Consider the following 112,959-nt stretch of genomic DNA (forward strand, 5'->3'; position numbering starts at 1 on the left):
GCAGAGCTTTAAAAACATGGGCGAAAAGGGGGGGGGAGGGGGCGGTCACCAGATGTTGACGCGCTCCTCCGGGGGCAGCCACAGGCCGTCGCCGGGGCGGGTGCCGAAGGTGTCGTGGAACGCGAACATGTTCTGCACCACCCGGTTGCAGCGGAACTCTTCCGGGGCGTGCGGGTCGGTGGCCAGCCGGTTGACCAGCTCCTGCTCCCGGGCGGTCGAGCGCCACAGCGCCGCGTAGGCGTAGAAGAAGCGCTCCGCGCCGGTCAGGCCGTCGAGCACCGGCGCGCTGTCCTGGTCCAGGCCCCGCTCGGCCAGGGACATCCGGTAGGCCACCAGGGCGATCTCCAGCCCGCCCAGGTCCCCGATGTTCTCGCCCACCGTGAAGGCCCCGCTGACGCGGTGCCGGGCCGGGTCCAGCCCGCGCGGCGTGCAGCCGTCGTACTGGGCGACGAGCGCGGCGGTGCGGCGGGCGAACTCCGCCCGGTCCTCGTCCGTCCACCAGTTCTCCAGGTGGCCCAGGGCGTCGTACTTGGCGCCCTGGTCGTCGAAGCCGTGGCCGATCTCGTGGCCGATCACGGAGCCGATCGCGCCGTAGCACACGGCGTCGTCGGCCTCGATGTCGAAGAACGGCGGCTGCAGGATCCCGGCGGGGAAGACCACCTCGTTGAGCACGGGGTGGAAGTAGGCGTTGACCCAGTGGGGGTAGAGGAACCACTCGCCGCGGTCCACGGGGGTGCCCATCTTCCCGACGGTGCGGTCGTGCTCCAGCGCCAGCCCCGCCCGGACGTTGCCGAGCAGGTCCTCGGGGTCCGGCTCCAGGGAGGAGTAGTCCCGCCAGGTCTCCGGGTAGCCGACCTTGACCGTGAACGTGGACAGCTTCTCCAGGGCGCGGGCCCGGGTGGCCTCCGACATCCACTCGAGCCGCGAGATCCGCTCCCGGTACGCGGCCAGCAGGTGCGCCACGAGCTGCTCCACCCGGGCCTTGTGCGCCGGCGGGAACCAGCGGGCCACGTACTCGCGCGCCACGTCGTCGCCGAGGATCCGGGTGACCAGGAACTCGGCCCGCTTCCAGCGCTCGCGGGGGCGGGTGATCCCGGACAGGGCGGTGCTGTAGAAGCGGAAGTTCTCCTCGACGAACGGCCGGGGCAGGAACGGGGCGCGCTTGGACACGATCCGCCACGACTGCCAGATCCGGATCTGCTCCTCGGACCACACCTGCCACAGCCGGCCCAGCTGCGCCACGAAGGAGGGCTGGCGCACGATGACCCGGTCGAAGATCCCCGCGCCGCGCTCCGGGGCGGTGCCCTCGAGCCACGCCGTCCACGGGAAGCCGGGCGCCATGGCCTCCAGGCCGGCCACGTCCACGGGGTTGTACATCTCCTCGACGTCCCGTGCGGAGACGGTGTCCCAGTGGGCGGCGGCGAGCTGCGTCTCCATGGCGAGCACGGTCGCCGCGGCGTCCCCGGCGGGCACGCCCCAGCGGGCCGGCAGGCCCGCGAGCTCGAGCATCGCCGCGACGTGGGCGGTGAACGCCGTGCGCAGCCGCTCGTGCTGCGGGTCCGTGTAGTAGCTGTCCGTGGGCAGGGACAGCCCGTCCTGGCGCAGGAAGAAGGAGTAGCGGGAGGAGTCCCGGGAGTCGTTCTCCACGAAGAAGGACAGCGGCCCGTCCACGCCGGTGCGGTGCAGGGCGGCCGAGGCGCGGGCGAGCCCCTCCCGGCCCCGGGCGGCGTCGAGCACCGCGAGGTCCGGGTCCAGGGCGGCCAGGCCGCGGCGCTCGATCTGCGCCTCGTCGAGGAAGGACCGGTACAGCGCCCCCATCCGCGACCCGGCGGGCGCCTCCTGCACGATCTCGTGCACCCGCTGCGTGTTCCGGTCGGTGAGGATCGCGGAGGCGCCGTCGAACGCACGGTCGTCCGGCAGCTCGTGCGCCTCGATCCAGCCGCCGTTGACGTGGCGGTACAGGTCGTCCTGCGGCCGGACGCCGGGATGGACGTGCTGCAGCTCGAGGCCGGAGTCGGTGGTCACGGGAGCTTCCCCTGTCGTCGTGGCGGGGCGGAGGGCGCGGGGGCGTCCGCCCGGCTCCAGCCTGCGGACGACGGCGCCGCGGCCCGCTTCGCGCGGGCCACGGCGGCCGTGCTGCTCGTCACCCCCGTGGACCGGGGGCGACGACGGGTCAGCTCGCGGCCGGCTCCGGGCTCTCGGACCCTGCCGCCTCGCCGGTGCCCAGCCACTTGCCCTCGAGCTCCTCGAGGGTGCCGTCCTCCCGCATGGTCGCCAACGACTCGTTGACCTGCTCGAGCAGGGCCGTGTTGTCGGTCTTCACGGCGAGGCCCAGCTGCTCACCGGTCTCGATCTCCTCGACCAGGCGCAGCTCCGGGTTGTCCGTGATGGCCGGACCCATCACGGAGATGTTGCCGATGACGGCCTCGACGTCACCGGTGTTGAGCCCCTGGATCATCAGGGCCGAGTCCTCGTACTGCACGACCTCGGCGTTGTTCTCCTGGGCCTGGGTCTCGCCCGTGGTGGCCTGCTGCACGCCCACGCGCTTGCCCTGGACGTCGGCCACCGAGTCGATGTCGGCGTCCGGGGCGACCAGCAGCGCGAGGTTGTCGTCGAGGTAGGGCTCGGAGAAGTCCATGACGGACTCGCGCTCCTCGTTGATGGTCATCCCGGAGGCCGCGAGGTCGCACTGGTTCGAGTCCAGGGCCACACCCGACTGGATGCCCTCGAAGGAGGTGCGGAGGAACTCCGTCTCGACCCCCATGTCCTCGGCGATGTTGTTCACCAGGTCGATGTCGAAGCCGACGGTCTCCCCGCCCTCCGTGAACTCGAAGGGGCGGTAGGGGATGTCCGAGCACACCGTGAGGGTGCCCGGGGTGATCAGGCTGATCTCCCCGCCGTTCGCGCTCGTGTCGCCGCCGGCGGCGTCCCCGCCGTCGTCGGTGCTCGTGCACGCGCTCAGGGCCAGCGCGGAGACGGCCAGCACGGACAGGGTCGCTGCCCCGTGGAACCTGCTCTTCATGGATCTGTCCTTCCCTCGGGAGGTGGCGGTCCGCCGTCGGCTGCACGGCGTCGTGCCCGGTGCGCGGCCCGCCGGTGAATGTGCCTCAGTGTAGGTGTTCGCGCGTTGCCGGGATGTTGCACACCACTGGTCGGTAGTCAATTCATTGTCCCCACTCCGGGCGACACCTCCGGTGCGGCGCGCCCGGGCGGCCGCGGCGGAGCCGTCCGGCGTCGGCCGTGCTCGGCGGATTCGGCACAATGGCCCCATGACCCGCACCGAGGACCAGCGCCGCAGCGACCGGGGCGCGCGATGACCGCGCCGCAGGCCCCCGCGAGCGTGCGCGTGGACGTGTGGCTGTGGGCGGTGCGCGTGTTCAAGACCCGCTCCGCCGCCACGGCCGCGTGCCGTGCCGGCCACGTGAAGATCGACGGCACCTCGGTCAAGGCCGCCCAGCCGGTGCGGCCCGGCCAGCGGGTGGCCGTGCGCCGCCCCGGTCACGAACAGGTCCTGGAGGTGGTGCAGCTGCTGACCAAGCGCGTCGGGGCGCCGGTCGCGGCGAAGGCCTACGTCGACCACAGCCCGCCCCCGCCCCCAGCGCTGCACGCCGCGGTCCCGCGGCGGGACCGGGGCACCGGGCGGCCCACCAAGAAGGATCGCCGGGAGATGGACCGCCTCCGGGGGCTGTGACGGCGCCCGCGCGGCGTTCCGTGCGCGCTCCCAGGAAGGCGCAGAATAATCCGCACTGCACGTGTGCCGTGGGTCACCCCGCCGTCCGGCGGTCCGACCCGCGGCCGGAACCCGAGGAGTTCGACCCATGGCACTGCTGGACACATCGGTGTGGACCGGAAAGATCTACGTCAACGGATGGCGCGACGGCCGCGGCGGCACCGAGGACGTCACGAACCCGTCGACGGACGAGACGCTGGGGCAGATCGGCTTCGCCTCCCCCGAGGACGTGTACGAGGCGGCCGAGAAGGCCGCGGCGGCCCAGAAGGAGTGGGCGGCGCTGAAGCCCTCCGAGCGCGCCGCGGTGCTGCGGCGCGCCGGCCTGCTGTTCGAGGAGCACGCCGAGGAGGTCATGGACTGGGTGGTCCGGGAGACCGGGGCGATCCAGCCCAAGGCCGGGCTGGAGGCCTCGGTCGCGGCCGCGGAGTGCTACGAGTCCTCGGCGCTGCCGAGCCACCCGCACGGGGAGTACCTGCCCTCCGACGCCCCGCACTGGTCGCTGTCCCGCCGGGTGCCGGTCGGGGTGGTCTCCGTGATCTCGCCGTTCAACTTCCCGCTGATCCTCTCGATCCGCTCCGTGGCCCCCGCCCTGGCCCTGGGCAACGCGGTGCTGCTCAAGCCGGACCCCCGCACCTCGGTCACCGGCGGCGCGCTCATCATGCGCGTCTTCGAGGAGGCCGGGCTGCCGCCCGGCGTCCTGCAGCTGCTGCCCGGCGGCGGTGACGTCGGGGCCGCCACGGTCGAGGCCCCGCACGTGAACGTCGTGTCCTTCACCGGGTCCACGGCCGCCGGCCGGCACGTGGGCGCCGCGGCGGCGCAGCACCTCAAGCGCGCCCACCTCGAGCTGGGCGGCAACAACGTGGTCATCGTCCTGCCCGGCGCGGACGTGGACCTGGCCGCGGGGGTCGGGGCGATGGGCTCCTTCTTCCACCAGGGACAGATCTGCATGACCACCGGGCGCCACCTGGTGCACGAGGACCTGCACGACGAGTACGTGGACAAGCTCGCGGCGAAGGCGGAGGCCCTGGTGGTCGGGGACCCCTCCGGCGGACCCGTGCACCTCGGTCCGATCATCGACGAGCGCCAGCTCAAGGCCATCGACGCGATCGTGCAGGAGACCGCCATCGCCGGCGCCCGGGTGGTGGCCGGGGGGTCCCACGAGGGCCTGTTCTACCGGCCCACGGTGCTCTCCGAGCTGACCCACGAGATGACGGCCTGGAAGGACGAGATCTTCGGGCCGGTGGCGCCCGTGATGAAGGTGTCCAGCGCGGAGGAGGCGGTGGAGTTCGCCAACGCCTCCGAGTACGGGCTCTCGGTGTCCATCGTCGGGGACGTCGGCGAGGCCATGAAGATCGCCGACAGGATCCGCTCCGGCAAGATCCACATCAACGAGATGACGGTCGCCGACGAGGCCAACGCCCCCTTCGGCGGCATGGGCGCCTCCGGCACCGGCTCCCGGTTCGGCGGGCCGACCGCCAACATCGACGCGTTCACCGAGACGCAGTGGATCACGATCAGCCCGGACGTCCCGCACTACCCCTTCTGAGCACCGCCGCTCCCGGGCCGCGTCCCGTCCGGGGGTGCGCCGCGGGGGCGGGAGGTCGTCGGTAGCCTGGACCGGTGACGACGACCTCCCGCCCCCGCGGCCTCAACCGGCAGATCCTGGCCCTGGCCGTCCCCGCCTTCGGGGCGCTCGTGGCCGAGCCGCTGTTCCTGCTGGCGGACTCCGCGATCGTCGGCCACCTCGGCACCCCCCAGCTCGCCGGCGTGGGCGTGGCCGCGGCCGTCCTGCAGACGGTCGTGGGGCTCATGGTCTTCCTCGCCTACAGCACCACCCCTGCGGTGGCCCGGCACCTCGGGGCGGGCCGGCTCCAGGAGGCCGTGGCGGTGGGCCGGGACGGGCTGTGGGTGGCCGCGGGGTTCGGCCTGCTCCTGTCCGCGGCGGGCTGGGCGCTGGGCCGGCCGCTGCTGGCGCTGATGGGCGCGGGCGGCGAGGTCCTGGAGCACGCCGTCGTCTACCTGCACTGGTCCCTGCCCGGACTGACCGCCATGCTCCTGGTGCTCGCGGCCACCGGTGTGCTCCGCGGCCTCCAGGACACCAGGACCCCGCTGCTCATCGCCGGGGTCGGGGCCGCGGCCAACGCGGGGCTCAACCTCCTGCTCGTGCACGGGGCGGGCCTGGGGGTGGCCGGCGCGGCGATCGGCACGAGCGCCGTGCAGTGGGCCATGGCACTGGCGTACCTGCGGATCCTCCGCCGGCTCGCCCGCGAGCACGGTGTGGGGCCCTCGACCACGTGGCCCCGGCTGCGCTCGCACCTCACGGTGGGCTCCTGGCTCATGCTGCGCACCGTCTCCCTGCGGGTCGCGATCCTCGCGACCGTCCTGGTGGTCACGGGACAGGGCGCCCAGAACCTCGCCGCGCACCAGCTCGTGATGACGTTCTTCAACTTCCTGGCCTACGCCCTCGACGCCCTCGCCATCGCGGCGCAGGCGCTGCTGGGCCGGGACATGGGGGCGCGGGACGTGACCGACCCCGTGCAGCGGCGGGCGGTCCGGGCCCTCATGAACCGGCTGGTCCTGTGGGGGCTCGGCTTCGGCGTGGTCACGGGCCTCCTGGTGGCCCTGGTCGGCACCCGGCTGGGGTTCATGCTCAGCCCCGATCCCGCGGTGCAGGCCCTGTTCGCCGCGGCCCTGCTGGTGGTGGCGGTCGGCCAGCCGCTGGCCGCCTACGTCTTCGTCCTGGACGGGGTGCTCATCGGGGCCGGGGACGCCCGCTACCTCGCGGTGGCCGGAGTGCTCAACCTGGCGGTCTACGCCCCGCTGCTGCTGCTCGTGGCGCACTCCGCCGGGACGGGGACCGGAGGGTTCGTGTGGCTGTGGACCGCCTACGCCGGCGGCTACCTGGGGGCCCGGGCCCTGACCCTGGGGCTGCGGGCCCACGGCGACTCCTGGCTGCTCCGGAACGCACGGTAACAACCCGGAGCGCACCCGGTGTTGTGGGGCGGATCACCTACGATGCAGACATGAACAGTGATCCTCGCGCAGAGAACCAGCCCACCGCCGACTCCGGGCACAACGTCGTGCTCGTCGGCATCGACGGATCCGACCAGGCCCGCCACGCGCTCGAGCGCGCCCTCGAGGAGGCCCGCGCCCAGGACCTGACCGTGCGCCTGCTCGGCGCCTATCCGGTCATCGGGGTCGGGGACCCCGGCCTCGAGATGCGGTTCACCGAGGCCGTGATGAAGGAGAACGCCGGCCACCTGGCCGAGGCCCGGCAGACCGTGGAGCAGGCGGGGCTGCCCGTCGAGGTCGTGGAGGCGGGCGGGGACGCCGCCAAGGCCGTCGTGGAGCAGTCGGGCGAGGCCGCGCTCGTGGTCATGGGCAAGCGCGGCCGCGGCGGCGCGCTGCGCGGCCGGCTGGGCTCGGTGTCCGCGGCGGTCGCCGCGCACGCGAAGTGCCCGGTGATCATCGTCCCCGAGGCCGCCGAGAGCCGGAGCCCCGAACGGCACCCCGAGCGGCGCGGCGGCAGCGCGGGCGACTTCGCGCTCGAGGCCGACGGGCCGGTCAAGGCCGACCAGATCGACTTCACCGGCCGGGTGGTCGTGGGCCTGGACGCCCTCGGCTCCCGCAGCCCGGCGCTGGGCAAGGCCGTGGCCTACGCCCAGGAGCACGGCAAGGCCCTGGCGCTGGTCTCCGTGAACGGGGCCCTGTCCGGCACGCCCTCCTGGTTCCAGGACGAGTTCAACCAGGCCCGGTACTTCCACGAGGCGGACCAGAAGCTCACCCAGATCTCCGACGAGATCGCCGCGCAGCACCCCGAGCTGACGGTCGAGCACCACATCTTCGTGGGCCGGCCCGCCCGCATCCTGATGAACGCCACGCACTCCGCGGACATGGTCGTGGTGGGCTCCCGCGGCATCGGCGGCTTCCGGGGGCTGCTGCTCGGCTCGGTCTCCCAGGCGGTGCTGGAGAACGCCACCGGCCCGGTCATGGTGGTGCCCGCGCACCGCCCCTGAGCACCCCACCCCCACGGCGAGACCAGGAGGCGGCACCCCATGCCGGAACAGATCGTCGTCGGCTACGACGGCTCCGAGAACAGCGAACGGGCCCTGGACTGGGCGATCCAGGAGGCCGGTACCCTCGCCGGCGAGCTCAGGGTGGTGGTCTCCATGGGCCGGCCCGTCGCCGTGGACCCCAGTCTCTACGGGCCGTTCCTGGAGGCGATCGAGGAGGAGGCGGACAAGGTCGCCGCCGCCGCCGTCATCCGGGCCCGGGACGCCGGCGTCACCGCGGTCGCGGTCGTCGAGCGCGGTGACGCGGCCGGGGTGCTGGTGCACGAGTCGGAGGACGCCGCGTCCCTGGTGCTCGGCCGCCGGGGCCGGCGCGGGGTGCGGGGCCGCCTCGGATCGGTCACGGCCGCGGCGGCGGCGCACGCGAAGTGCCCCGTGATCGTCCTCCCGGACCGCTGGGACCCGCGGGCACGGGACGCCCGCGGGGCGACCGGCCCCTTCGCGGGCCGCGTGGTGGTCGGCGTGGACCGGCTCGGCCGGGACAACCCGGCCGTCCTGGCGGCCGGGCGGTACGCCGCACGGCACGGCGCGGGCCTGGCGCTGGTCACCGTGGTGCCGGAGGCCATGAGCATGCCGACGGGCTCCGCGGACCTGGACCGGGCCGTGCGCGAGCAGCTCACCGAGCCCGCCCAGTCCCTCGTGGACCAGGTGGCGGAGTCGGTCCGGGAGGACCACCCGGAGCTGGACGTCGAGACGTTCGTCTTCTCCGGCCAGCCGGCGGACCAGCTCGTGGAGGCCGGGCGGTCGGCGGAGCTCGTGGTGGTCGGCAGCCGCGGCTACGGCGGGTTCCGCGGGCTGCTCATGGGCTCCGTCTCCCAGGCCGTGCTGCAGGAGGGCGAGGGTCCCGTGATGGTGGTCCCGGCCCGCCGGAAGAGCTGACCCGTCCGCCCGCAGGAGGAGCCCCCGCCCGTCCAGGACCGGGGGCTCCTCCTGCGGGCGGATCCGCCGAGCGGTGCCGGCGGGCCATCCTGGGGACGAGCCCGCGGAGCGCCCGCGGACGGACGGGAGCACACCGTGGACCGCATAGCACTCGCCGCGACCGCCCTGGCCCTCGCCGCGCTCACCGGGTGCTCGGGCGGGGCGGCGGACCCGGTGGAGGTCCCCGCCCGGCCGGCCGGGTCCAACGTCCTGGACTCCGCCGGCGTCCTGACGGACGCGCAGGAGCAGCAGCTCGACGCCCTGATCGAGGACCGCGGGGCCGGCACGGACGCGGCACGCGTCGCCGTGCTCACGGTGGAGGAGGCGACCGGGTCGATCGAGGACTACGCCCGCGAGGTCGCCACCGCCTGGGAGGTGGGCGACGCCGGGGCGGACAACGGCGTGCTCGTGGTCGCCGCCACCGGGGACCGGGAGCTGCGGATCGAGACCGCGGACGGGGTGCGCGAGCGGTTCTCGGACGACGAGGCGGAACGCGTGGTGGAGGACGTGCTGGCGCCGGCCTTCGCGGACGAGCGCTACGCGCAGGGCCTCGGCGAGGCCGTCGAGCAGATCCACGTCTACGCGCAGGGCGGGGAGCCGCCGCGGGAGCCCTTCGACTGGGCCCTGCTCGGCTGGGTCGCGGGCGGCTTCGGCCTGGTCGGCGTGCTGGTGGCGTGGTGGATCGCCGCGGACCTCCGCCGCCGGCGCCGGATCGCCGACGAGGAGCTGCGGGCGGCCCGGCAGCGCGACCCGGAGCTGCGGCTCACCGAGGAGCAGCACGCGGCGTACCGGACGTACCGCTACCACCACCGCAAGCCGGACGCCGTCACGAACCCGGCCGTGTGGCTCCCGCTCTACCTGGCCAACCCGGGGCTGTACTCCGGCGGCTCGGGCGGAGGCACGAGCGGGGACGGGCAGGGCGGCTCCTCGTTCGGCGGGGGCGGCGGATTCACCGGCGGCGGGGCGTCCGGCAGCTACTGAGCCGCCCCGCACGGGGCGGGGCGGCTCAGGCGGGGAGTCCGCGCCGGGCGGCCACGAGGGAGAGCAGGTGCCGGTGCACCGTGGTCTCCCCGGTCAGCTCGGGGTGGAACGAGATGCCGACGACGGCGCCGCTCGCCACCGCGACCACCTCGCCCCGGTGCCGGGCGAGGACCTCGACGCCCTCGCCGACGCGGGTCACCGCGGGGGCGCGGATGAAGGCCGCGCGCACCACGTCCCCGCCGCGGCCCCACGCGAGCACGACCTCCTCGGAGGCCGTCTGGGGTCCGAACGCGTTGCGGGCCACGGTGACGTCCAGGACCTCGAGGGTCTGCTGGCCGGGGGCTGGGTCCTCGATGCCGGACGCGAGCAGGATGAGGCCGGCGCACGTGCCCAGCGTGGGCAGGCCGCCGAGCACGGCGTCCCGCAGCGGCTCCCGCAGCCCGAACAGGCGCAGCAGCCGGTCCACGGTGGAGGACTCCCCGCCGGGCAGGACGATCGCGTCCAGCCCGGCGAGCTGCTCGGCCGTCTTCACGAGCACGGGCTCGGCGCCCAGCTCCCGCAGCATCGCGGCGTGCTCGGCGACCCCGCCCTGGAGGGCGAGGACGCCCACGCGGGGCGCGGAACTCACCAGCCGCGCTCCGCGAGCCGGTGCGGGGCCGGGAGGTCGCCCACGTTGATGCCGACCATCGCCTCGCCGAGCCCGCGGGAGGCCTCGGCGATCTTCTCGGGGTCGTCGAAGTAGGCGGTGGCCTTCACGATGGCCTGCGCCCGGGCCGCGGGGTTGCCGGACTTGAAGATCCCGGAGCCCACGAACACGCCGTCGGCACCGAGCTGCATCATCATGGCGGCGTCTGCGGGGGTGGCCACGCCGCCGGCGGTGAACAGCACGACCGGCAGCTTCCCGGTGCGGGCGACCTCGAGGACGATGTCGTAGGAGGCCGCGAGCTCCTTCGCCTTCACGTAGAGGGCGTCGGGGGAGATCCGGTAGAGGGCCTGCAGCTCGGCGATCTGCCCGCGGATGGTGCGGATGTGCTTGGTGGCCTCGGAGACGTCGCCGGTGCCGGCCTCGCCCTTGGAGCGGATCATCGCGGCGCCCTCGGCGAGCCGGCGCAGGGCCTCGCCCAGGTTGGTGGCCCCGCACACGAACGGGACGGTGAAGCGCTGCTTGTCGATGTGGTTGACGTAGTCGGCGGGGGAGAGGACCTCGGACTCGTCGATGTAGTCGACCTTCAGGTGCTCGAGCACCTGCGCCTCCACGAAGTGGCCGATGCGCACCTTCGCCATGACGGGGATGGAGACGGCGGCCTGGATGCCCTCGATCAGGTCGGGGTCGGACATGCGGGCCACGCCGCCCTGGGCGCGGATGTCGGCAGGCACGCGCTCGAGGGCCATCACGGCCACGGCGCCGGCGTCCTCGGCGATGCGGGCCTGCTCGGCGGTGACGACGTCCATGATGACGCCGCCCTTGAGCATGTCGGCGAGGCCGCGCTTGACGAGCGGGGAGCCGGTCAGCGGGGTCGCGTCCGAGGCGGTGGGGCGGGTGGTGCCGCCGGCGGGGTTCTGGGCATGGGCAGTCTGCAGATCGGTCATGGAGTCCATCCTGCGGCCGGAAGTGGTCCACCGACAGGTCCACCATCGATAGAATCTGTTGGACCACAGGAATTCCGAGGGAGAGGAGCGGACCGTGCGCCACCCGCACGACGTCGAGCTGCCCGTGCGCGTGGACCGGGCCGATCCCGCGCCGCTGCCCGCCCAGCTCGTCCAGCAGCTGCGGGAGCTGGTGGTCTCCGGGACCCTGCGCCCGGGGGACGCGCTGCCCTCCACCCGCGGGCTCGCCGCCCGGCTGGGGATCTCGCGGGGCTCCGTGGTCACCGCCTACGACCAGCTCCACGGCGAGGGCTATCTGCACGCGACCAACGGCGCCACGGTGGTCCACCCCGATCTGGCCCGCTCCCGCACGGAGCCCCCGGCGGCCCGGCCCGGCCCCCGCCCGGCCGCGGCGCCGCGGCGCCGGACCCGGGAGCGGCCCATGATCGACCTCACGCCCGGCCGGCCCGACACCGGACGGCTGGCCACCCCGCAGTGGCGCGCCGCGTGGCGGGACGCCGCGGCCGCCGCCGGCACGGGGGCGCCCCCGCCCCAGGGCTCGGAGCCGCTGCGCGAGCAGATCGCCGAGCACCTGCGGCTGATGCGCGGCGTGGTCCGGGACCCCGAGGACCTCTTCGTCACGGCGGGCGCGCGGGACGGGCTCCAGCTGCTGCTCGCGGTGCTCGGCGGCCACGCGGGCCGCGGGCTGCGCGTCGCCGTCGAGGACCCCGGCTACCCCTCGCTGCGCCGGGTGCCGGAGCGGCTCGGCCACGAGGTGCTGCCGGTGCCGATCGACGACCAGGGCCTCGACCCCGCCCGGCTGCCGTCCGGGGCGTGGGCCGGCCCGGGGGAGTGGGAGATCGAGCGGCCCCCGGACGCCGTGATCGTCACCCCCAGCCACCAGTACCCCCTCGGGGCGTCGATGCCCGCCGCCCGCCGGCTCGAGCTGCTCGGCTGGGCGCGCGCCCACGACGCGCTGATCGTGGAGGACGACTACGACTCCGAGCTGCGCTACGTGGGCGAGCCGCTGCCCGCGCTGTCCTCCCTCGACCACGCCCCGGGCGCCGTCCCGGAGCCCCCCGCCCCCGGCCGGCTGCTCGGCGCCGGCGGCCACGTGGCCACGCTGGGCTCCTTCACCAAGGTCCTCGCGCCCGGGCTGGGGGTCGGCTACCTGCTGGCCCCGCCCGCCCTCCGGGAGGACCTGCTGCGGCTGCGCACGGACCTCGGCAACCCGGCCTCCGCGGTCGCCCAGGACGCCATGGCCCGTTTCCTGGCCGACGGCGGCCTGCGCCGGCACACCGCTCGGATGCGGCGGGAGTACCGGCGCCGGCGGGACCTGCTCACCGCGGCCCTCGCCGGGGTCCACGGGGTGCGGGCCGTGCCCATGGACGGGGGGCTGCACGCCGTCCTCGAGTTCACCGGGGAGGTGCCCCTGGCGGAGCAGGACGTCGTGGATCGGGCCGCGGCCGCGGGCGTGCGGGTGGCGGCGCTGGGCTCGTACTGGGCGCACGGCGCGGGGGGCGGCCGCCGCGGCGTCGTCGTCGGCTTCGGCGCCACCGGTGCCGCCCCGGAGGGGGACGCCCTGCCGGACGCCCTCGCGGTCCTGGCCCGGGTGCTCTCGGCGCCCTGCCCCGCACGCGGTCGCTAGACTGGCCGGTGCCCCGGGGGTCTCCCCGCCGGGGCCCTCCCGCGAGCACGTTCCCGAAAGGCGCACCGTGAACCCCGACCCGAGCACCGGCATCCACCGCGACCTGTTCGCGCCCACGCTGCTGCGCGCGCTCGTGGCGCTGGTGTTCGGCGCCGTGACCGTGTTCTGGCAGGAGCCGACGCTGCCCGTGGTGGCCTGGGGCGTGGGGCTGTACCTCGTGCTCACGGGCGCGGCGAGCGTGCTCCTGCAGCTGCGCCTCAACGGCAACGACCACGTGGACATGGGCCCCACCCGGCAGATCCCGCAGTCCTACGGCGTGCTGTACCTCCTGGGCGGGGTCTTCACGATCCTCGGCGCCGACACCCCCGCGTGGCTCGTGGTCTACGCGGCGTCCATCATGGGCCTGGCCGGGCTCACGGAGCTGGCGCTCGGGCTGAAGTTCCGCACGACCTTCCCGCTGGGCCGCGACTGGACCATCGCCGGGCTGGTCACGGTCCTCGCCGCCACCGGTCTCGTCCTGGTGGTGGACCTCGGCCCCAAGGCGCTCTTCGGGGTGGTGGGGGCCGCCGCGGTGGTCATCGGCGTCACCCACCTGCTGGCCGCCCTCACGCTCCGGCACGAGGACCGCCGGGGACGGGCCCCCGCCGGGACCGCGTAGACTGGGCTACCGCACGGCAGGCCCCGGCCCGCCGGGGACATCAGCTCACGAGGAGGACCAGTGGCACAGCGCAAGGGCTCGAGAGGCGGCTTCCGGGCCGACGTCAAGGGCCCCCTGATCCTGTCCGCCGTGCTCGCGGCGATCGCGTTCGTCGCCGTGGGCATCTTCGCCAGCGGCGGCACGGACAACGCCCTGCGCCTGGACCTCGCCTTCATCGCCGCCGGCATCGCGTTCATCGTGACGCTCGTGATCAGCGCCACGCTGATGATCGTCGAGAAGCCCAACGACCCCCACCTCGGCGCGGGCACGGGCGTCAACCGCTCCTCGGCCAAGCTCTACGCCGAGGCCCGGGCCCGGCGGCAGGCCGCCGCGCGGCCCCCCGGCGAGGCCGAGTTCGGCCAGCGCGTCCGGCCCGACACCGAGGGCGAGGACCTCCTCGGCCGCCGCCCCGCCGACGGCTCCGCCCCGGCGGACGGCCCGGACGACGACGGCCCCGCCCCGCGCGCCTGAGCATCCCGCCTGCCTGAGGCCCCCAAACGAGCCGGACCCCGCGCGCCCGGGGGTCCCGCTCGTTCCGGGGCCCTGCGCGCTCCGCGCCCGCTCCCGGGAGGGACCCGCTCCGGTGGACAGCCCTGTCGCGTCCGGCCGGGCGCTGGGTAGATTGGGACGGCACCTGAGCAGCAGGGCCCGAACCCGCGCCCTGCTCGAGACCGGACGACGGGAACCAGCATGAGCCAGCAGCCGGAACCGCCCACCGAGGGCGACGAGGAGTTCGAGCGCAAGGTCCAGCAGCGGATGGCCGACCAGCAGGAGGACGGCGCCGACGAGGACCCCACGGACGTGGCCCAGGAGGACCACAAGTCCGAGGTGCCCGAGCTCGAGGAGAACGAGGAGAGCCCGGTCGACCCGGGCTCCGTCTGACCCCGGACCAGCGCCTGACACAACGCACGACGCCCCGGGAAGGGCCGATGGTCCTTCCCGGGGCGTCGTCGCGTCCGGCGGGCTCAGCGGCCGAAGCTCCGCAGCCGCAGCGAGTTCAGCACCACGAACACGGAGCTGAAGGCCATGGCGGCACCCGCGATCACGGGGTTGAGCAGCCCCGCGGCGGCCACGGGGATGGCCACCGTGTTGTAGGCGAAGGCCCAGAACAGGTTCGACTTGATGATCGACAGGGTCCGGCGGGACAGGGCGATGGCCGTGGGCACCGACCCGACGTCGCTGCGCACCACCGTGATGTCCGCGGCCTCGATCGCCGCGTCCGTGCCGGCGCCCATCGCGATCCCGAGGTCGGCCTGCGCCAGGGCCGCGGCGTCGTTGACCCCGTCGCCCACCATGGCGACCACGCGGCCGTCGTCCTGGAGGTCGCGGACCACCGCGACCTTGCCCTCCGGGCTGACGTCGGCCACGACGTCCTCGGCGGCGATGCCCGCCTCTGCGGCGACGGCCCGGGCCACGGGCTCGTTGTCGCCGGTCAGCAGCATGGGCCGCAGGCCCAGCTCCTTGAGCCGGGCGACCGCCTCGCGGGCGTCGTCCTTGACGGTGTCGCGCAGGTCGACGAAGCCGACGAGGGCCCCGTCGACGGCCACGAGGATCGTGGTGAACCCGCCCTCCTGGGCGCGGCGCAGCGCGTCGAGCTGGGCGCCGTCCAGGCGCACGCCGTTCTCGGACAGCCACGTGGTGCGTCCGACCACCACCGAGCGGGAGTGCATCCCGTCCGCCACGTGCGCGCGGACGCCGCCGCCGGGGGCCGAGACGAACCCGGAGACCGGGAACCGGTGCGGGGTGGCCGCGGCCACCGCCCGCGCGATGGGGTGCTCGGAGTGCTGCTCCACGGTGGCCGCGAGGTCCAGCACCTGGTCCCGGGAGTACCCGGACACGGGCGTCACTGCCGCCACGGAGAGCTGCCCGCTCGTGACGGTGCCCGTCTTGTCCAGCACCACGGTGTCCACGGTGCGGGTGTCCTCGAGCACCTCGGCGCCCTTGATCAGGATGCCCAGCTGCGCGCCGCGCCCCGTGCCCGTGAGCAGGGCCGTGGGGGTGGCCAGGCCGAGGGCGCAGGGGCAGGCGATCACGAGCACGGAGACCGCGGCCACGAAGGACGCGTTCACGTCCCCGGTCAGCAGGAGCCAGCCGGCCAGCGTGGCGAGGGCGATCACCAGGACGACCGGGACGAAGACCCCGGAGATCCGGTCGGCCAGCCGTGCCACGGGGGCCTTGCTCGCCTGCGCCCGGGACACCATCCGGCCCATCTGGGCCAGGGTGGTGTCGGCGCCCACGCGGGTCGCCTCGACCAGCAGCCGGCCGTTGGTGTTGATCGTGGCGCCGGTGACGGTGTCGCCGACCTCCACCTCCACCGGGAGGGACTCGCCGGTGAGCAGGGACGTGTCCACGGCCGAGCGGCCGTCCACGACCACGCCGTCGGCGGCGATCTTCTCGCCGGGGCGCACGACGACCAGGTCCCCCGGGCGCAGCTGCTCCGCGGGCACGCTCGTCTCCACGCCGTCCCGCAGGACCACCGCGTCCTTCGCGCCGAGCTCCAGCAGTGCGCGCAGCGCCTCGCCGGAGCGGGCCTTCGCCCGGGCCTCCAGGTAGCGGCCCAGCAGCAGGAACGCGGTGACCAGGGCGCCGGTCTCGAAGTAGAGCTGGTGCCCGCTCATGTCCATCGCGTGGCCGAGCATCGCGCCGGCCGTCATGCCGGGCTCGCGCAGCAGGTTCCACAGCGAGAACAGGTACGCGGCGGACACGCCCAGGGACACGAGGGTGTCCATGGTGGAGGTCAGGTGCCGGGCGTTGACCGCCGCCGAGCGGTGGAACGGCCACGCGGCCCACGTCACGACCGGCAGGCTCAGGGCCGCGACCACCCAGCCCCAGTGCGGGAACTGGAAGCCGGGCAGCATCGAGATCACGAACACCGGGACGGAGAGCGCGGCCGCCACGAGGAGGCGCCGGCGCAGGGACTCGGGCGAGCGCAGCGAGGACGCCTCGCGCCCGGCGACCCGGGTCATGGCGTCGGAGCCGTCCGGGCCGCCGGCGTCGTCGACCCCGGGCGCGTTCTTGAGGACGGCCCCGTACCCGGCCTTCTCGACCGTCTCGACGACCTGCTCGTCGCTCACGCCCGCGGGGACGTGGACGGTGGCGGTCTCGAGGGCGAGGTTGACGGAGGCGTCGACGCCGTCGAGCCTGCCCAGCTTCTTCTCGACCCGGCTGACGCAAGAGGAGCACGTCATGCCCGTGATCTCCAGCTCGAGGGTGCGCAGGGTCCCGGTGACCTCGGTGGGGACGGGCGTGCGGGTCTCAGGCAACGGTGTACCCCGCTTCCTCGACGGCCTCCTCGATCTCGGCCGCCGACAGCTCGCGGGTGGACGTCACGACCACGGGGGAGACCCCGCCGGCCACGAGGTCGACGTCGACGGACTCGACGCCCTCCAGCTCGGTGAGCTCCTCGGTGACGGACCTGACGCAGTGGCCGCAGGTCATTCCGGAAACGTTGACGGTGGTCTGCACGATGGGCTCCTCGGGGTTTCGGTGGGGTGGTTCAGCGGGGTGGGTCAGCTCTTGAGCAGGCGCGCGATGGCCGCGGACGCCTCCTGGAGCTTGTCGTCGACGCTCGTGACGTCCCCGGACTCCTGGGCGGCCTCGACGGCGCCCACGACGCAGTGGCTCAGGTGCTCGTCCAGCAGGCCCAGGCTCACGGCCTTGAGGGCCGACTGGATCGCGGAGATCTGGGTGAGGACGTCGATGCAGTACTTGTCCTCCTCGACCATCCGGTGGATGCCCCGGACCTGGCCCTCGATGCGCCGCAGGCGCTTGAGGTACGCGTCCTTGTCCTGGGTGTACCCGTGCGGCGGGGTCTGGGTCATGGGTCCTCCTCGGTCGTCCTGCGGCCACTATATACCCCTTGGGGGTATAGCTCAAGCGGCCGGTCCGCCGCGGCCCGGCGATGTGCCAATCTTGAGGCATGGCTTCACTGATCGAGGACTACGCCCTGCTCTCGAACATGCGCACGGGTCCGCTCGTCTCCCGCACCGGGTCCATCGACTGGCTGTGCGCGCCCCGGTTCGACTCCCCCTCGGTCTTCGGCGCCCTGCTCGGGGAGCCCGACCACGGGCGGTGGCTGCTCGCCCCCGCGTGCACGGTCGCGGAGGGGGCCGACGGCGAGGTCCTCGACGAGGAGGACAGCGGCGCCCAGGTCGCCGAGCGGTTCTACGTGGAGAACACGTTCGTGCTGCAGACCGTGTGGGTCACCGACTCGGGGTCCGTGCGCGTGACCGACTTCCTCCCGCTGACCTCCCGCACGGACGTGGTCCGCCGCGTCGAGGGCCTCACCGGCGAGGTCGAGATGTACCACGAGCTGCGGGTGCGCTTCGGCTACGGCGCCGTGGTCCCCTGGGTCAGCCGCTTCGAGGGGGAGGAGGACCCCGGCGGCGGCGACCCCGCGCCCCCCATGCTCGTGGCCATGGCCGGCCCGGACGCCCTCGTCCTGCGCGGTGAGCCCCTCCCCGAGTCCACGGACGACGACGACGAGCGCCGCCACCGCGGGACCTTCACCGTCTCCGCCGGCCAGGCACGGGACTTCGTCCTCACGCACTTCCCGTCCCACCGCACGCCCCCGGCGCCGGTCGACGTCAACGAGCAGCTCACCCGGACCGTGGAGCTGTGGCAGGACTGGTCCGGGCTGTACTCCCCGCCGGCCGTCGGGGAGGACGAGCCGGTGCACATCGTCCCGGTCCGCGGCCACGCCGTGGCCCGGCGCTCGGACGTGGTCCGGCGCTCGCTGCTCGTGGTGCGGGCGCTGATGCACCAGGAGACGGGCGGGCTCGTGGCCGCCCCCACCACGTCCCTGCCGGACGTGGTGGGCGGGGAGCGCAACTGGGACCACCGCTTCGCCTGGCTGCGGGACGCCGCGATGGCCCTCGAGGTCATGCTCGACCACGACCACGACCGCGAGGCCGCCCAGCTGCGCAACTGGCTCCTGCGCGCCGTGGCGGGCGACCCGCACGACCTGCAGAACATCTACGGGGTCGCGGGGGAGCGCCGCGGGCGCGAGCACCAGCTCGACCTGCCCGGCTACGAGCGCTCCCGGCCGGTCCGCGAGGGCAACGGCGCCGCGGGCCAGCACCAGTCGGACGCCGTGGGGCACGTCATGGTGGTGTTCGAGAAGCTCCGCCGGCGCGGCGCCGTGGAGGACCACCTCTCCTGGCCCCTGCAGCAGGCGATGCTGCGCTCGGTCGTGGAGAACTACGAGGTCACGGACCAGGGCCTCTGGGAGATGCGCGGCGAACGGCAGTACTACACGCACTCCCGCGTGCTGATGTGGGCGGCGCTCCAGTGCGGCGTGGACGCCGTGCGCGTGCACGGCCTGCCCGGCGACGCGCAGCTGTGGGAGCAGCTGCGGGACGCCCTCGCGGAGGAGATCTGGACCAGCGGCTACGACCCCGAGGTCGGCTCCTTCGTGCAGTACTACGGGGCGAAGACCGTGGACGCCTCCCTGCTCCAGCTGCCGCAGGTGGGGTTCGTGGCCTACGACGACGAGCGGATGCTCGGCACCGTGCGGCGGATCGAGGAGGAGCTGCGGCACCCCAGCGGGCTCATCCACCGCTACCGCAACGTCCTGGGCCCGGTGGACCCCGATGACCCCGACGCGTACGCCGGGGTCATCGGGGTGGACGGCTTCCCGGGCCAGGACAACCCGCACCTCGGCGCGTCCCTGTGGCTCGCCGCCCAGTACGCGCGCTCGGGCCGCACGGACAGCGCCCGGAAGCTCGTGGACTCCGTGCTGTCCCGCGCCAACGACCTCGGGCTGCTCTCCACCGAATGGTCGCCCGAGCAGCGGCGGATGACCGGCAACTTCCCGCAGACCTTCACCCACCTCGCCCTCGTCCAGGCCCTGGACGCCCTCGACGCCGCCCAGGGGCGCCGCGCCCCGGCGGCGCCGCACGAGAGCCCGGCCGAGACCCCGGCTGCGGCCGGGGCCGGCACGGGCGGGTCGTCCGCCGTCGCCGGAGGCGCCTCGTGAGCCACGCGGCTCCGGTCGACTGGCGGTCCTCGCCGGCGGTCCGGATCGGGCTGTCCGTGTCCGTGGCCACCGGGCTGTACGGCATCTCCTTCGGCGCCCTGTCCGTGGCGGCGGGACTGACCTTCTGGCAGACCGTCGCCCTGTCCGCGCTCATGTTCACGGGCGGCTCCCAGTTCGCCTTCATCGGCGTGGTCTCGGGCGGAGGGGCCGGGGCCTCGGCGCTGGGCGCCGCCACGCTGCTCGGGATCCGCAACGCCGTCTACGGGATGAGCATGAACGCCCTCGTCCGCCCGCGGGGCTGGCGCCGGCTCCTCGCCGCGCACGTGACCATCGACGAGTCCAACGCGGCCGCGTCCTCCCAGGTCCACCCCGTCGAGGAGCGGCGGGGCTTCTGGACCGCGGGCCTGGGCGTGTTCGTGCTCTGGAACCTGTTCACCGTGCTGGGCGCCCTGCTGGGCAACGCCCTCGGCGATCCCGCGCGGTGGGGCCTGGACGGCGCCGCGGTGGCCGCGTTCCTGGGCCTGCTGTGGCCGCGGCTGAGCGCCCGGGAGCCCGTGGCGGTCGCGGTGGTCTGCGGCCTCGTCACGGCCCTGACGATCCCGGTGCTGCCGGCGGGCCTGCCGATCCTCGTGGCCGCCGTGGTCGCGGCGTTCCTGGGCCGCTCCCGCGGGCCCGGGCCGGCCCCGTCCGGCGCGGCGTCCGGCCCCGGCGCCGAGGGGACGGAGGCGTGAGCATGTGGTTCTGGGTGCTCGGGGCGTGCGCGCTCGCCTACGCCTTGAAGCTCGTCGGCTACCTCGTGCCGGACCGGGTGCTGGACGACCCGCGCGTCGGGCGCATGGCCGGCACCGTCACCGTGGGCCTGCTCGCCGCGCTCGTGGTCATGAACGCGTTCGGCTCCGGCCGGGAGCTGGTGCTGGACGCCCGGCTGGGCGCGCTGCTCGTGGCGGGGACGGCCCTGATGCTGCGGGCCCCGTTCCTGCTGGTGGTGGTGCTGGGGGCGGTCGCGGCGGCCGTGCTCCGGCTGCTCGGCGCGCCCTGACGCCTCGCGTCAGGCGACGTTCGGCAGGATGTTGTGGTTGAGCCGGAACAGGTTGCCCGGGTCGTAGCGGTTCTTCAGCTCGACGAGACGCCGGTGCGTCCGCTCCCCGTAGGCCTGCCGCGCGGTCTCGGGCGTGACGGGGCCGTGCTCGGCACCGAGGAAGTTCACGTAGAGGCCCGCGTCGGCGAACGGTTCCACGGCGGCGTGGGCCTTCCGGGCGAACGCGGTGAGGCGGGCGTCGTCGGCGGCGTCCGGCCAGTAGCCGTAGACGTTGAGCCAGTACCGCGCGGACCGGTTGGGGAAGGCGGTGGCGCCGGCGGGCACCCGCCCGCAGAACCCCTCCATGTGGTGGATGTCGATGCCCGTGCCGAACCAGGTGATCTCCGAGGCCGCGCCGAGCAGGGCGTCGACCACCTCGTCGTCGAGACGGGAGAACGAGGCGTTCTTCCAGTAGCCGCGGGCCCCCTTGGGGAAGAGCTCGTCCATGGCCGACTGCCACTCGGTCCACTGCACCGGGCCGACCTCCTCCTCGTCCGGCGGGGCGTCGGCCCGCAGCCGGTCGACCAGGCGCAGGCCCTCGGCGTGATCGGGCGACATCCAGGCGAAGCCGATGATCAGCCAGGGCTCGTCGCCCATCCCGAAACTCGGCGGGAACCGGAGGATCGAGACGATGCCGTTCATCTCGTCCGGCAGGTCGTCGGTCCAGCGGGCGAAGGCCTGCAGGGCCGTGCGCCAGTGCTCGCGCCCGTAGATCAGGTTCCCGCCCAGCACGGACGCGGGCAGCTCCCTGGCCCGGAACGTGAAGGAGGTCACGATGCCGAAGTTCCCCCCGCCGCCGCGGATGCCCCAGAACAGGTCCGGGTTGTGCTCCGCGTTGGCGTGCAGGTGCTCCCGCGTCCCGGTGATCACCTCGGCGTCCACGAGGTTGTCGAGGCTCAGGCCGTTGCTGCGCGTCAGCCAGCCGACGCCGCCGCCCACGGTCAGGCCCGCGACCCCGGTGGCGCTCACCACGCCGAGGGGCACCGCGAGACCGTGCGGGACGGTCGCGCGGTCGACGTCGGCCAGGGTGGCGCCCGGCTCCACGGTCACGCGCCGGGTCTCCGGGTCCACCTCGACCCGCCGCAGCGCGCCGAGGTCCAGGACGAGCCCGCCCTCCACGGTGCCGTGGCCGGCCACGTTGTGCCCGCCGCCGCGGACCGCCAGCGGCAGGTCCGTGTGCTGCGCGGCGGCCAGCACCGGGTCGATGTCGGACACCGCGCCGGCCTGCACGACAGCGCGGGGCCGCACGTCGACCATGCCGTTCCAGACCCGTCTCGCCTCGTCGTAGAGCGGGTCGTCGGGCTCGACCAGCGTCCCTGTGAGATGGGTGCGCAGCTTCTCGAGCTCTCGGGCGATCTCCTGGTCGTGCTCCCCGCGGTCCACGGCATTCATGGGGCTGGCTTCCTGTGGGCGGGGCGCGCGCCCCCGGGCTGGTGCTCGTGCTCGACGGCGGTGCGCGGACCGTCGTCGGCGATGCCGGAAGGGTCACGGGCGGACTCGGAGCGGTCCGGGCGCTCGGCCCCGCCGAGGCTGGAGTTCCGGTGCGGGGGGATGCGGAACGGCGCACAGTGGCGCTGTCTCCAGAGTAGGAGCGTCCCCGGCCCGGCACAACGGTCCGCGCACAACGGTCCGGGCACGACGGTCCGGGCACGACGGTCCGGGCACGACGGTCCGGGCACGACGGTCCGGGCTCACCCGTCCGGGCACCGTTCGGCCGGGCGTGGGCCGGACGGGGCGGCCCGTGGACGCGGGGAACGTCCGATCCCGTGCTCAGGCGAGCGGCAGCACCGGGGGAATGATCCCGTCCTCGATGGCCCGCTTGTAGAGCTCGAGCTTGGTGCGGGCCGGCCGCTCCACCGCTGCGTACTTGCGGCGGATCCGCTTGAGGTGCTCCTCCACCGTGGACTCGGCGATCTCCAGCAGCGCGGCCACCTCCTGCTCCTGGAGTCCGTCCACGTAGAGCGCGAGCACCTGGCGCTCCCGGGCGGAGAGCTTCGCGGGAGCTTTGCTTGGCAGCTCGGCCAGAGCCGACTGGAGCACGTCGCTCACGAAGTGGCCCAGCTGCCGGGAGAGCCGCATGGTGCGGAAGACGGTCCGGATGGGCTCCCACTTCCCCACGGCGCCGGCCGCCCCGCACGTGAAGGCGGAACGGACCCGGGCGAGGTCGTCCGGGGGCACCAGCACCACCACGGTGTGCTCCTGTGCGGTGAGGTCCGTGACGTTCTGCACGAGGTTGCGGCCGTCCAGGGTGTTCAGGCTCAGCAGGACCACCATCTCCTCGGCCGGGTTCTCGGCCAGGAACTCCGGGACGCTGCCCGCCACCGCGCTCACGCGCACGCCGTGCTCGGGGTGCTCGACGGCCTCGCGCTGCATCGCGATGCGCGTCATGGGCTGGGGGCTGATCACGGCGGCGCTCAACATGGTGGGACTCCTCGACGTCTCCCGCTGTGAGGTGGGCGGGATCTCCGCGGCCGGGGATCGCCGGTCCGCTCCGGCAGCGGGAGGGCCGTGTCCTGCGGCGGGACCGGCGCCGAACGCCCATATGTCCTTTGTGGAATATAGGGCAGTGTGGCGGGGGCCGTCGGGGCAGGGGGTCCTCCGGGCGGGCGCCGCCGGCGGAGATGGTGCAGTGTGTTCCTCCACAGTGGCGGACCCGCCCGCGCGCGGGCAAGGCGATTCCGTGCGGACCTGCAACTTCGCACACCGCACACCGCACGCCGCCCGACGGGCCGTGCCGGGGGCCGGCGGTGAGATGTCTCTTCCTGCTCGCGCGTGGCCGGGGCCAGGGCTGGTGGAAGCGGTGCGACTGGAAGAATGGGGGAGCCCGCACCGGTCGAGGAAAGGTCCGTACCGTCATGCACATCGACGTTCTCCCGGGATCGGGCGGGCAGGGACTCCGGCCGGGAGCGGCTCGCGAACTCCACGGACTCCTCGAGGAGCTCTCCCTGCGCGGCCTCGCCCCCCGGCTCCTCGATCCGGGGGCGGATCCGGTGCTCTCGACCGCGGGGGAGGAGGGTCTCCGGGAGCACGGGCCCGCAGGCGGCGATCCCGCACCGCGGTCCGAGGCGGAGGCGCTCCTGCTGGCCGGCCTCGGGGCGGATGCTCCCGTGGGCGACACCGGGCTGCTCCTCTGGCTCGACCGGGCGAGGGCCGCTGCGGCGGCGGGCCGGCCGGTCGTCGTCACCGGCCTGGCCCTCGACCCCGATGCCGTCCCGGAGGAGGCCGTGCGCCGGCTCCTCCCGGTCGCCTCCCTCGTGGGGCTGCGGGACGAGACGTCCCTGGCGGTGGCCCGCCGGCTGTGCCCCGAGCACCCCGGCCTGCGCGTCGGCTGGGAGGACGCGCTCCTTCTCCCGCCTCCCGCCGCCCCGGCGCGACCGCTCGAGCAGGACGGGCCGACACGTCGCCCAGGAGAGCGGGGCGCCCCGGCCGGGCGGGAGCAGGAGGAGTGGGAGGGGCCGGCCGCGGAGTCGGAGGATCCGGACGGACGGGCCGAGCGGCAGGACGAGCTGGGCGGGTCGGCGGAGGAGCCGGGGGCGCCGGCGGGGCCGCCGCGGATCCTCGCCGCAGTGCGGCGGCCGGCCGGTCCCTTCCCGGCGGAGCGGCTCGCCCCGGTGCTCGCCGCCCTGCTGGACGCCCTGGTGCACCGGACGGGCGCAGCGGTCACGCTCCTGGCATGCGGCGGCGCCCCGGCCGACGAGGAGTTCGCGGCGGACGTGGCCGCGCTGCTGCCGGACGACGTCCACCGGGTGCGTGCGGCTCCGGGAGAGGCCGGCACGGAGGCGCTCCGGGCGGACTGGGTCCTGACCACCTGCTCCCGCGGTGCGGCCCTCGGCCTCGCGGCGCGGGCCGTCGTCCTCCCGGTGGGCCCGGACAAATATTCCACGGACGACATGAACGGCGTGCTGAGCCGCTGGGGGCTGGAAGGTGCCGTCGTTCCCCTGGCGGCGCTGCTCACCCCCGGCGACGTGGCGTGGGACACCCGCGCGGCCGTCCAGCAGTGGGCGGCGGAGGCCGTGGAGCACCGGGGGGCGGTGCGCGCCGCGCTGGCGGACGCCGAGCCGGCGGTCCGGGAAGCGGCGGCCCGGTGGTGGGACGACGTGGCCGGGGCGCTCCGCGGGCAGGAGGCCCGGCCCGCGGTGGGAACGGTGGCGGCGCCGCGCGGGGTCGGTGCCCCGGTGGTGCGTGCCCTCCGCCGCCGGTACACCGTTCCCGCGGTGCCGTCCGAGCGGCCCACCGTCGCGGTCCTGCTGCGGCACCACGACGCCCCGGCGCGCCTGGGCCGGGCCGTCGACGACCTCCTGGCGCAGACGTTCACCGACTGGCGACTGGTCCTCGTGGACGAGGGCGGGGACCCCGCCGAGGTGGACGCGGTCCTGGCGCCGCGCCGGGACGAGCTCGCGGGGCGCGCGACGGTCCTCCACCACCGCAGGGCCTTCGGTGCCGCGGCGGCCGCCAACCGTGGGCTGCGGGCAGGGGAGTCTGAGCTCGTCGTCCTGCACGACGGCTCGGAGCCCCTGCCGCCCGAGCTCCTGCAACGCGCGGTGGCGCACCTCGAGGATCCCCTCGTGACCGACGACGGGGTCGTGGTGCCGACCGAGAATCCGCCCGGGACCGGCCGAGACGTCCCGGCCGGTCGGCCGGGACGGGATCTCGTGCGGGCGGACCGGGAGGCCCTCACCCTCACCGACGTGCTGGACGGCGACCGCACCGCGGTCGACGCGCCGTTCCTGTACCGGCGGGCGGTGCACGGGGTGCTGGGCGACTACGACGAGACCATCGGTACCGCGGAGCGCTGGGAGTTCGTGCTCCGCTTCCTGGAGACGTTCACCGTGGGCCTGCTCCCCGCGCGCCCGACCGCCCGGCGGGACCGGACCGACGGGTTCGCCGCGGCGCGGGGCGAGGCGGCGGTGCGCGAGCGCCACCTCAGGCAGTGGAGCGCGGAGCACGGGATCGGCCTGCCGCTCTACCTGCGGCGGGCGGCGGCGGAGGAGGCCTGCGCCCTGCACCGGAGGCTGGACGCCGCCGAGGAGCTCGCGCACGAGCTCCTGGACGTGGTCCGCGCCCAGACCCGGCAGATCGAACGGCTCGAGCTGGTCGTGGCGGAGAAGGGCTTCCTCGCCTTCTGGCGGCGTGCGTGGCGGGCCCTGCGCGGAGGATGAGCGGCCCGCTCCGGCCCGCTCCGGCGCGCTCCGGCGCGGCCGGTCGGCAGGTTGCTTTCCAGTTCTCCCGTCCGTGTGACATGCTTCACCCTTGGGCGCCGGGCCGGGACGTGCGAATTCCGTCCCGGACGCGCCCTTCGCGCAGTGTCCGCACCAGATGAGGAGTCGGGGCATGGGATGGCTTGATCGGCAGCACTCGGTGGCACCGCCGGGATTCAACCGCTGGCTCATACCGCCGGCCGCCCTCGCGGTGCACCTGTGCATCGGTCAGGCCTACGCCACCAGCGTGTACAAGAACGCGCTGGTGGCGCACTTCGACGCGAGCCTGACCCAGATCGGCATCATCTTCTCCATCGCCATCGTGATGCTGGGCCTGTCCGCCGCCGTCTTCGGCACGTGGGTGGACACCGGCGGGCCGCGCAGGGCCATGTTCACCGCGGCGCTGCTGTGGTCCGGCGGGTTCCTGGTCGGCGCGCTCGGCATCTTCACCGAGCAGCTCTGGCTCGTCTACCTGGGCTACGGCGTCATCGGCGGCATCGGCCTGGGCATCGGCTACATCTCGCCCGTCTCCACGCTGATCAAGTGGTTCCCCGACCGCCCCGGCCTCGCCACGGGCATGGCGATCATGGGCTTCGGCGGCGGCGCGCTGATCGCCAGCCCCCTCTCCGCGGCCCTGCTCAACTTCTACGACCCGAACTCCGGCACCGAGGGCTGGGTGGCGAGCGGGGAGGCCGTCGGCAAGCTGTTCCTGACCCTCGCGGTCGTCTACCTCGCCTACATGCTCTTCGGCGCGTTCACCATCAAGGTTCCCGCGGAGGACTGGAAGCCCGAGGGGTTCGAGCCCTCGAAGGTCGAGTCGAAGGCCCTCGTCACCAAGAACCACGTCTCGGCCCGCAACGCGATCCGCACCCGGCAGTTCTGGCTGGTGTGGATCGTGCTGTTCTGCAACGTGACCGCCGGCATCGGCATCCTCGAGCAGGCCGCCCCCATGATCCAGGACTTCTTCCGCCAGGCGGACGGCGCCTCCCTCGTGACGGCGGCCGTGGCCGGCGGCTTCGTGGGCCTGCTGTCCATCGGCAACATGGGCGGGCGCTTCGTGTGGTCCACCACCTCGGACGTCCTGGGCCGCAAGCGCATCTACATGGTCTACCTCGGTGTCGGGGCGGTCCTCTACACCGTGCTGGCGCTGTTCGGCTCGACCTCCACGCTGCTGTTCGTGCTGCTGGCCTTCGTCATCATCTCGTTCTACGGCGGCGGCTTCGCCACGGTGCCGGCCTATCTGCGGGACCTCTTCGGGACCTTCCAGGTGGGGGCCATCCACGGCCGCCTGCTCACGGCGTGGGCCGCCGCGGGCATCGCCGGGCCCCTCATCGTCAACGCGTTCCTCGACGCCCAGGGCACCCCCGGGGAGCTCACGGCGCAGGCGTACCAGCCGGCGCTGCTGACCATGGTCGGCCTGCTGGTCGTCGGCTTCGTCGCCAACCTCCTGGTCAAGCCCGTGGACGCCAAGTACCACGAGCCCGAGCGCCGGAGCGCGGCGTCCGGCACCGAGGCCTCCGGGAAGGCCGGCACCGAGTCCTCGCGCACGTCCGACACCGAGCTCTCCCCGAAGGAGGCATGACATGAGCCGTGCACGACTGGCACTGGGCTGGGTCCTCGTCGGGGTCCCGCTCGCCTACGGAGTGACGATGACCCTCACGCGGGTGACCGCGCTGTTCGTCTGACCGGCTGAACGACCGGCTGAACGACCGGCTGAACGACCGGCTGACGGGCCGGGCGCGTCCTGACCGGGCCGCTGCTCGGGCGGCGGGTCACACCGGGCCGCGGTCGTCCCCGGGGGCGTCGTCGTCGGACTGCCCGGCGTGGCCGAGGAAACCGCGCAGCAGCGCGGCCGTGCCCTCCAGATGGGCGAGGGAGGCGGCCCGGGCGGCGGGGGCGTCGCCGGCCAGGACGGCGTCGGTGAGCTCGCGGTGCTGGCGGTCGGAGTGCTCGAGGTTGACCGGCAGGACGGGGATCCGGTCCAGCAGGTCGCTGGCCCGCGAGCGCACCTCCGCGACGGCGCGGACCAGGCTGGGACAGCCGCCCAGCTCGGCCACCGCGATGTGGAAGCGTGCGTCGGCGGGGCGGTAGTCCTCCGGGGCGCTCTCCTCGACCTGCCGCAGGCACGCGAGCAGGTGCTCCCGGGCGGCCGCACTGAGGGACGCCGCCGCGGCCAGCTCCGCCGCGGCGGGCTCGACCACGGCGCGGAACACGAGCACGTCCTCGACGTCCGCGGGGTCCACCGGGGGGAGGGCCTCGTCCGGCAGGGCGGTGCGGCCGGTCACGAAGGTCCCGCCGTACCGGCCCCGGACCACCTCCAGGACCCCGGCGACCTGGAGCTCGTGCAGGGCCTCCCGGAGCGTGGCGCGCGAGATTCCGAGCATCGCCGCGGTCTCCCGCTCGGGCGGGAGCCGCTCGCCCCGGCGGAACAGGCCGAGCCGGATCGAGTCGAGGATCCGCTCCACGGCCTCCTCGAAGGCGTTGCCCTGGCGTACGGGCCGGATGCGGGGGTGCTGGACGGGATCGCTCACGGTGGCGCTCCTCCCTGCGGTGCGACGTGCGCCCATGGTGTCACGGTCCCCGGGGACCGCCTCCGGCGGGACCCCGCCCACCGCGCCGGCCGGGGCCACGGGCAGCAGCGGCGCGCCGCCCGGTCCGGACGGCGCGCCGCTGCCTCCGGCCGGGACGGCCGGCCGAGGTCCTAGTGGGTGAGGTCGATGGCGACCACGCCCACCGCGATGATCAGGGCGGCGGAGACGAGGAAGCCCGCCGTGATGGCGATGAGGGCCCAGGAGCGGGCGCGGCCGGGGCGGTCAGTGGCTGAGGACGTGGTCTGGTTCATGCCCACCATTCTGCGGCATCCGGGAGGCCGGCTCCACCGCGACGCGGTCCGTGCCCGGCCCGGCGGCCGCCCGGCCGTGCGCCGCGGGGTCTTGACGGGGCACGGGGCAGCCCACAGACTGTGACCACTCGCGCCAAACGTCTGTTTTCAGACCTTTGTGGAATCCCGGAGGGATCGTCCCATGCCCGAATCCCCAGCACAGCCCACCCGCACCGACGAGTACTTCCAGCACCGCCAGCTCCGCTCCGGCGCCGCCGGGTGGGTCCTGCTCGCGGGCCTGGGCATCGCCTACGTCATCTCCGGGGACTTCTCCGGCTGGAACATCGGGCTCTCCGAGGGCGGGTGGGGCGGGCTGCTCATCGCCTTCGTGCTCATGGGCCTCATGTACACCTGCATGGTCTTCGGCCTCGCCGAGCTCTCCTCGACCCTCCCCACGGCCGGCGCCGGGTACGGGTTCGCCCGCCGGGCCCTCGGCCCCCTCGGCGGCTTCGCCACCGGGATGGCCGTGCTCATCGAGTACGCCGTGGCCCCGGCGGCGATCGCCACGTTCATCGGCGGCTACATCGAGGCGCTGGGCCTGTTCGGGATCACCAACTCCTGGCCCGTGTACCTGGTGACCTACCTGGTGTTCATGGGCATCCACATGTACGGGGTGGGCGAGGCGCTGAAGCTGATGTTCGGGATCACCTTGGTCGCGGTCCTCGCGCTGGGAGTGACCGTCGTCGCGCTCGTGCCGCACTTCGACGCCGCCAACCTCTTCGACATCGTCCCGAACGACGCCGTGGGGGCGAGCTCGTTCCTGCCCATGGGCTACGCGGGGGCGATGGCCGCCCTGGTCTACGGGATCTGGTTCTTCCTGGCGATCGAGGGCGTGCCGCTGGCCGCCGAGGAGACCGCCGACCCCCGCCGGGACATGCCGCGCGGGATCATCGTGGCCATGGCCTTCCTGCTGGTCTCCGGCGCGCTCATGCTGATCCTGGTGCCCGGGGCGGCCGGGTCGGAGGCGATGAGCACCTCGGACAACCCGCTGCCGGAGGCCATCCGCACGGTCGCCGGGGCGGACAGCGTCATGGCGGACATCGTCAACTACGCGGGCCTGGCCGGGCTGGTCGCGAGCTTCTTCTCCATCATGTTCGCGTACTCCCGGCAGCTGTTCGCGCTCTCCCGGGCGGGGTACCTGCCCCGGTTCCTCTCGCTGACCGGCAAGCGCCGGACCCCGTGGGTCGCCCTCATCGTGCCCGGCACCGTGGGCTTCGTGCTCGCGGCCGTGACGGGCGACGGCGGACTGCTCATCAACATCGCGGTCTTCGGCGCCACCGTCTCCTACGTGCTGCTGAACCTCTCCCACATCGTGCTGCGGCTGCGCGAGCCGGACCTCCCGCGCGGCTACCGCACCCCGGGCGGCGTGGTCACCACCGGCATCGCCCTGGTCCTGGCGCTCGTGGCCGTGGTCGCCACGTTCCTGGTCGACGTGCTCGCCGCGTCCATCACGGCCCTCGTGTTCGTCGTCTTCCTCGCCTACTACTGGTTCTACAGCCGCCACCGCCTCGTGGGCCACGCCCCCGAGGAGGAGTTCGCGCAGATCCGCACCGCCGAGGCGGACCTGCACTGACCCCGTTCCGCCCGACTCCCCGCCCAGCGACCCCAGCACCCCAGCGATCCCAGCGACGAAGGACCGGACCCATGACCGAGACTCCCCAGCACCCGCGCAACGACCGGATGCTCACCGTCGAGCAGCTGCGGCAGCACGTGGCCGACGGGCTCGTGGACACCGTGGTCCTGGCCTTCACCGACATGCAGGGCCGGCTCCAGGGCAAGCTCAACCACGCGCAGTTCTTCCTCGACTCGGTGCTCGACGAGGGCGCCGAGGGCTGCAACTACCTGCTGGCCGTGGACACCGAGATGAACACGGTGGGCGGGTACTCGATCAGCAGCTGGTCCTCGGGCTACGGGGACATGGAGTTCGCCATGGACCTCGACACGATCCGGCTGATGCCGCACAACCCCGGCCAGGTCCTCATCCAGTGCGACCTCACCGGCCACGGCGGACAGCCCATCCCGATGTCCCCGCGGTCCATGCTGCGCCGCCAGCTCGACCGCGCCCGGGACATGGGCTTCACCATGGTCACCGGCACCGAGCTGGAGTTCTGCGTCTACAACACGAGCTACGAGGACGCCTGGGACGCCGGCTACCGGAACCTGGTCCCGGCCAACCAGTACAACGTGGACTACTCCGTGCTGGGCTCCCAGCGGGTCGAGCCGCTGCTGCGGGAGATCCGCAACGCCATGTACGCGGCCGGGCTGACCGTGGAGTCCGCGAAGGGCGAGTGCAACCTGGGCCAGCACGAGATCGCGTTCCGCTACGACGAGGGCATGGTCACCGCGGACAACCACGTGGTCTACAAGCTGGCCTCGAAGCAGATCGCCCACCAGCAGGGGAAGTCCATCACCTTCATGGCCAAGCCCAACGAGCGCGAGGGCAGCTCCTGCCACATCCACATGTCCCTGCGCGGGCCGGACGGCGAACTGGTCTTCTGGGACCGCGAGCGGAACGCCCGGTCCCGCACCTACGAGCACTTCATCGCCGGGGTGCTGCGGACCATGCGCGAGTTCACGCTGTTCTACGCCCCCACCATCAACTCGTACAAGCGCTTCGTCGAGGGCAGCTTCGCCCCCACCTCGGTGGCCTGGGGCGTGGACAACCGGTCCTGCGCCGTGCGCCTCGTGGGCAGCGGGCAGTCCGCCCGGATGGAGAACCGGCTCCCCGGCGGGGACGTGAACCCGTACCTAGCGCTGGCCGCGATGCTCGCCTCCGGGCTGCACGGCGTGGAGCAGGAGCTCGAGCTGGAGCCGATGACCGAGGGCAACGCCTACGAGTCCGACGCTCCCGTGGTGCCCTCGACCATGCGCGAGGCCCGGGACCTGCTGGCCGGCTCGGAGCTCGCGCGGGAGCTGTTCGGCGAGGACGTCGTGGAGCACTACGTGCACTACGCCGACGTGGAGCTGGCGGCCTTCGAGGCCGCCGTCACCGACTGGGAGCTGCGCCGTGGCTTCGAGCGCCTCTGAGCCGGGCGGNGCTGTTCGGCGAGGACGTCGTGGAGCACTACGTGCACTACGCCGACGTGGAGCTGGCGGCCTTCGAGGCCGCCGTCACCGACTGGGAGCTGCGCCGTGGCTTCGAGCGCCTCTGAGCCGGGCGGCGCCGGGTACCGGCCGCGGATCGCCCTGACCACCTACTACCAGGAGGGCTCCTGGGGGGTCTGGAGCTCCGTGGCGGCGATCGTCCCGGGCGCCTATGTGGAGGCCGTCGCGGCGGCCGGGGGCACGCCCCTGCTGCTGCCCCCGGTGGGCACGGACCCGGGGGTGCTCGAGCTCGTGGACGGGCTGGTCGTCATCGGCGGCGTGGACGTGGACCCGCGGTTCTACGGCGCCGACCGGCACGAGCTGACCTCGTCCCAGCCCTCCCGCGACGAGCACGACCTCGCCCTGACCCGGGCGGCCCTGGAGCGCGGGGTGCCCCTGTTCGCGATCTGCCGCGGCGCCCAGATCCTCAACGTGGCGCTCGGCGGCACGCTGATCCAGCACCTGCCGGACGTCAACGCGAACGCCGCGCGCTACCAGCCCGGACCGGGCCGGTACGGCGAGGTCGAGTTCGCCACCGAGCCGGGCAGCCGCTGCCGCGAGCTGCTGGGCGAGACGGCGTGGTCCCCGTGCTACCACCACCAGGCCCTGGAGACGGTGGCCGAGGGCCTGGTGGTGACCGCCCGCGCCGAGGACGGGACGGTCGAGGCCGTGGAGACCACCGAGGGCGGCTGGACGCTCGGCGTCCAGTTCCACCCCGAGGAGAACCGGAAGGACTCCCGGCTCTTCGAGGGGTTCGTCCGCGTGGCCCACGGCTACGCGCAGGACCGCGCCCGGCAGTACAGCGCCCGGCACGACAGCCCCGGGGGGACCGGCCGGGCAGAGCACGCTCCACAGCGAGAGGACACCCGCATCCCATGACCACCACGCAGATCATCGACCCCGCCACGGAGGAGGTCGTCGGCACCGTCGAGCTGACCTCCCTGGAGCAGACGGACGCGGCGATCGAACGGGCCCGGCGGGCCTTCGAGACCTGGCGGACCGTCGCCCCCGCCGACCGCGCCCGGCTGCTGCGCCGCTTCGCCGACGCGGTGGACGCCGACCTCGAGCACCTCGCGGCCCTGGAGGTCCGCAACGCGGGGCACACCATCGGCAACGCCCGCTGGGAGGCGGGCAACGTCCGGGACGTGCTGACCTACTACTCCGGGGCGCCCGAGCGGCTCTCGGGGCGGCAGATCCCCGTCCAGGGCGGGGTCAACCTCACCTTCCACGAGCCCCTGGGCGTGGTGGGCGTGATCGTGCCCTGGAACTTCCCCATGCCGATCGCCGCGTGGGGCTTCGCCCCGGCGCTCGCCGCCGGCAACACGGTGGTGCTCAAGCCGGCCGAGCTCACCCCGCTGACCGCGATCCGGCTCGGGGAGCTGGCGCTGGAGGCGGGTCTGCCCGAGGGCGTGCTCACCGTACTGCCGGGCAGGGGCTCGGTGGTGGGGGAGCGCTTCGTGACCCACCCCGCCGTCCGCAAGGTCGTGTTCACCGGCTCCACCGAGGTGGGTCGGCGGATCATGGCCGGCTGCGCGGAGCAGGTCAAGCGCCTGACCCTCGAGCTGGGCGGGAAGAACTCCAACATCGTCTTCGCGGACGCCGACCTGGAGCAGGCCGCCGCGTCCGCCCCCGCCGGCGCCCTCGACAACGCGGGCCAGGACTGCTGCGCCCGCTCCCGCGTGCTGGTCCAGCGCTCCGTGCTGGAGAGGTTCCTGGAGCTGCTGGAGCCAGCCGTGCGGGACTTCGCCTGCGGGGACCCGTGGGACGAGGGCACGCGGATGGGCCCGCTGGTCTCCGCCGCGCACCGTGACTCCGTGGCCGGCTTCCTCGCCGACGACGACGCCCGGGTCGCCTTCCGCGGGACCGCCCCCGAGGGCCCCGGCTGGTGGTTCCCGCCGACCGTGCTCACCCCGTCCCCGGACTCCCGGGTGTTCCGGGAGGAGATCTTCGGCCCCGTGCTCGCCGTGGTGCCGTTCGAGGACGAGGCGGACGCCGTCCGGATCGCCAACGACACCGAGTACGGGCTCTCCGGGTCGATCTGGACCCGGGACGTCGGCCGCGCGCTGCGGGTGTCCCGCGCCGTCGACGCCGGGAACCTCTCCGTCAACTCGCACGCCTCGGTGCGCTACTGGACGCCCTTCGGCGGCTTCAAGCAGTCCGGCTTCGGCCGGGAGCTCGGCCCGGACGCCCCGCAGGCGTTCACCGAGACCAAGAACGTGTTCCTGGCCACCGACTGACGCCGCCGTTCCACCACCCGTCGCGGGGGAACCCCCACCACCGAACCCCCACCACCGAACCCCCATCACCGAAGGAGGACCCATGGAGGTCAACGCCCGCCGTCTGGTCGGCCGCAGCGCCGTCATCACGGGAGGGGCCAGCGGCATCGGTCTCGCCGCGGCCCGCCGCCTCGCCGCCGAGGGCGCGCACGTCGTCGTCGCGGACCTGAACCCCGCGGCCGGGGAGGCGGCCGCCGAGGAGGTCGGGGGGCTGTTCGTGCGCACCGACGTGGCGGACGAGGCCGACGTGATCGCCCTCTACGCGGCGACCTACGAGGCCTACGGGTCGGTGGACGTCGCCTTCAACAACGCCGGGATCAACCCGACCGACGACGGCTCGATCCTGGACACCGGGATCGACGCGTGGCGCAGGGTGCAGGAGGTCAACCTCACCAGCGTCTTCCACTGCTGCAAGCACGCCATCCCGTACATGCGCGAGCAGGGCAGGGGGGCGATCATCAACACCGCGTCCTTCGTGGCCGTCATGGGCGCGGCCACCTCGCAGATCTCCTACAGCGCCTCGAAGGGCGGCGTGCTCTCGATGAGCCGGGAGCTGGGCGTGCAGTTCGCGCGGGAGGGGATCCGGGTCAACGCGCTGTGCCCGGGCCCGGTCAACACGCCGCTGCTGCAGGAGCTGTTCGCCGCGGACCCCGAGCAGGCCCAGCGCCGGCTCGTGCACGTGCCGGCCGGGCGGTTCGCGGAGCCGGAGGAGATCGCCGCGGCGGTCGCCTTCCTGGCCAGCGACGACGCCTCGTTCGTCAACGCCGCCACGTTCCTGGTGGACGGGGGGATCGCCGGGGCCTACGTCACCCCGGTGTGACCCCGCCGTGAAGTGGTCAGCCGGGCTCCCCGCGGTCAGTCGGCGGGGGCGGCGGGGCGGTTCACGGGTTCCTCGCCGTAGAGGGCGGCGACCTCCTCTGAGCCGAGCCACCCGCTGAAGGTGGGCGACTGCGGCCAGCCCTCGGGGGAGTCCTGCCACTCCTCCTGGCGCCCCCAGGGCAGCAGGTCGATGAGCGGGAAGGTGTGGCTGACCTGTTCGACACCGCGGCCGCTGCTGTGCCAGGTGCGGTGGACGGTGTCCCCGTCCCGGAAGAACACGTTCAGGGCGAACTCTCCGCCCGGAGGAGCCCCGACGTCGGCGCCGAACGGGCTGCCGGCGGTGGAGTACCAGGTCATGCGGTTGCCGACGCGGCGGCGGTAGGCGAGCGCCTCGTCGATCGGGCCCTGGGTGACGACCACGAACCGGGCGTCGTAGCGGTCGAGGAAGTCCAGGCGGGTGAACTGCGAGGTGAAGCTCGTGCACCCTCCGCACTGCCAGGTCTGGCCGGGGAACCACATGTGGTGGTAGGTGATGAGCTGCCGCCTCCCGGCGAAGACGTCGACGAGACGGACCGGCCCGTCCTCGCCCTCCAGCGTGTAGTCCGGCAGCTCCACCATGGGCAGTCGGCGGCGCTGCGCCGCGATCGCGTCCAGCTCCCGGGTGGCGGCCTTCTCCCGGACGCGTAGCGCGTCGAGCTCCCGCTGCCAGGTCTCCTGGTCGACGACACGGGGCCGTCCTGGGTGGTTCATGGCATGTCCTCCTGTGTCCGGCCGCGGGCGGGTCGGTACGCGGCGTAGGTGACCCCGGACCCGAACGACCGCGCGTCGAGCAGCCGGAGCCGGGGGATGACGTGACCGTCCGGGAACAGCCGGCGACCGCGGCCCTGGACGGCGGGATGGACGAACAGCCGGTACTCGTCGACGAGCCCGGCCGTGATGAGGGCGTGGACCAGGGTGATGCTGCCGGTGCAGACGATGTCCTTGCCGGGCCGGTCCTTCAGCGCACGCACCTGCTCGAGGGGGTCGCCGGTGAGGACCGTCGAGTTCCGCCACTGCGGGTCCGTCATGGTCGAGGACACGACGTGCTTCTGCACCCGGTCGAGATACTCGGTGGTCCCCGTCGTGTCGTGGCTCTGCAGGGGCCAGTAGCCGCGGAAGTCCTCGAAGGTCCGCCGGCCGAGGAGGAGGGCGTCGGCCTCCCGCCCCTGCCGGCGGGTCAGCGCCAGGTGGTCCGGGTCCGGCTCCCGGGCGGGATCGAACCAGTCGTCCAGCATCTCGACCGCGCCGTCGAGAGTGACGTTCTCGGTGATGACCAGGGTCCGCATGCCGGGACTCCTCCGTCCGTGCCCAGAGGGTGCGCCGTCGTCCCGCGGCACCGTGGACCAGTAGAGTGTGTACACCGTACACATCGATGGAAAGAGAGGTCAAGGGTGCCGCGCACACGGGATTCCTACCACCACGGTGATCTCCGCAGAGCCCTGGTCGACGCCGGCCTCGCCGCGACGCGGGCCCGCGGTGCGGCGGCCCTGGGGCTGCGTGACGTCACCCGTCAGGCGGGCGTCTCGCCGAACGCCGCGTACCGGCACTTCGCCGACCGGCAGGCCCTCCTGGCGGCGGTCGCGCACGAGATCCAGGACCGGATGGCCGAGCGGATGCGGGCGCGGATGCCCGTGGCGGGGGACCTCGATCCGCAGGACCGGGCGCGGCTCCGGCTCCGCGGGGTGGGGCTCGGCTACATCGCCTTCGCCGTGGCCGAGCCGGGGTGGTTCGCGACGGCCTTCTTCGGACCGGGCGGCGGGCCGGGCGACGTGCTCCACGACCCCCACGACCGCCTGCCGCCGCCGTTCGCGCTGCTGGTGGAGGAGCTCGACGGCATGGTCGAGGCAGGCGCGCTCTCGCGCGAGCGGCGGGACGGCGCGGAGTGGGCCTGCTGGAGCACCGTGCACGGCTTCGCGGAGCTCGTGGTCCACGGCCCCCTGCGCGGGCAGAGTCCCGAGCGGGTCGACCGGTGGGCGGAGCGGGTCGTGGACGACATCATCACCGGGATCGCCTGACGGGCCGGGCCCGTGCCGCGGGACCTGCGCCGTTTCCCAGGAGCCCGGGCGGCGGCACCCCGCGGTCGCGCGAGCGGCGCCCGGTCAGCGGGCGGCGGCGACCAGGTCCTCCCGCAGCGCCGCCACGAACCCGTCCACGTCCTCCTCGGTGGTGTCCCACGAGCACATCAGGCGGACCTCGCCGACGGCCGGGTCCCACACGTAGAACGGCCAGCGCTCCTGCAGCCGGGCGGTGGTCCCGGCCGGGAGCACCGCGAAGACCGCGTTGGCCTGGGGGGTCTGCGTCACCCGGGCGCCGGGGACCTCCGCGATCCCGGCCGCCAGCCGCCCGGCCATCGCATTGGCGCGGCGGGCCGCCTCGAGCCACAGGTCCCCCGTGTGCAGCGCCAGCAGCTGCGCGGACACGAAGCGCATCTTCGAGGCCAGCTGGGTCGAGAGCTTGCGCACGAACCGGGGCTGGCGCACGGCGTCCGGGGTGAGCACCACGACGGCCTCCGCGCCCATCAGACCGTTCTTGGTCCCGCCCCACGAGACCACGTCCACGCCCGCGTCGGTGGTCAGCGCCCGCAGCGGGACGTCCAGGGCCGCGGCGGCGTTGGCGAGGCGGGCGCCGTCCAGGTGGACCGTCAGGCCCAGGCCGTGCGCGTGCTCGCAGACCGCCTGCAGCTCCTCGGGCGTGTAGACCGTGCCGAGCTCGGTGGACTGGGTGACGGTGACGACGCGGGGCTGGGCGTGGTGCTCGAAGCCGAAGCCGTGCGCCTCCCGGTCGATCAGCTCCGGGGTGAGCTTCCCGTCCGGGGTGGGCACCGCCAGCATCTTCACGCCCGCGACCTTCTCGGGGGCGCCGCACTCGTCCACGTGCGCGTGGGCCGTGGCGGTGCAGATCGCGGCGTCCCAGCGGTCGGTCATCGCCGCGAGCGCCACGACGTTCGCCCCCGTGCCGTTGAACAGGGGATAGCACTCCGCCTGCTCGCCGAAGTGCCGGCGGACCACGTCCTGCAGCGCCTCGGTGTAGGGGTCCGCGCCGTAGGCCCCCACGTGCCCGCCGTTGGCGGTCGCCAGGGCCTGGAGCACCTCGGGGTGGACGCCCGCGTGGTTGTCGCTGGCGAAGCCCTTCCGGGCGGGGTCGTGCAGGCGGGACAGGACGGAGTCGGTCACGGGTGGCCCTTCCGGTGGATCGGCGGTGTGCCGGGCGGCACTCGCACTCTACTCGCGCCCCCGCCGGGGCAGTCCGGACCCGCACCGGGCCCGGGGCAGTCCGGTCCGGGCCCCGCCCGGGGCCGCCCGGCCCGGGCCGTCGGTAGGCTCGGGGCATGCGCATCGTCCGGGCCGCCGCGGCGGTGGTCGTCGGGGAGGACGGCCGGCTGCTGCTGGTCCGCCGGGCCCGGGAGCCCCAGCGCGGGCGCTGGAGCGTGCCGGGCGGGAAGCTGGAGCCGGGCGAGACCGTGGCCGAGGCCGCCGTCCGGGAGGCCTTCGAGGAGACCGGCGCCCGGGTCCGCGCGGAGCGCGAGCTGGGGGTGGTGCACGTCCCCGGGGGACCGGGCCTCGTGTACGAGGTGCACGACGTCGCCGCGACCTACCTCGGCGGTGTGCTGCGCCCCGGCGACGACGCCGACGCCGTGCGCTGGGTGGCCCCGGAGGAGCTGCCGGGGCTCGAGACCACCGACGGCCTGCTGGAGCACCTCGCACGGTTCGGGATCCGCCCGGCCTGAGACCCGCGGGCCCGGCCTCTCGTCCGGGCCCGGAGCGCGTGCTTGGATAGGGGCATGGCACAGACGCGGGGTTTCTACGTCGACACCGTGGAGCGCACCACCACGGCGAACCGGAACGCGGTCTGGGCGGTCGTCGAGGGCATCGGCGGCGAGCGCGGCTGGTACAGCACCGACCGCCTCTGGGCCGCCCGCGCCACGGCCAACCGGCTGAACCTCCCGCCCGGGCGGCTGCGCCACCGCGAGCACCCGGACCGCCTGGCGGCCGGGGAGCGCCTGGACTGGTGGACGGTCGAGGCCCTCGAGCCGCCGCGGCGGCTGCGGCTGCGGTCCGTCGTGCGGATGCCGGGGGACGCCTGGCTGGACATCTGCCTGGAACCGGGACCGGACGGCACTCTCGTCTACCGCCAGACCACGGTGTTCCGCCCCGCGGGCCCGGCCGGCCGGGCCTACTGGTACGCCATGCTCGCCCCGCACAAGGCCGTCCTGGGCCGGCTCGCCACGGACATCCTGCGGCAGGCGGGCGGTTAGGGCTCTTCCGCCCCGGCCGCTCCGGCCGTAGCGTGGACTCACCGGCCACCGTGACGCCCGGTGGACGCGGCCGGCGGCCGGGGGGAGTGCCTCGGCACCGCTGCCGGGCGCAGCCTCCAGGAGAGTGCCGCCATGACCGCCGACGCCCCGTCCGTCCCCGACTCCCGCGCCCTGGCCGACGAGGCCGTCGCCCTGGTCCGCGAGTGGCTCGTGCGCGCCGCCGAGGGCCGCCGGCACCGCGACGGCGCCGCCGACCGGCTCGCCACCGTCCTCCAGGACCCGCACGGGCTCGAGTTCACCGTCGGCTTCGTGGACCGGGTGGTGCGCACCGAGGACGTGCGGGCCGCCGGGCGGGCCCTGCACGCGCTCGCCGAGATCGTGCCCCGCACCATGTCCGCGGCGGACCGCGCCCAGATCCGGCTCGGGGCCGCGCTCTCGGCCTCGGCGCCGCAGGTGGTCGTCCCCGCCGCCCGCACCCGGCTCCGCCAGCTCGTGGGCCACATGATCGTCGATGCCCGCCCCCGGCCGTTCGGGCAGGCCGTGAAGAAGCTGACGGCCCAGGGCCACCGGCTCAACATCAACCTGCTGGGCGAGGAGGTCCTCGGCGTGGAGGAGGCGGACAAGCACCTCGCCGACGCCGCGGCGCTGCTGGACCGGGACGACGTCGACTACGTGTCCGTCAAGGTCTCCTCCGTGGTCCCGCAGCTGTCCCACTGGGGCTTCGAGGGGACCGTGGCGAAGGTCGTCGAGCGGCTGCTGCCCGTCTACCGGGCCGCCGCCCAGGCCCCGGCCGGGAGCAAGTTCATCAACCTCGACATGGAGGTCTACTCCGACCTGCACCTGACCACCGAGGTGTTCACCCGTCTCCTGGAGCACCCGGAGCTGCGGGGTCTCGAGGCGGGGATCGTGGTCCAGGCCTACCTGCCGGACGCGCTCGCGGTGGTGCGGCGGCTCTCGGTGTGGTCCGCCGCGCGGGTCGAGGCCGGGGGCGCGGGGATCAAGGTGCGGCTCGTGAAGGGCGCGAACCTCCCCATGGAGCGCGTGGACGCCGAGCTCCACGGCTGGCCCCTGGCCACGTGGAGCAGCAAGCAGGAGACCGACACCAACTACAAGCGGGTCCTCGACTGGCTGTTCGTGCCCGGCCGGATGACGGGGCTGCGGCTGGGGGTCGCTGGGCACAACCTGTTCGACATCGCCTTCGCCCACCTGCTCGCCGAGCGCCGCGGCGTGACGGAGCGGATCGAGTTCGAGATGCTCCAGGGCATGGCGGTCGAGCAGGCGAGGGCCGTGAGCGCCGACGTCGGGCAGCTGCTGCTCTACGTGCCCGCCGTGCGCCCGGCCGAGTTCGACGTGGCCGTGTCCTATCTCGTGCGCCGGCTCGAGGAGAACGCCGCGCACGAGAACTTCATGTCCGGGATCTTCGAGCTGGCCCCGGACAACGAGGTCTTCGCACGGGAGGAGCAGCGCTTCCGGGCCGCCCTCGAGGCGCTGGACCCGCGGCAGGACATCGCCCCGGCGCCCGCCCGCGCCCAGGACCGCACCGCGCCCGGCGCCGGGTCCGCGCACCTGCCGCTGGAGGAGCCCTTCCGCAACGAGCCGGACACCGACGTCTCGGTCCCCGCGAACCAGGCGTGGGCGGACGGGATCGCGGCCCGGATTCGGGACCGATCCTGGTACGAGGCCCTGGCCGTGCCCGACCCCGTCGGCGCGCAGGACGTCGAGCGGCTCGTGCGCACGGGACGGGGCGCCGCCGAGGGATGGCACGGCCGCGGCGCCCGGGAGCGCGCGGAGATCCTCAACCGGGCGGCCGACGTCCTGGCCGCCCGCCGCGGGCACCTGCTGGCGGTGGCCGGCGCGGAGGCGGGCAAGACCCTGGGCCAGTCGGACCCGGAGGTCTCGGAGGCGATCGACTTCTGCCGCTGGTACGCCCGCCGCGCCCTCGAGCTCGAGACCGTGGACGGCGCCCGGTTCGTCCCGGACCGGCTCGTGCTGGTCACCCCGCCGTGGAACTTCCCGCTGGCGATCCCCACCGGCTCCACGGTCGCGGCCCTGGCCGCCGGCGCCGCCGTGCTGCACAAGCCCGCCCCGGAGGCCCGGCGCTGCTCGGCCGCCGTGGTCGAGGCGCTGTGGGAGGCCGGCGTGCCGCGGGACGTGCTCCAGCTCGTCGACTCCGTGGAGGGGGAGGTGGGGCAGGCCCTCGTCTCCCACCCCGGGGTGGACCGCATCGTCCTCACCGGCGCCTACGAGACGGCCCGGCTCTTCCAGTCCTGGCGGGCGGGGCGGCCGATGACAGCGGAGACCTCGGGCAAGAACGCCCTGGTCGTCACGCCCAGTGCGGACCGGGACCGGGCCGTGTGGGACCTCGTGACCAGCGCGTTCGGCCACGCCGGGCAGAAGTGCTCGGCGGCCTCCCTCGGGATCCTCGTGGGCAGCGTGGCGCGGTCCGAGCGGTTCCGCCGGCAGCTGCTGGACGCCGCGTCCTCGATGGTCGTGGACTGGCCGCAGAACCTGCAGGCCTCGGTGGGCCCGGTGATCGCCGAGCCCGGTGAGAAGCTGCACCGCGCCCTGACCCGCCTCGACCCGGGGGAGCAGTGGCTGCTCGAGCCGCGGCAGCTCGACGACACCGGGCGGCTGTGGCGGCCCGGGATCCGGACGGGGGTGGCCCCCGGCTCCTTCTTCCACCGCACCGAGTGCTTCGGCCCCGTCCTGGGGCTGATGGAGGCCGCGGACCTGCAGGAGGCGATCGAGCTGCAGAACGCGGTCGAGTACGGGCTGACCGCCGGGCTGCACTCCCTGGACCCCGACGAGGTCAGCACGTGGGTGGAGCTCGTCGCGGCGGGCAACCTCTACGTCAACCGCGGCATCACCGGGGCGATCGTCCAGCGCCAGCCCTTCGGCGGCTGGAAGCGCTCCTCGGTGGGCCTGGGCGCCAAGGCCGGAGGACCGAACTACCTGGTCCAGCTCGGCTCGTGGCAGAAGGCCCCTTTCGGGGAGGTCCCGGCCGAGCAGGCCGGCACCGAGTTCTCCGTGTCCGTCGCCCGCCACCTCGCGGAGCTCCGCCCCCTCGTGCCCGAGCCGGACGCCGCCTGGCTGACCGCCTGCGCCGAGCAGGACCAGGCCTGGTGGGACCGGGAGTTCGGCCGCGCCCACGACCCCACCGGCCTGCAGTCCGAGGCCAACCTGTTCCGCTACCGCCCGCGCGACGTCGTCGTGCGTGCGGCCGAGGACGCCCCGCTCACGGACGTGATCCGGGTGGGGCTGGCCGCCGTGCGCTCCGGCGCCCGCGTGGTCCTCGTCCCCGCGGGGGAGGTCCCCGCGCAGGTGCAGGAGCTCTTCCGCTCGGTGCTGGACCCCTGCGGTGACGAGGCCTTCGCCCGCGTCGCCGCCGACTGGTCCGATCCGAGCGGGGCCGGACGGATCCGGGTGGTGGGCACCGCGCCGGGCCTGGCCGAGGCGCTCGCCGAGCGGCCCGAGGTCGCGCTGCTCACCGGGCCGGTGGTCGGCGCCTCCCGTGTGGAGATGCTCCCGCTGCTTGCGGAGCAGGCCGTGTCCGTGACGATGCACCGCTTCGGGAACCCCTCGACGGACGCCGAGACGGTGGTGCGCCGGGTGATCGCGTCCTCGCCGGGCCTGGGCACCCCGGCGCCACCGGTCGAAATGTAGGCGTCGCCCCTGGTGGGAACGAGGCGCCGGTGCGAGGCTGAGCCCATGCGCGCATCCCTGAGGTACCTCGCACTGGGTCTGGCCGGAGCGCTCGGCGTCTCCGGCACCGTTCTCGGCGGCTCCGCGGCCGTCGCGCACGACGACCGGCAGCACGGGGGCCGGGGCTCGCCGGTCACCGCCGAGCTGCCCAAGGTCCCCGTCATGACCGGCGGCGGCGGCGCGGTCTCCTCCGTGGACCCGCTCGCGAGCCAGGTCGGCATCGACGTGCTCGAGCGGGGCGGCAACGCCGCCGACGCCGCCGTGGCCGCGGCCGCGGCCCTGGGCGTCACCGAGCCGTACTCCGCGGGCATCGGCGGCGGCGGGTTCTTCGTGCACTACAGCGCGGAGACCGGCGAGGTCCGCACGATCGACGGGCGCGAGACGGCCCCGGCCACGTTCACGGAGGACGAGTTCCTGGGCGAGGGCGGCGAGCCCCTCGACTTCGCCACCGTGGTCAGCTCCGGGAAGTCCGTAGGCGTGCCCGGCACCCTGGCCACGTGGGAGACCGCGGCCGAGGAGTTCGGCACGATGGACCTGCACCGGTTGCTGCGGCCCGCGGAGCGGATCGCCGCCCGCGGCTTCGTGGTGGACGAGAACTTCCAGGAGCAGACCGCCCAGAACGCCGAGCGCTTCGGGAGGTTCCCCGAGACCGCGGAGCTGTTCCTGCGCGACGGCGAGGCGCCCGCGGTCGGCACCGTGTTCCGCAACCCCGACCTCGCCCGCACCTACCGCACCATCCGGCACGAGGGCACCGGCGCCTTCTACGACGGGTCGATCGGGGCGGCGGTCGTCGACGCGAGCCGGGAGCCCGCCACCGCCGAGGGCGTGGAGGTGCTCCCCGGGGAGATGACCCTCGAGGACCTGGGATCCTACGAGGCCCTGCTCAAGGACCCGGTCTCCACCGAGTACCGCGGCCTGGAGGTCTACGGCATGGGGCTGCCCAGCTCCGGCGGCATCACGGTGGCCGAGACCCTGAACCTCCTGGAGGCCTACGACGAGCGCACCGGGACGGCCCTCGACGAGGTCTCCGGGACCCAGTACCTGCACCGCTTCTCGGAGGCCACGGCGACCGCCTTCGCCGACCGCAACCGGTGGATCGGGGACGTGCAGGGCGTGCCCGTCGAGGAGCTCACGAGCCAGGAGTTCGCCGACGAGCGCGCCTGCCTCTTCGACCCCGCCGCGGCCCAGGAGCGGCCCATCCCCTTCGGCGAGCCGGACGGGGACTACGCCGCGTGCGGGACGGCCGGGGCCCGTCAGCCCGAGCCCGTCGGCGGCGTCTCGACCACCCACCTCAACGTGGCCGACCGGTGGGGCGACGTGGTCTCCTACACCCTCACCATCGAGCAGACCGGCGGCTCCGGGATCACGGTCCCGGACCACGGGTTCCTGCTCAACAACGAGCTGACCGACTTCAACTTCGCGCCCGTCACCGAGGGCGTGCCGGACCCGAACCTGCCCGGCCCGGGCAAGCGGCCCCGCTCGTCGATGAGCCCCACGATCGTGCTCCGGGACGGGGAGCCGTGGATGTCGGTGGGCACCCCCGGCGGCGCCACGATCATCACCACGGTGGCGCAGATCCTCACCGGGCACATCGACCGGGACCTCGACCTCGTCGACGCCGTGGCCGCGCCCCGGCTGAGCTCCCGCAACGGGGCCGAGGGCGCCGACCTGGGTCTCCTCGACTCGCCCACGGGCGACGAGCTGATCGCCCTCGGGCACGAGCTCGAGGACGTGCGCTGGATCGGCAACGCCTCCGCCATCCGGATCCTCGGCGACGGCCGCTTCGAGGCGGCGGCCGAGACCGAGCGCGGCTACGGCGGCTCCGCCATGGTGGTGCACCCCGAGCCGTGACGCCGCGCTGTTGCTGACCGGCCGCTGACCTGTCACCGAGGCCCCGGGCCCCGTCCGCTCCGGACGGGGCCCGGGGCTTGTCGGGACACGTCCTAGGCTGGGTCCGGACCGCGCGTCCCGCGCCACGTCCGTCCGACCCAGGAGCCGCACCGTGTTCAGCCACCCGCCCGCCGACCGCCCCGGCCCCTCCGAGCCCGTCGTGCCGGGGGACCCCGCCCTGGACGACCGGTGGCGGGCGGCCACGGACGGGTGGCGCCCGTCCTCGATCCGCCCGTCCTCGATCCGCTCGGGCGAGCCCGACCGCGTCCGCGCCTGGGTGCGCCACGCCTGGGAGGGCCTCGCCGGCGGGGGTGTCGACGGCGCGGCCGCCGGGCCGGAGGACGACGACGCCGTCGGCCGGCGGGTGCACGATCTGATGACCGTCGCCGCGCTGTTCGTCCTCCAGGAGCGCTTCCTGGCCGTCGCCGCCGGTGAACCGGTCCCGGCCGGGGCGCCCGACCCCCGCCGGGACGGCGCCCCCCTGGGCGACGACGAGGCCCTGGCGCTCGTGCGGCAGACGTGGGAGATCGACCCCGCGGAGGAGGGGGCGGAGGGGTTCGCGGCGGAGCTCGCCGGGTTCCTGCAGGACCACCTGGACGAGCTCGCCGAGGAGGTCCGCGAGCGGCTGGTGGACCGGCGCGGCCCCACCCAGGTGTTCGCCGAGCTGTGGAGCCTCGAGCACGTGGACGAGCTGGAGCCCGCCGACCAGGAGGGGGAGCCCCCGTTCCCGCTCTCCACGGACGACATCGCGTGGATCGTCAGCGGCGTCCCCGGCCCCGAGAAGCACACCGCCTGGGAGTGGCTCACCCGCTGAGCCGGACCCCGGCCGCAGCGGCACCGGAATAAGCCGGCCCGCCGACGACTTTTATGGATGTATCCACAAAATCTGCGACGAGGAGCCCCGCATGACCATCCAGCTCGGCCTGAACACCTTCGGCGACCTCTACCCCGGGCCGGACGGGCGGATGCTCGGCGGGGCTCAGGTGATCCGCAATGTCGTGGCCGAGGCGGTGCTGGCCGACCAGGTGGGACTGGACTTCTTCGGCATCGGCGAGCACCACCGGGAGGACTTCGCGGTCTCCTCGCCCGAGACGGTGCTCGCCGGCATCGCCACGGTCACGGAGCGGATCCGCCTGGGCTCCGCGGTGACCGTGCTCAGCTCCGACGACCCGGTGCGGGTCTACCAGCGCTTCGCCACCGTGGACGCCCTCTCCTCCGGCCGCGCCGACGTCATCCTGGGCCGCGGCTCCTTCACCGAGTCCTTCCCGCTGTTCGGCTACCCGCTGGACGAGTACGAGGCGCTGTTCGAGGAGAAGCTGCAGCTGTTCGACCGGCTCCGCACCGAGGGCCGGATCGACTGGCAGGGCCGGCTGCGCGCGCCCATCCAGGGCTTGGAGGTCTACCCCAAGACCGAGGCCGGCGCGCTGCGCACGTGGATCGCCGTGGGCGGCTCGCCCAACTCGGTGGTCCGCGCCGCCCACTACGGGCTGCCCGTCATCTTCGCGATCATCGGCGGCAGCCCCTCGGCCTTCGCGCCCTTCGCCGACTACTACCGCCAGGCCCTCGAGCACTTCGAGAAGGAGCCGCAGCCGGTGGCCTTCCACTCCCCGGGCTACGTCGCGGAGACCGACGAGCAGGCCCGCGAGGAGTTCTTCCCGCACCAGGCGTACACGCACGCCCGGATCGGCAGGGAGCGCGGCTGGGGCCCGCTGACCCGCGCGGAGTTCGACGCGATGTGCGGGCCGGAGGGCGCCTACTTCGTGGGCTCCCCGGAGACGGTCGCCCGCAAGATCGTCCGGTCCTCGGCGGCGCTCGGCGCCTCGCGCTTCGACCTCAAGTACGCGGTGGGCACCCTGGACCACGCCCGGATGCGGCGCAGCATCGAGCTCTTCGGCACCGAGGTGCGCCGCTACGTCGAGGACATGACCGCCGACCTGTCGGCGCCCGTCACCGGCTGAGCTCCGGGCGATCGGCCTTCCCGAGTACTCAGTACACGCCATCGTGTACTGTTGGGGCATGACCTCGGTCGGCTCCACCCACGCCGCTGCCCTGACCCGGTTCGGCAACGCCCTCTCGGAGGGCGTCCGCACCCGGATCCTGCTGTCCCTGCGCGAGGCCCCGGCGCGCCCCACGGACCTGGCCGAGAGCCTCGGCGTGTCGAAGCAGGTGGTCTCCAATCAGCTCGCCTGCCTGCGCGGGTGCGGGCTCGTCGAGGCCACCCGCGAGGGACGCAACACCTGGTACCGGCTGGCCGACCCCCGTTTGGGCGGTGCGCTGGGAGAGCTGCTGGACCTGGTGGTCGCCGTGGACCCTGTCTGCTGCTCCCCGGAAGGCTGCAACTGCGCATGAGCTCGACCTCTCTCGGCCCCAGGCCCATCACGGGGGACCGGCGGGCCCTCCTGCACCGGAGGGTGCGGTGGATCGTGGCCGGCACGATCACCTACAACGTCCTCGAAGCGATCGTCGCGATCACCGCCGGTGCCGTCGCCTCGTCCTCGGCACTGATCGGCTTCGGCCTCGACTCCGTCGTCGAGGTGCTGTCGGCGGCCGCGGTGGCCTGGCAGTTCGCCGCTCCGGACCCGCATCGCCGGGAGCGGGCGGCCATGCGGGTGATCGCCTTCTCCTTCTTCGGCCTCGCGGCCTTCGTCGCCGTCGACGCGCTGCGTGCCCTGCTCGAGGCCGCCGAGCCGGAGCACTCTCCGGTCGGGATCGGACTGGCAGCGTTGAGCCTGGTGGTCATGCCGCTGCTGTCCTGGTTCGAGCGCCGCACCGGCCGTGAGCTGGGCTCCGCCTCAGCGGTGGCCGACTCCCGGCAGACCCTGCTGTGCACCTACCTCTCGGCCGTGCTGCTGGTGGGCCTGGTCCTCAACAGCGCTTTGGGCTGGAACTGGGCCGACCCGGTCGCCGCGCTGGTGATCGCCGTCGTAGCGCTGCGAGAGGGCCTGGAGGCCTGGCGGGGGGACGCCTGCTGCACGCCGGCGGCCGTCCTCGTCGGCGCGGACGCCGACGACGGCGCGGACGGGTGCGGCCCAGGCTGCTCCGGCTGCCCGTGAGCCGGCTCCCGAGGCGCAGCTCCCAGCGCGGGCCCGGTGCTCAGCCCCGCAGCCGGGCCACGGCCTCGTCCTGGTGCAGGATGTCCTGGCGCATCTCGTCCTCGAGGAAGGCCAGCAGCGCGCGGGAGAGCTCCGAGTTCTCGGAGGCCACGGCGTCCCGGGCCACCGCGGCCCGGAAGTCGTGGGCGAACGCGTCGATCGCGGTCTGGGCCACGCAGCTGTGCGTGGAGATCCCGCAGAGCATCAGGTGGGTGGCGCCCAGGTTGCGCAGCCGGGCCGCGAGGTCCGTGTCGAAGAACGCGCTGTCCCGGGTCTTGACCAGCCCCGTCCCGCCCTCGGTGTCGAGACCGGCCACGTACTCGGACTGCTCCGTGCCGGGGAACGCGAAGCCCTGCCCGTCGTCGTGCATGTTGACGGTCCACGTGGAGCCGTCCCGCTCGTGCTGGGTGCGGATCAGCACGATCGGGCAGCCGCCGTCGCGGGCCGCCCGGATCAGCTCGTTGACCTTCTCCGTCACGGGCTCCCGCTGCTCCTCGAGCTCGGGGAAGTCGAAGTACGAGTTCTGCATGTCGATGACGAGCAGGGCGGTGCGGCCCTGCGCCGGGTGCTGGGGCATGGCGTCCTCTCCGGTGCGGGGGGAGCCCCGCGGGGGGGCTCCGGTGGACAACGATCCGATCAGTGAACTTACTACCTTCGGGCGCGCGGCTCCACCCGCTCCGGGGCTCCGGTAGCCTGAGGCGCATGGCCTATCACGCGGACGCCCTCGAGCTCGAGGGCAAGGAGATCCTCACGTGGGAACGCTTCGGCGAAGCGACCCAGGAGCTCGCCCAGAGCGTCGTGGACAGCGGTTTCCTGCCGGACATCATCATCGCGGTGGCCCGCGGCGGTCTGCTCCCGGCCGGTGCGCTGTCCTACGCGATGGGGGTCAAGCTCTCGGACGCGATCAACGTGGAGTTCTACACCGACGTCCACCAGACCCTGCCGGACCCCGTGCTGCTCGCCCCGATGCTGGACACCGAGTCCATCGCGGGCCGGAAGCTGCTCGTCGTCGACGACGTGGCGGACTCCGGGCGGACCCTCGCCCTGGTGCTGGAGCTGCTGCGCGGCCTGGGCGCGGAGGCGCGCTCCGCCGTCATCTACGGCAAGCCCCGCTCCGTGATCCGGCCCGACTACCTGTGGAAGGCCACCGACGACTGGATCGTCTTCCCCTGGTCGGCCGCCCCACCCGTCACCGCCGGCGCCTGACCGCCCCCGGGCCGCGTCCCGCCCGGGCCGCTCCTCATCCGGGTCAGCGCAGCGCCGCCCGCACCCCGGGGTGGCCGGCCACGACGAGCCACACGACGTTGACCGCGACCAGGACGGTGGTGCTGAGCCCGGGCAGCAGGTGCCCGCCCAGGAGGAACACCGCCAGGTCGAAGAGGTCGCCGAGCACGGCCAGGGAGCAGAAGACGATGCCGAGGATCCAGCCCCACTGCAGCTGCTCGCGCAGCGGGAACCAGACCAGCGCGTAGAGGGCCGTCGTCAGCACCACGCCGAGGAGCGCCAGCGCGGCGGACAGCCCGGCGCCGGGGAGCCCCGGCACCCGCACCAGGTCCTCCATGCCGGGGAGCTGGGCGCTGGGGCCCGCGACAGCCTGCACGAACGTGTCCGCCACGTTGACCGCGAACGAGAGCAGGGTGAGCCGCAGCAGCAGGCGCAGCCGGGCCGTCATCGGCGGCCCGGGCGGGACCGTGCCGGGACCCGGTCCGCCGGGGAGCCGCGGGGGCGGCCCGCCGCCCGGACGGTGCGGGCCGCCGGGACCGTGCGGGTGCTGGCTCATGGCCTGTGCCTCCTGGCGCGCGCGAGGTGTGCTCACCGCCGAACCTACCGCTCCCTGCCCCGGCCGGCACGGGTTTCCAGGAGAGGGTCCACGCGGGGCCTCCCCGGGGCGGCCCGTGCGACGTGGATCACCCGGGGTAGGCTGGCACGGTAGGCACCGACGGCGCGACCGCTCGTCGGTCGTGCGCGCACCCGTGACGACCGACCAGCCAGGAGCAGCCGCGACATGACGACTCAGCACGACCGGACCGCCGCCCCCGACCGCCACCGCGCCGAGGTGATCGACGCCCCGCTGCGTGCGGACGTCCGCCGCATCACGACCCTGCTGGGGGAGACCCTGGCCCGTCAGCGCGGCGAGGAGCTGCTGGAGCTGGTCGAGCAGGTCCGCCGGCTCACCAAGGACGCGAAGGACGCCAAGGCCTCCGGGGCCGACGACGCCGCGGGCCAGGTCCGCGACCTGCTCGGCTCCCTGCCCCTGGACCGGGCGACGGACCTGGTGCGGGCCTTCGCCCACTACTTCCACCTGGCCAACGCCGCCGAGCAGGTGCACCGCGTGCGCGTGCTCGGCCGCCGCCCCGAGGACGAGGGGTGGCTCGCCGCGGCGGTCGCCGACGTCGCCGCCGAGGCCGGTCCCGACGCCCTGCGCGAGGCGGTGGGCAGCCTGGACGTCCGGCCGGTGTTCACCGCGCACCCCACCGAGGCCTCCCGGCGCTCCGTGCTGACCAAGATCCGGCACCTCTCCGACATCCTGGCCCGCGAGACCGCCGAGGGCTCCGCCGCGCGCCGCAGCCAGGACCGGCGCCTCGCCGAGCTGATCGAGCTCCTGTGGCAGACCGACGAACTGCGCCAGAACCGCCCCACCCCGCTCGACGAGGCCCGCAACGCCCTGTACTACCTGCGGGAGGTCCTCACCGAGACCATGCCCGTGCTGCTCGCGGACCTCGAGGACCAGCTCTCGCAGCACGACGTGCACCTGCCGGCCGGCCCCCCGCCGCTGCGCTTCGGGTCCTGGATCGGCGGGGACCGGGACGGCAACCCCAACGTCACCCCCGAGATGACCCGCCGGGTCCTCCAGCTGCAGGGGCAGGCCGCCGTGGACATCGCCCTGAGCTTCCTGGACGTGCTGGTCTCCCGGCTGTCCCCCTCCACCGCCATCGTCGAGGTCGACCCCGAGCTGCGCGAGTCCGTGGAGCGGGACGTGGCCCACCTGCCCGGCCTGGACCCGCGGGTCCTGGAGCTCAACGCGCAGGAGCCGTACCGGCTCAAGCTCACCTGCATCAAGGCCAAGCTGATCAACACCCGCCGCCGGTTCGCGGAGGAGACCGTCCACGAGCCGGGCCGGGACTACCGGACCACCGCCGAGCTCGTGGCCGACCTCGACGTGGTGGCCCGCTCGCTGCGGCACCACGCGGGCGCGCTCGCCGCCGACGGCTCCCTCGCCGCGGCGACCCGCACCATCGCCGGCTTCGGCCTGGGCCTGGCCACCCTGGACGTCCGCGAGCACGCCGACGCCCACCACGAGGCCGTGGGGCAGCTGCTCGACCGGCTGGGCGAGCTGGACCAGCCGTACGCGGACATGGACCGGGGCGCGCGCGCCGCGGTGCTCGCCGGGGAGCTCGCCGGCCGCCGCCCGCTCGCCCCGCCGGGGCTGTCCACGGGCGCCGTGCACCTCGACGGCGACGCGGACCGGACGTTCGCGGTCTTCCGGGAGATCGCCCGGGCCCAGGAGACCTACGGCGAGGAGATCGTCGAGACCTACATCGTGTCCATGACCCGCGACGCGGACGACATCCTGGCCCCCGTGATCCTGGCCCGCGAGGCCGGGCTGGTGGACCTCACCGGCGAGCAGGACCGCGCCACCCTCGGCTTCGCACCGCTGCTGGAGACCGTCGGGGAGCTGCGCCGCTCCGCGGAGGTCATCGACGAGCTGCTCTCCGACCCGGCCTACCGGCGGGTGGTCGCGGCGCGCGGGAACATCCAGGAGGTCATGCTCGGCTACTCCGACTCCAACAAGGAGTCCGGGGTGATGACCAGCCGGTGGGAGATCCACCGGACCGAGCGCCGGCTCCGCGACGTCGCCGCCCGGCACGGCGTGCGGCTGCGGCTCTTCCACGGCCGCGGCGGCTCCGTGGGCCGCGGCGGCGGCCCCACCCACGACGCGATCCTCGCCCAGCCCAGCGGCGTCCTCGCCGGCGAGATCAAGTTCACCGAGCAGGGCGAGGTGATCAGCGACAAGTTCTCCCTCCCCGCCCTGGCCCGGGAGAACCTCGAGCTGTCCCTGGCCGCCGTGCTGCGCGCCACGGCGCTGCACCAGGACCCGCGCTCCACCGAGGAGGAGCTGGACCGGTGGGGCGAGGTCATGGACGTGGTCAGCGACGCCGCCTTCGCCTCCTACACGGGCCTGGTCGAGGACCCCGACCTGCCGGAGTACTTCCTGTCCGCCACCCCGGTGGAGCAGCTGGGCGCGCTGAACATCGGCTCCCGCCCGGCCAAGCGCCCGTCGTCGGACAAGGGTCTGTCCGGGCTGCGGGCCATCCCGTGGGTCTTCGGCTGGACGCAGTCCCGCCAGATCGTGCCCGGCTGGTTCGGGGTGGGCTCGGGCCTGCGCGCCGCCCGCGAGGCGGGGATGGAGGGGGACCTGCGCACCATGCTGGAGCGCTGGCACTTCTTCCGCTCCGTGATCTCCAACGTGGAGATGACCGTGGCGAAGACCGACCTGGAGATCGCCGCCCACTACGTCCGGGCCCTGGTGCCCGAGCGGCTCCAGCACGTGTTCGAGGTGATCCGCCGCGAGTACGAGCTCACCCTCGACGAGCTCGCCCGGCTCACCGGGCAGGCGGAGCTGCTGGACGGCAACCCCACCCTGAAGCAGACGCTCGAGGTGCGGGACCAGTACCTCGACCCCATCTCCTACCTGCAGGTGGAGCTGCTCCGCCGGATCCGGGAGCAGGACGCCGAGGGCCGGGAGGTCGACGAGGGCCTGCAGCGGGCCCTGCTCATCACCATCAACGGGGTGGCCGCCGGCCTGCGCAACACCGGCTGACCGCCCGGGCCGGGCGGCGGCGCGGAGGGACGCGGCCGCCCGGCCCGGTCCGCGGGCGGGAGGAGGTCCGCGGCCCGGCCGGACCGGGGCCCGGATCAGGGGACGGGCAGCAGCAGGGCGACGGCGCCGAGCACGGACAGTCCCGCCCGGAGGTGGTTGGCCCGCGTCCACGGCCGCGCGTAGGCGGACCACACCACGGTCCGGCGATCGGTGCGGGCCAGCCGGGCGTTGAGCGGGACGTTGACCGCCACGGTCAGGACCCAGCCCGCCAGGGAGGCCAGCGCACCCAGCACGCGCAGCGGCCCGCCGGGTGCGGAGAGGCTCGTGCCGACCACGACGAGACAGGCCAGGGCGGTGCCGAAGAACAGGACCAGGAACGGCGCCCGCACCGCGGCCCGGTTGACGGCGATCATCGCCGAGGCCGCCGCGCCGCCGGGGAGGCGCCGCAGCGCCGGCATCACCACCAGGGAGAACGCCAGGTAGAACCCGCCGACGAGGCCCGAGCCGATGCCGGCGACCAGCGCCGGCCACGTCTCCACGCCGCGGGGCTCAGTCGCCGACGGCGTCGCGGCCGCGGCGCACGATCAGCGGATCGGCCGGGTGGACCACGGACGGGTCCTTGTCCTCGTAGTCGAACTGGTCCAGGAAGAAGCGCAGCGCGTTGATCCTCGCCCGCTTCTTGTCGTTGGACTTCACCGTGGTCCACGGGGCGTGGTCGGTGTCCGTGCGCAGGAACATCTCCTCCTTCGCCTCGGTGTAGTCCTCCCACCGGTCCAGGGAGGCGAGGTCCTGCGGGGACAGCTTCCACCGGCGCACGGGGTCGATCTGACGGATCGCGAACCGGGTCCGCTGCTCCTGCTGGGTCACGGAGAACCAGAGCTTGGTGAGGTGGATGCCGGAGTCCACGAGCATCTTCTCGAACACCGGGGCCTGGTCCATGAACCACGCGTAGTCCTGCGGGGTGCAGAAGCCCATCACGGGTTCCACCACCGCCCGGTTGTACCAGGAGCGGTCGAAGAGCACCATCTCCCCGGCGGTGGGCAGGTGGCGGATGTAGCGCTGGAAGTACCACTGCCCGGCCTCGCGGTCCGAGGGCTTGGTCAGGGCCACGACCCGGGCGGCGCGCGGGTTGAGGTACTCGGTGAACCGCTTGATCGTCCCGCCCTTGCCGGCGGCGTCCCGGCCCTCGAACACGATGACGTGCTGGAGGTCGTGGTCCTGGCCCCNAACCGCTTGATCGTCCCGCCCTTGCCGGCGGCGTCCCGGCCCTCGAACACGATGACGTGCTGGAGGTCGTGGTCCTGGCCCCAGTACTGGAACTTCAGCAGCTCGATCTGGAGCTTGTACTTCTCCAGCTCGTACTCCTCCCGGCTCATCAGCTCGTCGTAGGGGTGGTCCTCCCGCCAGGTCTCCACGGCCGAGCCCCCCGGGTCGATGAGGTCCGGGTCCTCCTCGTGCCCGTGGGGCACGGTGTAGCCCATCTGCGTGAGGTGGTCGATGAACTCCCGCAGGTTCTCCCGCACGGCCCACTGGTCGGCGGGCATCCACTGCCGTTTTCCGTCGGGCATCGGCCGTTCCTCTCCGGTCAGGGTCTCTTGAGCGCAGTGTAGGCGTGCTCATCCTGACCCGCCCGGACGGCGGGCACATGACCGCCCGGTGAACACCAGGGGCTCGGTCCTCCTGCCCCGCCCGGGGCCGACCGTGCAGAACCCCGTGCGGTCGGCTACAGGGGCTCGCCCGCGGCACCGTCGATGTCGACGCTGACGTCGTGGCCGACGGCGGTGCCGTGCTCCACCGTCCGCGAGACCGTGCAGTACTTGTCGTGGGACAGGGTGACGAGGCGTTGGACCATGCCGGCGGCCTTGCGGCCGGCGGCGTCGTCGGGGAACGCGAGGTGGAAGGAGAGGTGCAGGTCCTCCAGGCGGTTCGCCCCGTTCTCCTCGAGGATCTTCTGTCCGGTCGCCTCGACGCGGAACTCCGAGGGCTCCGAGCTGCGGGAGGTCGCCACGTCCACGTCGATGGCCGAGCACCCGGCGACGGCGGCCAGCAGGAGCTCCACGGGGGACAGCAGGCCCTCACCGCGGCCGAAGGCGATCTCGGCCCCCTCGGCGTTGCGGGCGGTGTAGTGGCCGGTGGCGGTGCGGGTCAGCTCGACGGAACGCGGGGCGGGGTCGTTGATCTCACTCATGCACCCATGATGCCAACCCCGCTCGCGTCGGCGGTCCCGGCACCGCCCCCGGGGGCCGGCGGAATAGGCGCTGCGGCCGTCGCCGTTGACGTGGGAACGTCACCGTCCAGCGCCCAGGAGGCCGGCTTGTCCCCATCACGACCGGCGCACGACGGCCGCGAGCCCGAGGAGCCCGAGCGGAGCCACCTGGACGCCGAGCTCGAGGCGCTGATCGCCGACTACCGCCGGCTGCACCAGGACGACGCCCGTCTGCGCCGGATCGAGCGCATCATCCACGCCGCCCACCGGTCCGCCGACGAGGAGGGCGGGGACCGTGCCGGCGAGATCCGCGAGGAGCAGATCGCGCCCGCGCTGAGGGTCCAGGACGCGCGGCGGGTCGCCGCCGGGCTGCTGCGCACCGAGGAGGACATGAGGGCCTACGCGGCCCGTTTCGCCCGGCGCAGCACCGAGAAGGACCCGGCGGGAAGGGACCTGGAGCGCCAGGCGCACGCGCTGGACGCCGCGGGCCGGAACTGGGTGCTGATGATCGGCCAGAACCGTGACCACGGACTGGTCGCCTGCCGCTTCGTCCGGGAGAAGGGCATCCCGCACGCCCGCGTGGTGTCCTTCACCGCGGAACGGCTGAGGCTGCCCATCCTGGTCGTCGAGCTCGGCCTGGACGAGGACGGCCCCTGCCCCGGGTGAGCTCTCCGCCGCGGGCGGCGGCCGGGGGCGCGGGGCACGCCACGACGGGTCGACCTCCGGCGACCAGGGGTCAGGTCCGCGTCGCCAGCACCAGCTCGGTGAGCGCGCTGAGCAGCGGCCCCTCCACGCCCAGGGCGGGTGCCTGCCCGAGCGCCCCCACGGGATCGCGCCGCACGGCCTCGTGCACCCGCCGCTTGACCTCGTAGCCGATCTGGGCGTCGTTGAGCAGGTCGAAGACGCGGTCCGCGGGATCCTGGGCGGCCACGGCGCCCAGTCCCGCCGACCGCACCACGATCTGCGCCCCGGGGGCGACCCCCTCGACGGTGACCGAGGTGCGGTGCCCGCGCACGCCGTTCCCCCGCCGGGCGGTGCGGACCGGGACGGTCCTCCCGTCCACGGTCACGGTCGGCTCGGCCGGCTCCTCGAGGCCGATGAAGGTGAGGGTCCAGGTGCGCGCCGCCGGCAGGCAGCCGAGGTGGCCCTGCGCCGGGCCGACCGTGAACTCCCCGGCGGCGGCGTCGAGGGCGAGCGGGGTGCGCGCCCAGCGGGCCGGGTCGAGGCCGTCGCCGCTGTTGTCGTCCTCGTCCAGGACGGTGCGGTGCGAGGCGCCGGCGACCACCAGGACCTCCAGCTCACCGGGATTGCCGGGGCCCGGCGCGGCGTCGTCGTCGGACCCCGCGAGGGGCACGATCGCGCCGGCGCGGGCCATGACGGGCACGTCGTCGAGGCCCCGGTGCAGCACGAGCTCCCGCCCGCCGTCGTAGACGGTGCCCGTGAACAGGTCCGTCCAGGACCCCTCCGGCAACCACACCGGCACGGCCGCGCGGGTGACCACGGGGTCCGCGGGGGAGGTGACCGGGGCGACCATCAGCTCGGGCCCGAACAGGTACTGGTGGCCGTACCGGTAGGCCTGCTCCGCCTCCGGGTGCTCGTGGTACAGGGGCCGGACCAGGGGGACGCCCTCCACGGCGGCGGCCCGGTTGGCGGTGTGCAGGTAGGGGACCAGCCGGTGCCGCAGCCGGAGGCCGCGCTCCATGGCCTCCGCGTAGGGGGAGCGGTAGCGCCACGGCTCCTTGGCGATGAAGTCGTTGTCGCCCGAGTGCAGGCGCAGGATCGGGGAGAACACCCCGAACTGCAGCCAGCGGGTGGCCAGCTCGTCGTCGCGGGCGCCGAAGACGTGCCCGCCGATGTCGTGGCTCCACCAGCCGAAGCCGATGTTCGCCGCGGTCGCCGTGAAGTACGGCTGGAACGCCAGCGAGGCCCAGGAGATGACGGTGTCGCCGGAGAAGCCGACCGGGTAGCGGTGGCTGCCGGGCCCGGCGTAGCGGGAGAGCGTCAGCGGGCGGGACCCGTCCGCGCCCGAGTCCAGGAAGTGGTAGTGGTTGAGCACCCACAGGGGGTCCACCCCGGGCAGCCGCGAGTGCGGCCCGGACTGCCAGTCGACCCACCAGAAGTCCACGCCGTCGGCCTCCAGGCCGCGGTGCAGGACCTCGAAGTACGCGGCCACGAAGTCCCGGTCGGTGACGTCGAAGGCCACGGGCTCCTCCGAGCCCGGCTCGCGCCCCAGGGCCTCGAGCATCGCGGGGTGCGCGTCCTCGAAGGAGCGCACCCCGTCGGCCGGGTGCAGGTTGAGCGTGACCCGGTAGCCGTGCTCGTGCGCCCACGCGAGGAAGGCCCGCGGGTCCGGGAACAGCTCCCGGTTCCAGGTGTAGCCCGTCCAGCCCGAGCCGTGCCGGCGCTCCACGTGCTCGTCCGTGAGGTGCCAGTCCATGTCCACCACCAGCACGGAGAACGGCAGGCGGCGCCGGTCGAACTCGGCGACCAGCTCCCGGTACTCGGCCTCGTCGTAGGCGTGGTACCGGCTCCACCAGTTGCCGAGCGCCCAGCGCGGCAGGACGGGCTGCGGCCCGGACAGGGCGTAGAGGTCGCGCAGCGCCTGCCGGTGGTCGTGGCCCCAGCCGAAGAGGTAGAGGTCCACGGCGCCCTCCTCGGGCGCGCGCGGCGCGTACCAGCCGTCGTCCGTGAGCAGCACCGAGGCGGAGTCGTCGATCACCCCGAAGCCCTCGCGGGACGTGATGCCCGGCTCGAGCGGGATCGGGCCGTCGGCCTCGTCCAGGGTGCGCGCGGTCCCGCCCAGGGTGGGGGCGGGGACGCCGTAGCGCCACACGCTGTGGTAGCTGGTCACGCCGCCGCGGATCTGCGCGGACAGTCCCGTCGGGCTGAAGGCCCGCTCGTCGTAGCTGAGGTGGATCCGCTCCGTGCTCAGCTCCAGACCGGCCGCCGTGCGCCGCACCCGGAAGTCCGGCACCGGGAACCGGCGGTCGACGGCGAACGCGGACGGACGGTCCTCGAAGCGGCCGGCGGGACTGTACTCCAGGCGCAGCAGCCCGGGGCTCAGCACGCTGATGCGGTAGTGCTCGCCGGCGACGACGGCGCCCGGGTCCGCGGTGCCGGCGCCGGTGGGACGGAAGTGGGGGAGGGGCATGCGTCCACCCTAGGCGGACCGGGGCGGGAATAATCCGGGACGGGCGCCGCTTGACGGTAGTAGTTCAAATTTGAAAGAACAGGGCGGGCCGTCCGGCCGGACGCCGCCGCGGAGCAGGAGGACCACATGCAGTTCGGCATCTTCACCATCGGGGACGTCACCGAGGATCCCACCACGGGACGCACCCCCACCGAGCACGAGCGGATCAGGGCCACCGTCGAGATCGCGAAGAAGGCGGAGGAGGTGGGCCTGGACGTCTTCGCCACGGGCCAGCACCACAACCCGCCGTTCGTGGCGCCGGGGAACCCGCCCGTCCTGCTGGCGAGCATCGCGGCGCAGACCGAGCGGCTGCAGCTGTCCACGGCCACCACCCTGATCACCACCACCGACCCGGTGCGCATCGCGGAGGACTACGCCTACCTGCAGCACCTGACCGACGGCCGCGTGGACCTCACCATGGGGCGGGGCAACACCGGCCCGGTCTATCCGTGGTTCGGCCAGGACATCCGCCAGGGCATCCCGCTGGCGATCGAGCACTACAGCCTGCTCCACCGGCTGTGGCGGGAGGACGTGGTCAACTGGCAGGGCCGGTTCCGCGGCGCCCTGCAGGGTTTCACCTCGACCCCGCGCCCGCTCGACGGCGTGGCCCCCTTCGTGTGGCACGGCTCGATCCGCTCCCCCGAGATTCCGGAGCAGGCCGCCTACTACGGCGACGGGTTCTTCCACAACAACATCTTCTGGCCCGCCGAGCACACCCGACGGATGGTGGAGTTCTACCGGACGCGCTTCGAGCACTACGGCCACGGCTCGGCCGACCAGGCCATCGTGGGCCTCGGCGGCCAGGTGTTCATGCGCCGGAACTCCCAGGACGCCGTGCGGGAGTTCCGCCCCTACTTCGACAACGCCCCCGTCTACGGGCACGGGCCGTCCCTGGAGGACTTCACCACGCAGACGCCGCTGACCGTCGGCTCCCCGCAGCAGGTCATCGAGAAGACCCTCGGGTTCCGCGACTACGCGGGCGACTACCAGCGCCAGCTGTTCCTGATGGACCACGCCGGCCTGCCGCTCAAGACCGTCCTGGAGCAGCTCGACCTGCTGGGCGAGGAGGTCGTGCCGGTGCTGCGCAAGGAGTTCGCCGCGCTCAGGCCCGCCCACGTGCCGGAGGCCCCGACCCACGCTTCGCTGCTGGAACGCCACCGCGCCGGCCAGGACCCGGTGCCCGGCGGCGCCGAGGACTCGCCCGCCGGGCGGGCCCGCGCCGCGCAGGCCGCGGAGCCGACCACGGGGCGGACCACGGAGAAGGCCCACCGATGAGCGTCCGGAACCCCACCGGGACGACGACGCCGGACCCCGTCGCGGCGCGCCCGCTCACCGTGGCCGTGGTGTCGGCGGGGATGTCCGACGCCTCCTCCACCTCGCTGCTGGCCGACCGGCTCGCCGAGGCCGCCCGGGACGGACTGGCCGAGACGCCGGTGCGGATCGAGCGCGTGGACCTGCGCCCGCTGGCCCACGCCGTCGCCGACCACCTGCTCACCGGGTTCCCCGGTCCGGAGCTGCGGACCGCCCTGGACACGGTCGCCGGGGCGGACGCCCTGATCGCGGCCACCCCGACGTACAAGGCCTCCTACTCGGGGCTGTTCAAGTCCTTCTTCGACCTCGTCGACGACGCCGCGCTGGAGGACGTGCCCGTGCTGGTGGCCGCGACCGGGGGCACGGCACGCCACTCCCTGATGCTCGACACCGCCATGCGCCCCCTGTTCACCCACTTCAAGGCGCTGGTGCTGCCCCTGGGGGTCTACGCCGCCACCGAGGACTGGGCCGGCGGATCGCTCGAGTCGCGCATCCGGCGCGCCGGCGCGCAGCTGGCGCGCTCGATCGCGCCGGGAGCGCAGCCGGCCGGACGGGCGGCCGGCGAGGTCCCGGCCGGTGCGGCCGCGCCCGGGCGGGGCGGCGGGTTCGACGGGGTCCCCGACTTCGCGGACCTGCTCGCCCGGGCCGGCCGGTGACCGGCCACCCGGCGGCCGCGCCGGAGCCCGCGGCCCGCCCGTGGGACGTGTGGCAGCTGTTCTTCGAGACCACCGCCCGGCTGACCACGGAGATCGAGGCGCGGCTCAAGGAGCACGGCTGCTCGCTCATGGACTACCAGGTGCTCCTGCTGCTGCGCAACGCCGAGGACCACCGGCTGCGGATGGGGGAGCTGGCCCAGCGGCTGGTCTTCTCCCCGAGCCGGCTCAGCTACCAGATCGGCGTGCTGGAGAAGCGCGGCTGGGTGCGGCGCCGGCGCTGCGCCGAGGACGCGCGCGGCCTCGAGGCCGAGCTCACGGAGGAGGGGCTGCGCGCCTTCCGGCGCCTGCGACCCGCCCACGCCCGCGACGTCGAGGAGCTGTTCCTCCGTGCGCTCGAGGGCGACGACGCCGACCGGCTGGCCGCCGTCATGAACCGGCTGGCCCGCCGTCTGGCCTGAGGACGGGGCTGCGGCGTCCCGGTCCGCGAGCTCAGCGCAGTGCCGCCCGCACGCCCGGCCGGGCGGCCACCACGAGCCAGGCCACGTCCACGACGGCCTTGAGCGCGCCCGTCACGAGTCCGATCGACGTGCCCGCCGGGACCACGAGCAGCAGCACGGCGTTGGCCACGGTGGTCAGGAGCGCCATGGACGCGAAGACGATGCCGAGGATCCACGCCCACTGCCGCTGCTCGCGCAGCGGGAAGTACACCAGGGCGTAGAGCCCGGCGGTGAACCCGAGGCCGAACAGGAGCGAGATGGCGAGGACGACCGTCCCGAACGCCCCTGCGGGCAGGCCGGTGTACTGCTCGGGCGCCGCCAGGTACCCCACCGCGCTGCCGAGGACCGCGACCACGAAGGACGCCACGGTGAGCCGGAGCAGCAGCCGCAGATCGGCCGTCACCGGGGGCCGGGGCGGGCGGGCCCTCGCGTCGGGAGGAGCGCCGGGCGGCGGCGGGCCGCCGTGGCCCCGGGGCTGGTGGGGCTGCTGGGACATCGTCGGTGCCTCCTGACGCACGGGCCTGACACGGGGAGGGCCCTGCGCAGGGCCCAGCACCGAACCTATCCGCTGGAATCGCCTTCGCGAACACCCGGCGGCCCCATGGCCCCGGTGCGGCGGAGCGTGACGCCCGGATCCGCTCAGGCGGGGGAGGTCCCGGCCGCGACGAGCGCCGCGGTCGCCGCCGCGATCGCCTGCTCCTCGTCGGTGGGCACCACGAGGACCTCCAGTGCGGATCCCGGCGCGGAGATCCGGCGGACCTCCCGCGAGCGGGCGGCGTTGGCGTCGTCGTCGAGCACGACCCCGAGGGCGCCCAGCCGCCCGCAGACGCGGGCGCGGAAGGCCGAGGCGTTCTCCCCGATCCCGGCCGTGAAGACCAGCGCCTGCGCGCCGTCCACGGCCACGTGGTAGCCGCCCACGTACTTCGCCAGGCGGTGGGCGGCCATCTCCAGGGCCAGCTCGGCGCGCTCGTCGCCGCGGTCGGCGGCCTCCTGGACGGCGCGCATGTCGTGGTCGCCGGCGATGGCCCGCAGGCCGGACTCCTTGTTGAGCACGGCGTCGAGCCGCTCGGGGGTCATCCCGGGGTCCCGGCGCAGGACGGCGGTGACCACGGACGGGTCCAGGTCCCCGGTGCGGGTGCCCATCACCAGGCCCGCCAGGGGGGTGTAGCCCATCGACGTGTCGTAGGAGGCGCCGTCCTTGACCGCCGTCACCGACGCGCCGTTGCCCAGGTGCGCCACCACGCAGCTGAACCGCTCGCGCGGGACGCCCAGGAACTGCGCCGCCTGACCCGTCACCCAGTCGTGGGACGTGCCGTGGAACCCGTAGCGGCGGATCCCCCAGCGCTCGTAGAACTCCTCCGGCACGGCGTAGCGCCACACGTGCTCGGGCATGGTGCGGTGGAAGGCGGTGTCGAACACGCAGATCTGGGGCAGGTGCGGCCACGTCTTCTGCACGGCCCGCAGGCCCAGGACGGCGGCGGGGTTGTGCAGGGGAGCCAGCGGGACCAGCCGCTCGATGTCGCGGATGATCTCGTTGGTCGCGAGCACCGGCGCGGAGAAGCGCTCGCCGCCGTGGACCACGCGGTGGCCCGCGGCGTCGATCGTGCGCCCCTCCAGCTCGGCCTCGAGCCGCTCCGCGAGCAGCTCGAGCGCCTGCGTGTGGTCCGCGATCCGCGAGCTGCCGATGTTCTCGATCAGCCCGGAGGCCAGCACCGTCCCGCCGTCCGCACCGGCCTCGAGCTCCCGGACCTGGTACTTGAGCGAGGACGAGCCGCAGTTGACGACGAGCACGAGCATGGAGGACTCCCTGGGGCTGTGGCGACGGGCATGGGGACGGGGACGGTGCGAGCGGTCGGCCGGTGGGTCACATGCCCTGCGCCTGGATCGCGGTGATCGCGACCGTGTTGACGATGTCGTCCACGGTGCACCCGCGCGAGAGGTCGTTGACGGGCTTGCGCAGCCCCTGCAGCACCGGGCCCACGGCCACGGCGCCGGCCGACTGCTGGACGGCCTTGTAGGTGTTGTTGCCGGTGTTGAGGTCCGGGAAGACGAACACGGTCGCCCGGCCGGCCACGGCGGAGCCGGGCAGCTTGGAGGCCGCGATCGAGGCGTCCACCGCGGCGTCGTACTGGATGGGGCCCTCCACCTCGAGCCCCGGGTCCGCGCCGCGCACGATCTCGGTGGCCGTCCGGACCTTGTCCACGTCCTCGCCGGAGCCGGACCCGCCGGTCGAGTAGGACAGCATCGCCACCCTGGGCTCCACCCCGAACTGGCGGGCGGTGCGGGCGGAGGCGAGCGCGATGTCCGCGAGCTGCGGGGCGTCCGGGTTGGGGTTCACGGCGCAGTCGCCGTAGACCAGGACGCGGTCCTCGAGGAGCATGAAGAACACGGAGGAGACGATCTTCACGCCCTCGGAGGTCTTCACGAACTCCAGGGCGGGGCGGATGGTGTTGGCGGTGGTGTGCGCGGCGCCGGAGACCATGCCGTCCACGTCCCCCATCTGCACCATCATGGTGCCGAAGTAGGAGCCGTCGAGCATCCGCTCCAGTGCCGTCTCCGGCTGCACGCCCTTGTGGGCGCGCAGCCGCACGTACTCCCCGGCGTACTTCTCGCGCAGCGCGTCGTCGTGCTCGAAGTCCACGAGGGTCAGCCCGTCCTCGGCGAAGTCGAGGTTGATGCCCTCCGTCTGGCACAGCTGGGCGATCCGCCCGGGGTCGCCCAGGACCGTGAGGTCGCAGAAGTTGCGGCGGTGGATCATCTCGGCGGCCCGCAGGATGCGGGGGTCCTCGCCCTCGGGCAGCACGATGTTCTTCCGGTCCGCCCGGGCCGTCTCGACGAGCTCGTGCAGGAAGCGCAGGGGCGTGCGCTTGGCCGGGCGCGGCAGGTCGAGCCGGCTCACGAGCTCCTCGCCGTCCACCCGCCGGGCCCACTCGCCGAGCGCGGCCGCGACCTTGCGCGGGTGCGCCCCGGAGAGGGTGCCCCGGGTCCGGGACACCTCCCGGGCGGCCCGGTAGGTGTCCAGTCCGGTGGTCAGCACGGGGAACGGCGCCGCGGCGGTGAGCTCCCGGATCCGCCCCTCGGTCTCGAAGCCGCCCGTCAGCAGCATCCCGGAGGGGACGGGCAGGGCGGGGGAGAGGGCGGAGGCCAGGGACGCGACGACGATGTCGGAGCGGTCCCCCGGCGTGATGACGAAGTCGCCGTCGGCGAGCTGCTCGAGGTAGTGGCCCACGGTCATCGCGGCGATCTTCACGCCCTTGACGTCCCGGTCCAGGGAGACCGCGGACGGGCCGTCCCCGAACCCGTGCCGGTCCCGCAGCTCGGCGACGGTCGGCGCGGCCACCGCCTCGTTCTCGGCGATGACGTACACGGGCAGGCCCCGCACGCCGCGGGCGGCGTTGTGCTCGATCTGCTCCACCCAGTCGGGGCGGGCGCGGTTGACGATGACCGCGAAGATGTCGCACCGCACCTGGTTCAGCTCGGCCCGGGTGACCTCGACCGCGTTGAGCACGTCCTCGGGGCTCTCGGACTCGTCGGCGCCGATCACGGCCAGCACGGAGGCGCCCAGGTTGTTGGCCATCCGGGCGTTCATGTCGAACTCGGCGGTGGCCGCGTTGTGCGCCAGGAGGTCGGTGCCGTCCACCACGATCACGTCGCAGTGCCGGGCCATCTCGCCGTAGACGGTCACGGCCATCGCGTCGAGCTCGTCGTGGTCCCCCGCGGCGAGCAGCTCCCGGGTGCGCGCCAGGGAGATGCCGCCGCGGCAGCGCTCGTCCGGGAGGTCGAAGTTGCGCTTCATCAGCTGCACCATCGGGTCCTCCGCCGGGGTCTCCCCGAGGTGGACGGGCCGGAAGTAGCCCAGGCGGTCCGTCTTGCGGAACAGCGAGTCGGCCAGGCCGAGGGCCACGAGCGACTTGCCGGACTGCGGCGTCATGGCGCTGACGTAGATGCCTTGGGTCATGGTGGCGGGGTCCTCCGACGGTCGGGCTGGGTCCGTGCCCAGTCTAGGGCCCACCCGCCGGAGGGCCGGGTGCGGGGCCGCTCAGGCCAGGGAGAGGAACATCTTCTCCAGCTCGGCCTTGTCGAGGCTCGGGTCCTCCGACCGCAGGCACTGGTCCAGGCCCGTGGCGATGATGGAGAAGCCGGCCTTGTCGAGGGCGCGGGAGACCGCGGAGAGCTGCGTCACCACGTCCTTGCACTCGCGGCTCTCCTCGAGCATGCGGATGACGGCGCCAAGCTGGCCCTGGGCCCGCTTGAGCCGGTTGATGGTGGGGGTGAGGTCCTGGGGGTCGAGTTGCACGGGGCGCTCCTGGGTGTGGTGGTTGCTCCGACGATTCTATACCCCCTGGGGGATCTTGCATACCCAGGGGGGTATAGTGCATCATGGAGTCACACCCACCGTCACCCGGAAGGAACTGCCGCATGACCTCGAAAGTCGCCCCCGCCGAGCTGAAGTCCTGGATCGAGTCCGGAGAGGAGGTCGCCGTCCTCGACGTGCGCTCCGCCGCCGAGTTCGCCGCCGAGCACATCGACGGCGCCTACAACGTCCCCGTCGACCTCGTGGCCGACCACGCGCAGGACATCGCCGCGGCCCTCGGCGGCAAGGTCGCCCTGATCTGCCGCTCCGGCGCCCGGGCCACCCGCGCCCAGGACATCCTCTCCTCGGCCGGCACCGAGAACACCTACGTCGTCGACGGCACCGTCGACGACTTCGAGAAGGCCGGCGGCGCGGTCGTCCGCGGCGCCTCGGCCTGGGCCATGGACCGTCAGGTCCGCATGGTCGCCGGCTCGCTCGTGCTGGCGAGCGTGGTGGGCGGGCAGCTGGTCTCCCCGAAGCTGCGCGCCGTCGCCGCGGGCGTCGGCGGCGGGCTCGCGTACTCCGCGCTGTCCAACACCTGCGCCATGGCCAACGTGCTCTCGAAGATGCCCTGGAACCAGGGCGCCAAGGATCCCTCCAAGGACGCCGTGCTGGAGCAGCTCACCGCCCAGTGATCCGTCCAGTGATCCGCCGGGCCGACCCTGCGGACTGATCCGCCGGCCCCGCCGCCACGCCGTTCGCGTGGCGGCGGGGCCGGCGTCGTCCCCGGGGTTCACCCGGACGCCGCCGGGTGGGAGGATGGGGGCATGCTGGTTGCCTTCTCCGTCTCCCCGTCCGGCGGCGAGAACCCGAGCGGTTCCGTCCACGACGCCGTCGCCGCCGCCGTCCGCGTGGTCCGCGAGTCCGGACTGCCGCACGAGACCGACGCCATGTTCACCACGATCGAGGGCGAGTGGGACGAGGTCATGGACGTCGTCAAGCGCGCCACCGAGGCCGTGGGCCGCTACGGGCCCCGGGTCTCGCTCGTGCTCAAGGCCGACATCCGCCCCGGCCACACCGGTGAGCTGCAGGGCAAGGTCGAGCGCCTCGAGGCCGCGATCCAGCGGCAGGCCATAGAGTCCTGAGCGCTGCCCCCGCGGCGGTCCGCCTGCGGACCGCAGGACCGTCCGACGCCGGGGTCTGGTCCGCCCTGCACCTGCGCTGCCTCGACGAGACCTACCGTCCGCTCTTCGGGGACGCCTTCGCCGACCGGCAGCAGGCCGCGGCCGAGCGCACCGCCGGCTACGACCTCGCCCTCCTCGCGGACCCGCACGTGCGCACCCTCCTCGCGGTCGACGACGACGGGGCCGCCCTCGGGCTGGTCTCCGCCGGCCCGGCCCCCGCCGCGTGGGAGGGGCGGGCCGGGGTGCCCGCCCCGCTCGTCCCGCTGCAGCTGTTCCAGCTCTACGTGCTGCGGGCCGCCCACGGCACGGGCCTCGGCGCTGCCCTGCAGGAGGCCGCGATCGGCTCCGCGGACGCGTACCTGTGGATCATGGACGGCAACGCCCGCGCGGAGCGCTTCTACGCCAGGCACGGCTTCCGGGCCCTGGCCGAGTCCTTCCCCGCCGGCGGGCCCTGGACCGGGCAGCGCATGCACCGCATGCTGCGGACGGGGACCGCGTGAGCCGGGCGTCCCGCCGCTCGCGCACGGCGCCGGCGCCCGCCGGGCCCACCGGCCCCGCGGCCGGGAGCTACGAGATCTCGACCGGCACCGCCGAGCTCGTCCCGGACGCCTACGCCCCCGGCTCCTGGGTGCTGCACGTCAACGGCGTCCCCTCCTCCCACGTGGACCCGGAGCACCCCGAGCGGCTGGACTTCGAGTACATGCGCTGGATCGCCGCGGTCGTGGACGCCCACCTCGCCGCCCACCCGGATCCGGAGCGGCTGCGGGTGCTGCACCTCGGCGGCGGCGCCTGCTCGCTCGCCCGCTACCTCGCCCACGCGCACCCGGCCGCGCGGCAGGTCGTCGTCGAGCTCGACGGGCGGCTCGCCGAGCTGGTCCGGGAGTGGTTCGACCTCCCGCGCGCCCCTCTGCTGCGGATCCGGGTGGGGGAGGCCCGCGCCGTCACGGAGTCGCTGAGCCCGGCCACCCGGGACGTCGTGGTCCGCGACGTCTTCGCCGGGGCCGTGACCCCCGAGCCGCTCACCACGGTGGAGTTCGCCCGGCACGTGCGGCGCGTCCTGGCCCCCGGCGGGCTGTACGTGCTCAACTGCGGCGACACCCGGGACCTCGCCGGGGCGCGCGCCGAGCTCGCCGCGCTGTCCGAGGTGTTCGAGCACGTCGCCGCCGTGGCGGACCCGGCGATGCTCAAGGGCCGCCGCTACGGCAACATCGTGCTGGCCGCCTCCTCCGCCCCGCTGCCGCTGGAGGGCTCGCCCGGGGCGGCCGCGCTCGGCCGGGAGCTGCTCGGCGGCGCGGTGCCCGCCCAGTACAAGGACGAGGCGTGGGTGCGCTCCTTCGTGGGCGGCACCCCGCCGCGCCACGACCCGGTCGCCGAGGGGGCGCGCGATGGCGCCTGAGTCCGCGACCGAGCAGGACGTGCGCGGCCTCGCCCGGCGGCACGGCCTGGACCTGGAACCGGGGACCGTCCGGTTCGAGGAGGCGGGTCTGGACTACCGGGTGGCGTTCGCCGCCGCCTCCGGGACCGGCGAGCAGTGGGTGCTGCGGATCCCGCGCCGCCCCGACGTCGCGGCGAAGGTGGCCGACGAGCTGCGGATCCTGGACTTCGTGCGCCCGCGGCTCCCGGTCGCGGTGCCCGACTGGCGGATCGCGGGCCCGGAGCTCGTCGCCTATCCGCTGCTGCCCGGCCGGCCCGGTCTCACCCTCGACGCCGCGGGGCAGCCGGTCTGGCACTACGACACCGCCTCCCCGGAGCACGCCCGGTCCCTGGCGGAGGTCGTCGCGTCCCTCCACCGCCTCGACCCCGCCGCCGCCGCGGCGGCGGGGGTCTCCGCCGAGACCCCCGAGCAGGTGCGCCGGCGGTGGGCGGCCGACCTCGAGCGGGTGCTCGGGGAGTTCGACGTCGCCGCGGAGCTCGCGGCCCGGTGGCGGGCCTGGCTCGACGACGACGGGCTGTGGCCGCGCCGCACCGTCCTCACGCACGGCGAGCTCTATCCCGCCCACCTGCTGCTCGACGACAGCAGCCGCATCCTGTCCGTCCTGGACTGGACGACGGCCGGCGTCGGCGACCCGGCCCTGGACCTCATGTACCAGCACCTCATCGCCCCGCCCGAGTCCTTCGCGGCGACCGTCCGCGCCTACGAGGAGCTCACCGGCCGCCACGAACCCCGCCTCGCCGACCGCTGCGAGGCCCTCGTGGCCGCAGGACCCCTCAACTACGCCCTCTTCGCCCTGGCGTCCGGGGAACCGGGCCACCGCGCGGCCGCCGCCGCACAGCTGCGCCCCTGAGGCCCCCACGCTCCTTTGTCCGGCCGCGCCCTATCCTGGCGGGATGGACAACCGCACCGAGGTCCGCGACTTCCTCGTCTCGCGCCGGGCCAAGCTCACCCCGGCCCAGGCCGGTCTGCCGGCCGGGGGCAACCGCCGGGTGCCGGGGCTGCGCCGCTCCGAGGTGGCGACCCTGGCCGGGGTGAGCGTGGAGTACTACGCCAAGCTCGAGCGCGGGGCGGTCGCCGGGGCCTCGGCCTCGGTGCTGGAGGCGGTCGCCGCCGCCCTGGGCCTGGACGAGACCGAGCGGGCGCACCTGCTCGACCTGGCGCGGGCGGCCGACGGCGTGTCCGCCGCACGGCGCCCGCGCCGCCGGGCGTCGCGGCAGGCGAGCTCCCGGCCGGGGCTGCAGTGGGCGCTGGAGGCGATCACCGGCGGGGTGGCGTTCGTGCGGAACCAGCACCAGGACCTGCTGGCCACCAACGCCCTGGGGCGCGCCTTCTACGCCCCGCTGCTCGGGGACGGCGGACGCACCCCCAACCTGGCCCGGTTCCAGTTCCTGGATCCGGCCTCCCGGGAGTTCTACCCGGACTGGGAGGTGTTCGCGGGCATGTGCGTGGCGATCATGCGCGCCGAGGCCGGCCGCGACCCGCACGACCGGGCGATGCAGGACCTGGTCGGGGAGCTGTCCACCCGCAGCGAGACCTTCCGCACCCTGTGGGCCGCCCACGACGTGCGCACCCACGGCACCGGCACCAAGCGCTTCCGCCACCCGGTGGTGGGGGAGCTGACGCTGGCCTACGAGGAGCTGGCCGTCACCGCCGAGCCCGGACAGGTGCTGATGATCTACACCGCCGAACCGGGCTCGCCCTCGGCCGAGCGGCTCCGGCTGCTCGGATCCTGGGCGGCCGACCGGCACGCCGCCGTCCCCGAGCGCTGATCCGCGGCTGCGGCACGTGCACGTCGTCGCGCCCCTGTTGCCCGAGGGGTCGCCATCGGCGAGAACATGCCGCGCTGAACGTCGGAACGCGACCCGCCGCGTGTGCTGAGTGTCGGAACGCGACCCGCCGCGTGTGCTGGGCGCGGAGGCGACCCCGCGGCGGCGTTCCGGTGGGCTCGGGGATCAGCGGGAGGCGCGCGAGGCCTCGACCGACGCCACGAACTCCCGGGCCAGCTCCACCAGCTCCTGGGTGCGCTCGATCTGCGGCATGTGCCCGGTGTCCGGGAAGACGTGCAGCCGGGCGCCGGGCAGGGCGGCGGCCGCGGCCTCGGCGTGGTGGGCCGGCAGCACGGCGTCGGCCTCGCCCCACACCACGAGCACGGGCAGGCCCGAGGCCCGCACCTTCTCCAGCAGGGCCCTCCGCCAGCCGGGCAGGACGCCGATCACCGGCAGCCCGATGCTCCGGTAGGTGCCCAGGAACGTGGCCCGGAAGTCCGGCTGGGCGCCCACCCGCGCCGCGTGCCGCAGCAGCTCCGGGGTGGCCAGGGCCGGGTCGAAGAAGCAGTTCTGGTTCGACCGCACCGCGGCGGCCCGCGCCAGCGGCCGGAACCGGCGGCCCACCACGGGCAGCCGGGACAGCCCCGCCCACACCATGGGCAGGGGGGAGACGTTGGCCTCCCGGCCGAACCCGGCGCTGTTGGCGAGCAGCAGCCCCGCGACCCGCCCGGGGTGCTCGGCGGCCACGGTCATGGCCACGGCGCCGCCCAGGGAGTTGCCCATGAGGTGCACCGGCCGCTGCTCGCCGAGCGCGTCGAGCACGCCGACCACGGCGCGGGCGAACGTCCCGAGCCCCGGCCGGTCCGCGCCGGCGGGGGTGAGCCCGAAGCCGGGGAGGTCCGTGCTCAGCACGCAGTGGTCCCGCGCCAGCAGGTCGTGGGCGGCCGACCAGTCCTCGAGGCTCCGGCCGATGCCGTGCAGCAGCACGACCGGCGGCGCCTGCGCGGGCCCGGAGCGGCGGATGCGCACGGGCCGGCCGGCGACCTCCACCGTCGTCGTCGTGGCCTCCGGGGTGCCGGCGGGGGAGTCCGCGGCGGGGACGGGGGCGTGCCGGTCGGTCATGCGTGGGCCTCCTGCGGGCGGGCGCCGCGGCGGGCCGCGGTGCGGGGGATCAGGTCGAGGGTGCGGGAGAGCGGAGTGCGCAGGGTGGTCGCGGAGTCCAGCAGGTAGTTCTGCCGCACCCGCCACGGGTGCCGGTCGCCCTGGCGCGGGAAGGCGCCGATCGCGCGCCGGACGTAGCCGGAGCTGAGGTCCAGCAGCGGCTGCTCGGCCATGCCCCGGGGGGCGCGCGGCACCACGGCCCCGGCGTCGTGGCGCTCCAGGTGCCGCAGCACCCTGCACACCAGCCGGTGGGTGAGGTCCGCGCGCAGGGTCCAGGACGCGTTGGTGTAGCCGATGCACAGCGCGAAGTTCGGCACGCCGGTCAGCATCGCCCCGTTCCACACGAACTGCTCGGAGAGCTCCACCGGCGTCCCGTCCACGGTCAGGACGATCCCGCCGAAGGGGAGCAGCCGCAGGCCCGTGGCGGTGACCACGAGGTCGGCCTCGATGACCCGGCCCCCGCTCAGCCGCACCCCCTCGGGCACGAACGTGTCGATCGTGCCAGTGACCACGTCGGCCCGCCCCCGCTTCAGCGCCTTGAACAGGTCCGCGTCCGGAACGGCGCACAACCGCTGGTCCCAGGGGTCGTAGGACGGCGTGAAGTGCTCGGCCACGAGCTCCTCGGAGCCGAGGATGCGCGCGGCCCGGGACGTGAAGAACGCCCGGGCCGCGGCCGGGCGGCGGCGGCAGAACTGGTACACGGCCATGCTGAACAGGATGTTCTTGGCGCGGATGACCCGGTGGGCGAGCCCCGCGGGCAGGAGCCGGCGCAGCGCGTCGGCCCGCCTGTCCCGGCCGGGCACGGCGCTGATCCACGTGGGGGAGCGCTGCAGCATGGTCACGCCCGCGGCGGTCCGCGCCATGGCCGGCACGAGGGTCACGGCGGTGGCGCCGCTGCCGACCACCAGCACGCGCCGGCCCGTCCAGTCCAGGTCCTCGGGCCAGAACTGCGGGTGCACCACCCGGCCGCCGAAGTCCTCCAGGCCGGGCAGCGCGGCGTCGTGGCCGCGGTCGTAGTCGTAGTAGCCGGCGCACGAGTACAGGAACGAGCACGTCATGCTGCGCCGGTGGACGGCACCGTCCTCGTCCCGCACCTCGAGGCCCAGGCTCCAGCGCTGCTCGGCGCCGGACCAGTCGGCCGAGACCACCCGGGTGCGGAGGCGGAGGTGCCGGTCGATGCCGAACTGCTCCGCCGTCTCGTGGATGTACGCGAGGATCGACGGGCCGTCCGCGAGCGACTGCGGGTCCCGCCACGGCTTGAAGGAGTAGCCGAGCGTGAACATGTCCGAGTCGGAGCGCACGCCCGGGTAGCGGAACAGGTCCCAGGTCCCGCCGAGGTCGTCCCGGGCCTCCAGCACGGCGTAGGACAGCTCGGGGCGCTCGGTCTGCAGGCGGTAGGCCGCGCCGATGCCGGACAGGCCGGCTCCGACGACGACGACGTCCCGGTGGTCGGTGCCGCCGGGGATCTCGCGGGGCGGCTCGCTGGCGGTGGAAGGTGCTCGCATGCTTCCAGGATCGCCCGGCGCGCCCGCCAGGACTTGACGCTACGCGACGATTGCTTGACCCTGGGCGACATGACGGTCATCCGGTCCGCAGGTCTGCGCGGCTTCCGCGCCGCGGTCGCGGAGCTCGGCGGGAACGCCGAGGCCCTGGCCGACGCCGCCGGCCTGCCCCGGTCGGCCCTGGACACCGACGACCTCCTGGTCCCCGAGCGGGCCGTCGCGCGGGTGCTGGAGACCGCCGCCCGGGAGCTGGACTGCCCCGACCTGGGGCTGCGGGTCGCCGCCCGGCAGGACCCGGGCGTGCTCGGCCCCCTCGCGCTCGCCGCCCGCCACTCGGAGACGGTGCGCGACGCCCTCGAGTGCACCTCCCGCTACCTCTTCGTCCACGCCCCGTCCCTCGAGCTGGCGCTGGTGCCGGACCCCTACCGGGCCCGCGGGGTGACGGCGGTGCGCTACGGCGGCTCCGCCGCGACCGCCCGGGACCCCGGGCGCGGCAGCCCGCAGGGCACCGACCTGGGCCTGGGCCTGCTGCACCGGGCCCTGAGCTCCCTGGTGGGGGGCCGCTACGGGCTGCGCACGGTCGAGCTGGCCCACCGGCCGGCGGCGCCGCTGCGGGTCTACGAGGAGTTCTTCGGGGCACCCGTGCGCACCGGCCGCCCCGACGTCCTCCTGCGGATCCCCACCAGCACGCTCGCCCGCCCGCTGCACGGGGACGCCGGGGTCCGGCAGGTGGCGCTCGCCTTCCTGGACACCCAGCTCCCCGGGCCCGGCTCCGCGTGGGCGCCCCGGGTCCGGGGCGTGCTGGTGCAGCTGCTCGGCACCGCGTCCCCGGAGATCGAGGCCGTGGCCCGGGTGCTGGACCTGCACCCCCGCACCCTGCAGCGCCGGCTCGCCGAGGAGGGCACCACCTTCGGCGCCGTCCTGGACGGGACCCGGCGCAGCGCGGCCCTGCGCTGGCTCACCACCACCGACGTCCCCCTCGGCCAGATCGCCGGGCTCGTGGGGCTCTCGGAGTCCTCGGCGCTCACCCGGTGCGCCCGCCGCTGGTGGGGTGCCCCGCCGCGGGACGTCCGCCGCCGGGGCGTCCCGGTCTGCTGACGGTGTCGCCGCGCGTCAACTTCCTGTCGCGGTGGGTCAAGCGGTGACCGGTGCCCGCCCGCACACTGGACAGCAGGCCCCGATCCACGACCCCGACCCCAGGAGCAGCCCGTGTCCCCGTCCGCACCCTTCCGCTTCGCCGGCGCCACCGCGGTGCTCACCGGCGCCGCCTCCGGCATCGGCGAGCAGCTGGCCCACGGCCTCGCCGCCCGCGGCACCCACCTGGTGCTCCTCGACCGGGACGCCGCGGGACTCGAGACCGTCGCCGGGGCGATCCGCGCGGGGCACCCGGACCTGCCGGTGCGCACGGTCGTGGCCGACCTCGCCGAGCTGTCCGCGCTGCCGGGCGTGGCCGAGCGGATCCGGGCCGAGCACCCGCGGATCGACCTGCTGGTCAACAACGCGGGGGTGGGCCTGGGCGGGACCTTCGAGCAGGTCTCCGCCGAGGAGTTCGACTGGCTCATGGACATCAACTTCCGGGCGCCGGTGGTGCTCACCCGCGAGCTGCTGCCCGCCCTGCTCGCCGCCCCCGGCAGCCACCTGGTCAACCTCTCCAGCCTGTTCGGCCTCATCGCCCCGCCCGGGCAGGTGGCGTACTCCGCGAGCAAGTACGCCCTGCGCGGGTTCTCCGAGGGCCTGCGCCACGAGCTGGCGGGCCGGGTGGGGGTCACCGTGGTGCACCCGGGCGGGGTCCGGACCAGGATCGCCGAGACCGCCCGCACCCCGGCCGGGGTGTCGGAGGAGCGGGCGCGGAAGGACCGGGAGGACTTCGCGGCGCTGCTCAGCTATCCGGCGGAGCGTGCGGCCGCCGACATCCTGGGGGCGGTGGAGCGGCGCCGGAACCGGCTGCTCGTGGCGCCCAGCGCCGTGCTGCCGGACCTCGTGGCGCGAGTCCTCCCGGGCTCCTACTGGCCGGTCCTGCGGCACGCGCCCCGGGTCCTGAAGCATGCGCCCCGGGTCCTGCGGCGTCTTCCCGGGCGGCGGCGCCGGGCCTAGGCTGAGCGCATGACCAGCACCCTGTCCGCCGTCGTCGTCGACTGCCGCGATCCCGAGACCCTCGCCCGCTTCTGGTGCGCCGCCCTGGGCTACGTCGTCCACGCGGAGGCCGAGGGGTTCGTGGGCATCGTGCCCGCGGAGGGCAGCGGCCCGCACCTCGACTTCGTGGTCGTCCCCGAGCCCCGGACCGTCAAGAACCGGCTGCACCTCGACCTGCGCGCCGTGGACACCGACCGGGACTCCGAGGTCGCCCGCCTGGAGTCCATCGGCGCCCGCCGCGTGGACGTGGGCCAGGGGCCCGAGGTGACCTGGGTGGTGCTGGCCGACCCGGAGGGCAACGAGTTCTGCGTGCTCTCCGACCTCGAGGAGGACTGAGCCGGCGGGCTCAGGCGAGCACGCCGTCCACGTAGTACCACCGGCCGTCCTCGCGCCGGAACCGGGAGTTCTCCCGCTGGGCCCCCCGGGCCCCGTGCGGGCCGCGCCGGTGCGCGGTGAAGTCCACCCACCCCTCGTCGTCGAAGGGGCCGCCGCCCGTCACCCCGTGGACGTCGAGCCGGGTCCAGCGCAGCGCGGGGTCCAGGTCCACGGACGCCGGGCGCGTGCCCGGGTGCCACGTGGCCAGCAGATAGGCATCGTCCCCGGCGGCGAAGGCGCTGAACCGCGAGCGCATCAGCAGCTCGGCCGTGGGCGCCGGGCGGCTGCCGTGGAAGCGCCCGCAGCAGGCGCCGTAGGTGTCCCCGGTGCCGCAGGGGCAGCGGGCGTCGTCGTCGATCACGCCATCCAGCCCTCGACCACGCCCTTGCCGAAGAACACCACGAAGGCCGCCGCCACCACGTACATGAGCGGGTGGACCTCCTTGCCGCGGCCCTGCACGAGGCGGATGAAGACGTAGGAGACGAAGCCCGCGCCGATGCCGTCCGCGATCGAGTAGGTGAACGGCATGACGGCGAACGTCAGGAAGGACGGCACGGACAGGCCCCAGTCGTCCCACTCGATGCGCACGACCTGCTTGGCCATGAGGAAGCCCACCACGACCATGGCCGGGGCCACGGCCTCGAACGGCACTACGTTGACCAGCGGGGTGATGAACATGGCGAGCAGGAACAGCACGCCGGTGACCACGTTGGCCAGGCCGGTGCGGGCGCCGTCGGCGATGCCGGTGGAGGACTCCACGAAGATCTGGTTGGAGGACACGGAGCCCGCGCCGCCGGCGATCGCGCCGGCGGCGTCCACCAGCAGGATCTTGTCCACGTTCTGGATCTGCCCGTTGCGGCCCACGAGCCCGGCCTGCTGGGAGAGCCCGACCATCGTGCCCATCGCGTCGAAGAAGATGGAGAGCAGGATCGTGAAGATCAGCAGCGCCGCGGCGAGCGCCCCGAGGCTCCGGAACGCCTCGAGCGGGGCGGCCGAGCCCACGAGGGAGAGGTCCGGCAGCGCCACGAAGGAGGTGGGGGCGGCGGGCACGACGAGCGACCACCCGGTGGGGGCGTCCACGGAGGAGCCGGACGGGACGACCGCCTCGAGCACGTGGGCGAGGATCGTGGTGGCGACCACGGCGATCAGGATCGCGCCGCGGACGTTGCGGACGATGAGGGCCACGGTCAGGAGCAGGCCGACCACGAACGTGAGCATGGGCCAGCCCAGCAGCGTCCCGCCGTCGCCGAGCTGCACGGGCACGGTGGTGCCGGCGGCGTCCGGGATGCGGCGCACGAAGCCGGCGTTCACGAAGCCGATCAGGGCGATGAACAGGCCGATCCCCACCACGATGGCGGTCTTCAGGGACGCCGGCACGGCGTTGAACACGGCGGTGCGGAAGCCGGTGAGCACCAGGACGAACATGATCAGGCCCGCCCACACGACCAGCCCCATCACCTGGGGCCACGTGAGCTGCGGGGTGGTCACGATCGTCACGGCGAGGAACGCGTTGACGCCCAGGCCCGTGGCGATCGCGAAGGGCGCGCGGGCCACGACGCCCATGAGGATGGTCAGCACCCCGGCGACGAGCGCCGTCACGGCCGCGACCCGCTCACCGCCCAGGATGTTGCCGGCGCCGTCCGGGCCGTAGCCGAGGATCAGCGGGTTGAGGACCACGATGTAGCTCATCGCGATGAACGTCGCCACGCCGCCGCGGACCTCGCTCGCCACCGAGGAGCCGCGCTCGCTGATCTTGAAGAAGCGGTCCAGGCCGTTGCGCGGCGGACCGGAGGGGGTCTCGGTGGAGACGGAAGCGGAGGATGCCATGGCGGTCCTTCAGGCACTCGACGGGAGGGAGCACGACTCCACAGGGGACGCTCCCGGGCTGACGGCGGCACCGGCGTGCCACCGGGACGACACTACCTCCCCGCGTCCGGGCGCGCCGGGGCCCGTCCCCGCCGGGACGGGACGCCGCCGGGACGACGCCGGGTCGCGGGCCCGGTGTCCTTGCACACGCCGGGCCCCGTGTCCACCCCTGTGTCCCGTCACGACGGTTCGTGGCGGTTTGTGACGACCGGCGTGACTGTCCGGCGGGACGCGCGAACAATCGAGCGCATGACACAGACGACGCGCGCGCCCCGCGCTGCCCGGAAGCCGAAGGCCGAGGGGCAGTGGAAGGTCGACGGCCGGGACCCCCTGAACCCCAACGAGGTCTTCAAGCAGGCCGACGACGGGCTCAACGTGCGCACCCGGATCGAGGAGGTCTACTCGAAGCACGGCTTCGCCTCGATCGACCCCCAGGACCTGCACGGGCGCTTCCGCTGGTGGGGCCTCTACACCCAGCGCCGGCCGGGCATCGACGGCGGGCGGACGGGCTCGCTGTCCGACGCCGAGATCGAGGACGAGTACTTCATGATGCGCGTCCGGCTCGACGGCGGGGCCCTGACCCGCGAGCAGCTGCGGGTGCTCGGGCAGATCTCCGCGGACTTCGCGCGGGACTCGGCCGACATCACGGACCGGCAGAACATCCAGTACCACTGGATCCGGGTGGAGGACGTCCCCGAGATCTGGCGCCGGCTCGAGGACGCGGGACTGGACACCGTCGAGGCCTGCGGGGACGTGCCGCGCGTGATCCTGGGCTCCCCGCTCGCCGGGATCGCCGAGGACGAGATCATCGACCCCACCCCGGTGATCGAGCGGATCAAGTCCACCTGGATCGGCTCCCCGGAGTTCTCCAACCTGCCGCGCAAGTACAAGACCGCGATCACCGGCCACCCGTCCCTGGACGTGGTGCACGAGATCAACGACTGCGCCCTCGTGGGCGTGGTCCACCCCGAGCTCGGCCCCGGCTACGACCTGTGGGTCGGCGGCGCCCTGTCCGTGGTGCCGTTCCTCGGCAAGCGCCTCGGCGCGTTCGTGACCGAGGAGCAGGCCCCCGAGGTGTGGAAGGGCGTCACGAGCATCTTCCGCGACTACGGCTACCGGCGGCTGCGCAACCGCGCCCGGCTGAAGTTCCTGGTCCAGGACTGGGGCCCGGAGAAGTTCCGGCAGGTGCTCCAGGACGAGTACCTCGGCTACGCGCTCGCGGACGGCCCCGCGCCGGAGAAGGCGGCCGTCCCCGGCGACCACATCGGCGTGCACCGGCAGAAGGACGGCCGGTTCTACATCGGCGTGGCCCCGCGCGTGGGCCGCGTCTCCGGGGCGAAGCTGCTGGCCCTCGCCGACGTGATGGCGAAGTACGGCTCCGACCGGCTGCGCACCACCCCGCACCAGAAGCTCGTGCTGCTCGACATCGAGGAGGCCGACGTCGAGAACGCCGTCGCCGACCTCGACGCCCTGGACCTGCAGGCGCGGCCCTCCGCGTTCCGCCGCTCGACCGTGGCGTGCACCGGCATCGAGTACTGCAAGCTCGCGATCGTCGAGACCAAGCAGACCGCCTCGGACACCATCGACGAGCTCGAACGGCGGCTCGACGGCGTGGAGCTGCCCCACCCCATCTCGATGCACGTCAACGGCTGCCCCAACTCGTGCGCCCGCATCCAGACCGCGGACATCGGGCTCAAGGGCCAGCTTCTGCCCACCGAGGACGGCGGGCAGAAGCCCGGCTACCAGGTCCACCTGGGCGGCGGGCTCGCCGCGGACGACCGTGCGGAGGCCGGCCTGGGCCGGACCGTGCGCGGGCTGAAGGTGTTCCAGGACGACCTCGCCGACTACGTGGAGCGGCTGGTCCGGCGCTTCCTGGCCCAGCGCACCGAGGACGAGAGCTTTGCCGAGTGGACCCACCGGGTCGAGGAGAGTGAACTGGCATGACCGGCACGGACACGGGCACCCGCCCCGCGCTGCGGGACGAGCAGCAGCTGCGCGACCTCGCGGCGGCCGGCGCCGCGGCCCTGCACGCGGAGCTCGACGCCGAGGGCCGGGTCCCGGCCGAGGGGGAGGCCTCCACGGAGGAGGCCATCCGCTGGGTCGCGGAGAACTTCGACCTGCGCAGCGTCACCGTGGCCTGCTCGATGGCCGACGCCGTGCTCCCGGCCCTCGTCGCCGAGCAGCTGCCCGGCGTGGACGTGCTGTTCCTCGAGACCGGCTACCACTTCCCGGAGACCATCGGCACCCGGGACGCCGTGGCGCACATGCTCGACATCACCGTGGTCGACGCCCTCCCGGAGCTGACCGTGGCCGAGCAGGACGAGAAGCACGGCAAGGACCTCTTCGCCCGCGACCCCGGCCTGTGCTGCGCGATCCGCAAGGTGGCCCCGCTCAAGAAGTCCCTGGAGGGCTACGAGGTGTGGTTCACCGGCGTGCGCCGGGACGAGTCCTGGACCCGCACCAACGCCCCGATGGTGACCTTCGACGAGACCCACAAGCTCGTCAAGGTCAACCCCATGGTGCGCTGGAGCCTCGACGACCTCGTCGAGTGGTCGCAGGACCACGGCGTGCCGACGAACCCGCTGATGGCGGAGGGCTACCTCTCCATCGGCTGCGCCCCCTGCACGCGGCCCACCGCCCCGGGCGAGGACCCGCGCGCGGGCCGCTGGGCCGGCCAGGACAAGATCGAGTGCGGTATCCACCTGTGAGCGCACCCACCACGACGGAGGCGAACGTGACCACCCCCACCACCGCCCCGGCCCCCGCGGAGGCCGGCGTGCACAGCAGCCTCGACGCGCTCGAGGCCGAGTCCATCCACATCCTGCGCGAGGTCGTGGCGGAGTTCGACCGCCCGGCCATGCTGTTCTCCGGCGGCAAGGACTCGGTGGTCATGCTGCACCTGGCCGCCAAGGCCTTCTGGCCCGGCCGGATCCCCTTCCCCGTGCTGCACGTGGACACGGGCCACAACTTCCCGGAGGTGCTGGAGTTCCGGGACCGCACCGTGGAGCGGCTCGGCCTGCGGCTGGTCGTGGCGAGCGTGCAGGACTACCTCGACGACGGCCGGCTGCTCGAGCGCGCCGACGGCACCCGCAACCCGCTGCAGACCCTCCCACTGCTGGACGCCATCGCGGAGCACCGGTTCGACGCCGTGTTCGGCGGCGGCCGCCGCGACGAGGACAAGGCCCGCGCGAAGGAGCGGATCCTGTCCCTGCGCGACGAGTTCGGCCAGTGGGACCCGCGCAACCAGCGCCCCGAGCTGTGGAACCTCTACAACGGCCGGCACACCCCCGGCCAGCACGTGCGGGCGTTCCCGATCAGCAACTGGACCGAGCTGGACATCTGGCGCTACATCGAGCGCGAGAACATCGAGCTGCCGCCCATCTACTACGCCCACGAGCGGGACGTCTTCCGCCGGGACGGGATGTGGATGGCCGTGGGCGAGTTCTCGGCGCCGGCCGGGGCCGAGGCCGTGGAGCGGCAGACCGTGCGCTACCGCACCGTGGGGGACATGTCCTGCACCGGCGCCGTGCTCTCCGGGGCGCGCACCGTGGCCGACGTGGTGGCCGAGGTCGCCGTGTCCACGCTCACCGAGCGCGGGGCCACCCGCGCGGACGACAGGATCTCCGAGGCCGCCATGGAGGACCGCAAGAAGGACGGGTACTTCTAGACATGACTTCCCCCAGCACCGTGACCGGGCACGCCCCCGCGGCCGAGCACGTCCCCACGATCGATCCCGGCTCGCTGTTCCGCTTCGCGACCGCCGGCTCCGTCGACGACGGCAAGTCCACCCTGGTGGGCCGGCTGCTGCACGACGCCAAGGCGATCCTCGCCGACCAGCTCGAGGCCGTGGGCCGGACCTCCGCCGAGCGCGGCTTCGGCGGCGGCACGGGCCGGCTCGACCTCGCCCTGCTCACCGACGGCCTGCGCGCCGAGCGGGAGCAGGGGATCACGATCGACGTGGCCTACCGCTACTTCGCCACGGACCGCCGCTCCTTCATCCTCGCGGACTGCCCCGGCCACGTGCAGTACACGAAGAACACCGTCACGGGCGCCTCGACGGCCGACGCCGTCGTGCTCCTCGTGGACGCCCGGCACGGCGTGGTCGAGCAGACCCGGCGGCACCTGGCCGTCGTGTCCCTGCTGCGCGTGCCGCACGTGGTGGTCGCCGTGAACAAGATCGACCTCGTCGACTACGACCAGGAGGTCTTCGACCGGGTCGCGGCGGACGCCACGGGCATCGCCGCCCGGCTGGGTGTCGAGGACGTGCACGTGGTGCCCGTCTCCGCCCTCGAGGGCGACAACGTGGTGGAGCCCTCCGCACGGACCCCCTGGTACTCCGGGCGGCCGCTGCTGCGGGTGCTCGAGGAGCTGCCCACGGTGGACGAGTCCGGCCGAGGCACCGCCCGCCCCTTCCGCTTCCCCGTCCAGTACGTCATCCGCCCCCAGGGCGGCACGGCCCCGGGCGCGGACGCCGAGCGGCTGCGGGACTACCGCGGCTACGCGGGCCAGATCGCCTCGGGCACCGTGGCGGTCGGGGACGAGGTCGTGGTCCTGCCCGCGGGCCGGCGCACCACGGTCACCGGCATCGACGTGGCGGGCACCGCACCCGCCCCCGGAGCGCCCCTGCCCGGCGAGCAGCTCACGGAGGCCGCGGCGCCGCTGTCCGTGACGCTGCGGCTGGCCGACGACATCGACATCGCCCGCGGCGACCTCGTCGCGAGCGCCGACGACGAGCTGCCGGAGCCCGTCCGGGACCTCGTGGCCTCCGTGGCCTGGCTCGGCGAGCGGCCCCTGCAGCCCCGCGCCCGCGTGCTCGTCAAGCACGGCGCCGCCACGGTCCAGGCCATGGTCGTCGAGCTCGAGGGGCGGCTGGACCTCGAGGAGCTGGTGCTGCGGGACGCCACCACTCTCGAGCTCAACGACATCGGGCGGGTCCGGCTGCGGCTGGCCTCCCCGCTGCCCGTCGACCCCTACGACCGGCTGCGGCGCACCGGCGCCTTCCTGGTCGTGGACCCGGCCACGGGCAACACGCTCGCCGCCGGGCTCGTGCGGGACGCCTGAGGTGGGCGGGCAGCAGCCGCCCGCCCTCGTCACGGTGACCGCCGGTGACGGAGGGCGCGCCGCCTCGGGCCGCCGCCGCCGGGGATGGCCGCTGGTGCTGACCGCGCTGGCGCTACTGGCCGCCCTGACGGTCGCCGCCACCGCGCTGCGCGACAACGGGACGCTCGCGGCCTGGGAGGCGGACGCGGTCGAGACCTCGGACGCCGCCGAGCTGCGGCTGGGCTACTTCGGCAACCTCACGCACGGCCCCGCCCTCGTCGGACTGGAGAACGACTACTTCGCCCAGGAGCTGGGGGACACCGCGCTGTCCGCGCAGGTCTTCAACAGCGGCCCCACAGCGGTGGAGGCCATGAACGCCGGGTCGATCGACGCCGCGTTCGTGGGCCCCAACCCGGCGATCAACTCCTTCGTCCGCTCCCAGGGCCGCTCGCTGGCCGTGGTCGCGGGCGCCGCCTCCGGCGGCGCGCAGTTCGTGGTGCGCCCCGCCGTCACGGGCCCGGAGGACCTGGCCGGGCGCACCGTGGCGAGCCCCGAGTTCGGCGGCACCCAGGACGTGGCCCTGCGCACCTGGCTCGCCGAGCAGGAGTACGACGCCGACGGCGAGGGGGACCGCGCCGTGGCGATCACGCCCATGGCCAACGGCCAGACCATCTCGATGCTCCGGCAGGGCCGCGTGGACGGCGCCTGGCTGCCCCAGCCCTGGGCCACCCGTGCCGTCCAGGACGGCGCCCGGGTCCTCGTGGACGAGCGGGACCTCTGGGCGGACGGGCGCTATCCCACGACCGTCCTGGTGGTGCGCAAGGACTACCTCGAACGCCACCCGGAGACCGTCGAGGAGCTCGTGCGCGGTCTGCAGCGGTCCGTGGACTGGCTGCACGAGCACGAGGCGGAGCCCGAGCTGCTGGCCTCCACCCTGAACGAGGGCCTGGAGAGCGCGCAGACCGAGACGCTGCCCGAGGCGACGGTCGCGGGTGCGCTCGAGGCCGTCGAGTGGACCACCGACCCCCTCGCGGACACCTACCCGCAGCTGCTCGCCGACGGCGTGGCGGCGGGGACCACGGAGGAGGCCCCGCTCGAGGGGCTCGTGGACACCACGGTCCTGGACCGGGTCCGCGCCGGCTCGGAGGGGGGCGCATGAGCACCACCACCGCGATCCGGCTCCGCGGCCTCGGCAAGAGCTTCGCCCCCGAGGACGGCCCCGTCCTGCAGGACGTGGACCTCGACGTGGAGCGCGGGCAGTTCGTCGCGCTGCTCGGCGCCTCCGGCTGCGGGAAGTCCACCCTGCTGAACATCGTCGCGGGTCTCGAGGAGCCGACGGAGGGCTCCGTGACGGTCCCCGCGGAGGGCGCGGCCCTGATGTTCCAGGACGCCGCGCTGTTCCCCTGGCTCACGGCGCGGCGCAACGTCGAGCTGGCCCTCGAGCTGCGCGGGGTCCCCACCGCCCGGCGGCGGGACCAGGCCGGGGAGCTGCTCGAGCTGGTCCGGCTGCCGCACGCGGCGGACAAGCGCCCGCACGAGCTCTCCGGGGGGATGCGCCAGCGGGTGGCCCTGGCCCGGGCCCTGGCCCAGGACCGGGAGGTCCTGCTCATGGACGAGCCGTTCTCCGCGCTCGACGCCATCACCCGGGACCTGCTGCACGAGGAGCTGCTGCGCGTCTGGCGCACCACCGGCCGGACGATCGTGTTCATCACGCACAACGTCGCCGAGGCCGTGCGGCTGGGCCAGCGGGTGCTGCTGATGTCCTCCCGCCCCGGTCAGGTGGTCCAGGAGTGGGACACCCGCCCGTGGAAGGACCCCGAGTCCTACGGCTTCGAGGGCAGCGCGCAGTCGCTCGACGACACCCTCGGCGAGCTGACCCGCACCATCACCGCACGTCTGCGCGAGGAGATCAGCCGCCATGCGAAATGACACCGCCCTGCCCGGCGTCCCGGCCGCGCCGCCGGTGGCGCCCGCGCCCCCGGCACCCCGCCGCGGCGCGGAACGGGCCGTCCCCGGACCCGCCCCGGACCGGGCCGGCGACCCGGCCGGGACCGGTGAGGAGCTCGCCGGGCTCGACGCGCTGCAGACCGAGCGCACCCGGAAGACCTCGGTGGGCGAAGTGCTGCGCACCAAGGTCGCCCCGCCCCTGGTCGCCCTGGTGGCCGGCCTGCTGCTGTGGCAGCTGCTCGTCGCGCTCCTGGGCACCCGCCCCGACGTCGTGCCCGGCCCGCTGGACGTCGCGCGGCAGTTCGGCGCGCTGGTCGGCGACGGCACCGTGCTGGGCGCCCTGGGAACGAGCCTGTGGCGGGGGATCAGCGGCTTCCTGGTGGCGGCGGCGGTCGCCACGCCGCTGGGGCTGCTCATCGCCCAGTGGCGTGGGCTGCGCAACGCCGTGGGCCCGATCATCTCCGGGCTGCAGGTGCTGCCCTCGATCGCCTGGGTGCCCGCCGCGATCATCTGGTTCGGCCTGTCCGACGCCACGGTGTACTTCGTGGTGCTCATGGGCGCCATCCCCTCCATCATCAACGGCATGCTCGCGGGCGTGGACCAGATCCCGCCGCAGCTGCGCCGCGCCGGGCACGTGCTCGGCGCCCGGGGGTGGACCATGGCCAGCAAGGTCGTGCTCCCCGCCGCCCTGCCCGGGTACCTCGCCGGGCTCAAGCAGGGGTGGGCCTTCTCCTGGCGCTCGCTCATGGGCGCCGAGCTCATCGCGATCGGCGGCTCCATCGGGTTCGGCCTCGGCTCCCTGCTGGAGCAGGGGCGGACGGTCTCCAACATGGCGGTGGTGATGGTCGCCGTGCTGTCGATCCTCGTCGTGGGCATCCTCGTGGAGCTGCTCTTTTTCAACCCCGTGGAACGGCGCCTGCTGCGCGGGCGAGGGCTGCTCGGCCACCGCTCGTGAGTCTCCGCACCCAGGAGATTCTGCGCCGGATTCACTACCCTTGTACCCGGTCTACGATGCGCGCGGCGGACGCCGTGCGCGCAATCGAAAGGAAGCCACGTGGCTGACACCACCACCCGCCCCCTGCGCGTCGCCATCATCGGCGCCGGTCCGGCCGGCATCTACGCCGCGGACATGCTCACCAAGTCCGAGCCCGTGAAGAACGGGGAGCTCGAGGTCAGCATCGACCTGTTCGACCGCTACCCGACCCCGTTCGGCCTCATCCGCTACGGCGTGGCCCCCGACCACCCCCGGATCAAGGGCATCATCACCGCGCTGCGCGCCATCCTGGGGCGCGGCGACATCCGCTTCTTCGGCAACGTGGAGTTCGGCCGGGACCTGACCCTCGCCGACTTCGGCGCCCACTACGACGCCGTGATCTTCGCCACCGGAGCCGTCTACGACGCCCCGCTGAACATCCCCGGCAACGACCTCCGGGGCGTGCACGGGGCCGCCGAGTTCGTGGCCTGGTACGACGGCCACCCGGACTTCCCGCGCACCTGGCCGCTCGAGGCCCGCGAGATCGCGGTCATCGGCAACGGCAACGTGGCCCTCGACGTCGCCCGCGTGCTGTCCAAGCACGCCGACGACATGCTCCTCACCGAGATCCCCGGCAACGTCTACCAGGGGCTCAAGGCGTCCCCGGTCACGGACGTGCACATCTTCGGCCGCCGCGGCCCCGCCCAGGTGAAGTTCACCCCCCTCGAGCTGCGCGAGCTCGCCAAGTCGCGGGACGTCGACATCGTCGTCTACGACGAGGACTTCCAGTACGACGAGGGCTCCGAGCTGGCGATCGCCGAGAACAACCAGGTCAAGGTCATGGTCAAGACCCTCGAGAAGTGGCGGGCCGACGACTCCCCGAAGACCGCTTCCCGGCGGCTGCACCTGCACTTCCTGCAGAGTCCCCGCGAGGTGCTGGGGGAGGACGGCCGGGTCACGGGGCTGCGCATGGAGCGGACGCGCCTCAACGGCGACGGCTCCGTGTCCGGGACCGGCGAGTACGTCGACTACCCGGTGCAGGCCGTCTACCACGCGGTGGGCTACCTCGGCTCCCGCCTGCCCGAGCTGCCGTTCGACGACGGCCGCGGCGTGATCCCCAACGCCGAGGGCCGCGTGCTGGCCGAGGACGGGACCGTGCTGCACGGCCTCTACGCGACCGGGTGGATCAAGCGCGGTCCGGTCGGGCTGATCGGCGCCACCAAGTCCGACGCCCTCGAGACGGTCACCCACCTCCTGGAGGACCGCGCCGTGCTGCCGGGCGCCACCCGCCCGGACCCCGCGTCCGTCAACGACGTGCTCGAGGCCCGCGGCGTCGAGTACACCACCTGGGAGGGGTGGCTGGCCCTCGACGAGTACGAGCAGGGCCTCGGCCAGTCCTCGCACGACGCCGAGGGCAACCCGCGCGAGCGCGTCAAGGTGGTCGAGCGCGAGGAGATGGTCAGCGTCTCCCGCGAGGGCGTGGCGGAGCCGGTCTCCTCGCCCGTCTGAGCCGCAGCACCGCACGCACCGCCGTGCCGGGCCGCGAGGGGCCGCGTCCTGCCGGGCGCGGCCCCTCGCGTTGCCGGACCCCTCGCGTTGCCGGACCCCTCGCGTTGCCGGACTCCGGGCCTACAGGCCCAGCAGCCCGCGGACGTGGTCGTTGAGGAACACCCCGTCCGGGTCCACGGACGCCCGGGCGTCGAGGAAGTCCTGGAACCGCGGGTACACGGAGCGCAGGTACTCGGCGTCCTGCGTGTGCACGGTGCCCCAGTGGGGGCGGCCGCCGTGGGCCACGAAGATCTCCTCGGCCGCGGCGAACACCTTCGGGTCGTACCGGCGCCAGTACTGCCGCAGCGCGATCCAGCCGGTCTCCCGGCCGTGGGCGGGGGCGAGCCAGGCGTCCTCGGCCGCGGCGCAGCGCACGTCCACCGGGAGCGAGAACGAGTAGTCGCGCCGCTCGATGAGCGTCTGCAGCTCCCGGAAGGCCACGACGAGCTCCTCGACCGGCAGGGCGTACTCGGAGGAGACGAACCGGGTCCGGCGCGGCACGGTGAACACCCGGAAGGACAGGTCGCTGTACTGCCGCGGGCTGTTCGTGAGGGCGTCGAGCCGGTTGAGCCCCGGCGTGGAGCGCGGCAGGGCCGTGGCCAGCTGGTTGAGCCCCGCGGTGAGGGTGTTGCGCAGCAGGGCGTCGTCGAGCCGGCGCACGGTGCGGGCCACGGGGGAGCCGGGCCGGGTGTAGGAGTCCGGGAGCTTGTGCAGGCGCGTGAGGATCCGGGTCTGGGCGGTGGCGGTGCCCGGCGTCCAGAAGAACTCGAAGTGGTCGGCCCCGGCCATCCGGCTGCCCAGGGTGTCCACGAGCTGGCCGAGGGGCTCCTTGAGCTCCGCCGCGTGCAGCCGGAACGTCGGCTCGCACACCAGGGTGACGCTCGCGAGGACCCCCATGGCGCCCAGGCCCACGCGCGCGGCCTGGAACAGCTCGGGGCGCTGCTCGGCGGAGCACTCCACCAGCTCGCCGTCGGCCGTGACCAGGCTCAGGGCCACCACCTGCTGGGAGAGGGAGCCGAAGGCCAGGCCGGTCCCGTGGGTGCCGGTCGAGACGGCGCCGGCGACCGTCTGCCAGTCGCTGTCCGGCAGGTTGGTCACGGCCAGCCCGTGGGCGTCCAGCTCCTGGTTCAGGTCACGGATCGTGGTGCCCGCGAGGACCGTGACCCGCTGGTTCTCCCGGTCGACGGCCGGCAGCCCGGACAGCCCGGAGAGGTCGACCATGACGTCGGGGGCCAGGGGCAGGGCCGAGAAGCTGCACCCGGAGCCCACCGCGCGCACGCCCAGTCCGCGGCGCACGGCGGCGGCGACGCCCTCCGCGAGCTCCGGGACGGAGGTGGGGCGCAGCACGTGCCGGGGGGTGACGGAGTGCGTCCTGCCCCACGTGGCCCACTCTCTCGTCCCGGTCTCGCCGGGCAGGGCGTCGGGCAGCGAGACCTCGCTCATCGGCGGGACCGTCCTTCCTCGCAGGCAGGTGCACAGTGCGCCCTCATCATGTCATCCCGAGGGCGCTCCGGCGCCCTCGACGACCCCGTCCTGCGGCCCCGCCGCGCGTACCATCGGAGGCGAAGCCCGCGGCGGGATCCGGAGCACCGCGGACCGAGGACGCGCACAGGAGGCAGCACCATGACCGATCACCCGTCCCCGGACCGGGAGCGCGAGGAGCCCCACGAGACCACGCTGGGCGAGGAGGCGGTGCGCGACCGCGTCCCCTCGGGCGGCGGGCAGAGCCGGTCCCTCGACGCCACGGGGGAGATCGTCGTGGGCATCGACGGCTCCGAGCAGAGCCTCGGGGCGCTGCGGTGGGCGGCCCGGGAGGCCCGCCGCCGCGGTCGTCCGGTGCGGCTGGTCACCGCGTACAGCCTGCCCGTGTTCTCCGGCTCTGGGTTCGACACCGGCTACGCCACCGTGGACGAGGCCGCCCTCACCCAGGGCGTCGAGGAGCTGCTGAACCACGCGGCGGACCAGGTCCGTGACGTGGGGGTCGAGCTGCGGGCGACCGTCGAGACCGGGGACCCCTCCGGGGCCCTGCTCGAGCTGAGCCGCACGGCGGAGCTGCTGGTCCTCGGCTCCCGCGGCCGGGGCGGTCTGCTGGGCCGGCTGCTCGGCACGGTCTCCACGGCGGTGCCGGCGCACTCGAAGTGCCCCACGGGCGTGGTCCCCCTGCCGTGGGCGCAGCAGCACCTGGGCGCGGAGGAGCTCACGAGCACCCGGGCCCTCGTGGACCGCGTGGTCGTCGGGTCGGACGGCTCCACCCAGGCCCGGGCGGCCATGCTCTACGCCGCGGAGGAGGCGCGCCTGCTCGGCGTGCCCCTGACGGTGCTGTGCGCGCTCCCGCCCGTGAGCGGGGCGCTCGCGTGGATGCCCACGGCGGTGGACTTCGAGGTGATGTACGACGACGTCGCGCGGGCGCTCAACGGCGGCGTCGCCTGGCTCGAGAGCTGGTTCCCCGACCTGCAGATCGGCTCGGAGCTCGCGGACGGCGCGCCGGTGCAGGTGCTGGTCGAGCAGACCCGGCGCAACGGGCTCGTGGTGATGGGCACGCGCGGCCGGGGCGGCTTCGCGGGGATGCTCCTGGGCTCCACCTCGCAGGGCGTGCTGCACAACGCCGCGGGACCCGTGCTGATCGTCCCGGACCGCTACGACGAGCGGATCGAGACCCGCAAGGACTTCGACTCCGACGACATCCGCCCCTGGGACGCCTGAGCGGGCCGGCTCAGCCCCACCCCAGTTCGTGCAGGCGCTCGTCGTCGATGCCGAAGTGGTGGGCGACCTCGTGGATGACGGTCACCGTGATCTCCTCCACGAGCTCCTCGCGCTCCGCGCACATGCGCTGCAGCGGACCCCGGTAGACGAAGATCCGGTCCGGCAGGGAGCCGGCGCCCCACCCGCCGTCCCGGGCGGTCAGGGGCACGCCCTCGTAGAGGCCGAGCAGCCCGGGGGAGTGCTCCGGCGGCTCCTCCTCGACCAGGATCACCACGTTGTCCATCGCCCGGAACAGGGCGTCCGGGATCAGGTCGATGGCGTCGTCGACGGCGCCGTCGAACTCCTCGCGGGTCATCTCGATCACGCTCTCCTTCCTACCCCACGAGCCCGGGCGCCGGCTGGGTCCCCGGGGGCAGTGCGGGAATTGTGCGGGATCCGCGCGAGCCTCTAAGCTGTACTCGGTTTCTCCCGTGTCACGGTCCTCGGTCGCCGAGGTCGTGGTCGTCGACGCGGGTGTCCGGCCCCCATCGTCTAGTGGCCTAGGACACCGCCCTTTCACGGCGGCGACACGGGTTCGAATCCCGTTGGGGGTACGCGATCGGAGGGTCCGCCCACCGATTTGCACAACCGGCGAGGAATGCTGGTAAGATCAGTCCTCGTTGGAAACAGCAAGGCCCTGTAGCGCAGCTGGTTAGCGTGCCGCCCTGTCACGGCGGAGGTCGCGGGTTCAAGTCCCGTCAGGGTCGCTCAGACGGCGTTCATCGAGTCGATGCGGCGCCGTCGCGGCATATCCGCTGCGGATGTGCCGGGGCTCTGTAGCTCAGTTGGTAGAGCGTACGACTGAAAATCGTAAGGTCACCGGATCGACGCCGGTCGGAGCCACCGCGGAAACCGCCGGTCCCCTCGAGGGGCCGGCGGTTTCTTCGTGCCGGGGGCCCTGCCGCCCGCTGCCAGCGGACACGGAGGTTCGCTCCCTACCCTGGGAGCCGTGACCCGGTATCCCCGTCGCCCGAGCCCACGCGGGGCAGCAGCGGCCGCGCTGACCGCCCTGAGCCTGCTGGCGCTCACTGGCTGCGGCGCCGGCCCGCAGTCCTCCGGGCTCGTCCTCGAGCCGACCGCGGGCTCGCCCGCCCCGGTGCCGGCCGGGCCCACCGCGGAACCGGAGGCCTGCTTCGACGTGGCGAGCGCCTACACGGCGCTGACCCTCGTGCCGCTGTCCGGCGACGAGCCGGACCCCCACTTCCGCCCCCAGGGGGCGGCTGCCTCCGTGCGGGACCTCACCTCCCGGCTGCCCGCCGAGCTGCGCCCCGCGTTCGAGGACGCCGTGGCCGCCCTGGACGCCGCGGGCTCGTCCGTGCAGCCCGCCGAGCTGGCCGATCTGCAGCGGACGCTCGCGCCGGTCGGCGACTGGCTCCGCCGGGCGTGCGCGGAGCCCACCCCCTCGAACTGATCAGCAGCCTGTCTAGACTGGGGGGCAGGTCGCCCGGCCCGGGTGGCCCCGACGGGAGGAGCCGACATGACCGAGCACCGACGCGAGCAGGAACCGGGGCACGGGCCGGTCGACGACCAGCGCGAGGACGGCGTGGTCGTCGAGCCCGGCGCCGAGCTCGACCGCGACCTGGAGCAGCAGGGACTGGGCGCCGAGCGGCCCGGCGACGAGCAGGGGCGGCCGTGACCGGCCCCGCGCGGACGAGCGCGCTCGGACGGGCCGCGGCGACCGGCGCCGCGGCGGGGATCGCGGGGGCCGCTCTGATGGTGCTGGGGGAGAAGGCGGAGCAGGCGCTCACCCACCGGCCGGACTCCTACGTCCCCGCGCGCGCCCTGCTCACCCTGCTGGGGCGCCACCCCGGGGACCGCGAGCAGCCCACGGGCTGGAACTCCGCCATGCACTACGGCACGGGCGCCGCCCTCGGCGCCCTGCGCGGCGTGTGGGCCGTGACCGGCATCCGGGGTCCGCACGCGAACGCCTGGCACACGGTGGTGCGGCTGGCCTTCGACCAGACCGTGGAGAACGCGACGGGGGTCGGGGCCCCGCCGTCGTCCTGGCCGGCCGGCGAGCAGGCCGTGGACGTCCTGCACAAGGCGGTGTACTCCGTGGTCACCGGCGTGCTCGCGGACCGGCTGGTGGCGCCGGCGCTCGTGTCGGGCCGGGGGCGCACCAGCCACTGACCGGCGCGCCGACCGGGCGTCCGCGACGAGCGGTCGTCCGCGGCGTGCCGGCGTGCGGCGCCGCACGCCGTGCGCCAGGACCGCCGGGTTCCCCGAGGCCGGGGGGCCCCCGAGGCCGGGGCCCCGAGGGCCGGCAGGACGGCTCAGGGGGCCAGGCGCCACCACACGGCCCGCTCGGGCCGCAGGACGCCGTCCTGCACGGCGTCCCGGCTGCTGAGCACGAGCGGCTCTCCGGCGGGCAGGGGGACGGGGGCGCCGCCCAGGTTCGCCGCCACGAGGACCCGCTCCCCTGCGCCGGTGGTGTTCACGAAGGACAGCAGGCCCGTCGCGGCGTCGTGGCTCGCGTGCCACGCGAAGGAGCCGCGGCCGAGACCGAGCTCCCGGCGCACCCGCAGCGCCGTGCGGTACACCGTGTGCGTGGAGTCGGGGACCCCCACCTGCCGGTCCGCCGCGAGCTGCGCGAACTCCTCGGGCTGCGGCAGCCACGGGTCGGCCCCGAAGCCGTGGCCGGGCTCTCCCGCGGCCCAGGGCAGCGGGACCCGGCAGCCGTCGCGGCCGATCTCCTCGCCCCCGGTCCGGGCGAACGCCGGGTCCTGGCGCAGCTCGGCGGGCAGGCGGGTGTGGTCGGGCAGGCCCAGCTCGTCCCCCTGGTACAGGTAGGCGGAGCCGGGCAGGGCCAGCTCCACCAGCGCGGCGGCGCGGCCGCGGGCGAGGCCCTGCTCGTGGTCGGGCTGCTCGCTGTCCGCGTCGATCCCCTTGGGGTAGGCGATGGGGTCCGTGAGCCCGAAGCGGGAGACGTGCCGGACGGTGTCGTGGTTGGACAGCACCCACGTGGTGGGCGCGCCGACGTTCGCCGACTCCGCCAGGGAGTCCTCGATGGCCCGGGACATCCGGGCCCAGTCCCACCCGGCCACCAGGAAGTCGAAGTTGAACGCCTGGTGCATCTCGTCGGAGCGGACGTACATCGCCAGCCGGTGCGCCGGCTCGACCCACGCCTCGGCCACCAGCATCCGGTCGCCGTCGTACTCGGCGACCACCCGGTGCCAGTCGCGGTAGACCTCGTGCACGCCGTCCTGGTCGAAGTAGGGGCTGCCGGTGCTCAGCGGGGTGTCCGGGGCGTCGTGCTCCCGCGCGTCGTGCTCGCCCTCGACCATGTGCACCTGGTGGTCCCAGTCCGGCAGCCCCTCGGCCTTCACGAGGCCGTGGGCCACGTCCACGCGGAAGCCGTCCGCGCCCCGGTCCAGCCAGAAGCGCAGGACGGAGCGGAACTCCTCCCACACCTCCGGGTTCTCCCAGTTGAGGTCCGGCTGGGTGCTGTCGAACAGGTGCAGGTACCATTGCCCGTCCGGCAGCCGGGTCCAGGCCTCGCCGCCGAACACGGAGCGCCAGTTGTTCGGCGGCAGCTCCCCGTGCTCGCCCCGGCCGTCCCGGAACATGTACCGGTCCCGCTCCGGGCTGCCGGGCCCGGCGGCCACGGCGGCCCGGAACCACTCGTGCTCGCTCGAGGTGTGGTTGGGCACCAGGTCCACGATCAGCCGCATCCCGAGCTCCGCCATCCGGGCGCGCATCCGGTCGAAGTCCTCCAGGGTGCCGAAGCGGGGGTCGACGTCCCGGTAGTCGGAGACGTCGTAGCCGGCGTCGTGCTGCGGCGAGACGTAGAACGGGGACAGCCACAGGGCGTCCACGCCGAGGTCCGCGAGGTAGTCCAGCCGGTCGACGATCCCGGGCAGGTCGCCCAGACCGTCACCGTCGGAGTCGTTGAAGGACCGGGGATAGATCTGGTAGATCACCGCGGAGCGCCACCACTCGCCCTCCTCGGTGGCGGGGGACTGGCTGACCTGCTGCGTCATGGGGGTGCTCCTCGGGTGCTTCGTCGGGGGTGTCCGGTGCGGGCGGCTCCGGTGCGGGGGCGTCCCCAACCTAGTCAGTCCCCGGGCGCGGTGTCACGGCGGCCGGCGCTGGGGCGGCCGGTGTCCGGCCGGGACCGCCCGGCCGGTGCACGACCACGTTGGTGGGGGCGAGGGCCAGGACGACGAGCGCGGCGGCGAGGACCGCCAGCCCGGTCCAGCCGGCGCCCGTCAGCCGTTCGCCGACGACGACGACGGCCAGGACCGCCGCGACGGCCGGTTCGGTCAGGGTGAGGGTCGTCGCCGTGCTCGGGCGCACCCGGGCGAGTCCCACGCCGAACAGGAAGTACCCGAGGAACATCGGCACCAGCGCCATGTACGCGGCCACGGCGAACGCCTGCCCCGAGGCCAGCAGGGGCGCCCCCGTGAGGGCGAGGACCGGGAGCAGGAGCGCCCCGCCGGCGCCGAAGACGGCGCCCATCGAGGCCGCGCGCCCCACCCCGTGGCCCATCAGCCGGTGCACCACCCACGAGTAGAGCGCGTACGTCGCCCCGGCCACCAGTCCGAGCCCGATGCCGGCGGCGGTGTCCGCGGCCGAGGCCCCGGACCCGCCAGCCCTCGACAGGCACAGCAGGCCGCTGCCGAGGACGCCCAGGAGCGCGGCGGTCATCCACCACCGGCTCAGGGGGCGGCGCTCGAGGACGCGCTCCAGGACGCCCGAGGCCAGCGGCGCGGAGGCCAGGGAGACGACCGTGCCGATCGCGACGCCGCCCAGGTGCATCGAGCTGTAGAACGCCAGCGGATAGACGGCCACGGCCGCGGCCCCGGCCGCCACCAGCCCGGCGTGCGAGCGCAGCGCCCGCCGCGAGCGGCGCAGGGCGGGCAGGGCGATCGCCGCCTGCAGCAGCCCGCCCACGCCCAGGGCGGCGGCCCCGATCGCCAGCGGACCCGCGCCGGGGGCGAAGGTCGCCGCGGTCCCGGTCGTGCCCCACAGGACCGCGGTGAGCAGGATGGCCGCGACGCCGAGGCCGGCGTGGCGCCCCGTGCGCCCCACGGCGCGGCTCACGGTGCCGCGCACGGTGCGACCGGCACGTCGGTGGTCGTCGTGCGGGCGTGCGCGCGGACGCGGAGCGGCGCCGGGCGCTGCGGGTGTGCGGTCATGGGCGGGCTCCTGTCGGTCGACGGTCCAATCTACCCAGGGCGGGCGACGGGCGCCCCGGGCGCGGTGCGCCGGGCGCAGCCGCGTTCGCGGAAGCCGGCCCGCCCCCGTCCCGGGCGGGCCGCGTGGTAGAAGAGGGCATGACCACTCCGACGCGCGCGTTCGCGCCTCCCTGCGGGCCGGTGCGCGGCCGGGTCGACGGCGACGTCGTCCGGGCGACCGGGATCCCGTACGCCACGGCGGACCGGTTCGCCGCGCCCGTCCCGGTCGCGGACCGGGAGGAACCGTTCGACGCCACCCGCCCGGCCCCGGCCTGCCCCCAGGCGCACTCACCCTTCCTCACCGGGGTCCTCGGCGACACCCTCGCCGGGCTCCCGCGGGACGAGCACTGCCAGCGGCTGTCGGTGACCCTGCCCCTCGAGCGGGGGCCGGCGGAACGGCTGCCGGTGATGGTCTGGATCCACGGCGGCTCCTACACCACCGGGGCCGGGGACGCCCCGATCATGGATCCCCGCCCCCTGGTCGCCGAGCAGCGGGTCGTGGTCGTGAGCGTCACCTACCGGCTGGGACTGTTCGGCTACCTCGGCGCGGGCCGGGGCCGCCCCGCCAACCTCGGTCTGCTCGACCAGCTAGAGGCCCTGCGCTGGGTGCGGCGCAACATCGCGGCCTTCGGCGGCGACCCGGACCGGGTGACCGTGTTCGGCCAGTCCGCCGGGGGCGACGCCGTGGCCCATCTCATGGCCGTCCCGGGCGCGGAGCTGCTGTTCCGCCGGGCCATCCTGCAGAGCCCTCCGCTGGGCATCGCCCGCGGCCGGGCGGCGATGACCGCGGCGATGGCGGGCGCGGCCGGTGCTGTCACCGCGGGGACGCCGGCCGCGGAGGTGGTGGCGCTGCAGGCCGAGGTCGAGGCCGGCGCGTCCTCCTTCGGGCTCCGGGGCCGGATGCCGTTCGGCACCCAGTACGGCCACCACCCCCTGCCCGCCGAGGAGGGCGTCGAGGCGGCCTGGGACCGCGTGGCCCCGCACATCGACGTGCTCATCGGCCACACCGCCGAGGAGGCCCGGCTCTACCTGCCCACGCTGCCCCTCCTCCACCGGGTCACCCGCGTCCCGCTGCTCGGCCCCGTGCTCCGCCGCGCCGTCGTGGGGCACGTGACCGCGGCCGTCCACGGCCGGGCCGTCCGCCGGTTCGCCGCCCGGCACGCCCGGGCCGGAGGCCGCGCCCACACCTACCTGCTCACCTGGAGCGCGCCGGGCAGCCCGTACGGATCCGCCCACACGGTCGACCTCCCGCTCCTGTTCGGCGACGAGGCCGCATGGGCCGGCACCGGGCTGCTCGCCGGGGCCCCGTGGGAGGACGTCCAGGCCCACGGCCGGCGCCTCCGGCGGCTGTGGGCCGGCTTCGCCCGCGGGGAGCCGCTGGCGGACGCCGGGGCGGTCCCCGGCGTCCTGCGCTACCGCGCGGCCACGGGTGCACGACCCCTCGAGCGCGTCCTCGGCTGCGTCCTCGGCGCGGTGCGCCGCGCTCAGGGCGCTGCGGGCACCTCCCGCGCCCCCGTGCGGGCGCTGCGCCGGGCCGCGTCCAGCACCGCGGCGACGGCCACGGCGTCCCACGGGTCCACGGGGGCCTCGCCGTCGCCGAGGAGCCACCGGGCCACGGCCCGGTAGAAGTCGGCGGGCTCGCCGGGGGCGGTGGGCACGGAATCGGTCCCGGTGCCCCGGACGAGCAGACCCGTCATGCCCTCCCCGGGGTCCAGCAGGTCGAAGGGGCCGGGGCTGTCGGCGTGCCCGGCCACGAGGTAGGCGCCGGCCGAGCCGAGCACCCGGGTCCGGGGCCCCGGCGCCCCCACGAGGCTCCCGGCCCACAGGTGGCTGATCGTGCCCGAGGCGTGGTCCAGGGCCAGGAAGACGTCGTCCTCGGCCGGGGTCGTCAGCGCGCGCAGCTCGGCCCGCACCGCGGCCACCGGCCCGAACAGCTGGATCGCCGCGTCCACGAGGTGCGGACCGAGGTCGAGCAGCAGCCCGCCGCCCCGGCCGACCGCGTTCTCCCGCCACCGGTCCTTGGGCACCGGGCGCCACCGCTCCCAGCGGCGCTCGAACCGGTGCACGTCCCCGAGGTGCCCCTCGGCGAGCACCCGGGCCAGGGTCAGCTGCTCGCTGTCCCAGCGCCGGTTGTGGAAGACCGTCAGCGGGGTCCCGGTCTCCTCGGCGCGGCGGACCACGGCCACCGCGCCCTCGTGGTCCATGGCCAGCGGCTTGTCGACCACCACGGGGATCCCGGCCTCCAGGCCGGCCAGCGCGTGCTCCACGTGCAGCCCCGTGGGCGAGGCGACGACCAGCACGTCGGGCCGCGAGCGCTCGAGCAGCCCGGGCAGGTCCCGGTGCACCTGCACCCCGGGCCAGTCGGCGCCCGCGCGGGCGGCCCGCTCCGGGTCGCCGGTGACGACGTCGGTGACCCGCCCACCGGCCCGCCGCAGCAGGTCCCCGTGGAAGTCCCGCCCGGCCATGCCGTATCCGACGAGTCCGGCGGTGAGCACTCGTCCTGCACCCTGATCAGTCATGCGGTCACGATAGCCCCTGGCAACGGGCCGCACCGGGCCGCTACGGCCCGTCCAGGCCCGCGATCTCGTCGTCGACGAAGCGGGGCGCGGCCGCGACGCCGCCGGCGACGACGAGGAGCACCGCGGTGCCCATCAGCAGCAGCAGGGGAACGGTCCAGCTGCCGGTGGCCTCGTGCAGGGCGCCGACGGCGAAGGGCCCGGCCGCCGCGAGCAGGTAGCCCACCGGCTGGGTGAACCCGGACAGCTGCGCGGTCACCCGGGGGTCCCGGGAGCGGGCCGTGAGCAGGGCCAGGGCGGTGGGGAACGCGAAGCCGCCCACCCCCAGGAGCAGGGCCCAGGCCCAGGGTGTGGTGGCGGGCGCCAGCAGCAGGCCGGAGTAGCCGGCGACCATGCAGACGCCCAGGCCCACGATCCACCGCCGCAGGTGCGGTGAGCGGGCCACCAGGACGGGCATGAGGAGCCCTCCCGGGATGCCCATGGCGGCGATGAGGGCGGCCATCAGCCCGGCCTGGGCCTGGCCCAGGCCGCCGTCGCGGTAGATCTGGGCCACCCAGCCGAACTGGACGTAGGCGTGCATCGACTGGATGCCGAAGTAGACGCACAGCGCCACGGCGGTGCGGGAGCGGAGGATCGAGGTGCCGCGGCCGGGACGCAGGGCGCGGCCGGGGGTCGTGGCGGGCTCGCGCCGGTCGCGGACGGTGACCAGGACCCAGGGGACCACGGCGGCCAGGGCCACGAGGCCCCACAGGCCCAGTGCGGCACGCCACCCGTCGGGCCCGCTGGCGGCCAGCGGCCCGGCCGCCAGCAGGGGCAGCGTGGCGCCGACGGCCAGGCCGGTCGTGTAGAGGGAGTTCAGCGCCGCCGTGCGCCGGCCCCCGTGGCGCTTGATGAACGCCGGCACCAGGATGTTGCCGACGGCCATGCCGGCGAAGCCCAGCACGGACAGGAGCAGGAACACCGGCACCGATCCCGTGACCGACCGGGCCAGCAGCCCGGCGGCGACCAGGACCAGGCCGGCGGTGACGGCGCCGCTGATGCCGGTCCTGCGCGAGAGCGCGGCCGCGCACGCCCCCGCCGCGGCGAACGTGAGCCCGGGCAGGGCGGTCAGCACCCCGGCCATCGTGGGGCTCAGCCCCAGTCCCTGCTGCACCTCCGCGAGCACGGGCCCCACGGAGGTGGCCCCGGGGCGGAGATTGACCGCCACGACCGCCACCGCGAGCACCACCAGCCACCCCGGCACGCGGGGCGGGACGGCGGAACGGTCAGGGGGCGGGGTGGACGGGCGCACCGGCCTGTTCTATCACGGGGTGCGGCGGCACCGGGGCGCGGGCCTGACGGAGCGGTCCGCTCAGCCCTCGCAGTCGGTGCAGTACCGCGTCTCGCCGGACTGGCGGGCCAGCTGGGAGCGGTGCCGGACCAGGAAGCAGGAGGCGCAGGTGAACTCGTCGACCTGTTCCGGGATGACGGCCACGGTGAGCTCTTCGTGGGAGAGGTCGGCGCCGGGCAGGTCGATGCCCTCGGCGGTGTCGAAGTCCTCGGCGTCGATGACCGCGGTCTGGGTGGTGGCGCTGCGCTGGACCTGGATCGCCTCCAGGGANGGTGTCGAAGTCCTCGGCGTCGATGACCGCGGTCTGGGTGGTGGCGCTGCGCTGGACCTGGATCGCCTCCAGGGACTCGTTGGCCGGCTCGTCCTCGGGCCGGGTGCGCGGGGCGTCGTAATCGGTGGCCATGATGTGGTGCGTCCTCCTGGAACGGGGTGGTGCTGTGCAGAGGGTGCCCTGCACGGAAGGACCAGAGTGTACCCCTACGACATGGGCAACTGTCGAGTCCCCGCGCGTCCCGGCGAAGTCCGGCGTCTCGGGCGTGATCCTCGTCGCACCCCGGAGGGGCCCGGATCGGTCCCTGGTGCGCCGAGCACGGAGCACCCGCTCAGCGTCCGTGACCTCCTCACCGCCGTCCAGGGCCACTTCGACGAGATGGCCCTGGGTGCGTTGCACGCCATCCGGCGCGCCGCGCAGGACGCCGCCCGGCCCTGGTCGGGTGTCAGCTGGCGCTCTCCAGGTGCGCGAGGCGCAGCCAGCGGTGCATGAGCCGGCGGAACGCCACGGCGGCGCCGTGGGCGTCCCGCGCGGCCAGCAGCTCCACGGCGTCCGAGAAGTCCTGCGGGCTCTCGTCCGGCTGGAACGGGTCAGCGAGCGAGCCGTAGTGCAGGACCACGAGGGAGTTGGCGGAGAACGCCCCGAGCCACCGGCCCAGGTGCGTGAGGTCCTCGGCGAGGTCCTCGAGGTCTTCGCCGCCCGCGTCCTCCACCACCTGCGCGGCGCGCACCACGCGACGGGTCGCGAGGTCCATCGGCACCGCGCACCGGTGCACACGGTTGCCGTGGTGGAAGCTCTCGGCGTGGTCCTGAGCGGTGAAGAGGGAGAACCACGCCATGGGGACGGTGAACGCCGACTGGCGCGCGTGCACGGGCACGAAGTGCTCCCGGCTCACGCGATCGCCCGCGGCCCGGACGGCGTCCTCGGGGATGAGCAGGTTGGGCAGGGGCTGGCCGCCCTCCTCCTCGGCGAGCGCCACGAGCCGCAGCGAGCGCCGCAGCCGCTGCGGGGGGTGGTAGACGGGGAAGTCCCCGACCCCGGCCGCGAGCATGTCCCGGCCCCGCGGCGCCGCGGAGAACGGCAGGGTCCACAGCGGCTCCACGGCCGGGGGCAGGGGCTCCTGGCCCGGCTCGGCCAGGCGGGCGAGCTGCTCGGTCAGCTCGTTGACCCCGGCCTCCTCGGGGGACAGGGCCCGGGGCACCAGCGGGGCGTACACGGCATCGAGCTCCTCGGCGGGCACGTACACCCGCAGGGCGAACTGGTGGGGGATCCCGGTGGCCGAGCGGAACGTCCGGCCGACCTGCAGCAGCTGGGCCACGGCGGCTCAGGCGATCTCGACGACGACGGGGGCGTGGTCCGAGGCGCCCTTGCCCTTGCGCTCCTCGCGGTCGATCGACGCGTCGGTGACGCGGCCGGCCAGGGCGGGGGAGTAGAGCTGGAAGTCGATGCGCATGCCCTCCTTCTTCGGGAAGCGCAGGCCCTTGTAGTCCCAGTACGTGTAGACGCCCGGGCCGGGGTGCCGGGGGCGGACCACGTCCAGGTAGCCGGCCTCCTCGAGGAAGGCGCGGAAGGCTGCGCGCTCGGGCGCGCTGACATGGGTCAGGCCGTTGTCGAGGAAGAACTGCATGTCCCACACGTCCTCGTCCTGCGGGGCCACGTTCCAGTCGCCCACCAGGGCGACCTGCGCCGTGGAGTCCTCGTCGACCCACTGCTTGGCGTGGTCCTTGAGCACGCGCAGCCACTCCAGCTTGTAGGGCATGTGCGGGTCCTCCAGGCCGCGGCCGTTGGGGACGTAGAGGGACCAGACGCGCACGCCGGCGCACGTGGCGCCGATCGCCCGGGCCTCCTGCACGGGCTCCTCGCCGGGCTTGCCGAAGGCCGGCTGGTCCGGGAAGGTGCGCTCGACGTCCTCGAGGCCCACCCGGGAGGCGATCGCCACGCCGTTCCACTGGCTGAGGCCGAAGTGGGCGACGTCGTAGCCCATGTACTCGAAGAGCTCCCAGGGGAAGTTGTCGTCCTTCGCCTTGGTCTCCTGCATGGCCAGGACGTCCACGTCCGAGCGCTGCAGCCACGCCTCCACACGATCGGCGCGGGCGCGGACGGAGTTCACGTTCCAGGTGGCGATCCTCATGGGCCCCACGTTACCGGCTGCCCCGGACGGGAATTTTCAGCACCCCTTGCGCAGCACCGGTCCAGGTGCCATGGTTAGTTACATAACTAATGAACCAGTGAGGGGGAGGGCCGTGATCGCCGACGACCGCCCGATCTTCCAGCAGATCGCCGAACGGATCTGCGCCGACATCCTCGCGGGCGCCTATCCGGAGGAGACCCAGGTCCCGTCCACCAACGAGTTCGCCGCCTTCTACCGGATCAACCCGGCCACCGCCGGCAAGGGCGTCAACCGGCTCGTGGACCGGGGGATCCTCTACAAGCGCCGCGGCATCGGCATGTTCGTCGCCGCCGGCGCCCGGGAACGGCTCCTCGAGCAGCGGCGGCAGGAGTTCGCCGACCGCTACGTGGCACCGCTCGTCACCGAGGCGCACTCCCTCCGGCTCCCGCCGGGGGACGTCCTCGACCTCGTCCGCTCCGCCCTCGGCCGGTCCGAGGCCGCCGCACCGACCCGTCAGGAGTCCACCCCATGAACGGCACGCCAGCCCCCATCGTCGCCCTGCGCGGCGTCTCCCGCACCTACCGGGAGACCCGGGCCCTCGACGGCGTCGACCTCGACCTCACCCCGGACCGGATCTACGGACTCGTGGGGCGCAACGGCTCCGGCAAGACCACCCTGCTGTCCGTGATCGGCCAGCAGGTCCGCCCCGACCGGGGCGGGCGGGTCGAGCTGTTCGGCCGTCCCGGGTGGGAGAACCCCGAGGCGCTCTCCCGCACGGTGCTGCTGCGGGACCGGCAGCGCTACCCCGAGGAGTTCCGGGTCCGCCACGTCCTCGACGCCGCGCCGGCGTTCTACCCCGGCTGGGACGAGGAGCTCGCCCGCGGTCTCGCCGAGGACCTCCGGCTCCCGTCGCGGACCAGGATCAAGAAGCTCTCCACGGGGCAGCACACGGCCCTCGGCATCGTCCTGGGCCTCGCGTCCCGCGCGGAGCTCACGATGCTGGACGAGCCCTACGGCGGGCTGGACCCGGTGGCCCGGGAGCTGTTCTACGACCGGCTCCTCGAGGACTTCGCGCGGCACCCGCGCACCGTGGTGATCTCCACGCACCTGGTCGACGAGGTCGCCAACCTCCTCGACCACGTCCTGCTCCTCGACCGCGGGCGGCTCGTGCTGGACGCCGGTCTCGAGACCGCCCGCGCCAGCGCCCACACGGTCGCGGGGCCCGCCGCCGACGTCGCCGGCTACCTGGCCGAGCGGCGCCTCGAGCAGCAGGTCTCCCGCGAGCAGCGGATCGGGGCGCTGCGCACCGTGACCGTGGCGGCGCCCCACGACGACGACGCCCGGGCGGCCGCCGCGCGCCACGGGATCGAGATCGACGCCGTCTCCCTGCAGTCGGCCGTGGCCGCCCACGGGCTCGTCCCGGTGCCCGCCGACCAGCTCCAGAACGCCTGAGAGGACCTCCGCCATGTCACGACTCACCCCTGTCCTCAAGCTCAACACCGTCAACCGGTCCGCCGGGGTCTGGATGGTCGTGGGCGTGATCACGGTGTCCGGGCTGCTCAGTCTGCTCGCCGGGGTCGTGCTGCACGTGGTCCTGGGCGCCCCGCTGGGCGCCGTGGCCGAGGGCCTGCGCTACAACCAGGTCCTGCTCTGGTGGCCCGGGATCGCCCTGCTCGTCCACGCCGCCCAGGTGATCGGCACGAGCACGCCCCTCGCCCTGGCGCTGGGGGCCACCCGCCGGTCGATGTGGTGGGGCTCGGTGCTGACGTTCGTGCTCCACGCCCTGCTGGCCGCGGCCGTCCTCACCGCGTTCCTGCTCCTGGAGCGCGCCACCGGCGGCTGGTTCCTGGGCCTGCCCGCTTTCGACGTCCGCGTCTTCGCCGGAGGGTCCCCGGCGTGGGCCCTCCTCGTGGCGTTCCTGGTCTACCTCGGGGCGCAGCTGGTCGGGGCGGTCTTCGCCACGGTGTACGTCCGGGGCGGCCCCGTGGCGCTGACGCTGTCCATCATCGGGACCGTCGTGACGACCCTGGCCGTGCTGGTGTGGGCCGCCGCGACCGGAGCGGGCTCCGCCGCGGCCGTCGGCGCGGGTTCCGCGGGGGTCCCGGCGGGACTCGTGCTCCTGGCCGCGGCGGCGCCCGTGCTGCTCGCGCTGCTGGGCTGGGGCCTGTACCGCCGGGTCTCCGTCCGCTGAGCACCCCGGCGCGGCCAGCGCCGCCGCGCCGGGGGACCAGGGGTTTCCCCGCGCGCCCTTCCACCGGGTGGTTGCACATGCTAATTTCCTGCTGGCCCGTGCCCCCGGCGGCGCCGCCCCCAGCAGGGAGAGACCCCCATGAACCTCGCACGGACCGCGCTCGTCGTGTCCACCACCTTCGCCCTCCTCCTCGGCGGAGTTCCGGCGGCGCTCGCAGCCCCGACTCCTCCGGTCGATCTGCCCGAGCTGTCCGGTCCGGCCGAGCCGGCCGCCACCGCGGGCGCGCCCGCCCTGAGCCTGCACGGCGGCTCGGGCACCGACGCCGCCCCGGCCGGGGTTCCGGCGCCGGCGGCCGCGGAGGACCCGGCCGCCGGCGGCCTGGCCGGGGCGGCGTCGGCCGGCGCCCACCCGACCACGGTCGAGGACATCACCGAGGCCTTCAAGATCGTCAACGACCACCGCGGCCAGGCGAGGCGCGCCCCGCTGGTCTACAACACCGCGCTGTCCCGCAACGCCCAGCAGTGGGCGGAGACCATGGCCGGGGCCCGCAAGGAGTCCCGCAACCCGGACCCCTGGGCGGGCGCCCCTGCCGGCGGGATCCGGATGGACCAGTACTACGGGAAGGGCGTCTTCACCGGCCCCTTCGAGGGCGTCGAGGCGGTCGAGGCGCTCGCGCACTACCTGCTGGACTTCTTCCCCCGCAACGGGACCGACCAGTTCGCCCGGGACCTGACCCACCTCGGGATCGGGGTCAGTCACGTCGCCACGTCGGGCTCGGGTGGTCCCGGGTGGGAGACCTACCTGACGATCTACTACTACGCCTATCCGGCCGGGCAGGCCGTGCCCGGGACGGTCGCGAGCCCGGCGCAGGGGTTCGTGCCGCCGGTGACGGCACCCCCGGTGACGGCGCCGTCCTACGCAGTCCGGGGGGCGATCGGCACCAAGTACCACCGTCTGGGCGGGGCGGCCGTGCTCGGGGAGCCCACCATGAACGAGCGCGGCGGCCTGATCGAGGGCGGCGTCTACCAGCAGTTCCGGAAGGGCACCCGCACCACCACCGTCTACTGGGCCCCCGGCTACGGCGCGATGGCCGTGAAGAACTACGGATCCATCGGCGGCCGGTGGGTCGCGGCCGGCCGGGAGCACCACTTCGGCCTGCCCGTCACGGACGAGCGCCCGGCCACCAGTGGGGCGTACCAGGTCTTCCGCCGCGACGGTCGCTCCACCATGCTCCTGTGGAGTCCCGGGACGGGCTCCCGCGCGGTCAAGCAGTACGGGGCCATCGGGCGGGCCTGGAAGGCCGCCGGCTCCGAGCGCGGCTGGGGCTTCCCCGTCACCGACGAGTACCGCTACGGCGCCGAGGTGCGCCAGCGCTTCTCGAAGGGCGTCACCGTCCACTACGCCGCGGGGCGCACCTGGGCCACCCGCTGAGCCCGAAGCGGTTGAAGTCGGTCTCTCCGTGCGGTGGGATCGGCCGAGCCGGGGGTGTTCCGACGTGGCGCGCACGGTTCGTCGGATCGTCCGGCGGTTCCACCGCGGTTCCGGCCCTGGTGACCTGAGGGGATGCTCAGGGGAAACGGCTGCGGGTCGTTCCCGGCCGTGGGCAACAGGCGCGCTCGCGCGGCCGGTCCGGACCACCTCACCACGACACCGGCCTCGGGGAGCCGGGCCCAGGAGGCCGCGGGCTCGCCGGTCTCAGAACGGCGGGGGGTCATCGGGCGGGAGGTCGTCGAGCCGGAGGCCGCCGGGCGGAGGATCAGCGGCCGGACCCACGGGCGGAGGGTTGCCGGGCGGCCGGCCGGTGGCCGGGGCGCTCCGGCAGTCGGGTGCGGTGCCGGCAGCGGTGTGCTCGGGTTCGGGGCGGGCAGCCGTGTGCTCGGGTGCGGTGCGGTGCACGAGCCCGCCCGGTGAGGTCCACTCCAGGACCGCGGCGTGCCCGGCCGCGCCCCCGGCCGTTCCTCCGGGCGGGCTGCCGTCCGTGCCCGGGGCGGTGCCGTCGTGCGGGCCGGGGGTGATCCGCCGCACCGACCAGGCCCCGAGGTGGCCGTGGCGGTGCTTGACCCGGTGGTGGTGGCGGCACAGGGCGGCCAGGTTGTGCTCGGCCGTGGGCCCGCCCCGGGCCCAGGCCACCGTGTGGTCGAGATCGCAGGCCTCGGACCGGCGCCGGCACCCGGGGAAGCGACAGGTCCCGTCGCGCAGCTCGACCAGCCGGCGCAGGTCCCGGGGCACGGCGTAGACGGTCCGGTCGTGGTCGAGGACCACTCCGGTCACGGGGTGGGTCAGCACCCGGTGCCACGCCCCGGCCCCGGCGGCCAGCTGACGGGCCACCTCCGCGCTGATGGGCCCGTAGCCCGACAGCACCGGAACCCCGTCCCCGGCCGACTCGCCCCCGGCCGTGCCGGCGCACGTCAGCACCGAGACCGGGACCAGCACGCTCACCCGGGCCCGCACTCCGCGCGGAAAGCCCGGCTTCTCCGGCAGGACCCCGTCCAGCAGCAGGTCCGCCAGCACGTCGGCCCGCAGCTCCGACACCGAGCGCGGCACGGACTCTTCCTGATCCTGCGGTCCCGGCCGCCCCGATCGTGCGGGGTCCGGGACGTCCTGGCCCAGCAGCCGGGCCAGGTCCTCGAGCCGGTCGTGCACGGCCAGGGCCACCGGGGCCTCCAGCAGGGCGTGCAGCCAGGCCGTGCCGTCGGCGGCCGGCTCCACCCACACCGCCCGGGCCCTGCGCGCGGCGCGGCGGGCGCGTTCCTCGGCGCCGGCCACGAGCACGGCCCGCCGGGTGCGGGCGGTCGCGCGCAGCTGCGCGGCGGTGGCGTGCGGGGCCCGGTCCAGCAGCTCGGCGATCAGCCGGCCGACGGCCGCCACCGGCGGCGGGTCGCACCGGCCGGGGGCCCAGGTCGGGGCCTGGGTGATCAGCTCACGCCACTGATCGACCAGCACCGCGGCCTGGGGCGAGCCGATCCGGCCCTCCTCCAGGGCGGTGAGGACCTCCGGGAGCATCTCGGCCAGCAGCACGGCGTCCTCCACCCGCCGCCGGGCCGTGCCCGCCGGCAGCCGCAGGGCCGGACCGACCTCGGCCGCGACGTCCACGAGCAGCTGGTGCTCCGCCTCGGCCAGCGGGCTCAGCGGGTCCGGGCGGAGGAACCCGCCGGCGGCGATCTCGGCCTCGGCCTGCGCCATCGCCTGGAACCGGGCCGCCGTGCGCGCCGCCTGCCCGGCCAGCCACAACCGGTGGATGCAGCGCACTTGCGCGCCCACCGCCCGCGCCTCCGCCGCCGCGGCCTCCACCGGACCCGCCGCGGCAGCCCGCACCTCGGCGGCAGGCCCCTGAGCACCCTGCACCTGAGCGTCCCGCCCCTGAGCCACCTGCGCCACGGCGTCCTGCACCTTCATGGCCTGCACCACGGAGGCACGCCCCGGAGCGTCCTGCCCCGCGGTGTCGTGCGCCGCGACGCTGCGGGGTCCGTGCCCGGCCGCCTCGGCGAGCACCGGCCGCGCCGGAGACTCCTCCCCGGCCACCGGGGTCCGGGTCCGCCGCTGCGCCGTCGCCGTCATGGAACCATTCTCCCCAGCACCTCAGACTCGCTAAGCCGTGGGGGCCCCGACGACGACGGAGCCGCGCACCCCGATCGGGGTGCGCGGCTCCGTGGTGGTGCGGGTGCTCCGGGCGTCAGGAGCGCCACCAGTCGTCGAGGATCGTGGCGGGGGTCGTGCGCTTGTGCCGGGTGATGCGCCAGCGGTGCTCGATCTGCTCGGCCACGGCGTCGGCGACCTCGCGGCCCTCGAGGTAGTCGTCGATGTCGTCGTAGGACAGCCCGAGCTCGGCCTCGTCGGTCTGGCCCGGGGCGTCGTCGAGCAGGTCGGCGGTGGGGGCCTTCGCCCACAGCCGCTCCTCGGCGCCGAGGGTCTTCGCGAGGAGCCGGTTCTGCCGCTTGTCGAGCCCGAACAGCGGCAGCACGTCCGCCCCGCCGTCGCCGTACTTGGTGAAGAACCCGGTCACGGACTCGGCGCCGTGGTCGGTGCCGATCACCAGGTAGTTGTGCTCCCCGGCGATCGCGTACTGCGCGATCATCCGCATCCGGGCCTTGATGTTGCCCTTGTTGAAGTCGGAGATCTCCCGGTCCGTGGCGCCCTCGAAGCCGTGCTCGAAGCCGTCCACCGCCGGGGCGATGTCGTAGGTGATGGTGCGGTCGGCGGCGACGAAGCGCAGGGCCGCCTGGGCGTCCTCCTCGTCGTGCTGCTTCCGGTGGGGCAGGCGCACGCCCACGAACTCCGCCTCGCCGCCCTCGGCGCGCACCCGCTCGACCGCCAGCTGGGCGAGCCGGCCGGCCAGCGTGGAGTCGAGGCCCCCGCTGATGCCGAGCACGAAGCCCTTCGTGCCGCTGGCCCGCAGGTAGTCGCAGAGGAAGCCGACGCGCGCCTCGATCTCCTCCTCGGGGTCGATCTCGGGCTTCACGCCCATCTCTTCGATGATTGCTGCCTGCAGTGTCCGCATGGGCCCATGCTAGTGCGGGCCGCGCCCGGGCGGGCAAGGGGAACACGGTCCCGGAACGGCGGGGCCCTTGCGTAGGATGCGGGCCATGCCCCCGCACCGGAGCCGCCCCCGGGAGCACCGGATCCGACCGACCGAGCGAACCAGGAGCGCAGCATGAGCGAGCAGCACGGGACCGACCGCCGGAACACCGCCGAGGACACCCCTGGGAACACCTCCGGGAACACCTCACGGAACGCCTCGGGGAGCACGTACGAGAACATCCTGGTCGAGACCCGCGGGAGGGTCGGGATCATCACCCTGAACCGGCCGCGGGCGCTCAACGCCCTCGACGCCGCGACCCTGCGGGAGGTCGTCGCCGCGTCCACCGCCCTGGACACCGACCCGGGGATCGGGGCGATCGTCCTCACCGGCTCGGAGAAGGCCTTCGCCGCCGGCGCCGACATCAAGGAGATGGCGGGGCGCAGCGCCCCGGAGATGTACCTCGCGGACTGGTTCGCGGGCTGGGATGCCTTCACCCGGGTGCGCACCCCCGTGGTCGCCGCGGTCTCGGGCTACGCCCTGGGCGGGGGGTGCGAGCTCGCGATGATGTGCGACCTGCTGATCGCCGCGGACACGGCCCGCTTCGGGCAGCCCGAGATCAACCTCGGGGTGATCCCCGGGATGGGCGGCTCCCAGCGCCTGGCCCGTGCGGTGGGCAAGGCCAAGGCCATGGACATGGTCCTCACCGGCCGGCACCTCGACGCCGCGGAGGCGGAGCGGGCGGGTCTCGTCTCCCGCGTGGTGCCCGCGGCGGACCTGCTGGCGGAGGCCCTGGACGTCGCCGGGACCATCGCGGCGAAGTCCCTGCCCTCGGTCCTCGCGGCCAAGGAAGCCGTGGACACCGCGTTCGAGACCACCCTCGCGCAGGGCGTGCACCTCGAGCGGCGGCTCTTCCACGCGCTGTTCGCCACCGAGGACCAGAAGGAGGGCATGGCCGCGTTCGCGGAGAAGCGCGAGCCGCGGTTCACGCACCGCTGAACCCCCGCCGCGGCCGGGTGCCGCCCGGCCGCGGGAGCTAACGTGGTGCCATGCCTCAACCGTCGAACGATGCCTCCGCCTGGCAGGTCCGCGAGTCCGCCCTCGACCCCGGCGCGCACGGCGCCCTGGAGTCCGTCTTCGCCCTGTCCAACGGGTACGTCGGGATCCGGGGCACGCTGGACGAGGCGCAGCCCAGCGCCTCCCGCGGGACCTTCCTGGCCGGGGTCTACGAGTACCACCCGCTGTCCTACCCCGAGGGCGGCTACGGGCACCCGGAGCACGGGCAGGCCATCATCGGCGTGGCCGACGGGAGCACCGTGCGCCTGCAGGTGGACGGGGTGCCGCTGGACGTCCGGGAGTCCCCGCCGGAGCAGCACGACCGCGTGCTCGACCTGCGCGCGGGCACGCTGCGCCGCGAGACGGAGTGGGTCACCCCGCGCGGCGCCCGGATGCGCCTGACGTCCACCCGCCTGGTCTCGCTGACCCAGCGCTCCGTCACGGCGATCCGCTACGAGGTCGAGGCGCTGGACCGCACGGTCCAGGCGGTGCTGCGCTCCGACCTGGTCGTCAACGGCACCCCGCCCAAGGTGGAGAACGAGGACCCGCGCGTGGCCGCGGTCCTGGAGCAGCCGTTCCGCGCCTGCCTCAGCCGCTGCCACGAGACCGGCGGCGTCCTGGTCCACCGCACCCACGGGAGCGAGATCGGGGTGGCCGCGGCGGTCGAGCACGAGGTCGACATGCCGGCCGGCGGCGCCGTGAGCACGCAGTGCGACGACGACCAGGTGGTCACCACCCTCGTGACCGACCTCCGGCCCGGGCAGCGGGTGGGGTTCGTCAAGTACCTCTGCCACGCGTCCTCGGACGCGGACCCCTCGGCCGACCTGCGGGAGCAGGTGCTCGCCGCGATGACCGGGGCGCGGCGGCGCGGCTGGGACGGGCTGCTCGCCGACCAGCGGGCGGAGCTGGACGAGTACTGGGACAGCGCCGAGGTGGAGATCGACAGCGACCCCGAGCTGCAGCTGGCGATCCGCTTCGACCTGTTCCAGCTCCTGCAGGCGGCGGCCTGCGTCAGCCGCGCCCCGGTCGGGGCGAAGGGGCTGACCGGCGGCGGGTACAGCGGGCACACCTTCTGGGACATCGAGGGCTTCGTGCTGCCGGCCCTGGCGCTGCTGCGCCCCCGGGACGCCGCCCGGCTCCTGCAGTGGCGCTCCTCGACCCTGGACCGGGCCCGGGAGCGGGCGCAGGTCCTGGACCTGGGCGGCGCCTCCTTCCCGTGGCGCACCATCGACGGGCACGAGACGTCGGCGTACTGGCCGGCCAGCACCGCGGCCATGCACGTCAACGCCGACATCGCGCGGGCCTTCCGCTGGTGGGCCGACGCCACCGGCGAGGACCTCACCGAGGTCGGCGGGGTCGACGTCCTGGTGGAGACGGCGCGCGTGTGGGCGGCCATGGTGCACGAGGACCACGAGGGCGGCATCCACCTCCTCGGCATGACCGGGCCGGACGAGTACACCGGCGTGGTGGACGACAACGTCTTCACCAACCTCATGGCCCGGCGCAACCTCCGGGCGGCCGCCGACGCGTGCGAGGAGCACCCCGAGCACGTGGGGCGGCTCTCCGTGACGGCGGACGAGCTCCAGCGGTGGCGGGCCCTGGCGGACGCGATCCACATCCCCTACGACGCCGTGCGCGGCGTGCACCCCTCCAACGAGGGGTTCACGACCTACCGCGAGTGGGACTTCGAGGCCAAGCGCGACGGCTACCCCGTGGAGGAGCACTTCCACTACGCCAAGATCTACCGCCGCCAGATCGTCAAGCAGGCGGACCTGGTCCTCGCCCTGTGGTGGTGCGCCGAGGCGTTCACCCCGGAGCAGACCGCCCGGGACCTGGACTACTACGAGCAGCGCACCGTCCGCGACTCGTCCCTCTCGGCCTGCGTGCAGGCCGTGGTCTGCGCCCGCGTGGGCCACCTGGACCTCGCCCTCGAGCACCTGCGCGAGTCCGCCCTCGTGGACCTGCGGGACATCCAGCAGGACGCCGAGCAGGGCCTGCACCTGGCCTCCGCCGCCGGGTCGTGGCTGGCCGTGGTCTGCGGGTTCGGGGGACTGGACACGGACGGGGGCGAGCTGCGCCTGGCCCCCCGGCTCCCGGAGCGCCTGCACCGGATCGCCTTCCGCCTCCGGTGGCACGGCCGCCGGCTCGGCGTGGAGATCACCCGCTCGGGCACGACCGTGCGGGTCCTGGACGGGGACGCCGGCGAGGTGGCGCTGCAGATCGACGGCGAGGCCCTGGCCGTCACGGCCGAGCGCCCCGCGACCGCGCCGCTGCACACGCCGCACCCGCCCACCCCCGCCCCGCACCAGCCCCCGGGACGCGCCCCGCGCGCCCCCCGCACGCCGTGACGCGCCCCGCGCCCCTCGAGGTGCTCACCCGCGTCTGGGGCTACGACGCCTTCCGCGGGCAGCAGGCCGAGATCATCGACGCGGTCACCGGCGGCGAGGACGCCCTCGTGCTCATGCCCACCGGCGGCGGCAAGAGCCTGTGCTACCAGATCCCGGCGCTCGTCCGGGAGGGCACCGGGGTGGTCATCAGCCCGCTCATCGCGCTCATGCACGACCAGGTCGACGCCCTCGAGCAGGTCGGCGTGCGCGCCGCGTACCTCAACTCCACCCAGACCCTCGAGGAGCGCCGCGACGTGGAGCGTCGACTCCTGGCCGGCGAGCTCGACCTGCTCTACCTCGCTCCCGAGCGCCTCCCGGTCGCGGCGGACCTGCTCGACCGCGCCCGCATCGCGCTCTTCGCCGTCGACGAGGCGCACTGCGTGGCCCAGTGGGGCCACGACTTCCGCCCCGACTACCTCGGGCTGACGATCCTCCACGACCGCTGGCCCGGGGTCCCGCGCATCGCCCTCACCGCCACCGCGACCGCGGAGACGCGCGAGGAGATCGTCCGCAACCTCCGCCTGGACGACGCCCGGGTCTTCGTCTCCAGCTTCGACCGGCCCAACATCCAGTACCGGGTCGGGCCCAAGAAGGACGCCCGCCGGCAGCTGCTCCAGCTCATCCGGACCGAGCACGACGGCGAGGCCGGCATCGTCTACTGCCTCAGCCGCGCCTCGGTCGAGCGCACCGCGGAGTGGCTGGCCGGCCAGGGCGTCACCGCGCTGCCGTACCACGCCGGCCTGCCCGCCGAGGTGCGCTCGCAGCACCAGACCCGCTTCCTGCGCGAGGACGGCGTCGTCATGGTCGCGACCATCGCCTTCGGCATGGGGATCGACAAGCCCGACGTGCGCTTCGTCGCCCACCTCGACCTGCCCAAGAGCGTCGAGGGCTACTACCAGGAGACCGGGCGCGCCGGGCGCGACGGGCTGCCGTCGACGGCGTGGCTGGCCTACGGGCTGCAGGACGTCGTCCAGCAGCGCCGGATGATCGAGGACGGCGAGGGGGACCGGCAGCGCAAGCGCGCCCAGACGCTGCACCTGGACGCGATGCTCGCGCTGTGCGAGACGGTGCAGTGCCGCCGCCGGCAGCTGCTGCGCTACTTCGGCGAGGCGAGCGAGCCGTGCGGCAACTGCGACACGTGCCTGGACCCGCCCGAGGCCTTCGACGGCACGGTCCCGGCGCAGAAGCTCATGTCCACGATCGTGCGGCTGCAGCGGGAGCGGGGCCAGCAGTTCGGCGCCGGGCACCTGGTGGACATCCTGCTCGGCCGGGAGACCGAGCGGGTGGTGCGGATGCGCCACACCGAGCTCACCACGTTCGGCATCGGCACCGAGCTGAGCGACCAGGAGTGGCGCGGGGTGGTGCGCCAGCTGCTCGCCCAGGGCCTGCTCCAGGTGCAGGGCGAGTACGGCGTCCTGGCGCTCACCGAGGCCGCCGGGGAGGTGCTGCGCGGGCAGCGGGAGGTGCGCCTGCGGCGCGAGCCGGAGCGGGCCAGGACCGTCCGCACGCCGAGGACCGCCGCCGCGCCGCCGGTCCTCGACCAGCCCCAGCAGGAGCTCTTCCAGCAGCTGCGGGCCTGGCGCTCCGCCGTGGCCAAGGAGCAGGGCGTGCCCGCGTACGTCGTCTTCAACGACGCGACCCTCGCCGCGATCGCCCAGGCCCGGCCGAGCTCGCTGGGGGAGCTGCGCGGCATCTCCGGTGTCGGCGACGCCAAGCTCGAGCGCTACGGCGAGGCCGTCCGCCAGGTCGTCGCCGACGCCTGATGATCCGCACCTGCGGATGCCGTGCCGGACGAATGACCGTAGATGCGGATAGCATGGCGCCATGACCGAGCTCAGGATCGCCGAGGCCGCCCGCTTCCTCGGCGTCAGCGACGACACCGTCCGGCGCTGGATCGACCAGGGCGCGCTGCACAGCACCCGGAGCGCGACCGGCCAGACCGTGGTGGACGGACTGGAGCTGGCCCGCCTGCTCAAGGAGCGCGCCGTCCGGCCCGAGGACCCCGCGCACGTCGCCAGCTCGGCGCGCAACCGGTTCGTGGGACTGGTCACCGAGGTCGTCTCGGACACCGTGATGTCCCAGGTGGAGCTGCAGTGCGGCCCGCACCGGGTGGTCTCGCTCATGAGCACCGAGGCCGTCCGGGACCTGGGCCTGGAGCCCGGCCGCGTGGCCACGGCCGTCGTCAAGTCGACCAGTGTCGTCGTCGAGACCCCCGGGGCGTGAGGCGGCGGTGCGCACCAGGGCCCCCGCCGCGGCCGTCCTCCTCGCCGCCCTCGGCCTCGGCGCCACCGGGTGCGGGGCCGGCGGGGACCCCGCGACCGTTCTCGACGTCCACGCCGCCGCCTCCCTCACCGGCACCTTCACCGAGCTCGCCGAGCAGTTCGAGGCGCAGCACCCGGGGATCGAGGTGTCCCTGAGCTTCGCCGGGTCCTCCACCCTGGTCCAGCAGCTCACGGAGGGGGCGCCCGCCGACGTCCTCGCCACCGCGGACGAGCGGAGCATGGCCGGGGCCGTGGCGGCCGGCCTCGTCGACGGCGAGCCCGAGGTCTTCGCGACCAACGTCCTGACCGTGGTCGTGCCCGCCGGCAACCCCGCCGGCGTCGCGTCCTTCCGGGACCTGGCGGAGCCGGGCGTGCAGGTCGTGGTGTGCGCCCCGCAGGTGCCGTGCGGCGCCGCCGGCGAGCGGGCCCAGGATGCCTCGGGCGTGCGGCTGAGCCCGGTGAGCGAGGAGGGCTCCGTGACGGACGTGCTCGGCAAGGTCGTCTCGGGCCAGGCGGACGCCGGCCTGGTCTACGCCACGGACGCACGCTCGGCCGGGGACGCGGTCGAGGTCGT

At 74.5% G+C, this 112,959-nt stretch carries 103 protein-coding genes, 3 tRNA genes and 3 pseudogenes (1 of these 109 only partly in view); 70 read left to right on the plus strand and 39 right to left on the minus strand.

The genetic code is table 11. From position 1 onward, the window contains the following. Window positions 1-45 precede the first annotated feature (45 nt). Window positions 46-2,025 (minus strand): M13 family metallopeptidase, encoded by a 1,980-nt coding sequence (locus tag H488_RS25310; RefSeq protein ID WP_017832940.1) that lies wholly within the window; start codon window positions 2,023-2,025, stop codon window positions 46-48. 148 nt (window positions 2,026-2,173) lie between these two features. Then, the gene (locus H488_RS25315) at window positions 2,174-3,022 is read right to left on the minus strand and encodes an ABC transporter substrate-binding protein (protein WP_017832941.1); all 849 of its coding nucleotides are present in this window, start codon (window positions 3,020-3,022) and stop codon (window positions 2,174-2,176) included. 291 nt (window positions 3,023-3,313) lie between these two features. On the opposite strand from H488_RS25315, the gene H488_RS25320 reads away from it, so the two are divergent. The 6 genes from H488_RS25320 (at window position 3,314) to H488_RS25345 (ending at window position 9,699) form a co-directional block, all read left to right on the plus strand. After that, window positions 3,314-3,691, plus strand: coding sequence for an RNA-binding S4 domain-containing protein (locus H488_RS25320; RefSeq protein ID WP_017832942.1), 378 nt, complete (start codon window positions 3,314-3,316; stop codon window positions 3,689-3,691). Between the two features lie 127 nt (window positions 3,692-3,818). Further along, the gene (locus tag H488_RS25325; RefSeq protein ID WP_017832943.1) at window positions 3,819-5,276 is read left to right on the plus strand and encodes a benzaldehyde dehydrogenase; all 1,458 of its coding nucleotides are present in this window, start codon (window positions 3,819-3,821) and stop codon (window positions 5,274-5,276) included. Between the two features lie 74 nt (window positions 5,277-5,350). Further along, window positions 5,351-6,703 (plus strand): MATE family efflux transporter, encoded by a 1,353-nt coding sequence (locus H488_RS25330; RefSeq protein ID WP_017832944.1) that lies wholly within the window; start codon window positions 5,351-5,353, stop codon window positions 6,701-6,703. Between the two features lie 50 nt (window positions 6,704-6,753). Then, window positions 6,754-7,746, plus strand: a complete 993-nt coding sequence (locus tag H488_RS25335) for a universal stress protein (protein ID WP_031282733.1) — start codon at window positions 6,754-6,756, stop codon at window positions 7,744-7,746. 39 nt (window positions 7,747-7,785) lie between these two features. Then, the gene (locus tag H488_RS25340; protein ID WP_017832946.1) at window positions 7,786-8,679 is read left to right on the plus strand and encodes a universal stress protein; all 894 of its coding nucleotides are present in this window, start codon (window positions 7,786-7,788) and stop codon (window positions 8,677-8,679) included. 135 nt (window positions 8,680-8,814) lie between these two features. Beyond that, entirely contained in the window at window positions 8,815-9,699 is an 885-nt protein-coding gene (locus H488_RS25345) for a TPM domain-containing protein (protein WP_017832947.1), read from the plus strand. A gap of 25 nt (window positions 9,700-9,724) precedes the next feature. Here the strand turns inward: H488_RS25345 and pdxT are convergent, their stop codons facing one another. Further along, entirely contained in the window at window positions 9,725-10,327 is a 603-nt protein-coding gene (gene pdxT, locus H488_RS37865) for a pyridoxal 5'-phosphate synthase glutaminase subunit PdxT (RefSeq protein ID WP_017832948.1), read from the minus strand. Beyond that, complete coding sequence (gene pdxS / locus H488_RS37870; RefSeq protein ID WP_017832949.1) at window positions 10,324-11,289, minus strand: pyridoxal 5'-phosphate synthase lyase subunit PdxS; 966 nt, start codon at window positions 11,287-11,289, stop codon at window positions 10,324-10,326. The genes pdxT and pdxS overlap by 4 nt, the downstream gene beginning before the upstream one ends. A gap of 94 nt (window positions 11,290-11,383) precedes the next feature. On the opposite strand from pdxS, the gene pdxR reads away from it, so the two are divergent. From pdxR to H488_RS25375, 4 genes are all read left to right on the plus strand, one after another. Continuing rightward, window positions 11,384-12,934 (plus strand): MocR-like pyridoxine biosynthesis transcription factor PdxR, encoded by a 1,551-nt coding sequence (gene pdxR, locus H488_RS25360; RefSeq protein WP_017832950.1) that lies wholly within the window; start codon window positions 11,384-11,386, stop codon window positions 12,932-12,934. Window positions 12,935-13,001: 67 nt separating this feature from the next. After that, window positions 13,002-13,592, plus strand: coding sequence for a DUF308 domain-containing protein (locus H488_RS25365; RefSeq protein ID WP_017832951.1), 591 nt, complete (start codon window positions 13,002-13,004; stop codon window positions 13,590-13,592). Window positions 13,593-13,652: 60 nt separating this feature from the next. Further along, the gene (locus tag H488_RS25370; RefSeq protein ID WP_017832952.1) at window positions 13,653-14,102 is read left to right on the plus strand and encodes a hypothetical protein; all 450 of its coding nucleotides are present in this window, start codon (window positions 13,653-13,655) and stop codon (window positions 14,100-14,102) included. Window positions 14,103-14,321: 219 nt separating this feature from the next. Continuing rightward, the gene (locus tag H488_RS25375) at window positions 14,322-14,513 is read left to right on the plus strand and encodes a hypothetical protein (protein WP_017832953.1); all 192 of its coding nucleotides are present in this window, start codon (window positions 14,322-14,324) and stop codon (window positions 14,511-14,513) included. Between the two features lie 83 nt (window positions 14,514-14,596). On the opposite strand, the gene H488_RS25380 is transcribed toward H488_RS25375, so the two are convergent. The 3 genes from H488_RS25380 to H488_RS25390 form a co-directional block, all read right to left on the minus strand. Next, entirely contained in the window at window positions 14,597-16,819 is a 2,223-nt protein-coding gene (locus H488_RS25380) for a heavy metal translocating P-type ATPase (RefSeq protein WP_081615748.1), read from the minus strand. Between the two features lie 67 nt (window positions 16,820-16,886). Then, a complete protein-coding gene (locus H488_RS25385; RefSeq protein ID WP_017832955.1) occupies window positions 16,887-17,096 on the minus strand; it encodes a heavy-metal-associated domain-containing protein in 210 nt (69 codons plus the stop codon). A gap of 44 nt (window positions 17,097-17,140) precedes the next feature. Next, window positions 17,141-17,452, minus strand: a complete 312-nt coding sequence (locus tag H488_RS25390) for a metal-sensitive transcriptional regulator (RefSeq protein ID WP_017832956.1) — start codon at window positions 17,450-17,452, stop codon at window positions 17,141-17,143. A gap of 98 nt (window positions 17,453-17,550) precedes the next feature. Here H488_RS25390 and H488_RS25395 point away from each other — a divergent pair, with 98 nt between their 5' ends. The 3 genes from H488_RS25395 to H488_RS25405 are packed head-to-tail and all read left to right on the plus strand — an operon-like array spanning window position 17,551 to window position 20,647. Then, window positions 17,551-19,608 (plus strand): glycoside hydrolase family 15 protein, encoded by a 2,058-nt coding sequence (locus H488_RS25395; protein ID WP_017832957.1) that lies wholly within the window; start codon window positions 17,551-17,553, stop codon window positions 19,606-19,608. Beyond that, window positions 19,605-20,339, plus strand: coding sequence for an AzlC family ABC transporter permease (locus H488_RS25400; RefSeq protein ID WP_017832958.1), 735 nt, complete (start codon window positions 19,605-19,607; stop codon window positions 20,337-20,339). The genes H488_RS25395 and H488_RS25400 overlap by 4 nt, the downstream gene beginning before the upstream one ends. Next, window positions 20,336-20,647: an AzlD domain-containing protein gene (locus H488_RS25405; protein ID WP_031282740.1), complete on the plus strand. Its 312-nt coding sequence runs from the start codon at window positions 20,336-20,338 to the stop codon at window positions 20,645-20,647. Before H488_RS25400 ends, H488_RS25405 begins: the two co-directional genes overlap by 4 nt. A gap of 9 nt (window positions 20,648-20,656) precedes the next feature. Here H488_RS25405 and H488_RS25410 read toward each other — a convergent pair whose 3' ends face one another. Both H488_RS25410 and H488_RS25415 read right to left on the minus strand, forming a co-directional pair. Further along, window positions 20,657-22,078, minus strand: a complete 1,422-nt coding sequence (locus tag H488_RS25410) for an FAD-binding oxidoreductase (RefSeq protein ID WP_017832960.1) — start codon at window positions 22,076-22,078, stop codon at window positions 20,657-20,659. A gap of 378 nt (window positions 22,079-22,456) precedes the next feature. Next, window positions 22,457-23,107: a helix-turn-helix transcriptional regulator gene (locus H488_RS25415; protein WP_017832961.1), complete on the minus strand. Its 651-nt coding sequence runs from the start codon at window positions 23,105-23,107 to the stop codon at window positions 22,457-22,459. A 434-nt stretch (window positions 23,108-23,541) separates the two neighbouring features. Between H488_RS25415 and H488_RS25420 the strand changes: the two genes are divergently transcribed. The 3 genes from H488_RS25420 (at window position 23,542) to H488_RS38650 (ending at window position 27,569) form a co-directional block, all read left to right on the plus strand. Continuing rightward, complete coding sequence (locus tag H488_RS25420; protein ID WP_017832962.1) at window positions 23,542-25,845, plus strand: glycosyltransferase; 2,304 nt, start codon at window positions 23,542-23,544, stop codon at window positions 25,843-25,845. Window positions 25,846-26,017: 172 nt separating this feature from the next. Continuing rightward, window positions 26,018-27,466, plus strand: a complete 1,449-nt coding sequence (locus tag H488_RS25425; RefSeq protein ID WP_043738812.1) for an OFA family MFS transporter — start codon at window positions 26,018-26,020, stop codon at window positions 27,464-27,466. A gap of 1 nt (window position 27,467) precedes the next feature. Beyond that, window positions 27,468-27,569 (plus strand): MFS transporter small subunit, encoded by a 102-nt coding sequence (locus H488_RS38650; protein WP_017832964.1) that lies wholly within the window; start codon window positions 27,468-27,470, stop codon window positions 27,567-27,569. An 87-nt stretch (window positions 27,570-27,656) separates the two neighbouring features. Here H488_RS38650 and H488_RS25430 read toward each other — a convergent pair whose 3' ends face one another. Continuing rightward, complete coding sequence (locus H488_RS25430; protein WP_017832965.1) at window positions 27,657-28,415, minus strand: FadR/GntR family transcriptional regulator; 759 nt, start codon at window positions 28,413-28,415, stop codon at window positions 27,657-27,659. A gap of 170 nt (window positions 28,416-28,585) precedes the next feature. Continuing rightward, window positions 28,586-28,726 (minus strand): hypothetical protein, encoded by a 141-nt coding sequence (locus H488_RS37410; protein ID WP_154676740.1) that lies wholly within the window; start codon window positions 28,724-28,726, stop codon window positions 28,586-28,588. A gap of 181 nt (window positions 28,727-28,907) precedes the next feature. Here H488_RS37410 and eat point away from each other — a divergent pair, with 181 nt between their 5' ends. The 5 genes from eat to H488_RS25455 all read left to right on the plus strand — a co-directional run bounded on the left by eat (window position 28,908) and on the right by H488_RS25455 (window position 34,945). After that, window positions 28,908-30,338: an ethanolamine permease gene (gene eat / locus H488_RS25435; protein ID WP_017832967.1), complete on the plus strand. Its 1,431-nt coding sequence runs from the start codon at window positions 28,908-28,910 to the stop codon at window positions 30,336-30,338. Between the two features lie 71 nt (window positions 30,339-30,409). Beyond that, window positions 30,410-31,792: a glutamine synthetase family protein gene (locus H488_RS25440; protein ID WP_017832968.1), complete on the plus strand. Its 1,383-nt coding sequence runs from the start codon at window positions 30,410-30,412 to the stop codon at window positions 31,790-31,792. Between the two features lie 105 nt (window positions 31,793-31,897). Beyond that, the gene (locus H488_RS25445; RefSeq protein WP_017832970.1) at window positions 31,898-32,728 is read left to right on the plus strand and encodes a gamma-glutamyl-gamma-aminobutyrate hydrolase family protein; all 831 of its coding nucleotides are present in this window, start codon (window positions 31,898-31,900) and stop codon (window positions 32,726-32,728) included. Continuing rightward, complete coding sequence (locus tag H488_RS25450) at window positions 32,725-34,086, plus strand: aldehyde dehydrogenase family protein (RefSeq protein WP_017832971.1); 1,362 nt, start codon at window positions 32,725-32,727, stop codon at window positions 34,084-34,086. Before H488_RS25445 ends, H488_RS25450 begins: the two co-directional genes overlap by 4 nt. Window positions 34,087-34,168: 82 nt before the next feature. Then, a complete protein-coding gene (locus H488_RS25455) occupies window positions 34,169-34,945 on the plus strand; it encodes a 3-oxoacyl-ACP reductase (RefSeq protein WP_017832972.1) in 777 nt (258 codons plus the stop codon). A 35-nt stretch (window positions 34,946-34,980) separates the two neighbouring features. Here the strand turns inward: H488_RS25455 and H488_RS25460 are convergent, their stop codons facing one another. Both H488_RS25460 and H488_RS25465 read right to left on the minus strand, forming a co-directional pair. Further along, complete coding sequence (locus tag H488_RS25460; RefSeq protein ID WP_017832973.1) at window positions 34,981-35,694, minus strand: DUF899 domain-containing protein; 714 nt, start codon at window positions 35,692-35,694, stop codon at window positions 34,981-34,983. Further along, complete coding sequence (locus H488_RS25465) at window positions 35,691-36,269, minus strand: dihydrofolate reductase family protein (protein WP_017832974.1); 579 nt, start codon at window positions 36,267-36,269, stop codon at window positions 35,691-35,693. The genes H488_RS25460 and H488_RS25465 overlap by 4 nt, the downstream gene beginning before the upstream one ends. Window positions 36,270-36,374: 105 nt before the next feature. Between H488_RS25465 and H488_RS25470 the strand changes: the two genes are divergently transcribed. Next, a complete protein-coding gene (locus H488_RS25470) occupies window positions 36,375-36,998 on the plus strand; it encodes a TetR/AcrR family transcriptional regulator (RefSeq protein WP_017832975.1) in 624 nt (207 codons plus the stop codon). Between the two features lie 84 nt (window positions 36,999-37,082). Here the strand turns inward: H488_RS25470 and H488_RS25475 are convergent, their stop codons facing one another. Beyond that, window positions 37,083-38,156: a threonine aldolase family protein gene (locus H488_RS25475; protein WP_017832976.1), complete on the minus strand. Its 1,074-nt coding sequence runs from the start codon at window positions 38,154-38,156 to the stop codon at window positions 37,083-37,085. Between the two features lie 155 nt (window positions 38,157-38,311). Here H488_RS25475 and H488_RS25480 point away from each other — a divergent pair, with 155 nt between their 5' ends. From H488_RS25480 to H488_RS25515, 8 genes are all read left to right on the plus strand, one after another. Continuing rightward, entirely contained in the window at window positions 38,312-38,710 is a 399-nt protein-coding gene (locus H488_RS25480) for an NUDIX hydrolase (RefSeq protein ID WP_017832977.1), read from the plus strand. 54 nt (window positions 38,711-38,764) lie between these two features. Next, entirely contained in the window at window positions 38,765-39,238 is a 474-nt protein-coding gene (locus H488_RS25485; protein ID WP_017832978.1) for a DUF2867 domain-containing protein, read from the plus strand. A 132-nt stretch (window positions 39,239-39,370) separates the two neighbouring features. Further along, entirely contained in the window at window positions 39,371-42,901 is a 3,531-nt protein-coding gene (locus tag H488_RS25490) for a proline dehydrogenase family protein (protein ID WP_017832979.1), read from the plus strand. A 45-nt stretch (window positions 42,902-42,946) separates the two neighbouring features. Beyond that, window positions 42,947-44,791 (plus strand): gamma-glutamyltransferase, encoded by a 1,845-nt coding sequence (gene ggt / locus H488_RS25495; RefSeq protein WP_017832980.1) that lies wholly within the window; start codon window positions 42,947-42,949, stop codon window positions 44,789-44,791. Window positions 44,792-44,942: 151 nt separating this feature from the next. After that, on the plus strand, window positions 44,943-45,644 hold the full coding sequence (locus H488_RS25500; protein ID WP_017832981.1) for a hypothetical protein: 702 nt from the start codon (window positions 44,943-44,945) through the stop codon (window positions 45,642-45,644). Between the two features lie 91 nt (window positions 45,645-45,735). Beyond that, on the plus strand, window positions 45,736-46,788 hold the full coding sequence (locus H488_RS25505) for an LLM class flavin-dependent oxidoreductase (protein ID WP_017832982.1): 1,053 nt from the start codon (window positions 45,736-45,738) through the stop codon (window positions 46,786-46,788). A gap of 58 nt (window positions 46,789-46,846) precedes the next feature. Then, complete coding sequence (locus H488_RS25510) at window positions 46,847-47,179, plus strand: ArsR/SmtB family transcription factor (RefSeq protein ID WP_017832983.1); 333 nt, start codon at window positions 46,847-46,849, stop codon at window positions 47,177-47,179. Then, window positions 47,176-47,883, plus strand: a complete 708-nt coding sequence (locus tag H488_RS25515) for a cation transporter (RefSeq protein ID WP_017832984.1) — start codon at window positions 47,176-47,178, stop codon at window positions 47,881-47,883. Before H488_RS25510 ends, H488_RS25515 begins: the two co-directional genes overlap by 4 nt. 40 nt (window positions 47,884-47,923) lie before the next feature. On the opposite strand, the gene H488_RS25520 is transcribed toward H488_RS25515, so the two are convergent. Next, on the minus strand, window positions 47,924-48,499 hold the full coding sequence (locus H488_RS25520; protein WP_017832985.1) for a cysteine hydrolase family protein: 576 nt from the start codon (window positions 48,497-48,499) through the stop codon (window positions 47,924-47,926). 125 nt (window positions 48,500-48,624) lie between these two features. Here H488_RS25520 and H488_RS25525 point away from each other — a divergent pair, with 125 nt between their 5' ends. Further along, window positions 48,625-49,128, plus strand: coding sequence for a phosphoribosyltransferase (locus H488_RS25525; RefSeq protein ID WP_017832986.1), 504 nt, complete (start codon window positions 48,625-48,627; stop codon window positions 49,126-49,128). A 43-nt stretch (window positions 49,129-49,171) separates the two neighbouring features. On the opposite strand, the gene H488_RS36035 is transcribed toward H488_RS25525, so the two are convergent. After that, the gene (locus H488_RS36035; protein WP_017832987.1) at window positions 49,172-49,702 is read right to left on the minus strand and encodes a hypothetical protein; all 531 of its coding nucleotides are present in this window, start codon (window positions 49,700-49,702) and stop codon (window positions 49,172-49,174) included. A 225-nt stretch (window positions 49,703-49,927) separates the two neighbouring features. Between H488_RS36035 and ppc the strand changes: the two genes are divergently transcribed. Beyond that, window positions 49,928-52,744, plus strand: a complete 2,817-nt coding sequence (ppc, locus tag H488_RS25535) for a phosphoenolpyruvate carboxylase (RefSeq protein WP_017832988.1) — start codon at window positions 49,928-49,930, stop codon at window positions 52,742-52,744. Window positions 52,745-52,839: 95 nt separating this feature from the next. Here ppc and H488_RS25540 read toward each other — a convergent pair whose 3' ends face one another. From H488_RS25540 to H488_RS25550, 3 genes and pseudogenes are all read right to left on the minus strand, one after another. Beyond that, a complete protein-coding gene (locus tag H488_RS25540) occupies window positions 52,840-53,283 on the minus strand; it encodes an anthrone oxygenase family protein (RefSeq protein ID WP_017832989.1) in 444 nt (147 codons plus the stop codon). Between the two features lie 10 nt (window positions 53,284-53,293). Beyond that, a pseudogene (gene ppk2, locus H488_RS25545) lies at window positions 53,294-54,312 on the minus strand (polyphosphate kinase 2). Window positions 54,313-54,467: 155 nt separating this feature from the next. Beyond that, the gene (locus tag H488_RS25550; RefSeq protein WP_017832990.1) at window positions 54,468-54,932 is read right to left on the minus strand and encodes an OsmC family protein; all 465 of its coding nucleotides are present in this window, start codon (window positions 54,930-54,932) and stop codon (window positions 54,468-54,470) included. Window positions 54,933-55,058: 126 nt separating this feature from the next. On the opposite strand from H488_RS25550, the gene H488_RS25555 reads away from it, so the two are divergent. Further along, complete coding sequence (locus H488_RS25555) at window positions 55,059-55,616, plus strand: hypothetical protein (RefSeq protein WP_017832991.1); 558 nt, start codon at window positions 55,059-55,061, stop codon at window positions 55,614-55,616. A 70-nt stretch (window positions 55,617-55,686) separates the two neighbouring features. On the opposite strand, the gene H488_RS25560 is transcribed toward H488_RS25555, so the two are convergent. Then, the gene (locus H488_RS25560) at window positions 55,687-58,101 is read right to left on the minus strand and encodes a glycoside hydrolase family 31 protein (RefSeq protein ID WP_017832992.1); all 2,415 of its coding nucleotides are present in this window, start codon (window positions 58,099-58,101) and stop codon (window positions 55,687-55,689) included. A gap of 126 nt (window positions 58,102-58,227) precedes the next feature. Here H488_RS25560 and H488_RS25565 point away from each other — a divergent pair, with 126 nt between their 5' ends. Genes H488_RS25565 through H488_RS25575 form a run of 3 tightly spaced genes read left to right on the plus strand, consistent with a single transcriptional unit; the run spans window position 58,228 to window position 60,565 of the window. Beyond that, window positions 58,228-59,415: an LLM class flavin-dependent oxidoreductase gene (locus tag H488_RS25565; protein WP_017832993.1), complete on the plus strand. Its 1,188-nt coding sequence runs from the start codon at window positions 58,228-58,230 to the stop codon at window positions 59,413-59,415. Continuing rightward, window positions 59,412-60,107, plus strand: coding sequence for a CE1759 family FMN reductase (locus H488_RS25570; protein WP_017832994.1), 696 nt, complete (start codon window positions 59,412-59,414; stop codon window positions 60,105-60,107). The genes H488_RS25565 and H488_RS25570 overlap by 4 nt, the downstream gene beginning before the upstream one ends. Then, entirely contained in the window at window positions 60,104-60,565 is a 462-nt protein-coding gene (locus tag H488_RS25575) for a MarR family winged helix-turn-helix transcriptional regulator (RefSeq protein WP_017832995.1), read from the plus strand. The genes H488_RS25570 and H488_RS25575 overlap by 4 nt, the downstream gene beginning before the upstream one ends. A gap of 31 nt (window positions 60,566-60,596) precedes the next feature. Here H488_RS25575 and H488_RS25580 read toward each other — a convergent pair whose 3' ends face one another. From H488_RS25580 to H488_RS25595, 4 genes are all read right to left on the minus strand, one after another. Next, complete coding sequence (locus H488_RS25580) at window positions 60,597-61,100, minus strand: hypothetical protein (protein ID WP_017832996.1); 504 nt, start codon at window positions 61,098-61,100, stop codon at window positions 60,597-60,599. Between the two features lie 143 nt (window positions 61,101-61,243). After that, window positions 61,244-62,401, minus strand: coding sequence for an acetate/propionate family kinase (locus H488_RS25585; protein ID WP_017832997.1), 1,158 nt, complete (start codon window positions 62,399-62,401; stop codon window positions 61,244-61,246). Window positions 62,402-62,468: 67 nt separating this feature from the next. Further along, window positions 62,469-64,562, minus strand: coding sequence for a phosphate acetyltransferase (gene pta / locus H488_RS25590; RefSeq protein WP_017832998.1), 2,094 nt, complete (start codon window positions 64,560-64,562; stop codon window positions 62,469-62,471). An 81-nt stretch (window positions 64,563-64,643) separates the two neighbouring features. Next, a complete protein-coding gene (locus tag H488_RS25595; protein WP_017832999.1) occupies window positions 64,644-64,901 on the minus strand; it encodes a metal-sensitive transcriptional regulator in 258 nt (85 codons plus the stop codon). Between the two features lie 122 nt (window positions 64,902-65,023). Between H488_RS25595 and H488_RS25600 the strand changes: the two genes are divergently transcribed. From H488_RS25600 to H488_RS25625, 6 genes are all read left to right on the plus strand, one after another. Next, window positions 65,024-65,593, plus strand: coding sequence for a rhodanese-like domain-containing protein (locus H488_RS25600; RefSeq protein ID WP_017833000.1), 570 nt, complete (start codon window positions 65,024-65,026; stop codon window positions 65,591-65,593). A 132-nt stretch (window positions 65,594-65,725) separates the two neighbouring features. Continuing rightward, a complete protein-coding gene (locus H488_RS25605; RefSeq protein ID WP_017833001.1) occupies window positions 65,726-66,043 on the plus strand; it encodes a thiamine-binding protein in 318 nt (105 codons plus the stop codon). 188 nt (window positions 66,044-66,231) lie between these two features. Next, window positions 66,232-66,582: a GNAT family N-acetyltransferase gene (locus H488_RS36530; RefSeq protein ID WP_017833002.1), complete on the plus strand. Its 351-nt coding sequence runs from the start codon at window positions 66,232-66,234 to the stop codon at window positions 66,580-66,582. After that, a complete protein-coding gene (locus tag H488_RS25615; protein WP_017833003.1) occupies window positions 66,579-67,478 on the plus strand; it encodes a spermidine synthase in 900 nt (299 codons plus the stop codon). The genes H488_RS36530 and H488_RS25615 overlap by 4 nt, the downstream gene beginning before the upstream one ends. Then, the gene (locus tag H488_RS25620) at window positions 67,468-68,367 is read left to right on the plus strand and encodes a macrolide 2'-phosphotransferase (RefSeq protein WP_017833004.1); all 900 of its coding nucleotides are present in this window, start codon (window positions 67,468-67,470) and stop codon (window positions 68,365-68,367) included. Before H488_RS25615 ends, H488_RS25620 begins: the two co-directional genes overlap by 11 nt. Window positions 68,368-68,410: 43 nt before the next feature. Next, a complete protein-coding gene (locus tag H488_RS25625) occupies window positions 68,411-69,286 on the plus strand; it encodes a helix-turn-helix domain-containing protein (protein WP_017833005.1) in 876 nt (291 codons plus the stop codon). A gap of 183 nt (window positions 69,287-69,469) precedes the next feature. On the opposite strand, the gene H488_RS25630 is transcribed toward H488_RS25625, so the two are convergent. Both H488_RS25630 and H488_RS25635 read right to left on the minus strand, forming a co-directional pair. Further along, window positions 69,470-70,405 (minus strand): alpha/beta fold hydrolase, encoded by a 936-nt coding sequence (locus H488_RS25630; protein WP_017833006.1) that lies wholly within the window; start codon window positions 70,403-70,405, stop codon window positions 69,470-69,472. Next, on the minus strand, window positions 70,402-71,949 hold the full coding sequence (locus tag H488_RS25635) for a flavin-containing monooxygenase (RefSeq protein ID WP_017833007.1): 1,548 nt from the start codon (window positions 71,947-71,949) through the stop codon (window positions 70,402-70,404). The genes H488_RS25630 and H488_RS25635 overlap by 4 nt, the downstream gene beginning before the upstream one ends. A gap of 69 nt (window positions 71,950-72,018) precedes the next feature. Here H488_RS25635 and H488_RS25640 point away from each other — a divergent pair, with 69 nt between their 5' ends. The 3 genes from H488_RS25640 to H488_RS25650 all read left to right on the plus strand — a co-directional run bounded on the left by H488_RS25640 (window position 72,019) and on the right by H488_RS25650 (window position 74,415). Then, complete coding sequence (locus tag H488_RS25640) at window positions 72,019-73,044, plus strand: AraC family transcriptional regulator (RefSeq protein WP_031282787.1); 1,026 nt, start codon at window positions 72,019-72,021, stop codon at window positions 73,042-73,044. 111 nt (window positions 73,045-73,155) lie between these two features. After that, window positions 73,156-74,040, plus strand: coding sequence for an SDR family NAD(P)-dependent oxidoreductase (locus H488_RS25645; protein ID WP_017833009.1), 885 nt, complete (start codon window positions 73,156-73,158; stop codon window positions 74,038-74,040). A gap of 9 nt (window positions 74,041-74,049) precedes the next feature. After that, on the plus strand, window positions 74,050-74,415 hold the full coding sequence (locus H488_RS25650; protein ID WP_017833010.1) for a VOC family protein: 366 nt from the start codon (window positions 74,050-74,052) through the stop codon (window positions 74,413-74,415). Between the two features lie 10 nt (window positions 74,416-74,425). Here H488_RS25650 and H488_RS25655 read toward each other — a convergent pair whose 3' ends face one another. Together H488_RS25655 and H488_RS25660 are read right to left on the minus strand one after the other, a co-directional pair. Further along, window positions 74,426-74,815: a YchJ family protein gene (locus tag H488_RS25655; protein WP_017833011.1), complete on the minus strand. Its 390-nt coding sequence runs from the start codon at window positions 74,813-74,815 to the stop codon at window positions 74,426-74,428. Continuing rightward, a complete protein-coding gene (locus H488_RS25660) occupies window positions 74,812-76,281 on the minus strand; it encodes an NCS2 family permease (RefSeq protein WP_017833012.1) in 1,470 nt (489 codons plus the stop codon). Before H488_RS25660 ends, H488_RS25655 begins: the two co-directional genes overlap by 4 nt. Window positions 76,282-76,569: 288 nt before the next feature. Here H488_RS25660 and H488_RS25665 point away from each other — a divergent pair, with 288 nt between their 5' ends. The 8 genes from H488_RS25665 to H488_RS25700 all read left to right on the plus strand — a co-directional run bounded on the left by H488_RS25665 (window position 76,570) and on the right by H488_RS25700 (window position 85,789). Next, window positions 76,570-78,264, plus strand: coding sequence for a nitrite/sulfite reductase (locus tag H488_RS25665; RefSeq protein ID WP_017833013.1), 1,695 nt, complete (start codon window positions 76,570-76,572; stop codon window positions 78,262-78,264). Next, window positions 78,261-79,028 (plus strand): phosphoadenylyl-sulfate reductase, encoded by a 768-nt coding sequence (locus H488_RS25670; protein WP_017833014.1) that lies wholly within the window; start codon window positions 78,261-78,263, stop codon window positions 79,026-79,028. The genes H488_RS25665 and H488_RS25670 overlap by 4 nt, the downstream gene beginning before the upstream one ends. A 26-nt stretch (window positions 79,029-79,054) precedes the next feature. Beyond that, entirely contained in the window at window positions 79,055-79,987 is a 933-nt protein-coding gene (gene cysD, locus H488_RS25675; protein WP_031282790.1) for a sulfate adenylyltransferase subunit CysD, read from the plus strand. 2 nt (window positions 79,988-79,989) lie between these two features. After that, the gene (locus H488_RS25680) at window positions 79,990-81,381 is read left to right on the plus strand and encodes a sulfate adenylyltransferase subunit 1 (RefSeq protein WP_017833016.1); all 1,392 of its coding nucleotides are present in this window, start codon (window positions 79,990-79,992) and stop codon (window positions 81,379-81,381) included. Between the two features lies 1 nt (window position 81,382). Further along, window positions 81,383-82,519 carry an ABC transporter substrate-binding protein gene (locus tag H488_RS25685; protein WP_017833017.1) on the plus strand — a complete coding sequence of 379 codons (1,137 nt, stop codon included), beginning with the start codon at window positions 81,383-81,385 and terminating at the stop codon, window positions 82,517-82,519. Beyond that, entirely contained in the window at window positions 82,516-83,289 is a 774-nt protein-coding gene (locus H488_RS25690; protein ID WP_017833018.1) for an ABC transporter ATP-binding protein, read from the plus strand. Before H488_RS25685 ends, H488_RS25690 begins: the two co-directional genes overlap by 4 nt. Beyond that, on the plus strand, window positions 83,279-84,262 hold the full coding sequence (locus H488_RS25695; RefSeq protein ID WP_017833019.1) for an ABC transporter permease: 984 nt from the start codon (window positions 83,279-83,281) through the stop codon (window positions 84,260-84,262). The genes H488_RS25690 and H488_RS25695 overlap by 11 nt, the downstream gene beginning before the upstream one ends. A gap of 99 nt (window positions 84,263-84,361) precedes the next feature. Next, window positions 84,362-85,789 carry an FAD-dependent oxidoreductase gene (locus H488_RS25700; RefSeq protein WP_017833020.1) on the plus strand — a complete coding sequence of 476 codons (1,428 nt, stop codon included), beginning with the start codon at window positions 84,362-84,364 and terminating at the stop codon, window positions 85,787-85,789. A 120-nt stretch (window positions 85,790-85,909) separates the two neighbouring features. On the opposite strand, the gene H488_RS25705 is transcribed toward H488_RS25700, so the two are convergent. Beyond that, window positions 85,910-87,271 (minus strand): D-arabinono-1,4-lactone oxidase, encoded by a 1,362-nt coding sequence (locus H488_RS25705; protein ID WP_017833021.1) that lies wholly within the window; start codon window positions 87,269-87,271, stop codon window positions 85,910-85,912. A 180-nt stretch (window positions 87,272-87,451) separates the two neighbouring features. Between H488_RS25705 and H488_RS25710 the strand changes: the two genes are divergently transcribed. Beyond that, window positions 87,452-88,531 (plus strand): universal stress protein, encoded by a 1,080-nt coding sequence (locus tag H488_RS25710; RefSeq protein ID WP_017833022.1) that lies wholly within the window; start codon window positions 87,452-87,454, stop codon window positions 88,529-88,531. Window positions 88,532-88,541: 10 nt separating this feature from the next. Here H488_RS25710 and H488_RS25715 read toward each other — a convergent pair whose 3' ends face one another. Then, on the minus strand, window positions 88,542-88,895 hold the full coding sequence (locus H488_RS25715) for a metallopeptidase family protein (RefSeq protein ID WP_017833023.1): 354 nt from the start codon (window positions 88,893-88,895) through the stop codon (window positions 88,542-88,544). 156 nt (window positions 88,896-89,051) lie between these two features. On the opposite strand from H488_RS25715, the gene H488_RS25720 reads away from it, so the two are divergent. The 6 genes from H488_RS25720 to H488_RS25740 all read left to right on the plus strand — a co-directional run bounded on the left by H488_RS25720 (window position 89,052) and on the right by H488_RS25740 (window position 90,700). Further along, window positions 89,052-89,124, plus strand: a tRNA-Glu gene (locus tag H488_RS25720). A gap of 79 nt (window positions 89,125-89,203) precedes the next feature. Further along, window positions 89,204-89,277, plus strand: a tRNA-Asp gene (locus H488_RS25725). A gap of 63 nt (window positions 89,278-89,340) precedes the next feature. Further along, a tRNA-Phe gene (locus tag H488_RS25730) sits at window positions 89,341-89,413 on the plus strand. A 106-nt stretch (window positions 89,414-89,519) separates the two neighbouring features. Next, window positions 89,520-89,981 carry a hypothetical protein gene (locus H488_RS25735; RefSeq protein WP_017833024.1) on the plus strand — a complete coding sequence of 154 codons (462 nt, stop codon included), beginning with the start codon at window positions 89,520-89,522 and terminating at the stop codon, window positions 89,979-89,981. 66 nt (window positions 89,982-90,047) lie between these two features. Then, entirely contained in the window at window positions 90,048-90,206 is a 159-nt protein-coding gene (locus H488_RS37415) for a hypothetical protein (protein ID WP_017833025.1), read from the plus strand. Continuing rightward, window positions 90,203-90,700, plus strand: coding sequence for a hypothetical protein (locus H488_RS25740; protein ID WP_017833026.1), 498 nt, complete (start codon window positions 90,203-90,205; stop codon window positions 90,698-90,700). The genes H488_RS37415 and H488_RS25740 overlap by 4 nt, the downstream gene beginning before the upstream one ends. Before the next feature lie 143 nt (window positions 90,701-90,843). On the opposite strand, the gene H488_RS25745 is transcribed toward H488_RS25740, so the two are convergent. Together H488_RS25745 and H488_RS25750 are read right to left on the minus strand one after the other, a co-directional pair. After that, the gene (locus H488_RS25745; RefSeq protein ID WP_017833027.1) at window positions 90,844-92,550 is read right to left on the minus strand and encodes a glycoside hydrolase family 13 protein; all 1,707 of its coding nucleotides are present in this window, start codon (window positions 92,548-92,550) and stop codon (window positions 90,844-90,846) included. Between the two features lie 70 nt (window positions 92,551-92,620). After that, window positions 92,621-93,613 carry a DMT family transporter gene (locus H488_RS25750; RefSeq protein WP_202804014.1) on the minus strand — a complete coding sequence of 331 codons (993 nt, stop codon included), beginning with the start codon at window positions 93,611-93,613 and terminating at the stop codon, window positions 92,621-92,623. 233 nt (window positions 93,614-93,846) lie between these two features. Between H488_RS25750 and H488_RS25755 the strand changes: the two genes are divergently transcribed. Further along, window positions 93,847-95,373, plus strand: a complete 1,527-nt coding sequence (locus H488_RS25755) for a carboxylesterase family protein (RefSeq protein WP_017833030.1) — start codon at window positions 93,847-93,849, stop codon at window positions 95,371-95,373. Here the strand turns inward: H488_RS25755 and H488_RS36535 are convergent. The 5 genes and pseudogenes from H488_RS36535 to H488_RS25770 form a co-directional block, all read right to left on the minus strand. Continuing rightward, window positions 95,316-96,266, minus strand: a pseudogene (locus H488_RS36535) (Gfo/Idh/MocA family protein); the annotation flags it as partial. The gene H488_RS25755 and the pseudogene H488_RS36535 overlap by 58 nt on opposite strands. Window positions 96,267-96,306: 40 nt before the next feature. Next, window positions 96,307-97,554: an MFS transporter gene (locus tag H488_RS25760; protein WP_017833031.1), complete on the minus strand. Its 1,248-nt coding sequence runs from the start codon at window positions 97,552-97,554 to the stop codon at window positions 96,307-96,309. A 60-nt stretch (window positions 97,555-97,614) separates the two neighbouring features. Next, window positions 97,615-97,996: pseudogene (locus H488_RS38655) on the minus strand (DUF4193 domain-containing protein). Window positions 97,997-98,309: 313 nt separating this feature from the next. Further along, on the minus strand, window positions 98,310-99,182 hold the full coding sequence (locus H488_RS25765) for a hypothetical protein (RefSeq protein ID WP_017833034.1): 873 nt from the start codon (window positions 99,180-99,182) through the stop codon (window positions 98,310-98,312). Window positions 99,183-99,188: 6 nt separating this feature from the next. Further along, window positions 99,189-99,995, minus strand: a complete 807-nt coding sequence (locus H488_RS25770; RefSeq protein ID WP_017833035.1) for an exodeoxyribonuclease III — start codon at window positions 99,993-99,995, stop codon at window positions 99,189-99,191. Window positions 99,996-100,107: 112 nt separating this feature from the next. Here H488_RS25770 and H488_RS25775 point away from each other — a divergent pair, with 112 nt between their 5' ends. The 4 genes from H488_RS25775 (at window position 100,108) to H488_RS36045 (ending at window position 103,596) form a co-directional block, all read left to right on the plus strand. Further along, window positions 100,108-100,506, plus strand: coding sequence for a GntR family transcriptional regulator (locus tag H488_RS25775; RefSeq protein WP_017833036.1), 399 nt, complete (start codon window positions 100,108-100,110; stop codon window positions 100,504-100,506). Further along, on the plus strand, window positions 100,503-101,426 hold the full coding sequence (locus H488_RS25780; protein WP_017833037.1) for an ATP-binding cassette domain-containing protein: 924 nt from the start codon (window positions 100,503-100,505) through the stop codon (window positions 101,424-101,426). The genes H488_RS25775 and H488_RS25780 overlap by 4 nt, the downstream gene beginning before the upstream one ends. Before the next feature lie 13 nt (window positions 101,427-101,439). After that, complete coding sequence (locus H488_RS36040; RefSeq protein ID WP_017833038.1) at window positions 101,440-102,165, plus strand: hypothetical protein; 726 nt, start codon at window positions 101,440-101,442, stop codon at window positions 102,163-102,165. A gap of 138 nt (window positions 102,166-102,303) precedes the next feature. Beyond that, window positions 102,304-103,596, plus strand: coding sequence for a CAP domain-containing protein (locus H488_RS36045; protein ID WP_051063742.1), 1,293 nt, complete (start codon window positions 102,304-102,306; stop codon window positions 103,594-103,596). Window positions 103,597-103,860: 264 nt separating this feature from the next. Here the strand turns inward: H488_RS36045 and H488_RS38340 are convergent, their stop codons facing one another. Continuing rightward, on the minus strand, window positions 103,861-105,723 hold the full coding sequence (locus tag H488_RS38340) for an HNH endonuclease signature motif containing protein (RefSeq protein ID WP_017833039.1): 1,863 nt from the start codon (window positions 105,721-105,723) through the stop codon (window positions 103,861-103,863). Window positions 105,724-105,838: 115 nt separating this feature from the next. After that, the gene (gene nadE / locus H488_RS25795; RefSeq protein WP_031282799.1) at window positions 105,839-106,663 is read right to left on the minus strand and encodes an ammonia-dependent NAD(+) synthetase; all 825 of its coding nucleotides are present in this window, start codon (window positions 106,661-106,663) and stop codon (window positions 105,839-105,841) included. Window positions 106,664-106,816: 153 nt separating this feature from the next. Here nadE and H488_RS25800 point away from each other — a divergent pair, with 153 nt between their 5' ends. The 5 genes from H488_RS25800 to modA form a co-directional block, all read left to right on the plus strand. Beyond that, the gene (locus H488_RS25800; protein WP_017833041.1) at window positions 106,817-107,680 is read left to right on the plus strand and encodes an enoyl-CoA hydratase; all 864 of its coding nucleotides are present in this window, start codon (window positions 106,817-106,819) and stop codon (window positions 107,678-107,680) included. A 50-nt stretch (window positions 107,681-107,730) separates the two neighbouring features. After that, entirely contained in the window at window positions 107,731-110,085 is a 2,355-nt protein-coding gene (locus H488_RS25805) for a glycoside hydrolase family 65 protein (protein WP_017833042.1), read from the plus strand. Next, the gene (gene recQ / locus H488_RS25810; RefSeq protein WP_017833043.1) at window positions 110,082-111,887 is read left to right on the plus strand and encodes a DNA helicase RecQ; all 1,806 of its coding nucleotides are present in this window, start codon (window positions 110,082-110,084) and stop codon (window positions 111,885-111,887) included. The genes H488_RS25805 and recQ overlap by 4 nt, the downstream gene beginning before the upstream one ends. 61 nt (window positions 111,888-111,948) lie before the next feature. After that, window positions 111,949-112,347 (plus strand): TOBE domain-containing protein, encoded by a 399-nt coding sequence (locus tag H488_RS25815; protein WP_017833044.1) that lies wholly within the window; start codon window positions 111,949-111,951, stop codon window positions 112,345-112,347. A gap of 7 nt (window positions 112,348-112,354) precedes the next feature. Further along, on the plus strand, window positions 112,355-112,959 hold the 5' portion of the coding sequence (modA, locus tag H488_RS25820) for a molybdate ABC transporter substrate-binding protein (protein WP_017833045.1). It continues 154 nt past the right edge of the window; the window shows 605 of its 759 coding nt (coding positions 1-605); the start codon lies at window positions 112,355-112,357; its stop codon lies off the right edge, out of view.

The organism is Kocuria sp. UCD-OTCP, from assembly GCF_000349605.1.
GTDB lineage: Bacteria > Actinomycetota > Actinomycetes > Actinomycetales > Micrococcaceae > Kocuria > Kocuria rosea.

What these genes read in the sequence shown, in the direction of transcription:
- H488_RS25315 (WP_017832941.1), bottom strand. Translation starts at nt 3,022, where the DNA reads ATGAAGAGCAGGTTCCACGGGGCAGCGACCCTGTCCGTGCTGGCCGTC.
- H488_RS25320 (WP_017832942.1), top strand. Translation starts at nt 3,314, where the DNA reads ATGACCGCGCCGCAGGCCCCCGCGAGCGTGCGCGTGGACGTGTGGCTG.
- H488_RS25325 (WP_017832943.1), top strand. Translation starts at nt 3,819, where the DNA reads ATGGCACTGCTGGACACATCGGTGTGGACCGGAAAGATCTACGTCAAC.
- H488_RS25335 (WP_031282733.1), top strand. Translation starts at nt 6,754, where the DNA reads ATGAACAGTGATCCTCGCGCAGAGAACCAGCCCACCGCCGACTCCGGG.
- H488_RS25340 (WP_017832946.1), top strand. Translation starts at nt 7,786, where the DNA reads ATGCCGGAACAGATCGTCGTCGGCTACGACGGCTCCGAGAACAGCGAA.
- pdxS (WP_017832949.1), bottom strand. Translation starts at nt 11,289, where the DNA reads ATGACCGATCTGCAGACTGCCCATGCCCAGAACCCCGCCGGCGGCACC.
- H488_RS25375 (WP_017832953.1), top strand. Translation starts at nt 14,322, where the DNA reads ATGAGCCAGCAGCCGGAACCGCCCACCGAGGGCGACGAGGAGTTCGAG.
- H488_RS25380 (WP_081615748.1), bottom strand. Translation starts at nt 16,819, where the DNA reads ATGACGTGCTCCTCTTGCGTCAGCCGGGTCGAGAAGAAGCTGGGCAGG.
- H488_RS25390 (WP_017832956.1), bottom strand. Translation starts at nt 17,452, where the DNA reads ATGACCCAGACCCCGCCGCACGGGTACACCCAGGACAAGGACGCGTAC.
- H488_RS25395 (WP_017832957.1), top strand. Translation starts at nt 17,551, where the DNA reads ATGGCTTCACTGATCGAGGACTACGCCCTGCTCTCGAACATGCGCACG.
- H488_RS25410 (WP_017832960.1), bottom strand. Translation starts at nt 22,078, where the DNA reads ATGAATGCCGTGGACCGCGGGGAGCACGACCAGGAGATCGCCCGAGAG.
- H488_RS25415 (WP_017832961.1), bottom strand. Translation starts at nt 23,107, where the DNA reads ATGTTGAGCGCCGCCGTGATCAGCCCCCAGCCCATGACGCGCATCGCG.
- H488_RS25420 (WP_017832962.1), top strand. Translation starts at nt 23,542, where the DNA reads ATGCACATCGACGTTCTCCCGGGATCGGGCGGGCAGGGACTCCGGCCG.
- H488_RS25425 (WP_043738812.1), top strand. Translation starts at nt 26,018, where the DNA reads ATGGGATGGCTTGATCGGCAGCACTCGGTGGCACCGCCGGGATTCAAC.
- H488_RS38650 (WP_017832964.1), top strand. Translation starts at nt 27,468, where the DNA reads ATGAGCCGTGCACGACTGGCACTGGGCTGGGTCCTCGTCGGGGTCCCG.
- H488_RS37410 (WP_154676740.1), bottom strand. Translation starts at nt 28,726, where the DNA reads ATGAACCAGACCACGTCCTCAGCCACTGACCGCCCCGGCCGCGCCCGC.
- eat (WP_017832967.1), top strand. Translation starts at nt 28,908, where the DNA reads ATGCCCGAATCCCCAGCACAGCCCACCCGCACCGACGAGTACTTCCAG.
- H488_RS25440 (WP_017832968.1), top strand. Translation starts at nt 30,410, where the DNA reads ATGACCGAGACTCCCCAGCACCCGCGCAACGACCGGATGCTCACCGTC.
- H488_RS25450 (WP_017832971.1), top strand. Translation starts at nt 32,725, where the DNA reads ATGACCACCACGCAGATCATCGACCCCGCCACGGAGGAGGTCGTCGGC.
- H488_RS25455 (WP_017832972.1), top strand. Translation starts at nt 34,169, where the DNA reads ATGGAGGTCAACGCCCGCCGTCTGGTCGGCCGCAGCGCCGTCATCACG.
- H488_RS25460 (WP_017832973.1), bottom strand. Translation starts at nt 35,694, where the DNA reads ATGAACCACCCAGGACGGCCCCGTGTCGTCGACCAGGAGACCTGGCAG.
- H488_RS25465 (WP_017832974.1), bottom strand. Translation starts at nt 36,269, where the DNA reads ATGCGGACCCTGGTCATCACCGAGAACGTCACTCTCGACGGCGCGGTC.
- H488_RS25480 (WP_017832977.1), top strand. Translation starts at nt 38,312, where the DNA reads ATGCGCATCGTCCGGGCCGCCGCGGCGGTGGTCGTCGGGGAGGACGGC.
- H488_RS25485 (WP_017832978.1), top strand. Translation starts at nt 38,765, where the DNA reads ATGGCACAGACGCGGGGTTTCTACGTCGACACCGTGGAGCGCACCACC.
- H488_RS25490 (WP_017832979.1), top strand. Translation starts at nt 39,371, where the DNA reads ATGACCGCCGACGCCCCGTCCGTCCCCGACTCCCGCGCCCTGGCCGAC.
- ggt (WP_017832980.1), top strand. Translation starts at nt 42,947, where the DNA reads ATGCGCGCATCCCTGAGGTACCTCGCACTGGGTCTGGCCGGAGCGCTC.
- H488_RS25505 (WP_017832982.1), top strand. Translation starts at nt 45,736, where the DNA reads ATGACCATCCAGCTCGGCCTGAACACCTTCGGCGACCTCTACCCCGGG.
- H488_RS25510 (WP_017832983.1), top strand. Translation starts at nt 46,847, where the DNA reads ATGACCTCGGTCGGCTCCACCCACGCCGCTGCCCTGACCCGGTTCGGC.
- H488_RS25515 (WP_017832984.1), top strand. Translation starts at nt 47,176, where the DNA reads ATGAGCTCGACCTCTCTCGGCCCCAGGCCCATCACGGGGGACCGGCGG.
- H488_RS25520 (WP_017832985.1), bottom strand. Translation starts at nt 48,499, where the DNA reads ATGCCCCAGCACCCGGCGCAGGGCCGCACCGCCCTGCTCGTCATCGAC.
- H488_RS25525 (WP_017832986.1), top strand. Translation starts at nt 48,625, where the DNA reads ATGGCCTATCACGCGGACGCCCTCGAGCTCGAGGGCAAGGAGATCCTC.
- H488_RS36035 (WP_017832987.1), bottom strand. Translation starts at nt 49,702, where the DNA reads ATGAGCCAGCACCCGCACGGTCCCGGCGGCCCGCACCGTCCGGGCGGC.
- ppc (WP_017832988.1), top strand. Translation starts at nt 49,928, where the DNA reads ATGACGACTCAGCACGACCGGACCGCCGCCCCCGACCGCCACCGCGCC.
- H488_RS25550 (WP_017832990.1), bottom strand. Translation starts at nt 54,932, where the DNA reads ATGAGTGAGATCAACGACCCCGCCCCGCGTTCCGTCGAGCTGACCCGC.
- H488_RS25560 (WP_017832992.1), bottom strand. Translation starts at nt 58,101, where the DNA reads ATGCCCCTCCCCCACTTCCGTCCCACCGGCGCCGGCACCGCGGACCCG.
- H488_RS25565 (WP_017832993.1), top strand. Translation starts at nt 58,228, where the DNA reads ATGCAGTTCGGCATCTTCACCATCGGGGACGTCACCGAGGATCCCACC.
- H488_RS25570 (WP_017832994.1), top strand. Translation starts at nt 59,412, where the DNA reads ATGAGCGTCCGGAACCCCACCGGGACGACGACGCCGGACCCCGTCGCG.
- H488_RS25580 (WP_017832996.1), bottom strand. Translation starts at nt 61,100, where the DNA reads ATGTCCCAGCAGCCCCACCAGCCCCGGGGCCACGGCGGCCCGCCGCCG.
- H488_RS25585 (WP_017832997.1), bottom strand. Translation starts at nt 62,401, where the DNA reads ATGCTCGTGCTCGTCGTCAACTGCGGCTCGTCCTCGCTCAAGTACCAG.
- pta (WP_017832998.1), bottom strand. Translation starts at nt 64,562, where the DNA reads ATGACCCAAGGCATCTACGTCAGCGCCATGACGCCGCAGTCCGGCAAG.
- H488_RS25600 (WP_017833000.1), top strand. Translation starts at nt 65,024, where the DNA reads ATGACCTCGAAAGTCGCCCCCGCCGAGCTGAAGTCCTGGATCGAGTCC.
- H488_RS25605 (WP_017833001.1), top strand. Translation starts at nt 65,726, where the DNA reads ATGCTGGTTGCCTTCTCCGTCTCCCCGTCCGGCGGCGAGAACCCGAGC.
- H488_RS25620 (WP_017833004.1), top strand. Translation starts at nt 67,468, where the DNA reads ATGGCGCCTGAGTCCGCGACCGAGCAGGACGTGCGCGGCCTCGCCCGG.
- H488_RS25625 (WP_017833005.1), top strand. Translation starts at nt 68,411, where the DNA reads ATGGACAACCGCACCGAGGTCCGCGACTTCCTCGTCTCGCGCCGGGCC.
- H488_RS25630 (WP_017833006.1), bottom strand. Translation starts at nt 70,405, where the DNA reads ATGACCGACCGGCACGCCCCCGTCCCCGCCGCGGACTCCCCCGCCGGC.
- H488_RS25635 (WP_017833007.1), bottom strand. Translation starts at nt 71,949, where the DNA reads ATGCGAGCACCTTCCACCGCCAGCGAGCCGCCCCGCGAGATCCCCGGC.
- H488_RS25640 (WP_031282787.1), top strand. Translation starts at nt 72,019, where the DNA reads ATGACGGTCATCCGGTCCGCAGGTCTGCGCGGCTTCCGCGCCGCGGTC.
- H488_RS25650 (WP_017833010.1), top strand. Translation starts at nt 74,050, where the DNA reads ATGACCAGCACCCTGTCCGCCGTCGTCGTCGACTGCCGCGATCCCGAG.
- H488_RS25660 (WP_017833012.1), bottom strand. Translation starts at nt 76,281, where the DNA reads ATGGCATCCTCCGCTTCCGTCTCCACCGAGACCCCCTCCGGTCCGCCG.
- H488_RS25665 (WP_017833013.1), top strand. Translation starts at nt 76,570, where the DNA reads ATGACACAGACGACGCGCGCGCCCCGCGCTGCCCGGAAGCCGAAGGCC.
- H488_RS25670 (WP_017833014.1), top strand. Translation starts at nt 78,261, where the DNA reads ATGACCGGCACGGACACGGGCACCCGCCCCGCGCTGCGGGACGAGCAG.
- H488_RS25680 (WP_017833016.1), top strand. Translation starts at nt 79,990, where the DNA reads ATGACTTCCCCCAGCACCGTGACCGGGCACGCCCCCGCGGCCGAGCAC.
- H488_RS25690 (WP_017833018.1), top strand. Translation starts at nt 82,516, where the DNA reads ATGAGCACCACCACCGCGATCCGGCTCCGCGGCCTCGGCAAGAGCTTC.
- H488_RS25695 (WP_017833019.1), top strand. Translation starts at nt 83,279, where the DNA reads ATGCGAAATGACACCGCCCTGCCCGGCGTCCCGGCCGCGCCGCCGGTG.
- H488_RS25705 (WP_017833021.1), bottom strand. Translation starts at nt 87,271, where the DNA reads ATGAGCGAGGTCTCGCTGCCCGACGCCCTGCCCGGCGAGACCGGGACG.
- H488_RS25710 (WP_017833022.1), top strand. Translation starts at nt 87,452, where the DNA reads ATGACCGATCACCCGTCCCCGGACCGGGAGCGCGAGGAGCCCCACGAG.
- H488_RS37415 (WP_017833025.1), top strand. Translation starts at nt 90,048, where the DNA reads ATGACCGAGCACCGACGCGAGCAGGAACCGGGGCACGGGCCGGTCGAC.
- H488_RS25745 (WP_017833027.1), bottom strand. Translation starts at nt 92,550, where the DNA reads ATGACGCAGCAGGTCAGCCAGTCCCCCGCCACCGAGGAGGGCGAGTGG.
- H488_RS25755 (WP_017833030.1), top strand. Translation starts at nt 93,847, where the DNA reads ATGACCACTCCGACGCGCGCGTTCGCGCCTCCCTGCGGGCCGGTGCGC.
- H488_RS25770 (WP_017833035.1), bottom strand. Translation starts at nt 99,995, where the DNA reads ATGAGGATCGCCACCTGGAACGTGAACTCCGTCCGCGCCCGCGCCGAT.
- H488_RS25780 (WP_017833037.1), top strand. Translation starts at nt 100,503, where the DNA reads ATGAACGGCACGCCAGCCCCCATCGTCGCCCTGCGCGGCGTCTCCCGC.
- H488_RS36040 (WP_017833038.1), top strand. Translation starts at nt 101,440, where the DNA reads ATGTCACGACTCACCCCTGTCCTCAAGCTCAACACCGTCAACCGGTCC.
- H488_RS36045 (WP_051063742.1), top strand. Translation starts at nt 102,304, where the DNA reads ATGAACCTCGCACGGACCGCGCTCGTCGTGTCCACCACCTTCGCCCTC.
- H488_RS38340 (WP_017833039.1), bottom strand. Translation starts at nt 105,723, where the DNA reads ATGACGGCGACGGCGCAGCGGCGGACCCGGACCCCGGTGGCCGGGGAG.
- nadE (WP_031282799.1), bottom strand. Translation starts at nt 106,663, where the DNA reads ATGCGGACACTGCAGGCAGCAATCATCGAAGAGATGGGCGTGAAGCCC.
- H488_RS25800 (WP_017833041.1), top strand. Translation starts at nt 106,817, where the DNA reads ATGAGCGAGCAGCACGGGACCGACCGCCGGAACACCGCCGAGGACACC.
- H488_RS25805 (WP_017833042.1), top strand. Translation starts at nt 107,731, where the DNA reads ATGCCTCAACCGTCGAACGATGCCTCCGCCTGGCAGGTCCGCGAGTCC.
- H488_RS25815 (WP_017833044.1), top strand. Translation starts at nt 111,949, where the DNA reads ATGACCGAGCTCAGGATCGCCGAGGCCGCCCGCTTCCTCGGCGTCAGC.